Source organism: Leptolyngbya sp. FACHB-8 (assembly GCF_014695575.1).
Taxonomy (GTDB): Bacteria; Cyanobacteriota; Cyanobacteriia; order Elainellales; family Elainellaceae; genus Vacuolonema.
In genome coordinates, this window is the sequence record NZ_JACJOO010000067.1 from 115,344 (window position 1) to 203,034 (window position 87,691).

Annotated in this window: 73 protein-coding genes, 2 tRNA genes, 1 pseudogene and 1 riboswitch (1 of these 77 running past the window's edge); of the genes and pseudogenes, 35 read left to right on the forward strand and 41 right to left on the reverse strand. The window is 50.8% G+C overall.

Going from position 1 to position 87,691, the window contains the following annotated elements; genetic code table 11:
• A protein-coding gene (locus H6F91_RS17625) for a leucyl aminopeptidase (RefSeq protein ID WP_190774828.1) crosses the window boundary here: on the reverse strand, positions 1 to 267 show its 5' portion. Its footprint begins 1,209 nt before the window's first position; 267 of the gene's 1,476 nt are visible here — the first part of the coding sequence; its start codon is at positions 265 to 267; its stop codon lies off the left edge, out of view.
• A 190-nt stretch (positions 268 to 457) separates the two neighbouring features.
• Between H6F91_RS17625 and H6F91_RS17630 the strand changes: the two genes are divergently transcribed.
• Positions 458 to 2,638 (forward strand): transglycosylase SLT domain-containing protein, encoded by a 2,181-nt coding sequence (locus tag H6F91_RS17630; protein ID WP_190789415.1) that lies wholly within the window; start codon positions 458 to 460, stop codon positions 2,636 to 2,638.
• Positions 2,639 to 2,772: 134 nt separating this feature from the next.
• Here H6F91_RS17630 and H6F91_RS17635 read toward each other — a convergent pair whose 3' ends face one another.
• Positions 2,773 to 3,663: an NAD(P)-dependent oxidoreductase gene (locus H6F91_RS17635; RefSeq protein ID WP_190774826.1), complete on the reverse strand. Its 891-nt coding sequence runs from the start codon at positions 3,661 to 3,663 to the stop codon at positions 2,773 to 2,775.
• Between the two features lie 143 nt (positions 3,664 to 3,806).
• Between H6F91_RS17635 and H6F91_RS17640 the strand changes: the two genes are divergently transcribed.
• The 3 genes from H6F91_RS17640 to recF all read left to right on the forward strand — a co-directional run bounded on the left by H6F91_RS17640 (position 3,807) and on the right by recF (position 8,387).
• Complete coding sequence (locus H6F91_RS17640; RefSeq protein WP_190774825.1) at positions 3,807 to 4,133, forward strand: hypothetical protein; 327 nt, start codon at positions 3,807 to 3,809, stop codon at positions 4,131 to 4,133.
• 130 nt (positions 4,134 to 4,263) lie between these two features.
• A complete protein-coding gene (locus tag H6F91_RS17645; RefSeq protein ID WP_190774824.1) occupies positions 4,264 to 7,104 on the forward strand; it encodes a cation-translocating P-type ATPase in 2,841 nt (946 codons plus the stop codon).
• 155 nt (positions 7,105 to 7,259) lie between these two features.
• Positions 7,260 to 8,387, forward strand: a complete 1,128-nt coding sequence (gene recF, locus H6F91_RS17650; protein WP_190774903.1) for a DNA replication/repair protein RecF — start codon at positions 7,260 to 7,262, stop codon at positions 8,385 to 8,387.
• 207 nt (positions 8,388 to 8,594) lie between these two features.
• On the opposite strand, the gene H6F91_RS17655 is transcribed toward recF, so the two are convergent.
• From H6F91_RS17655 to H6F91_RS17695, 9 genes are all read right to left on the reverse strand, one after another.
• Positions 8,595 to 9,017, reverse strand: coding sequence for a hypothetical protein (locus H6F91_RS17655; RefSeq protein ID WP_190774823.1), 423 nt, complete (start codon positions 9,015 to 9,017; stop codon positions 8,595 to 8,597).
• The gene (locus H6F91_RS17660) at positions 9,014 to 9,181 is read right to left on the reverse strand and encodes a hypothetical protein (protein WP_190789421.1); all 168 of its coding nucleotides are present in this window, start codon (positions 9,179 to 9,181) and stop codon (positions 9,014 to 9,016) included. The genes H6F91_RS17655 and H6F91_RS17660 overlap by 4 nt, the downstream gene beginning before the upstream one ends.
• Complete coding sequence (ggt, locus tag H6F91_RS17665) at positions 9,123 to 10,673, reverse strand: gamma-glutamyltransferase (protein WP_190774822.1); 1,551 nt, start codon at positions 10,671 to 10,673, stop codon at positions 9,123 to 9,125. Before ggt ends, H6F91_RS17660 begins: the two co-directional genes overlap by 59 nt.
• Positions 10,674 to 11,235: 562 nt before the next feature.
• Positions 11,236 to 12,141: an SPFH domain-containing protein gene (locus H6F91_RS17670; RefSeq protein ID WP_190774821.1), complete on the reverse strand. Its 906-nt coding sequence runs from the start codon at positions 12,139 to 12,141 to the stop codon at positions 11,236 to 11,238.
• On the reverse strand, positions 12,138 to 12,500 hold the full coding sequence (locus H6F91_RS17675; RefSeq protein ID WP_190774820.1) for a hypothetical protein: 363 nt from the start codon (positions 12,498 to 12,500) through the stop codon (positions 12,138 to 12,140). Before H6F91_RS17675 ends, H6F91_RS17670 begins: the two co-directional genes overlap by 4 nt.
• 225 nt (positions 12,501 to 12,725) lie before the next feature.
• Positions 12,726 to 16,970, reverse strand: coding sequence for a DEAD/DEAH box helicase (locus H6F91_RS17680; protein ID WP_190771664.1), 4,245 nt, complete (start codon positions 16,968 to 16,970; stop codon positions 12,726 to 12,728).
• Positions 16,971 to 17,182: 212 nt separating this feature from the next.
• Positions 17,183 to 17,255, reverse strand: a tRNA-Ala gene (locus H6F91_RS17685).
• 226 nt (positions 17,256 to 17,481) lie between these two features.
• The gene (locus H6F91_RS17690; RefSeq protein WP_190771665.1) at positions 17,482 to 18,201 is read right to left on the reverse strand and encodes an HAD family phosphatase; all 720 of its coding nucleotides are present in this window, start codon (positions 18,199 to 18,201) and stop codon (positions 17,482 to 17,484) included.
• Between the two features lie 220 nt (positions 18,202 to 18,421).
• A complete protein-coding gene (locus H6F91_RS17695; protein ID WP_190771666.1) occupies positions 18,422 to 19,279 on the reverse strand; it encodes a class I SAM-dependent methyltransferase in 858 nt (285 codons plus the stop codon).
• 1,129 nt (positions 19,280 to 20,408) lie between these two features.
• Here H6F91_RS17695 and H6F91_RS17700 point away from each other — a divergent pair.
• From H6F91_RS17700 to H6F91_RS17715, 4 genes are all read left to right on the forward strand, one after another.
• A complete protein-coding gene (locus H6F91_RS17700) occupies positions 20,409 to 21,086 on the forward strand; it encodes a hypothetical protein (RefSeq protein ID WP_190771667.1) in 678 nt (225 codons plus the stop codon).
• 56 nt (positions 21,087 to 21,142) lie between these two features.
• Complete coding sequence (locus tag H6F91_RS17705) at positions 21,143 to 23,071, forward strand: AAA family ATPase (RefSeq protein ID WP_190771668.1); 1,929 nt, start codon at positions 21,143 to 21,145, stop codon at positions 23,069 to 23,071.
• The gene (locus H6F91_RS17710; RefSeq protein ID WP_190771669.1) at positions 23,071 to 24,588 is read left to right on the forward strand and encodes a DUF1802 family protein; all 1,518 of its coding nucleotides are present in this window, start codon (positions 23,071 to 23,073) and stop codon (positions 24,586 to 24,588) included. Before H6F91_RS17705 ends, H6F91_RS17710 begins: the two co-directional genes overlap by 1 nt.
• Positions 24,589 to 24,731: 143 nt before the next feature.
• Positions 24,732 to 25,223, forward strand: a complete 492-nt coding sequence (locus H6F91_RS17715; RefSeq protein ID WP_190771670.1) for a metallophosphoesterase family protein — start codon at positions 24,732 to 24,734, stop codon at positions 25,221 to 25,223.
• Positions 25,224 to 25,352: 129 nt separating this feature from the next.
• On the opposite strand, the pseudogene H6F91_RS17720 reads toward H6F91_RS17715, so the two are convergent.
• From H6F91_RS17720 to H6F91_RS17730, 3 genes and pseudogenes are all read right to left on the reverse strand, one after another.
• Positions 25,353 to 25,511 (reverse strand): annotated as a pseudogene (locus tag H6F91_RS17720) (undecaprenyl diphosphate synthase family protein); the annotation flags it as partial.
• 137 nt (positions 25,512 to 25,648) lie between these two features.
• The gene (gene uppS, locus H6F91_RS17725; protein ID WP_190771671.1) at positions 25,649 to 26,299 is read right to left on the reverse strand and encodes a polyprenyl diphosphate synthase; all 651 of its coding nucleotides are present in this window, start codon (positions 26,297 to 26,299) and stop codon (positions 25,649 to 25,651) included.
• Positions 26,300 to 26,301: 2 nt separating this feature from the next.
• On the reverse strand, positions 26,302 to 27,282 hold the full coding sequence (locus H6F91_RS17730; RefSeq protein WP_242035853.1) for a ferritin-like domain-containing protein: 981 nt from the start codon (positions 27,280 to 27,282) through the stop codon (positions 26,302 to 26,304).
• Positions 27,283 to 27,469: 187 nt separating this feature from the next.
• Here H6F91_RS17730 and H6F91_RS17735 point away from each other — a divergent pair, with 187 nt between their 5' ends.
• Positions 27,470 to 29,833 carry a tetratricopeptide repeat protein gene (locus H6F91_RS17735; protein ID WP_190789416.1) on the forward strand — a complete coding sequence of 788 codons (2,364 nt, stop codon included), beginning with the start codon at positions 27,470 to 27,472 and terminating at the stop codon, positions 29,831 to 29,833.
• 136 nt (positions 29,834 to 29,969) lie between these two features.
• Here H6F91_RS17735 and H6F91_RS17740 read toward each other — a convergent pair.
• Positions 29,970 to 30,040: transfer RNA gene (locus H6F91_RS17740), tRNA-Cys, on the reverse strand.
• A gap of 336 nt (positions 30,041 to 30,376) precedes the next feature.
• On the opposite strand from H6F91_RS17740, the gene cpdA reads away from it, so the two are divergent.
• Positions 30,377 to 31,153, forward strand: a complete 777-nt coding sequence (cpdA, locus tag H6F91_RS17745) for a 3',5'-cyclic-AMP phosphodiesterase (protein ID WP_190771673.1) — start codon at positions 30,377 to 30,379, stop codon at positions 31,151 to 31,153.
• 312 nt (positions 31,154 to 31,465) lie between these two features.
• On the opposite strand, the gene H6F91_RS17755 is transcribed toward cpdA, so the two are convergent.
• Positions 31,466 to 31,627 (reverse strand): hypothetical protein, encoded by a 162-nt coding sequence (locus H6F91_RS17755; RefSeq protein ID WP_190771674.1) that lies wholly within the window; start codon positions 31,625 to 31,627, stop codon positions 31,466 to 31,468.
• A 507-nt stretch (positions 31,628 to 32,134) separates the two neighbouring features.
• A complete protein-coding gene (locus H6F91_RS17760; RefSeq protein WP_190771675.1) occupies positions 32,135 to 34,585 on the reverse strand; it encodes an Ig-like domain-containing protein in 2,451 nt (816 codons plus the stop codon).
• Positions 34,586 to 35,375: 790 nt separating this feature from the next.
• Between H6F91_RS17760 and H6F91_RS17765 the strand changes: the two genes are divergently transcribed.
• The gene (locus tag H6F91_RS17765; RefSeq protein WP_190774760.1) at positions 35,376 to 36,806 is read left to right on the forward strand and encodes a hypothetical protein; all 1,431 of its coding nucleotides are present in this window, start codon (positions 35,376 to 35,378) and stop codon (positions 36,804 to 36,806) included.
• A 286-nt stretch (positions 36,807 to 37,092) separates the two neighbouring features.
• On the forward strand, positions 37,093 to 39,213 hold the full coding sequence (locus tag H6F91_RS17770) for a TIGR00300 family protein (protein WP_190774761.1): 2,121 nt from the start codon (positions 37,093 to 37,095) through the stop codon (positions 39,211 to 39,213).
• Positions 39,214 to 39,791: 578 nt separating this feature from the next.
• Positions 39,792 to 39,891, forward strand: a riboswitch (TPP riboswitch).
• A gap of 33 nt (positions 39,892 to 39,924) precedes the next feature.
• On the opposite strand, the gene H6F91_RS17775 is transcribed toward H6F91_RS17770, so the two are convergent.
• Complete coding sequence (locus H6F91_RS17775) at positions 39,925 to 40,317, reverse strand: alr0857 family protein (protein ID WP_190789417.1); 393 nt, start codon at positions 40,315 to 40,317, stop codon at positions 39,925 to 39,927.
• Positions 40,318 to 40,615: 298 nt separating this feature from the next.
• Between H6F91_RS17775 and H6F91_RS17780 the strand changes: the two genes are divergently transcribed.
• From H6F91_RS17780 to H6F91_RS17805, 6 genes are all read left to right on the forward strand, one after another.
• Positions 40,616 to 40,951, forward strand: a complete 336-nt coding sequence (locus H6F91_RS17780; RefSeq protein WP_190774763.1) for a hypothetical protein — start codon at positions 40,616 to 40,618, stop codon at positions 40,949 to 40,951.
• 12 nt (positions 40,952 to 40,963) lie between these two features.
• Positions 40,964 to 41,923, forward strand: coding sequence for a 16S rRNA (adenine(1518)-N(6)/adenine(1519)-N(6))-dimethyltransferase RsmA (rsmA, locus tag H6F91_RS17785; protein WP_190774764.1), 960 nt, complete (start codon positions 40,964 to 40,966; stop codon positions 41,921 to 41,923).
• Positions 41,924 to 41,999: 76 nt separating this feature from the next.
• Entirely contained in the window at positions 42,000 to 42,947 is a 948-nt protein-coding gene (gene ispE, locus H6F91_RS17790) for a 4-(cytidine 5'-diphospho)-2-C-methyl-D-erythritol kinase (protein WP_190789420.1), read from the forward strand.
• A 249-nt stretch (positions 42,948 to 43,196) separates the two neighbouring features.
• Positions 43,197 to 43,541 (forward strand): DUF3082 domain-containing protein, encoded by a 345-nt coding sequence (locus H6F91_RS17795; protein WP_190774765.1) that lies wholly within the window; start codon positions 43,197 to 43,199, stop codon positions 43,539 to 43,541.
• 462 nt (positions 43,542 to 44,003) lie between these two features.
• On the forward strand, positions 44,004 to 45,512 hold the full coding sequence (locus H6F91_RS17800; RefSeq protein ID WP_190774766.1) for a cryptochrome/photolyase family protein: 1,509 nt from the start codon (positions 44,004 to 44,006) through the stop codon (positions 45,510 to 45,512).
• Positions 45,513 to 45,642: 130 nt separating this feature from the next.
• Positions 45,643 to 46,290, forward strand: a complete 648-nt coding sequence (locus H6F91_RS17805) for a TraX family protein (RefSeq protein WP_190774767.1) — start codon at positions 45,643 to 45,645, stop codon at positions 46,288 to 46,290.
• A 456-nt stretch (positions 46,291 to 46,746) separates the two neighbouring features.
• On the opposite strand, the gene H6F91_RS17810 is transcribed toward H6F91_RS17805, so the two are convergent.
• Positions 46,747 to 47,109, reverse strand: a complete 363-nt coding sequence (locus H6F91_RS17810) for a single-stranded DNA-binding protein (RefSeq protein ID WP_190774768.1) — start codon at positions 47,107 to 47,109, stop codon at positions 46,747 to 46,749.
• 516 nt (positions 47,110 to 47,625) lie between these two features.
• On the opposite strand from H6F91_RS17810, the gene H6F91_RS17815 reads away from it, so the two are divergent.
• The 3 genes from H6F91_RS17815 (at position 47,626) to mreD (ending at position 50,064) form a co-directional block, all read left to right on the forward strand.
• On the forward strand, positions 47,626 to 48,630 hold the full coding sequence (locus tag H6F91_RS17815) for a rod shape-determining protein (protein WP_190774769.1): 1,005 nt from the start codon (positions 47,626 to 47,628) through the stop codon (positions 48,628 to 48,630).
• 90 nt (positions 48,631 to 48,720) lie between these two features.
• Positions 48,721 to 49,473, forward strand: coding sequence for a rod shape-determining protein MreC (gene mreC, locus H6F91_RS17820; protein WP_190774770.1), 753 nt, complete (start codon positions 48,721 to 48,723; stop codon positions 49,471 to 49,473).
• 15 nt (positions 49,474 to 49,488) lie between these two features.
• Positions 49,489 to 50,064: a rod shape-determining protein MreD gene (gene mreD, locus H6F91_RS17825; RefSeq protein ID WP_190774771.1), complete on the forward strand. Its 576-nt coding sequence runs from the start codon at positions 49,489 to 49,491 to the stop codon at positions 50,062 to 50,064.
• A 428-nt stretch (positions 50,065 to 50,492) separates the two neighbouring features.
• Here the strand turns inward: mreD and H6F91_RS17830 are convergent, their stop codons facing one another.
• The 3 genes from H6F91_RS17830 to H6F91_RS17840 all read right to left on the reverse strand — a co-directional run bounded on the left by H6F91_RS17830 (position 50,493) and on the right by H6F91_RS17840 (position 52,945).
• Positions 50,493 to 51,218 (reverse strand): HAD family hydrolase, encoded by a 726-nt coding sequence (locus H6F91_RS17830; protein WP_199307899.1) that lies wholly within the window; start codon positions 51,216 to 51,218, stop codon positions 50,493 to 50,495.
• A gap of 420 nt (positions 51,219 to 51,638) precedes the next feature.
• Positions 51,639 to 52,097, reverse strand: a complete 459-nt coding sequence (dtd, locus tag H6F91_RS17835; protein ID WP_190774773.1) for a D-aminoacyl-tRNA deacylase — start codon at positions 52,095 to 52,097, stop codon at positions 51,639 to 51,641.
• A gap of 146 nt (positions 52,098 to 52,243) precedes the next feature.
• Positions 52,244 to 52,945, reverse strand: coding sequence for a Crp/Fnr family transcriptional regulator (locus H6F91_RS17840; RefSeq protein WP_190774774.1), 702 nt, complete (start codon positions 52,943 to 52,945; stop codon positions 52,244 to 52,246).
• A gap of 490 nt (positions 52,946 to 53,435) precedes the next feature.
• Between H6F91_RS17840 and H6F91_RS17845 the strand changes: the two genes are divergently transcribed.
• Positions 53,436 to 54,362, forward strand: coding sequence for a hypothetical protein (locus H6F91_RS17845; protein ID WP_190774775.1), 927 nt, complete (start codon positions 53,436 to 53,438; stop codon positions 54,360 to 54,362).
• 379 nt (positions 54,363 to 54,741) lie between these two features.
• On the opposite strand, the gene H6F91_RS17850 is transcribed toward H6F91_RS17845, so the two are convergent.
• Positions 54,742 to 55,563, reverse strand: a complete 822-nt coding sequence (locus H6F91_RS17850) for a Cof-type HAD-IIB family hydrolase (protein ID WP_190774776.1) — start codon at positions 55,561 to 55,563, stop codon at positions 54,742 to 54,744.
• Positions 55,564 to 56,012: 449 nt separating this feature from the next.
• Here H6F91_RS17850 and H6F91_RS17855 point away from each other — a divergent pair, with 449 nt between their 5' ends.
• Complete coding sequence (locus tag H6F91_RS17855; protein WP_190774777.1) at positions 56,013 to 56,396, forward strand: hypothetical protein; 384 nt, start codon at positions 56,013 to 56,015, stop codon at positions 56,394 to 56,396.
• A gap of 281 nt (positions 56,397 to 56,677) precedes the next feature.
• Here the strand turns inward: H6F91_RS17855 and queA are convergent, their stop codons facing one another.
• Positions 56,678 to 57,799 carry a tRNA preQ1(34) S-adenosylmethionine ribosyltransferase-isomerase QueA gene (gene queA / locus H6F91_RS17860; RefSeq protein ID WP_190774778.1) on the reverse strand — a complete coding sequence of 374 codons (1,122 nt, stop codon included), beginning with the start codon at positions 57,797 to 57,799 and terminating at the stop codon, positions 56,678 to 56,680.
• 201 nt (positions 57,800 to 58,000) lie between these two features.
• On the opposite strand from queA, the gene H6F91_RS17865 reads away from it, so the two are divergent.
• Positions 58,001 to 58,390: a hypothetical protein gene (locus H6F91_RS17865; protein WP_190774779.1), complete on the forward strand. Its 390-nt coding sequence runs from the start codon at positions 58,001 to 58,003 to the stop codon at positions 58,388 to 58,390.
• Positions 58,391 to 58,724: 334 nt separating this feature from the next.
• Here the strand turns inward: H6F91_RS17865 and H6F91_RS17870 are convergent, their stop codons facing one another.
• From H6F91_RS17870 to fni, 3 genes are all read right to left on the reverse strand, one after another.
• Positions 58,725 to 59,051, reverse strand: coding sequence for an MgPME-cyclase complex family protein (locus H6F91_RS17870; protein ID WP_190774780.1), 327 nt, complete (start codon positions 59,049 to 59,051; stop codon positions 58,725 to 58,727).
• Complete coding sequence (locus tag H6F91_RS17875) at positions 59,048 to 59,770, reverse strand: pyridoxine 5'-phosphate synthase (RefSeq protein WP_190774781.1); 723 nt, start codon at positions 59,768 to 59,770, stop codon at positions 59,048 to 59,050. Before H6F91_RS17875 ends, H6F91_RS17870 begins: the two co-directional genes overlap by 4 nt.
• Positions 59,771 to 59,949: 179 nt before the next feature.
• On the reverse strand, positions 59,950 to 60,990 hold the full coding sequence (gene fni / locus H6F91_RS17880) for a type 2 isopentenyl-diphosphate Delta-isomerase (RefSeq protein WP_190774802.1): 1,041 nt from the start codon (positions 60,988 to 60,990) through the stop codon (positions 59,950 to 59,952).
• 509 nt (positions 60,991 to 61,499) lie between these two features.
• Between fni and H6F91_RS17885 the strand changes: the two genes are divergently transcribed.
• Positions 61,500 to 62,303, forward strand: a complete 804-nt coding sequence (locus H6F91_RS17885; protein WP_190774782.1) for an E3 ubiquitin ligase family protein — start codon at positions 61,500 to 61,502, stop codon at positions 62,301 to 62,303.
• A 662-nt stretch (positions 62,304 to 62,965) separates the two neighbouring features.
• Here H6F91_RS17885 and H6F91_RS17890 read toward each other — a convergent pair.
• Entirely contained in the window at positions 62,966 to 64,015 is a 1,050-nt protein-coding gene (locus tag H6F91_RS17890) for a mannose-1-phosphate guanylyltransferase (protein WP_190774783.1), read from the reverse strand.
• 474 nt (positions 64,016 to 64,489) lie between these two features.
• Here H6F91_RS17890 and H6F91_RS17895 point away from each other — a divergent pair, with 474 nt between their 5' ends.
• From H6F91_RS17895 to H6F91_RS17910, 4 genes are all read left to right on the forward strand, one after another.
• Positions 64,490 to 65,890 (forward strand): LCP family protein, encoded by a 1,401-nt coding sequence (locus H6F91_RS17895; protein WP_347280056.1) that lies wholly within the window; start codon positions 64,490 to 64,492, stop codon positions 65,888 to 65,890.
• A 152-nt stretch (positions 65,891 to 66,042) separates the two neighbouring features.
• Complete coding sequence (locus tag H6F91_RS17900; protein WP_190774804.1) at positions 66,043 to 66,549, forward strand: pentapeptide repeat-containing protein; 507 nt, start codon at positions 66,043 to 66,045, stop codon at positions 66,547 to 66,549.
• Positions 66,550 to 66,893: 344 nt separating this feature from the next.
• Positions 66,894 to 67,121, forward strand: coding sequence for a DNA-directed RNA polymerase subunit omega (locus tag H6F91_RS17905; RefSeq protein WP_190774805.1), 228 nt, complete (start codon positions 66,894 to 66,896; stop codon positions 67,119 to 67,121).
• Positions 67,114 to 67,851, forward strand: coding sequence for a hypothetical protein (locus H6F91_RS17910; protein ID WP_190774784.1), 738 nt, complete (start codon positions 67,114 to 67,116; stop codon positions 67,849 to 67,851). Before H6F91_RS17905 ends, H6F91_RS17910 begins: the two co-directional genes overlap by 8 nt.
• A 244-nt stretch (positions 67,852 to 68,095) precedes the next feature.
• Here the strand turns inward: H6F91_RS17910 and H6F91_RS17915 are convergent, their stop codons facing one another.
• From H6F91_RS17915 to H6F91_RS17955, 9 genes are all read right to left on the reverse strand, one after another.
• Positions 68,096 to 68,215, reverse strand: coding sequence for a photosystem II reaction center protein J (locus tag H6F91_RS17915; protein ID WP_190774785.1), 120 nt, complete (start codon positions 68,213 to 68,215; stop codon positions 68,096 to 68,098).
• Positions 68,216 to 68,353: 138 nt separating this feature from the next.
• Complete coding sequence (locus tag H6F91_RS17920; RefSeq protein ID WP_190774786.1) at positions 68,354 to 68,476, reverse strand: photosystem II reaction center protein L; 123 nt, start codon at positions 68,474 to 68,476, stop codon at positions 68,354 to 68,356.
• A gap of 9 nt (positions 68,477 to 68,485) precedes the next feature.
• Positions 68,486 to 68,620, reverse strand: a complete 135-nt coding sequence (gene psbF / locus H6F91_RS17925; RefSeq protein WP_190774787.1) for a cytochrome b559 subunit beta — start codon at positions 68,618 to 68,620, stop codon at positions 68,486 to 68,488.
• A gap of 15 nt (positions 68,621 to 68,635) precedes the next feature.
• Positions 68,636 to 68,881, reverse strand: coding sequence for a cytochrome b559 subunit alpha (gene psbE, locus H6F91_RS17930; protein ID WP_190774788.1), 246 nt, complete (start codon positions 68,879 to 68,881; stop codon positions 68,636 to 68,638).
• A 330-nt stretch (positions 68,882 to 69,211) separates the two neighbouring features.
• The gene (locus tag H6F91_RS17935; RefSeq protein WP_190774789.1) at positions 69,212 to 70,228 is read right to left on the reverse strand and encodes a photosynthesis system II assembly factor Ycf48; all 1,017 of its coding nucleotides are present in this window, start codon (positions 70,226 to 70,228) and stop codon (positions 69,212 to 69,214) included.
• Between the two features lie 44 nt (positions 70,229 to 70,272).
• The gene (locus H6F91_RS17940) at positions 70,273 to 70,608 is read right to left on the reverse strand and encodes a rubredoxin (protein ID WP_190774806.1); all 336 of its coding nucleotides are present in this window, start codon (positions 70,606 to 70,608) and stop codon (positions 70,273 to 70,275) included.
• Positions 70,609 to 70,990: 382 nt separating this feature from the next.
• Complete coding sequence (lspA, locus tag H6F91_RS17945; protein WP_190774807.1) at positions 70,991 to 71,467, reverse strand: signal peptidase II; 477 nt, start codon at positions 71,465 to 71,467, stop codon at positions 70,991 to 70,993.
• A 375-nt stretch (positions 71,468 to 71,842) separates the two neighbouring features.
• On the reverse strand, positions 71,843 to 72,427 hold the full coding sequence (locus tag H6F91_RS17950; RefSeq protein WP_190774790.1) for a biotin transporter BioY: 585 nt from the start codon (positions 72,425 to 72,427) through the stop codon (positions 71,843 to 71,845).
• 150 nt (positions 72,428 to 72,577) lie between these two features.
• Positions 72,578 to 73,534, reverse strand: a complete 957-nt coding sequence (locus H6F91_RS17955) for a ribonuclease Z (protein ID WP_190774791.1) — start codon at positions 73,532 to 73,534, stop codon at positions 72,578 to 72,580.
• A 380-nt stretch (positions 73,535 to 73,914) separates the two neighbouring features.
• Here H6F91_RS17955 and H6F91_RS17960 point away from each other — a divergent pair, with 380 nt between their 5' ends.
• On the forward strand, positions 73,915 to 75,120 hold the full coding sequence (locus H6F91_RS17960) for a SpoIID/LytB domain-containing protein (RefSeq protein WP_190774792.1): 1,206 nt from the start codon (positions 73,915 to 73,917) through the stop codon (positions 75,118 to 75,120).
• Between the two features lie 105 nt (positions 75,121 to 75,225).
• On the opposite strand, the gene H6F91_RS17965 is transcribed toward H6F91_RS17960, so the two are convergent.
• Positions 75,226 to 76,386 carry a cysteine desulfurase family protein gene (locus H6F91_RS17965; RefSeq protein WP_190774808.1) on the reverse strand — a complete coding sequence of 387 codons (1,161 nt, stop codon included), beginning with the start codon at positions 76,384 to 76,386 and terminating at the stop codon, positions 75,226 to 75,228.
• A 444-nt stretch (positions 76,387 to 76,830) separates the two neighbouring features.
• Here H6F91_RS17965 and H6F91_RS17970 point away from each other — a divergent pair, with 444 nt between their 5' ends.
• Complete coding sequence (locus H6F91_RS17970) at positions 76,831 to 79,920, forward strand: TIR domain-containing protein (RefSeq protein ID WP_190774793.1); 3,090 nt, start codon at positions 76,831 to 76,833, stop codon at positions 79,918 to 79,920.
• Positions 79,921 to 80,338: 418 nt separating this feature from the next.
• Here H6F91_RS17970 and H6F91_RS17975 read toward each other — a convergent pair whose 3' ends face one another.
• From H6F91_RS17975 to H6F91_RS17985, 3 genes are all read right to left on the reverse strand, one after another.
• Positions 80,339 to 81,406, reverse strand: a complete 1,068-nt coding sequence (locus H6F91_RS17975) for a TIGR00730 family Rossman fold protein (protein WP_190774794.1) — start codon at positions 81,404 to 81,406, stop codon at positions 80,339 to 80,341.
• A 277-nt stretch (positions 81,407 to 81,683) separates the two neighbouring features.
• Positions 81,684 to 82,007 carry a thioredoxin gene (gene trxA, locus H6F91_RS17980; protein WP_190774795.1) on the reverse strand — a complete coding sequence of 108 codons (324 nt, stop codon included), beginning with the start codon at positions 82,005 to 82,007 and terminating at the stop codon, positions 81,684 to 81,686.
• Between the two features lie 775 nt (positions 82,008 to 82,782).
• On the reverse strand, positions 82,783 to 83,946 hold the full coding sequence (locus H6F91_RS17985) for a GuaB3 family IMP dehydrogenase-related protein (RefSeq protein ID WP_190789418.1): 1,164 nt from the start codon (positions 83,944 to 83,946) through the stop codon (positions 82,783 to 82,785).
• A 561-nt stretch (positions 83,947 to 84,507) separates the two neighbouring features.
• Between H6F91_RS17985 and apcA the strand changes: the two genes are divergently transcribed.
• From apcA to H6F91_RS18005, 4 genes are all read left to right on the forward strand, one after another.
• Positions 84,508 to 84,993 carry an allophycocyanin subunit alpha gene (gene apcA, locus H6F91_RS17990; protein ID WP_190774797.1) on the forward strand — a complete coding sequence of 162 codons (486 nt, stop codon included), beginning with the start codon at positions 84,508 to 84,510 and terminating at the stop codon, positions 84,991 to 84,993.
• 78 nt (positions 84,994 to 85,071) lie between these two features.
• Complete coding sequence (gene apcB / locus H6F91_RS17995) at positions 85,072 to 85,557, forward strand: allophycocyanin subunit beta (RefSeq protein WP_190774798.1); 486 nt, start codon at positions 85,072 to 85,074, stop codon at positions 85,555 to 85,557.
• A 239-nt stretch (positions 85,558 to 85,796) separates the two neighbouring features.
• A complete protein-coding gene (locus H6F91_RS18000) occupies positions 85,797 to 86,000 on the forward strand; it encodes a phycobilisome linker polypeptide (RefSeq protein ID WP_190774799.1) in 204 nt (67 codons plus the stop codon).
• A gap of 379 nt (positions 86,001 to 86,379) precedes the next feature.
• Positions 86,380 to 87,561 (forward strand): FtsW/RodA/SpoVE family cell cycle protein, encoded by a 1,182-nt coding sequence (locus H6F91_RS18005; RefSeq protein ID WP_190774800.1) that lies wholly within the window; start codon positions 86,380 to 86,382, stop codon positions 87,559 to 87,561.
• The last annotated feature ends 130 nt before the right edge of the window (positions 87,562 to 87,691 follow it).

The window sequence follows — 87,691 nt, forward strand, 5'->3', positions numbered from 1 at the left end:
CCCTTCCAGTGTCAACTTCTCGGCTTTACCCAGGCCAACGACACCCACTTTACGGACCGGGCTGTTCGCACCCACACGGGTAACGGCTCCGCTTTCCGGCTTGCCTTTGAACTCAATTTCGCTGATCAATTCCTGTAACGTGCCCGACAACCGGCCATCCAGGGTTGACAGATCGCCTGTCAGTTCCGCGGCATCTTCCAGCAGACCAACAATTAAACAATCTCCCTGCCACTCAGCCCGGGGGGCATCAGTTCCACGTAGCTCCATAACGTTGCATCTATCCCGTTTCAACTTTTGTTACTTTCCAGTATCGATCATTGCGGCGGGGATGTGCGGCGACGAACAACGGGGTCCGGTTGGCAACCTTAATCAGGCCATTACACAAGTACCCACACGCCCTTTCCATGCGCTACCCTAATGCTGACGGTTCGCTTCTCTGTCTTTAGGCAGGTCTTCCATGACACCATCACGACGCAAGCTGGTTATCGCGGGTGCGGGTGCCTCCGCCCTGACATTGGGGGCTGTAGCTGCAACGGTTGTCGGTTTTGGGATACTGCCCTTTCCAGGGCTAATGCCAGCTCCCCAACCCAACCCTCAACTTGCAGACAATTCGGGTCAGCCTTCGGAGGTATTACCGCTGGTAAGCCTAAAAGCTCAAGAGCGAGAAGCGACTTTGCAGGCGATCGCCCAGCGCCCCAACTCGGTGGGTCAGGCCCATGCCAAGTTTTTGTTAGCCGCTGATTTGATTGCTCAAAACCGTGGGGGTGCCGCACTTCCCCTCCTGGATGGGCTGGAAAAAGATTATCCAATTCTGGCACCAGTCATTCTGGCCCGCCGGGCCCAGGCCCAAACCGCTACCGGAGATAGTGCCGCTGCTACGGCGACCTGGCAGACCCTCATTAAAGAGTATCCGGATAGCCCCATGACTGTGGATGCCCTGGAGGTGCTGGGTAAGACCGATCGCCGCTACTGGCAGGAAGCGATCGCCCGTTTCCCGGCCCACCCTCGCACCCTGCAACTGGTGCTAAACCAACTGGCAGAAAATCCTAACCAACCCCCATTACTCCTCCACCTGGCTCGCTATGGCGTAGATTTACCCGATATCAAAGGGGTTCTGGATCGGTTAGTGGCTGAATATAACGCTCAGCTCACACCGGAAGATTGGGAGGCGATCGCCTTCGCTTACTGGGAAAACATGCGCTACAACTCAGCGGGGAAAGCGTATGCCAAGGCTCCTCCAACTGCTGTGAATTTGTACCGGGCCGGACGAGGGGCCCACTTGGGCGATCGCCGTGCCGATGCCCTGGCCTACTACCAGAAAACCATTGATACCTTTCCAGATGCTCCAGAAACAGCCACCGCTCTGCTGCGTATGGCTGACTTGGCTCGCCCCGCCGAGCAAGGGATGCCTTATCTGGATCAAGTCATCCAGCGGTTCCCGAACCGGGCTGGGGATGCCTTGCTGAAGAAAGCACAGTTACTAGACGCACTCAACAGCCCAGACGCCGCAACGCAAGCACGAGAAACGCTGCTCAAACAGTTCAGCTCATCCGAGGCCGCGGGAGAACTACGCTGGGTGCTGACGGAAGGTCGAATGGCAGCAGGTGACCTGGCCGGAGCCCAAATTTGGGCGCAGCAATTGGTCGAGCAAAACCCTACCAGTGAGTATGCTCCAGAAGCAGCCTATTGGTTAGGCAAGTGGGCTCGGCAGCAGGGCAATGAGGCGGCAGCAAAGGTTGCCTTCGAGCGTGTGTTGCAGCGCTATCCCGAGTCTTACTACGCCTGGCGATCGGCTGTGATGTTGGGCTGGGATGTGGGCGACTTTACCACTGTGCGCTACCTGCAACCGGAAGTGCGCCCCCTCGATCATCGTCCCGTCCCCCCCGCTGGGTCAGACGTGGTCAAGGAGCTTTATCGCCTGGGGCAAGATCGGGAAGCTTACGCCTACTGGCAAACGGAATTTAAGAACCCTAAAGACCCAACGGTCGATGAGCAGTTTACCGATGGCTTGATGCGATTGGGTGTTCAGGACAACCTCAACGGCATTTTTATGATCTCGAGCTTGCAGAACCGGGAGGACCCGGCAGAACAGGCTCAGTATCAGGCCCTAAAGCAACAACCCGCTTTCTGGGAAGCTCTCTACCCCTTCCCCTTTGCCGACCTGATCGGAACCTGGTCACGGGAACGGCAGCTTAATCCCCTGCTCGTAACAGCCCTGATCCGTCAGGAATCTCGCTTCGAGCCCAAGATTGAGTCTGTGGCGGGAGCGATGGGGTTGATGCAAGTCATGCCCTCTACTGGAGAATGGATCGCGACCCAACTGGGGCTTACAGAGTATCGCCTGGATAACCCCAGTGACAACGTCAACCTGGGCACCTGGTATTTGGACTATACCCACGACACCTACAACGAGCATTCGTTGCTAGCCGTCGCTAGCTATAATGCTGGCCCTGGCGCCGTCGCAGGTTGGGTCGAGCGTTTCTCCTTAGATGATCCGGATCTCTTTGTTGAACAAATTCCCTACCCAGAAACCAAGGGCTATGTAGAATCTGTGTTTGCCAACTACTGGAATTACTTGCGGTTGTACAACCCAGCGATCGGCCAGCAACTCATCAATATTCAGGAAGCCAAGGGGTAACCGAAATAGGATGTGTATGTTGCACGCCTAAAAGTTGATTAACCCCGATTGAGGGAGAGCACGGTCGTGGGTACAGCGCCCTCCTTCCATTCGTTAGAGGTGTCATCCCGGACTGATGTTGCCTGCATCAACCATCAGCAGCCTTCTCGAATCGCGATTAACTCCTCGCGCACATTTCCCGGTGTGAACCCTAACGCCCGTGCCCGGCTAATATCGACCGAGACATCTGGAGGCCGGGGAGCCGGCATGGGTACATCCGATTGGGAGCAGGGCTGAATGAGGGTTTGAGGGAGGCCAAACACCTCTGCCATGATGAGACCAAATTCGTAGCGGGAGAGGCGATCGCCCCCACCCAGATGCAGAATTCCCGAGGCCTTCTCCAGAGCCAGCAACAACCCCGTGGCGGCGTCGCGCCCACTCAACGGTGAACGAAATTCATCGGTAAACAGCCGTATAGGTTCCCCCCGGCGAATTTGTTCCAGAAAGGTTTGCAGAAAACTGGGAGCCGTTGGAGCCGCCCCAAACATAAGCGACATACGACAGATAGCCGCCTGGGGATATCGGCGCAAAATCTCTTGTTCAGCCTCAAGCTTTTGTTTGCCATAGAGGCTGACCGGGGCAACCGGATCTGCTTCTCGATAGGGGGCGTGGTGCCCATCAAATACCAGATCCGTTGAGGTGAAGACATAGGGGATCGCAGCTTCAGCACAGAGTTCCGCCAGTTGTACGGAGGCGGTAACATTGATGGCGCGGCTTCCTTCCGGATCCATCTGACAGGCATTAGGTTTGGACTCAGCCGCTAAATGGATCACGCCGTCCGGTTGTAAGGTCTGGAAAAATGCCGCGATCGCCCCAAAATCTGTCAGATTCAGGGATTGGTTGTTGACACCTGAGATAGAAAGCGGGTGGCGATGGTAAGTGCCCGTCACCTGAAAGGTCGCCGCCGCCGCACGGCATACATACCATCCTAAAAAACCACTCGCCCCTGTTACCAGGAGCTGACGGGACGTTGGAGGAGAAGGCATGGATCAGGTAGTGCGTCAGGGTTTTGCAGGGTAAGCATTAGTAAACTTGCTCCCAGGGGACATCGGTCCAGAGGTTAATATAAGTATTGTTCAAGTCGTGACCGAACTTGATTATTTTTCGCACCCAACACTTGGTAAATCCCATGAATGCGTTGAATTTTGGTGGATGGATAGCGATCGCTATCACCCTGGTGAGCGGATTCAGCATGGCAGCAGAGGCCCAAGTATCCCAGCAAGACACCGAATCTACCCCGATAGAAGTGCTACAACCTGTCCCAGAAGCATCCGTCCCAGCCTCCGATGAAGTTACCCCTCCCAATAGCGTTGTCACGTCGCCTGATCAGCCTGCTTCATCTACGGTTCCCCTGTCTCCCAGTATTTCTCAGGTAGAATTGCCTTTTAGTGATGTATCACCTGATCATTGGGCCTATGAAGCATTGTTATTCCTTTCGACGGGTAGTCGCCAGTAGGTCGAAGGTAACCTCAACCCTCAAGAAGGAAATAGCGACCAACACGCTTCAACCCCGGACTCCAAATCTTTAGGTTGTCCTGTATCCAAGGTTGTATCCCCAAATCCATCTCAATTAAGGTTTTAAGTTCATGACAGCCCTTCTCCCAAATGATGCGACGCTCTGGTACACCCTTCCCGCCGACAAAGCGGTTGAAATACTCCAAAGCGATCGCCAACTGGGTCTTACATCGGCAGAAGTAGCCGAGCGTCAACAACTTTTCGGCCCGAATGAGCTCGAGGAATCCGGGGGGCGTAGTTCGTTCAGCATTCTGATTGATCAGTTCAAAAACATCATGCTGATCATGCTGATCGTGGTGGCGCTCATCTCCGGGATAATGGACTTGATTGACCTGCGTCAGGGGAATGTCAAAGCCAACGATATTCCGTTTAAGGACACCATTGCCATTCTGGCGATCGTGTTCTTGAACGGTCTTTTGGGGTACATGCAGGAAAGCCGGGCCGAAAAAGCATTGGCAGCCCTGAAAAATTTGTCGTCGCCCAAAGTGCGAGTGAACCGGGATGGTCGGCTCGCTGAAATTGACTCTAAAGATCTGGTACCCGGGGATGTGATGCTACTGGAGGCCGGAGTGCAGATTGCCGCCGATGGCCGGTTACTGGAGGCCAGTAGTTTACAGATCCGGGAGGCGGCCCTGACGGGTGAGGCCCATGCGGTTACCAAGCGGGTCGATGTAGATTTAGGGCCTGATACTCCGGTGGGCGATCGCCTCAACGCCGTGTTTCAGGGCACCGAGGTTGTTAATGGTCGGGGCACTGTGTTGGTCACCAACACAGGCATGAAAACGGAGCTTGGCAAAATTGCCACCATGTTGCAGTCGGTCGAAACGGAACCGACCCCTCTGCAACAACGGATGGATCAGCTCAGTAAAGTGCTCGTGACCGGGGCCATGCTTCTGGTAGGCGTGGTGCTTGGTGTCGGTTTACTCGTCTCTGGCTGGGGACAGTTCCGCGAACTCTTAGAAGTCTCTCTGAGTATGGCGGTGGCGGTGGTTCCCGAAGGTTTACCGGCTGTTATCACGGTCACTCTAGCCATTGGGACTCAGCGCATGGTGCGCCGCCATGCTCTCATTCGTAAGTTGCCTGCGGTGGAAACCCTGGGTTCAGTGACAACCATCTGCTCTGACAAAACGGGTACTTTGACCCAGAACAAAATGGTGGTGCAAGCGGCTCACCCCATTAGCGCATCCACCAGTATCACAGGTCACGGTTACATCCCAGAGGGCGAGTTTCAGCGAGATGGTCAGCGGATTGATCTTCAGAGCGATCGCGAACTCAACGCTCTGTTGGTAGCCTGTATGCTCTGCAATGATGCGGTATTGCAGAAAGAAAATGGTAACTGGATCATTATTGGGGACCCGACCGAAGGTTCCTTAGTGGTAGCCGCCGCAAAAGCCGGAATTGATCGTCATCTATTGGACGATAAGCTGAAGCGGGTTTCTGAGTTTCCCTTCTCCTCCGAGCGGAAGCGCATGAGCGTTATGGTCGAGACAGGGGGCACTGGCAAAGAGGCCGCTCTGGCCCTCCTACCCAACCGAGATAACCCCTCACCTTACACTCTCTTCTGTAAGGGTTCGCCAGAACTGGTGCTGGAGCGCTGCACACTCATCTTTAAAGGCGATCGCCCCCAACCCATCACCGAGGAGCAACGCCAACAAATTCTCGAAACCAACAACCGTCTTGCTGGCAAGGGTCTGCGGGTATTGGGCTTTGCCTACAAACCCCTGAATCAACTTCCCCCAGATGGTTCTGAAGCCGAGACAGAACAGAGCATGGTTTGGCTGGGTCTGGTGGATATGCTCGACGCCCCTCGTCCTGAGGTGCGAGATGCGGTGGCTCGCTGCCGCACAGCCGGGATTCGTCCCATCATGATTACGGGTGACCATCAGTTGACGGCTCAGGCGATCGCGGAAGACCTGGGCATTTCTCAACCAGGCGATGCGGTTCTGACAGGGCGCGAACTGGAAAAAATGAGCCCGGAAGACCTGGATCAGGAGGTGAAGCGGGTCAGCATCTATGCCCGAGTCTCGCCAGAACACAAGCTGCGGATTGTGCAGTCTCTCCAGCGGCAGGGCAAGATCGTCGCCATGACCGGAGACGGGGTGAACGACGCTCCCGCTCTAAAGCAAGCCGACATCGGGATTGCCATGGGTATTACGGGAACCGATGTGAGTAAAGAAGCCAGCGACACCGTATTGCTGGATGACAACTTCGCCACGATCGTAGCGGCTGTGGAAGAAGGCCGCGTAGTTTATACCAACGTTCGCCGCTTCATCAAATACATTCTGGGTTCCAACATTGGGGAAGTGTTAACGATCGCCGCCTCTCCCCTTCTGGCGGCGGGCGGTGTGCCTCTGACCCCACTTCAAATTCTCTGGATGAACCTGGTGACCGACGGTCTGCCTGCCCTCGCTCTAGCAGTTGAACCCGCCGAACCCAACGTCATGAACCGCCCACCCCACGATCCTCAGGAAAGCATTTTTGCTCGCGGGTTAGGAGCTTATATGATTCGGATTGGGATTGTATTGGGGATTATTGCGATCGCCTTGATGACGATCTCCTACTACTACACCACTCAACTGGCAACCGATGGCGACCCCGAGCGCTGGAAGACCATGGTGTTCACAACCCTTTGTATTGCTCAGATGGGCCATGCCCTGGCGATTCGCTCCAATACTCAATTGACCATCCAGTTGAATCCCTTGTCGAACCCCTATGTACTTGCGGCTGTTACCCTGACAACACTCCTGCAACTAGCCTTGATCTACGTGGAGCCCCTGCGCAACTTCTTTGGAACGCATTTGCTCAGTGGCACAGAGCTGATGATCTGTCTTGGATTTAGCGCACTGATGTTTGTTTGGGTCGAGATGGAGAAGTTATTCATCCGGTGGTACCACACCCGCAAGCATAGCTAACTCAAAGAGGGTGGAAGCGTTGCTTCCACCCTCTTTTTCTATGAGGCTGCGACATTGAAATGGCCAGCTTCACAGTTCACAAAAACCAATTACAGGCCAAATTCCAGTACCCTGATAGGGTTGCGCTCACCCAATATTGTCTGTTTCGGCCCGGGATGTTTCTGAAAACCCTTCATCTGCGGCAGTTCCGCAACTACCACGATCAGTTTGTGCAGTTTTTGGCACCCAAAACCATTCTCCTAGGGGAGAATGCTCAGGGGAAGTCAAATCTGCTGGAGTCGGTGGAGTTGCTGGCAACATTGCGATCGCACCGAGCCAGCCGCGATCGTGATCTGGTTCTGGAGGGGTGCGAGGAGGGCCGCATTGCCGCCACCCTGGAAAAGGAGACGGGTCCTGTGGACCTGGGGGTCGTGTTTCGGCGTAGCGGTCGTCGTACTCTCGTCGGTAATGGGCAAACGTTCAAGCGTCAGATCGACTACTTAGGAATCTTAAGTGCGGTTGAATTTTCCAGCCTGGACCTGGAATTGGTCCGTGGCGGGCCAACCTATCGCCGCAACTGGATTGATACCCTTTTAGTGCAACTGGAGCCAGTCTATGCGCATCTGTTGCAGCAATACAATCTGGTGCTGCGTCAGCGCAATGCTCTCTTGAAGCAGCAGAGCAAGCCCGAGGATATTCGCAAGCCTGATACGACAGAGTTAGCCGTTTGGGATGCACAACTCGCGACTTTGGGCACTCGGGTGATCCGACGCCGGGCTCGGGCGATCGCCCGCATTGCCCCGCTAGCAACGGTCTGGCATGGAAACATCAGCGATCAGCGAGAACACCTCCAGGTGGCGTATCAGCCCAACGTAGCGGCGGAAACCGATGACCCCGAGCAGATTCGGCAGGCATTTCTGGAGCGCATTCAGGAGCGGGCGATCGCGGAGCAAGTTCAGGGCACCTCTCTCGTGGGCCCGCATCGAGATGAAATTGAGTTTTCCATCGACCATACGCCTGCCCGCCAGTTTGGCTCTCAGGGGCAACAACGCACCCTCGTTCTCGCCCTCAAACTCGCCGAACTGAAGCTGATCGAGTCTGTCATTGGAGAGCCACCGCTGTTGCTGCTCGATGATGTGTTAGCAGAACTCGACCTCAATCGGCAGAACAAACTCCTGGATACAATTCAAGATCGGTTTCAAACCTTGATTACGACAACTCATCTGGGTTCATTTGATGCGCAGTGGCTCCAGTCATCGCAAATCTTGACCGTCAACCACGGTGGGGTCTCCATCCAATTTTAATTTCCAGACTTCTGTAATGCTGTGCGCATTGATTAAGTAAGGTAGGGTGGGGCACTTCGTGCCCCACCCTACCTTTGTTGTACTTAACGCACTTACACATCGATATATAGCGCTATGCGTTTAGGTCATGTTGCAAACGTGTGGATGGAATGTGATGTGCGGCGCGCATCACACCGACACGTAAGGCCTGAAGTCTTGTAAAGCGAATTAACGAATGAGTTGTGTCACCCACTCGTCACCATTCTCCTCAGAAGCCAACTGAAGACGAGCTAACCGCCAGGTTTTGCCCTCCACCTGGCGTTGCAGATACACCTCGAAGGGATTGCGGCGTTGCACCAGGGTGCGATCGGGATAGGTGAGTTTAAGGGTATAGCTACCTTCTACGCGATAGCCTTTGAGCCCATTAATTCTGAGCGGTTGGCGGCTGTCAATTTTAACGCTGTCAAGGTTGAAGGAAGGCTGTGCAGCAGCGGGAACGCCCAGTTGTTGAGCCAGTTCGATCTGGGTTTGGCTGAATTGAAGGGCGATCGCCTTCTCCACCAAACTGCTATCGGGCAACCGCCCTCCACAGCTGGTCAGCAACACAGCCAGCAACACAACCAGAACGACGCGGAGCACAGGGTATTTCATACAGCTTCAACGGCAGAAGGGAGAGCCAGAATTCCCGTTCTTTCCTTACAGTACAGCGTGACAGCACAGCGTGGGCGATCGCTTTCACCATCAGATTGCGTAAGGCTACAGGAGAGCGATCGCCCCATCTCGCCGCGAATCTCCTGCGGCTTCCAGGGTGCCATCGGGTGCTTGACTGACGGCATGAACCCCACCAAAGAACATATTGCTGGCAGCCCAGGCATTGACTTCCTGGTCAAAGGGAAAGTCTGAAAGGGGCTCCAACTCCAACCCAAAGCCAGGTTCCAGGCTAAATACTCCATTCTCCCAATGAATGCGAGGGCTTTCGACGGCGGCTTCGACCTTCATGCCAAAATCTACTAAGTTACTCATCACCTGCAAAATAGCCGTACGGATGCGGTTCGAGCCACCAGAACCAAGAACAAGCTCGGGTTGGCGATCGCGCAACACAATCGTCGGCGACATCATCGAGGAAATCCGCACATTCTCCTGCCACTGGTGAAACCCCGTGGGGTGCAAATCCTCTTCGCCCAGCATGTTGTTCAGCATTACCCCCGTTCCAGGAATGCTGTAACCGCAACCTTCACCATTAGAGCCGGTGAGACTGGCCGCATTACCTTCCCCATCAATAACGCTGATATGGGTCGTACTTCCCCACTTGTTGACGCTGCCAGTCAAGGCGCGGGCGTAGGTGTGTAAGTGGTTGGGGGAAAGAAAGCGTTCGGCGACATCGGGGGCGTAGAGTTGGCGATCGTAACCATCAGCGCGGGCCTGATTGGTAAGGCGCATTACCTGGGCCAGGGTGGTGAGATGCTCCAGCGAGCCAAAGGGCATTGCAGCCAGATCAATCTGGGAGAGTAACCCCAGCGCGAAGGCGATCAGCGTACCACCCGAACTGGGGGGTGGGTTGGTCAGAAGGGTGTTACCGCGATAGTCGGCAACGAGGGGCGATCGCTCAATGACGGCATAGTCCTTCAAATCCGCCAGAGTCAGGAATCCGCCTTTTTCCTGGCAGGCGCGCACCAATTGCTGAGCGGGTTCTCCTTCATAAAATCCTCGCGCGCCCTCAGCCACCAAAAATTCCAGGGTATCCGCTAGGGCTGGAATGCGTAGAATATCTCCCGGCTGTAGCCCCTTCCCATTCGGCACCAGAATCGGCCCCATCTCGGGACAGGCGGCCAGGATAGGGGTCAAAATGCTAAAGCTGTAACACTGGAACGGGGTCATCTCTACCCCAGTACGAGCGTAATGGATCGCAGGAGCAGCAACGGTCGCTAATGGTAACCGTCCCAACTTCTTATGAACATGCAGTAAGCCTTTCGCGACACCCGGAACCGCTGCCGACCCTAACCCAATATGGAACTCCTGGATCACACTTCCAAAGTTGACATCCACTGGATAGAAGTCTGGATGAAGAGTATTCCGTTGCTGAGGGGTTTGGGTGAAAAAGTCGAATAATGTGTTGTGATGGTCGCTGGTATGAGCCAGCAGAAAACCACCGCCCCCCAAAGAAATTAACGCGTACTCAGCTACACAGGCTGCCAGAGCCGCTGCCACTACAGCATCAAAGGCATTGCCTCCCTGTGCCAGAATTTCCATGCCAGCTTCGGCAGTTTTGCGGTGTCCGGCGGCGATCGCCCCACGGGTTTGAGTCATGGCAGACGGCAGGCGTTGAAGATTTGTCTCAATAGCTTACTTCGTCTAGACACGATGTGAATCATGACCATTGATATCAAATCTGGTTGAAGAAGCATAATTTTCAACCAGGGATCAGATGACTTAGGAGGTTTATGAGAAACAATATCCCCATTTTTTGGAAAAGGACGCGGCGAAGCCGCGTCCTTTTTCCAAAAAATGGAGAAGTTCTTTTCTGGACTCCTTAGCTGTTTTGGATGTGGTGAATCAACGCAAAAAATAGAGCCAGGTTGGGAAAGGTATCGCGAGGTTGAAGGCTCCATTCCTTAGAATCTGGAGTTTGGACTAATTCTGCCTGCCGCGCAGCAGGCTTTCGGGTTTTGCTTCGCTGAAAAGCTAACTACGCAAGCTCTTCAGCGAAGCAAAACCCAATTTAGTCAAAGTCGAGTTGCTGCATCTTCCGCATCTATACAGGTGCTCAGAAGCGCATGAATAAATAACTTTGAAAGCAGACTTAAGAAACCGGGTGTTTTTAGAAACACCCGGTTTCTGAGCTTATTTCAACAACACATTAGCTAAACGATTACTGTGCTGGGGGAGTCGCTGTTTGATTACCCAGCTGAACATTCGGTGTTTGTATGTTCGGAGCCATTTGACCATTCCATTTTTCAGCGCGCAGCCGTTCAATTTCTAGCCGTTCCCGTTCCAGCAATGCCGGTGTGATGGAGCGGCTGAGAATAGCATTGGCTTCGGCTTCAGCCTGGGCTTCGATGCGACGCACATTAGCGCTGGCAGTAGCTTCAGCCACTTTCGCCTTACCTTCAGCTTCCGCACGGGCGGCATTGGCCCGTGCCGTTTCAGCATCCTGCTGAGCTTTGAAAGCAGCATCGATGGATTCTTGAATTTGAGGTGGCAGCACAGGGGGATTTAGAAGCGAAACTTCTTTAATCTCCAGTTCAGGAAACTTCCCCTGCAAACAGGTCAACAAAGGCTCCTGAAAACCAGAAGGATTGGTTGCAATCTGTACTGGAGACGTTCCAGCAGCACTCTCATTCGCACAATCGCGCAAAGCATTACGGAGCGCCCCCGCATTAAAGGCATCGGGGTCTACCCGGTAGTTGCGGAAGAATTGGTGCAAGTAAGTGTAATCGGGCTTGGATGCCTCGATAGGCTCAATGCGGAAGCGATAGGTAACCCCTAAATCCATCGACGCTTTGGAACCACCCACTGAAAAAGCGACAGTATCAGCATCGGCAAACTGATAGGTGCGGAAGAAAACGGGGTACTCGTACAAATCCTGAGTGACGGGGTTGTAGGTGACGCGTCCACCATTGTATAGAGTGGCATTTTGAATCCCTCGCTCATCCCCATAGTTATCCACCAGCAAACCTGAATAACCAGGGTCAATCCGGGTACCAAAGACCGCTGTGCATCCACTGCTTAATAGCAAGAAGCTGGATACACCAACCATCATCCACTTTGATTTCATGCTTTTGTCTCTATTGCAAACAAAGACTGAATAACTTCAAAATCGTCGCCCTCCTGAATGAGGGAAAAGACGCGATCGACTTTGTATGGTTCTAAAACAGGCAGCTTTAACAATTCGCCTTTATGAGCTGAGATGCCTGCCCGTTGAAGGCGATGGGAAAGCCGAGATACGTAAATCTGGTGGCTCCTCACGAGATAGAGCCAGAGAGCAGAGCTGCCAAGGGTGGTGCTGTATAGCAACAGCCCGACCCAGAGATGCGTGGCATTAATTAACTGGCTGCCATAGAAGAAGGAACAGATCCATAGGCCAATACTGAGGGCGAAACAGGCTCTATTTTTGACAATCCGCGTCAGCTGCATGGGTAATCTCCTGGCAATGACTACACCTTCCCTGGCAGCTATTGCGGACGGTAAAACCAGATACTGGATCGAACTGTGAGTTGGCAGACACCGGATGTTCTTAAGGATTGTGTATTAAATAACCTGTAATTCTTTTTGTGAGAGGGGCGGCGAAGCCGCCCCTCTCACAAAAAGAATTACAGGTTATTTTGTTTTTGATCCTAAGAAACACCCGGTGTCTTGAATTTAGCCTTCGCTGATGAGGTTCAGCAACTCGTTTGTAGACATCTTGCCGCTGATGTCGGCACCTTCTAGCAAGCTGTCGGCCAGGTCGCGTTTTTGACGGTGCAGGTCCACAATCTTGTCTTCAATGGTGCCCTTGGCGACAAGGCGGTAGATAGTGACCGGGCGTTGTTGGCCGATGCGGTGGGCGCGATCGCTCGCCTGATCCTCCACAGCCGGGTTCCACCAGGGGTCCATGTGAATCACATAGTCGGCGGCCGTCAGGTTGAGACCTGTACCGCCCGCCTTCAGGCTAATCAGGAACACATCCCCTTCACCTGCCTGGAACGCATCCACCCGCTTCTTGCGCTCCTTCGCCGGGGTGCTGCCGTCGAGGTATTGGTAAGAGATCTGATGCTCATGCAGATAATCGCGGATGATGTGCAGGTGATCGACGAACTGGCTGAACACCAGGGCTTTGTGATTGTTGGAGAGCAGTTCCGAAAGCACCTCGCCAAATAGCTCCAGCTTGGAACTGTTTACGGGGGCATTGGGTATCACCAGACGGGGGTTGCAGCAAGCACGACGCAGCTTCATGATTTCTGCAAGAACCTGCAAGTGCTTAGCTCCGGCCTCAGCGGTGCTCTCCCGGAGCTTCTCCACTGCTTCCCGACGGAGAGCTTCATAGAACGCCATCTCGTCAGCACTCATCTCCACGTGGAGCAGAATTTCCGTACGAGAGGGCAGTTCTTGCAACACCTGGTTTTTGGTTCGGCGCAGGATGAACGGTTGAATTAATTTTTTCAACTGAAGGCGAGCTGCCTTATCTTGATACCGTTCGATGGGAGTGGCGAAGCGTTCATTGAAGCGCTCCAACGACCCCAACAAACCCGGATTGATGAAGCGGAACAGGTTCCACAGTTCCCCCAGGTGGTTTTCGATGGGGGTACCCGTGGTAATGATCTTGAAGCCACCCTGAAGGCTCATCGCCGCCTGCGATCGCTTCGTGTTCACGTTCTTAATCGCCTGGGCCTCATCCAGCACAATGGTTTGCCACTGGGTTTTCGCCAGCATTTCCGCGACATCATCCTGCTGCAACAGGCCGTAGCTGCAAACCAGCATGTCAAAGGGTTGCAAGTCGCTGAGAACTTTTTGGCGATCGCCGCCGCCCAACTGAATCGGGTTCAAGGTCGGTGCAAACCGTTGCGCCTCCCCCATCCAGTTCATGCAAACGGACGTGGGAGCCACAATCAGTGTCGGGCCTTGAGGAGCGCGAGTGAGGATGAGGGCAAGAGCCTGGAGCGTTTTTCCTAGGCCCATGTCGTCAGCAAGACAGGCACCAACACCCCAGTGAGCCAACTTCGCCAGCCAGGTGAAGCCATCCACCTGGTAATCCCGCAGTTCCGCTTGCAGGGTCGAGGGCAGTTGGGGGTGAAACTCCTGCATATCGCGGAGTTTTTGAAGGTGGTTTTTCCAGTGTTTGTCGGTTTTGAGGTCGCCCACTTCCTCCATAAAGTCGGTGAGGGCGATCGCCGCCAAGGGGTGAAACCGCGCCTTATCCCCCTGCATATCTGAGAAGCGGCTAAACTCATCCAGTCGCTTACGGAAAGCTTCCGTCAGGGCGAGAAATTGCCCATCGGCCAGGGGAATGAAACGTCCAGGGGTAGTCGCCATCAACTCCATCAGGCGCTTCATATCCATCACCTGACCATCAGGTAGCTGCAACTCACCGCTGGCCTCAAACCAATCCCGCTGTTGCTGAATTTTGAGTTTGAAGCTGCCAAAACCGACGGTCTGGGTCACACGCAGACGTTCGCCTTCCGGCCATTCCAGGATGGCGCGATCGCCCACCTGATGCAGCTCCGTCAGCAACTCCAGACAATCCTCCGGAGCGGGTAGAATCCATTCCCCATTTTCCTCTTCAAACCGTTCCAGCGTTGCGCAAATGGCGATCACCTCTGCGGCTCGTTCCCGTTCCTCTGCTAAGTCGCGGGTTGTTTGCAGGCGCTTGCCGTCAATCTCACCGATTACTGTTGCGCCACCGCTTCCGGGCCGGAAGTAAGGGCCGCTCTCCCCAAAGGGGCGCGTCATTAAAGCCATCTTCAACCCTTCCCCAATGGGCAACAGGTGAATGTGGGGAATACTCACGGCAGGCACGGACTCAACATCGGATACGCCACCGCCCACATCCGAGTGAACGGTCACGATATTTGATACGGCATTAATTGCCGACAGCACGCCCTCCTCCGCTGCCGCTGGAACGTCTAGATGATTCCGGGAGCCGATAATGGTGGCAATCTGGCGATGGTCAGCGGTAATGTCTACCACCTTAAACCGCGTCGGAGTTTCCTTGACCAGGGCCACATCCGCTGCGTGATCGTAAATGGGCGGGGAGAATTGTAGGGTGAGGCGCTCACCCTTCTCATCCCGCTTCACAATCAGCTCGGGTTCGCCCTTGACAATTTCTACACGGATTTCAGGTGCTTCCTCTAGATAAACATGGGGGTGTCCAACCAGAGCTACGATCGCCCGTTCTCCAAACTGGTACTGGCCCTGGTAGTTGTAGGAATAGTCCACCTCCAGGTGAGCACAAACTTGATGATCCTGCGGGGTCAGGTAATCCATATCTCGGTTTTCCCGCAAACGCTTGAGGGCAATGGGGCGGCCTCGGCTCCACACACCCTTTGCATTCACCTTCTGTTCGCGGGGCTGAATTAGATAGTTTTCACTGGAGTCATAGGTGAGGAACCAGGCCAGCCTCATCGGAGCTGGAGGCTTGGCGGCGACCACGGGTTGGTATCGCAGATTGACCAGGGCTTGCAGCGACAATTCCCACAACTCCCGGAAGGGCACGGCTTCGACCAGGGTTGGCCCATAGCGCTCGGGCTTGAGAATTTCTGCTTGAACTTTAAAGGTACTTTTCGGTTTCAGGCGAGCCAGCATTTGGGCGGCTTCCCAGGCCATCCAGGTATATCCTGACTCTGCCGCTTGCTTATAAAGCGGCTCGAGGAGACGCGTCAGGACTCGCTTCGATCCTTCAGAGTCAACCCAGTAAAGGCACAGGCATTGCACCAGGGTTTCCAAACTGTGCCCCTGGTTATAGGGTTCGATTTCCTGGCTCTGAAGGCTGTCCCGATGGCTCAGGTTCCCCCGTTGTAGCTGGATGACGTGGTACAGCGAGATGCAAGCGTTTTTCAGCCAATGTTTCGGATATTTGGTAATCAGGTTGGCATGGTTGGCGGCCAGCTCCAGCGATGGGGGGGTATTTTCCTTCAGATGGGTGAGGATGTAAACCAGATCTCCCAGGCCACTGAACTCCTGCGGGTCTCCATAGACTACAGTGCGGGAAGTTCCCGCCTTCTTGATGCGGCGCGCGGCCTCCTCGAAGCGAGCGATCGCCTTCTCTTGTTCGCCTTCAAAGAAATGGAGGGTAGCGTAGGCGATCGCCTCCTGCTCCCCTGGCAACCCTCTGGCAGAGCCTAGAACCTGCCGGGCTCCGGCCAAATCTCCTCGCAAGACTAACAGGTCTACCGCCTGTAACCGGAGATCAGAGGAGCTCCGGCCATCGGGTTTTTCCCACTCGGCCTGTAGCAGCTGTAGCGCTTCTTCCAGGGGTTGCAACTGCAACGCCGCCTGGCTCAGCAGGGATGTCATCACCGTTTTGAACAGGTCGGCTGGCAATGTGTTGATCCAAGCAGGGTCAAACGGATTGCTGCAAATGCGCCGAATAATCTCTTCCAGGGTCAACATCGTGCGGCGCGGATTGCCATAGATGCCGTATTTCAGGTAACTCTCGTAATAGCGCTCAGCTACCTTCAAATTTTGGCTATAGAAGCTAATCCGGACCTGACGGATCAGTTGATCGGGGCTGTTGAAATAGTAGGGGCCGTTTTTCCCGTAGGCATGAATCGGCAGGTTGTCTTGAACGGCGTTGGCCAGAGCATCAAACCGCTTTGCTTTCAAGGCATCTCGCGTAGCCACTTCGATCAGAAGCGGATGACAGCGCGGATCTTGATCTTTGTCGTCAATGAGCAGTTCAGCGGCTAATAGCTGATTCAGCCGTTCTAACAGAAGATTTTTGTTGACGGGCTTGCCTTTGGAATCTCGAATTCCTGTGTTTTGGAAACAAGTGGTAAACACCGAGCGACGCATGGGCTCGTAGGCGATCGAGAACAACTGGACGATGCACTGATCAAGCGGAGACAATGCTCGATACTGTTTGACCAACTGCTCACGAATGGCTTCGATCTCAGCGTAAGACTGGGGCATGGGCGATCGCTGGGGTTTTGTACCCGATAGCAACAACAGACGAGCTGGTTCACAACTCGCAATCTCCTATTGTGGCGTACTTCTCCCTGTTATGACAGTCATTCGTGCAGTCAGTTATTCTTTTAGGGGTGTGCAGCCGCACGAATCTGAGTCCAGAGGGTATTTTCAAGTGCTGCGGTGTGGCACCCGAAAACAGTCTGAACTGAGGTGGATGGAGAGTAGGGGATTCGAACCCCTGACCTTTGCGGTGCGATCGCAACGCGCTACCAGCTGCGCCAACTCCCCGGAATCTAGCTATATTAGCAGCTTTGCCCAATCCCGTGTACGGTAGTGTTTTAGACCTGTGGATGGGGTGGGGTGAAAGGGGCATGACGTGCCCCTTTCACCCCACCCCATCCACGGGTTTGAACCATGGGTGCATCCCACTGTAAGTGAAGTGGGCTTTGCCCGCTTCACTTACAGTGGGGTGCACCCTGAACCATGACCCCATGTACCATTGCCGTAGAGGCCGTTAGGCAACGGCTGGAGCCTTTGTATCTCCAGCAAACACCCGCTTAATGCGATCCAGCTCCAGATCTGTGAAGTAGTCTACCGCCCAGTTGGATTGGCGCTGCATCATGTGGAAAGGGTAGGTGGTTGCTAACCCGACGACCTGCATCCCTGCCCGTTTGGCGGCCTCAATGCCGGGGAATGTGTCTTCGATGACCAGACAATTGGCGGGTTGCAGCTTGAGGTTGGGAAACGTTTCATTGAGCCGCTCTACAGCCAGAAGGTAGCCATCGGGCTCCGGTTTACTGGTGGTGATGTCGTCCCCCGCCACAATGACCGAAAAGTGCTCGGCTAGATGTAGGCGATTTAACACCATTTCAATTTCTGCCCGCATCGCTCCGCTGACAACGGCCATAGGTAAATGGGCCGAGCGAATTTGATAGATAAAGTCTTCCAGGCCGGGATAGGTGGGAAGCTTTTCAATTTTTTCCAGCTCCGCCTGGTAGTAGAGGGATTTTCGGGCCATCAGCGTGTTGAGCTGCTCCTCTGTGACGACGCGCCCACGGCGATTGAGGAGTTCTACCAGACAGGCGCGATCGCTCCGTCCCAAACAGATCTCCCAGAACTCCCCAGGCTTGGCCCGCAGGTTTTCCTCCAGGAGAATTTTCTCCAGCAGTTTGTCGTGGAGCGGTTCATCGTTGATGATGACGCCATTAAAGTCAAACAGAACTGCCTTGAGCATGGGTTTGTTGGGTGACTATCGGAACGATTGGGCTGTTATTGATCTTTTCGAGTTAGGGGGTGTTTGTCAAATGAGTGATGATCCTTGTCTCTCTTTTATATAGGAGAGAGTGGAGGGCGATCGCCCTCCACCCCTCAGCCGATTCCAGGCAGGAACTGGGTCTTTCAGACATTGCCCGTGATTGACTGAACTCACTTCGTAGGAACCCTACATTCAAAATTTAGCCAGGAACCCACTCCGCCGCGATCGTTGGCGTTTCAAACTGAATGCGTTGATAAGAGAGAGGTTTAAGGCCACGGGTCACTTGATGCAACATCCACACCGGCTCAGTGCGTATATCCCCGAAACCGGCAGCTCCCATCCAGGCATCCAGGCTTCCTGCTGCATAGTCCTGGATGTAGGGTTCCTCAAAGATCTGTGTTAGCCAGAGGGTGTTGCGGAGGGTAGATTGGCTACCATCCAGCACCAGCATCTCTCCGCCCGAACATAGGAGTCGTAAGGCTTCCTTCAAAATGGCCTGGGTCGCGGCCAGGGGCGTTTCGTGAAACAGCAGGGAGGCCGTAACCAGATCAACGCTGTTGTCAGGGAATGGAACCTGCTCGGCGTTGCCATGAATCCAGCGGATGTCCAACTGGGCCGCTTGCGCCTTGTCTGCTGCCGCAACCAGCATGTAGGGCGACAAGTCTATCCCAATTACCTCGGCATCGGGAAATGCCTGCTTCAACAACAGTGTGGTGGAGCCTGTACCACATCCCAAATCCACAATCCGGCGAGGTTGACAACGAATATGGCGAAGCAGATCTTGGCGTACCCAGGCTTCGTTGGGAGGCAAGAAGTATTGGGTAACGGCATCGTAGGTGAGCGCGGCCTGAAGGTTTAGATAACCTCCTTTGATGCCATGAAAATTCTGCGACTCGTAGTAATCGGGATATTGAATCGTAGGATTGCGCAGGCGATCGCTCTCCGCTTCCCAATCTTTGCCCCGGTAGTAAGCCATTAAGGCATTCTGGTCGAGCAAGACATGCTGAAATAGCGGAGACAGGTACTTCTCAAAGAGGGTTTCTTTAGAATCTGTCATAGAAAAATAAGGGGTGGGAGGGACCTTCTATTGGTTTTAAACATTTCTGGAAAGGAATGCCAGTTTAAGGCTATTTCATTGGATGCGATCGCCCCTCATTGCACGACCAGTTGAGGCACTCCACAAAGCAAGCGTAACGTTCAGCGCATTAGAACAACTAGAGTGGTAAGTCTATCGCAATACTTTTAGTGGAAGGTCAATGTACAAATCATTCAGTAGTTCTATAACCGAATGGCACTGACATACAAGATTTAGATCTCTGCTTCTTCCCATAAAACCAGAAATCTAGTTATTGAGTTCAATACAGCGTTAACCAGTCAGTTCAATACCCTAAGCTCTTTAAAAGATTACTCTTTTTGATGCCAGGGAAGAGACAAGAAAACAATAGTCTAACTATTTAGCACAAATCATCAATACATCAAAATTCATTCCCACAAACCATTCCAATACTTCAGATTAAATAGCAAAAAGATGAAATAGGCGATCACTGAAACTAGCCAGCTAATCACTTGCCGAATAGAAATATATACGGAAGTACAGCAAAGAAATATAAGAGAGGATAATGAAAGGAATAAATTTTAAGAGAAAAAAGAAGGGGATGCAATCACCTTTACACATGTCGACATCAAACAAAATAACGACATCAAGTAAATGAATATGTCGTTGCAATATTCAATATTGGCAGCATGATATTTATCCTCATTGAATATGATCTCGTTATGAGAAGAGGAGATAATCAAAGCTGGCTTTTTGCAAGCTGGGTATGCAAATATGCTGCTGTCCTGGATTATCAACGCGATTCCTTGAGGCGATGTTTCAGACAGCTTCCTAAAATTTTGTGGATGGGGAAATAACTTAGCCATCGCAGAATCGCCCTGGTTTGATGAAGATTTGATTTTGAATCATCAATCCAGGAACCATATTACTGACTGGTAAACCTTTCAACTTGTTAAAGGTTTAGTTTGTAATGCTATAGGATTCTGTATATCTGTGTGAAGTTCTCAAGTACCTATGTAAAAACTCTGCGACAAAGATTGCTTTTATAGTGATCACACGGAAATGTTTGGGTACTCTGAATCAGGAGCCACTCCACAGCGCTCTTCTTCAGAAAATTTAGGATAACTGATGTATGCCAGCTACCACAGCAGCAGTCAATCTAACTGAGTTACAGAGTACAACCCGCATCCTTCTCACACTCTGGGAGTTAGGAGGAGTAGGAGGTGAGGTTAGGCGCGGAGAACTGACCAAGCGGGTGGTTCAAAAGGGCAAGAAGAGTACGGATTATAAGAATGTCCTTGATCAACTAACAGACGATGGGGCGATCGCCGTCACTAAGAACACGATCTCTTTATCTGATAAGGGCGTAGAATTACTCAGCCAAAATTTAAAGAATGCTGATTTTGCCTTTTCGTCTCAAGTCGGGGCAAAAACAGCCAATGCATTGCTGAAGTGGGTGCGTGAAATGGGTACAACCAGCCCTAGCACTAACGGTAAAGTGCATACAAACGGAAAGGTTGTAGAAGATGCGATCGCCTCTTACGAGGCTTTCAAACCTGTTGTACTAGAAGTATATGATCGCCTCAATCGTGACTTTAATCATGAAGATCTAGTCCCTATTTACCGAATTCGTCGAGAAATTGGTGAACAGGTTTCCCGCTCTCAATTTGATGAGTGGTTGCTGGAGATGCAAAGTGGCGACATTTTGCAGCTGATTGGTGGGGAAATGCCAGATATTACTGCTGACAAGGCTCAAGACTCCATCAAGACAGCATTAGGGGGAGTACGCTACTACGCTAAACGACTGTAAGCGTTTGTTCATTAAGCTACGACTCCCAATCCCTTAACTCGTTTCTAACAAGTATCATGAATGCCATTGCTGCTGTCTCTGATATAGAGCAAATTAATGCTGCGCTTCAAAGCCACAATCCTTTTGCCCAACCCCCTTTCGTAAACGCCAATAACGTTTGGGGCAAAGGTTTTCCTGATGTTGAAACCCTAAATGCCCATGCATCAGATGCCATATTTAAAGCATTGGATGAAATCCGGGCAGGGCACTACTCAACAACCTCGATTTTGATTACTGCCCAGGATGGAACCGGCAAAACGCACATTATCAGCCGTATTCGCCATCGTCTTCAGGCGCAAGGCGGTGCTCTATTTGTATTTGCGAATAAGTTCAATGACTTAAACCAAATTAAACAAGGATTCCAGCAGCTTCTGGCTGAAAGCTTAAGCAATATTGGAAGCCAAGGCGTTAAGCAGTGGCAAGAACTTGCGGCATCAATGGCGAACGATACTGCTAAATCTCTTGGTCTACCAACAATGGCCCCCAAGGATTTTGTTAAAAAGTTTGATGCCAGTGAAACAGAACAGAATGTAAAGTGGATTAACCAATTAACTAAAGCATTCTGTAGAGCTAAAACTGTTCAAGATCCTGACATTGTTCGGGCTATCTTCTGGACACTTTCAGATGAAGAAGCTTTATACGCATCAAATTGGCTGGCAGGCAAAGAACTAGCCCAATTCAAAGCGAATGATCTAAGATTGCCAACACAAAAGCAATCCTTTGATGCGGTGCTTCAAATTCTATCACTCATTAGCGAATATAACGAGCTGGTTGTTTGTTTTGATGAATTGGATGTTTTAGAAATTAATGATGCCGGTTTGCACAAATCACAAGTCGTAGCAAATCTAGTCAAGGAATTAGTCGAGAATTTGCAACGAGGCGTCATTTTAAGTGTAATGATGCCTGGCACTTGGAAGGAAAGAATTCAAGATGTATTGCCTAAAGGTCTTTCCAGCAAAATGAAAACCGCAGGCGAGGCCCTGCCATTAAAATACTTGGACAGCGATTCTACAGTTGATTTGATCGCCTTTTCTCTAAAGGAATACTACGATGCTAGGGAAATAACTCCTCCCCACCCTGTTTATCCCTTCAATGAGGAACAACTTAGAACGATTGGCAAAGAGAAGCCTACTGTTCGAGAGGTTCTAAAATGGTGCCGAGAAAACTGTAAGCCACCCCTTGAAGAAGGCCCGGTAGTTCCTATTGAACCGGACAACCCAGTTGAGATGGCTTTCATTACCGAAATCAGCGATGATATTACAAACGGTCTAGATAACAACCAGGTAGTAGCTGAGGCTCTGTTGACAGGATTCCAAAGCTTGGTTGGTAAAACTGTTGAAAATGTAAAAGTTCAGAACGTAACTACAGGAGTTGGGAAAAAAGGACGTAGAGATCCTTATCTTAACTTTAAGATCCTTGGCGAGGAGAATGGCAAAGAAGTTGCCATTGGAGTTGCTGTTTTACAGTACGAAGGCGGTGCTGCTTTAGGCGCTGGCTTCAGACGTCTGATGGATGAGGACAAACAGTTTGATTTGACTCGGGGCTGCTTAGTACGATCTAAAGCTAAACCGATCAAATACCACTTCAAGAAGAAGTACCTTGATCCATTAGTTAAGAATGGTGGGGAATTTGTTGAGTTGAAGGAAGAGGAGATTAAGCCTCTGCTTGCTATTCGCTCCATATATCAGAAGCGCGAGTCAGACTATGGAGTAACAGAGGATGACATCTCTAGGTTTATTGAGGAAAAAGGAGCTGCTAATGGCTTGGGAATTCACAATAAATTACTCCTAGAAATTCTCAGTGACCCGTCTTACCAAGTTCCTCAAGACATCGAAGATGAGCCAGAAGCACCGGCAGAACCAGAAAGTAAACCTGCAGATGATTCTGATGAGGCCGAAGCTACTGATTTAGCAGAATTGTTGACTACTGATGGTGCTGCTGCTTAATGTCTGAACCAGTTTTACTTGACAGAGCATTGTGTCTGCCCGCTGCTGATATTGCTGCTTTGGTCGATGGACGAATGATCGTTGCAATACCAAAAATGCAGATACAGCAGGGTTGGACCTTTGCTCTGTACCCCTGCGAGCTACTAGACGATTCACTCAAGATTGAGGAACAATATCATTCATCTTTTATAGAATTAGCCCAAGCTTCCCTAGGGGAGCGAAAACAGGCAACTGTTGAGATGAAGGTGTGGGCGAAATGTGAATCGTACAAAATGTTTTACGATGCAGAAGAGTTAAAGCTTTTGTCTCAATTAACAGTTTGGACAGAAGCAGCTTTACACACTGCACTAAAGCAGAGGGGACATATTTTCCTCGCTTATCTGCGAGTTTATCAGTTGCCTCAGCCTATACAGGTAGCCACTAATATCGTTAGCCCAGACAAATTTGGGAAGTTTGTTAGCTTGCCTGCTTTAGACATCGCGCAAGAAGCCACCATTCCTTTACGAATCAACAAACTGCTTCCTGTTCTGAAAGATTCTGTGTTTCAGAAACGCAAAAATCAACTGATAGAACTTGAAGCCCCCTCTTATCCCGAGTTGGAAGAACTACACAACAGTCTTGCTTTGTTATCTAAAACGAACGCTGCCGCTCAGGAACTTAATTCTGAGATTCGAGCGTTACTGGGATGGAGCATTCAAGATGATGAGCAATTTGACCCTGAGGCTGAATGGATTCAGAGCATTGCTGATGTTGGCAATTCGAGTAATGGCAATGAATTTGAAAGGTTAGTACGTAAAAGTTTAATTACTCTTGGCTTTAGTAATTCCCGAAATGATCCTAGAGCAAGCCTGAACCCTGATGCGGTTGGAGGTGCAGGAGGATTAGATGTGTATTGTGATTATCCTTACTCCCTAGTTGGAGAATGTAAGGCCAGTGAGAATGAAAGCGTACCTAATGGCGTTTCAGCTCAGCTTATCAACTTAGGTCTTACTCATCTTGGCAAAGAAACTTTCGGAGAATCAGTAAAAATTATTTTTGCGGCTGGTCCATTGACGAAAGCAGCACAAAAAGCAGCTGTTGAAAGTGAAATGAACGTTATGCGTCCTGAAACATTACAAAATTTAGTTGATTTAAAGTCTCAATATCCAGGCTCTATTAATTTGCTAGAGCTTAAGTCTTATTTAGAACGGACGCCCTTTGGAGAGGAGTCTGAGGAAAAGGTAAATCAGTACATTCAACAAGTTTGGCAAAGACTCAGAGTTCGCTCACATCTTATTCAAACTGTCAAAAAATTAGCCGAGACTGAGCAGAATCGACGACAGTTTGAAGTGACCGAAATTCGTGTTATCTATAACGCAGATTTTGCCAGCCAGGATGGAAAGGTTCTAGATAATGAAACCACGCATGAGATTCTAATTGAGTTATCCTCTCCATTAGTGGGTTACTTGGGCCGTATTCAGGGAACCAGTCTGCAAAGCGATCGCTTCTACTACCTGCGTGATCTACTTGTAGAGTAAGCATCGCAATTGCGCACAACAAAACTACTTGCTCAATTTCTGTAGAGCAACTGAGCCAAAAGTCTCCCGTTCTGACGAGTACCTGTGAGCCAGTCATCGTGTATTCTTCCTAGCGTGGCAGTAGAACGGCGACCTCCAGAACAATGGCTAGTAGCAAACAACCGAAAGAAACGGACACGCTCATTGGCGTCATATCCGATACCCATGGCCTACTCCGACCAGAAGCCATCGATGCATTAGCGGGCTCTAGCCTCATCCTTCATGCGGGTGACATTGGTAAACCAGAGATTTTAGAAGGGTTGCAGGCGATCGCCCCCACCATCGCCGTCCGAGGCAACAATGACAAAGGCGCTTGGGCCGAACACATCCCCGAACACGAAACCATCGAAGTTGGGCGTGTTCTCATTCACGTTCTGCACATTCTCAAAGAACTCACCTTTGACCCAAAAGAAAAAGGAATTGGGGTAGTCATCACAGGCCATTCCCACAAACCCTTGATAGAAGAACGCGAAGGTGTTTTGTTTCTGAATCCAGGTAGTGCAGGCCCACGTAGATTTAAGTTACCAATCTCCGTTGCCCAGTTACACCTAAATGATTCAGCCGTGCATGCAGAAATTGTCGAACTAGAAATTTAACAGTTGTGGGTGGGCCAATAAAATGGCGCAATTTGCACGCCTTCAAGACAAGTCGCGATCGAGCTTCCACCCTCCACCTTCTGACAATTGATATGCAGATTATTGAAGAGACAACCGCAACAGCATTGCTTAGACTATCCCGATCGTTTCATTTTGTTTGTCACTTACAAGGTTTTGCGGCATAGACACAGCAACTTTTCCAAAGCGGCGATCGCGTTTCTGATAATGTAGCAAGGCGTGATACAGTGCTTCGCGATCAAAGTCGGGAAACAACACATCGGTAAAATAGGCTTAATCGGAAATTAGACGAAAAAGTGGCTTAAAGCCTTATCTCATGAGCTTTTCCAGCTTTTTGAGGCAAAAATGACTGAAAGCTTTACCAGGAAAGCCTTTTGAGCTTTTTGCTTCCCTATTACTGATAAAGTCTAATATAGTTCTGAGTATGCCATTTGCCAAAGCAGATAATTGCTCAGACGCATTTCACCGCTCGTGCGAATGAGCAAATCTGGATCAGAACGTCCTGCTGTATAAAGCTGTTCCTCGAACCGTGCAGCATTAATTTCTGAGAGGCGTAGCGTTCCCTGCTGAACCTGTTGGGCTAGCTGACGACAGGCATTAACCAGTTCGTTTCGACTGCCATAGTTAATAGCGACATTAAAATAAATTCTGTCATTCAGAGCAGTTTCCTGCGTGGCGTGATGCATTGCTTGCTGTAAAGCAGGGGAAAGCCCTGATCGATCGCCAATAAAAGCAATTCTGACGCCCTCCCGCTGCATTTCTGCTAATTCTCGCTGGAGCAGTTGTTCAAACAAACCCATGAGAAACTGAACTTCCGATCGCGGGCGCTGCCAGTTCTCGGTAGAAAACGCATAGGCTGTGAGCGTAGGAATGCCCCAATCCTTGCAGCAGCGCAGCAGTTCCTTCAACGCTTTGGCTCCCTGGCGATGTCCCGCAAACCGGGGCAATCCTCGTTGCGTTGCCCAACGTCCATTGCCATCCATAATCACAGCGATGTGGCAGGGCAACCGTTGCGGATCGAGATTCGTCGGTAAGGTTAGAAAGTTTTGGTTCGCCATCACTAAAAGTTCTCCTTGCTGCAATGACAGGGGCTTTCCCCCAATAAGTCCTGCAAAAAAGCTGGGGTGAGATGCTGGTTCCAGCGACTCAGCCGCCCTAGTGCGTGGAAGCAGGTCAGGGTAAACGTCCATCGATTTCTGGCTGACCAGGCTTGCCATCCCAGCACATCGGTCATGCGTTGGAGCGTGCCGACCAGACTGCTGCGATCGCGCTGATACCCAACTCGCCCCTGCATCGTTTGGAGTAAAGTCCAGCCAATATGAGGCAGCGATGAATTGGGATACGCCCAAATTCCAAAGCCCCAAAACTTTGCCATGTGGTTGATTTCATCCAGCAGCAGTTCATGTAGCACCGCTTGCAAAGGTCCAGTTGTATGTGCCATCAACCAGAGGTAAAGGCAGGCAGCCCCATACTCCGTTGCAACCCGGTGCAGCCCATGACGGTAAAGCGCAACGGTTGGGTTAGCTTCAGCTTGATAGGCTCGAACCCGGTGGGGCTGGGGAATAACTTTCTCCCCTGTGAGTTGGCTATAAACTTTGAGCAATGCTGGTGTATGTTGCCGCTCCTCCTTTTCCCAAAGACCCGGTTCCAGCAATTGACCGTCCTCCCCCACTACTCCCCCAACAAAGCGAGCCATCCGAGGATCGATCGGTTCTAGATATTGGCGGCTGGTTTGGGTATAACCTCGAATGGGAGCTTCAGTATCAATCGCCCCCCGCAGAATTGACAGAAAGACTTGCGGTTGTATGCCCACAATTTGATCGAGCGCAATTGCTTGCCAGTCGATCGGCGTCCAGGGGCGGCATTGGGGGTGATGAAATTGATGGGGTAAATCTTGAAGGCGATCGTTTAAGTGAGCGATTGAAAAATAATGGTCCAGTAGGTTCCTTAAATCCTGCTGAGTGGGAGAACCTGAAGGATCGGAAGAAGCGGATTGATTGTAATGCAACTTGTTGTGTATGAGTGGCAGGTCGATCGTCATAAGGGATATTCGTCCGAGATTAATGTGCGATCGTTCATAGCCTAAGCAATTCATCTATTTCGCGTCAGTCGGCAACAGTCGCCTATTAGATGGGTGTAGAAGTCGGAAAAGTCGGAAAAGTCGGTGTAGTCATACCCACTGGGCTGATTCAGTAGAATGTACAAAAAACTTCAGCAGTGATTCCGCAATGGAAGCTGAAACGGCGCTGGCATGGGTGGACCAGTTAATTACTTTCAAGACTGGGAAACAGCTTAATGCCCTACAAAGGGACATTTTGGCTAGGGTATTGCGTGGGCAAAAATACCCGGAGATTGCAGCGCATTCTGGTTATACCGAGGGACACATCAAGGACGTGAGTGCTCACCTCTGGAAAGTGCTGTCCGGGCTATTAGGAGAACGTATTACTAAAAGTACCTGTCGCGTGGTTCTGGAGCGGTATCTCCACAAGCAGTCTGGGGCTTCTACAACAGTCCTTCCTGCACTACCGCCTCACACTCCAGCTGAAACGCTCCTGGGCAGGGAAGCGGCGATCGCCCACCTGGATCATCTGGTGCAGCAGGGTTGCAAAGTCATTGTGATTCAAGGTGAAGGCGGGTTAGGGAAAACGACGCTAGCACAGCACTATCTCCAGACGCAGGGATTTGAAACTGTGCTGGAACTCTTAATGGCAAAGGAAACCTCAAATATTACCTCAGTAGAACGCATTGTGGAGGAGTGGTTAAAACAAGACTTCCAGCAAGAGCCAGGAACGGAATTGGGCATTTCCCTGGGACGCTTAAAACGCCAGCTTCACCAGCGACGCATCGGCATCTTGATTGACAACCTGGAACCCGTGCTGGACGCAGAAGGTCGGTTCATTTCGCCCCATCGCTCCTATGTGGAGCTACTGCGAGTCCTGTCTGATGCCAGAGTCCAGTCTGTCACCCTGATTACCAGTCGCGATCGACTATGTGAACCCGACCTGGCAGTCAAACACTACAAGCTGCCCCGGCTCGATCTGGCTGCATGGCAAACGTTTTTCAGCCGCCAAATGACGATCGATCCGCTCACCCTGGGGCAAATCCATCGTGCCTATAGGGGCAATGCTAAAGCCATGGGAATTTTGTGCGGTGCTATTGCAGAGGATTTTCAGGGGGACATGGCAGCCTACTGGCAGGAAAATCAGCAGAATTTGCTGGCAACGCGAGATTTGAGGAATTTGGTGATCAGTCAGATCGATCGCCTGCAAGCCTTAGATCCGGCTGCCTATCGATTGCTTTGCCGATTGGGATGCTACCGCTATCAGGAAATGCCAGCCGTTCCCTCAGAAGGTGTGCTGTGTTTACTCTGGGATGTGCCGCCCGACCAACGACGACAGGTGGTGACTGCGCTGCGGGATCGATCGCTGGTGGAGTGTGAGCAGGGCAAATACTGGCTGCATCCTACGATTCAAGCAGAGGCGATCGTCCGACTGCGTGCCAGTTTGGACTGGGAAATTAGCCACCGCAAAGCCGCCCAATTCTGGACAAGTCAGGTGTTAACGATTGAAACCGTTCAAGATGCGCTGCAAGCCCTGGAAGCACACTATCACTACATCGAAATAGGAGACTTTGAAGCCGCCGGCAGCGTTGTTCTCAAAAGCCGCACGAATCAGTGGCAGCAGTTTTTACCCCTGGGCAGCACCCTCTACCGCATGGGATTGCTGCAACCTGTTTTGGCTGCGATCGTTCAAGTCATTCCTCACATTCAATCTCCCCCGAAACTAAGCGAGCTTTACAATATCCTGGGCGATTTGTATTGGATCAGGGGGCGCATTAGCGAAGCGATCGCCTGCCAGGAAAAAACCATTAGCCTTGTGGAGGCTGCTCAACAAAAGCTTTCTTCCGCCACCCAAAACCAGCACACCGTTTACTATCTGCGGATGCTGCAAGTGGATTCGCTTCTCAGCATTGGGCTATATCAGATGGATTTATGGGAACTGGAGGTCGCTGCCCGACTCTTTCAACAGGTCATCGATCTGGCGCAAAATACCGCCCATCATCCCTGGGCAGAAAAAGCATCGGTTTGTTTAGCCCTCGCCCATTCCTATCTGGGACAATTCGATACTGCCGATTCCTTAGCGGAGACTGCTTATCAATTCATCCTGACCCAGAAAGTGATTGAACAAACCGGACGATTCGCTTATTTCATTCAAATTCTGGGTCAAACCTATACGAATTTACACAAGTTTGAACGGGCACAGGCAATGTACGATCGCGCCCTGGCATTTGCAGGAGCTAGCCATTACACCCAGGTCAAAGCGAAGACGCTGAATGGACTGGCAGAATTTTGCCGCCAACAGCACGATTTAGACTCTGCCCTGAGCTACCACCAACAGGCGATTGCCCTACTCGAGACGATCGGAGCCGTTTGCGATCTGGCAAATGCTTATTTTCAACTGGGACTCACTTACCGGGCGATTGGTCAATTGCAACAGTGCCAGAAATCCTTCGAGCAGGCATTGCGGCTGTTTGGGCAAATGCAGGCAACAAAACAGATTGAGAAGGTTCAATTTCAGATTCAGTCTAGGTGATTTCCAGAGAAGTTATATAGTCTCAGCGACATGATCGCGCGAATTTAAACCCATCAAAAAATCGCCCCAAAACGACATGATCGCGCAAATAGCGACATTTATCATGCAAACGTACAAAGGCACACAAACATACAGAAGGCGGCACCCAGACTCGAACTGGGGGTAAAGGTTTTGCAGACCTCTGCCTTACCACTTGGCTATGCCGCCGCGATGGAGATTGATGTATCTCTCAACGATTACCTAGTATATCAGAAGTCGCGGCCTAAAAATATAGAAGCGATCGCCCTTTCTTTTTATAAAATCGCTGAGCCCTGACAAGGCATAAAACTTGAGGTTCCACAGCCCTAAAACAACCTGAGTTCGGGTTAAGGGCGTTTTCAAGTGCCGCGCGTTGCGCGGCACTTGAAAACGCTCATTTTGGCGTGCGCGAAGCGCACGCCAAAATGAGCACTTCAGCTTATCCCGAACTGAGGTTAAAACAGACTAAATTCAGATCGCTGCGGAATCCAGTAGGCTGAAAGTGTTGTTTATGGGTGTTCCCCTATGCCCTCCAACTCCCTCTTGATTGCTCAGTTAACCGATACCCATCTCTTTGCCGATGAGAGTAGCGCCATGATGGGCATTCAGTCTGCCGCCTCACTTCAGGCCGTGGCAGATCAGGTGCGATCGTTACCGCGACAGCCCGATATTGTGCTGCTAACAGGAGACTTATCGCAGGACGAAACCCCTGAATCTTATGAGCGGTTACGGGAAACCATAGCCCCGCTGGGAGCTACCACCTACTGGATTCCCGGCAACCACGATATCCCGGCAATTATGCAGCCTATCTTGCAGGATGGAGTGTTTCAGACAACCCGAGGGTTTCAGACAGGCGGATGGAATGTCGTTCTATTAGATACTGCCGTTCCAGAGCAACCTTTTGGGGAGTTGGCCGAGGCCCAACTAACATTTCTAGATCAGCAGTTGCAGGCTGCATCTGAATTGCCGGGGCTAGTGGTATTACACCATCCTCCCTGCCCGGTCCATTGTCCTTGCATGGATGCAATTCGGTTGCAGAATGCAGATGCCTTCTATAAGGTGCTCGATCAGCACCCGCAGGTCAAAATTGTTCTGTTTGGGCATATTCATCAGGAATTCGAGGGCGATCGCCAGGGAGTTACTTACCTGGGCTCACCCTCGACCTGCGTGCAGCTCAAATCAGGGAGCGACAACTTTGAAGCCGACTCCGTGCTGCCCGGTTTTCGGTTGTTAGAACTGTTTCCAGATGGGCGCTTTAGCACACGGGTTGAGCGGATTCCTGCTCTACCGAGCCAAATTTAGACTATGGCTTAAAGATTTTTCTCCTAGAGAACTGGCGGGAAAAACAACCACCCAGCGCCCTGTATCAGGATCTCGATAGGTGGTGAAAGGATTTGGACGTAGAGCCGTCGAAACTGGGTTTGAAATGGGCAAATTGGCCGTAGAGTGTTCGCGATCGCCTAGCATGATGCACCCTTTGCAGAAACGTAGAACACCGCCCTCTGACGGTAGTAGATAGTCGCTATGATAATCGTTCAACGGAGGGTTTGGAACATAGGTGAAGCCCCCAACATCAGAGTATAAACCCTTACTGCGAAGCGTCCATCTCGTAAATTACCCATAGAACCTCATAAGATCCCGTAAAACTTCTACAGGATGCCAGAATATCTCAACCGCGTGGTAATGGTGGGCCAAGTCAATACCCGCCATACTCTTAAGGCGATAGAGAAAATAGCTACCCGCAATCAGCTTTAGCACGATCTGCGTAGGCTGCATTTCCCTCTTCGTTCAACGAATATTTACCCTTATATCAGGAGAGTCTTTAGAGACGCATCTGTTAGAGGACAGAGGCCCCAAGAGGCACACACAACTGTGGCAATTGTCGTCATCCTCACACCCTACTCCGGCCTAAAATCCAGGTTCTACAGCGCTTTGCGTTTGAATCAACCAGATTTTAAGTGCTTGAAAAGCGCTGTAATATTGACACGCATGCGTGTAGCAGTTTCTATCTGCTAACTAAGGAGATTTCCAGTAATGAAATTACCCCCAGAATGTTGGTACTTTGCCCACTTCGCGGGCAAAGTACCAACATTCTGGGTAAATTCTTATGCAGAAACCTCCTAAGTCTATTCATGATTATTTCTGAAAAGCTGCGCAGAACTCGGCTTTCCAGAAATGGCCCTCCTGGTTCAAGGCGCAGTGCGACACAAAAAAGTGGTGTGGGGTATTTCATACTCCACACCACTCAATCTATGCCCATCAACGCGTTATCAGCGCGATAGGTTAGGCGATCGCAAAACTACGGCTGGTCAGCGCACTAGCCTGGATGTTGGTTAGCGTTGCTAAGGTCACAAACGTCGTACCAGCTCCACTTCCATCCTGATCAACTTGGACAGCGGTAGAAGCCCCAACCTGAGTTAGCTTGACAAACCGATCAAACTTAGCAAAGGCTGTGGCCCCCGTATTAAAGGGCGCTTTCCGGAACATGGGGGACAGATCGATCACATCCTGCCCGATCTGGAAGCCCCGAATGATATCGCCCCTTTCCGTCAGCTGGCTATAGCTGTAAGTATCACGGCCAGCTCCGCCAATCAGCGTATCCACACCCAGACCACCGACGAGCATATCGTTACCGCCGCCGCCGTTAATCTTGTCATTCTGAGCATCACCCTTCAGGAGGTCATTGCCCCCCTCACCCAATAGGTTATCTTTTCCAGCTCCCCCATTAACCCGGTCATTTGCAGTGCCGCCATAGATCGAGTCATTGCCGGTGCCACCGCTCAGAATGTCGTTGCTGGCATAGCCACGAATCGTATCGTTACCACCCGCACCCGACAACGTATCGTTTCTAGTTGTTCCCAGAATGGTTTCATTCCTAGCCTTTCCGCTATACGTACGGCCACGCAATCCACCCGTAAACCGGAGAGGAGCGGGAGGCAGAGCCGTGGTACCCCGTTTCCAGGAGATAGAACCTCCAGCAGTTAGTGGGTTGCCAGCCGCGTCCGTAATGCCCGAACCCGCCACATCCAGGCTTAGGCTGTAACTCCCATCGACTCCTGTAATAGGAGCTAACCCACTGAGAGTATAGGTACCGCCGTTATTCGAGAGCGTAGCTCCCGACAAGTTCACCGACGCGCCATTACGGGTCAACTGAAGATCTGACAAGTTGAAGCCTGCCATGGCCTCGCTGAAGCTGAAGGTAACGGTACCCGTTGCAGGATTAACACGTCCATCTTGAACAAGAGAAGAAACAGGGGCAATGGCTAGCGTTGGGTTTACTGTATCAACCCGAATACCGCTGCTATCGATGTTGCCAGGAAGCGTCAGAGTAGGGATGCCGTTGAGATTACCTTGAAGAACACTACCGTTCAGATTGAGAGACTGTACAGAAATACCATCTAAATCAGCATTGCCTTCCGTAATGGTATATCTGAAGACTAGCTGTTTTGTACCGGTGCCCGAAACATAGGTTGCATCGACCGGACCACTATCTAGGGAAAGCCCTAAGATTGGCGCTCCACCCGTCGTATCAACATTGACAACCTCATCAAAGTTAACGACGAAATTAAGGGCTTGTCCTGTCCCATAGCTTTTAGCGTCGGGCAGGGTCACACCCGTTACACTGATCCGTTCGACCAGACCATAAAACGTTCCTCCACCGCTGCCATTATTTGCGATGAAGAACAGGTTTCCATTGAATAGAGACAATTCATCGGGGGCAGCATTTCCGGCTGGATTGATATCCAATTTAACGGGAACCTTGCTGTCATTGATGTAGAAGACATCGCTATCACCCGTAGCATCCGTACCGGAGAAATATAAGTTCCCATTGATTGATGTGAGCGCCTTTATGCCTGTGATGCCATTTAATGAAATGGGATTCGCAACAAAGTTGTCGCTCACCGGAATAGCGTTGTTCCGGGTTAAGTAGTAGAGCTGTTGAGCACCTGTCGTGCTATTTGTAGCCGTGAAGTAAAGGGTTCGATCCACTTCAATTAAGTTCTCTGGAGTGAGATTACTATTGAGTGGAACTTGAGTTGGTGCATTGTTGGGGCCAAGGAAGTAGAGTTTCCAGGCTCCATCAGCATCCTTAGCTCTGAAAAAGAGAGTTGACCCGACTTCAGTTAATGATTGGGCAGAAGAACTTCCTGTTGGGTTCACGTCAATTTTGTTAGCCGAGTAACCTACACCGAGGAAATAAAGTTCTTGATCACCAGTTGCATCCTGGGCGCTGTAGTAGGGCGTATCACCAATAAAAACTGGCTCTTGATAGAAATCACCCGGCAGTGTCAAAGGTGTTTCGATCAGATTTTTATCCGGGTCAACAATAAAAAGCTTCAATGCTCCGCTGGAGTTTGTAGCCCTGAAATACAGCGAGCCATTCACATTATTGAGAGAATCTGGAGAAGAGCTACCTGTCGAATTTACGCCATTTGCACCACCCACTTTGACGGGGTTGTTATTAGCATCTAAATAGAAAAGTTCTCTATCTCCTGATGTATCCAATGCACTAAAGAACAAAGTGCCATTGACATTGGTTAAAGATTCTGGAGAAGAGCTTCCTGCGGTGTTGATATTGATTTTTGTAGGGGCACCATTGGGGCCGATAAAGTAAAGTTCCCGATCGCCATTTGCATCTTGAGCTGTAACGTATAGCTTGCCATTAACATCCGTTAGCTCTTTGGGAAGTTGAGCAGAATTGGACTGATCAGTAACCGTAATTTCGAGTACCATGATTAGCTTCTCCGAGATCAATCAAATGACAAAAAAAGTGCCCAATGGCGTCCAGGGAACCATGGCAATAAATAGTGGGGAGAACAAAGCTCCGCGACAATTCAATTAAGGTAGATGCTTTGCAGAAATTGTCTTAGACCAAGATGAAGGGCATCGGGAGTCCTGAAATTACGTATGGCTCTTAAGAGGGCTTTGTCAAGAAGTCATACGTCATAGGACAACAGTCCGTGATTACACCCCTCAAAACTTTCCTTCTACCAAGTTACCTATTAGAGGAAAAGACAGCACCTGGATTTTGATGAAGAATTGATGGATTGCTGTGAAGCTTCTGATGGTTTTGAATTTCGGTGTAAGTAGAATTCAAAATTATAAAAAGACTGTGAATTTCAGAAGTTGAGTCCTTTTTTTCTAGCCCCTATCCTGTAATAGAGAATTTCATGATTGCGCCTACCACCTTCAAAGGTAAATAAACTGAAGCGGTCAAGTGCTGGGCTCTGTTCTCAGCAATTCTCATTTTGGAATCCAACCCGAAAATAGCCCGCCTTCGGCGGGCTATTTTCGGGTTTCAAAGCTGAGAGTTCGTGCCCGAAGGGCACGAACTCTCAGCTTTGAAACCCATACTGAGAATTGCTGCTCTGTTCTAAGGACTTGTTCTAAGGGTTATTTCTTATCCACGGGATGAATAAAAAATAACCCTTAAAACAAGCCCTAGATCTGAATTGAACCTGAAGAGCCATGAAATTTCCTCTCTTCCGTACTTCAATGGGAGATGGCACATTCTGCAAATTCCATGTTTAAGCGCAAATCAGTAACCCCAGGCACAGCCACTAACAAGGTGTTGGCGGTGTTAGCCGTCGTCAATTTGGGGTTAGTCGCCTTCGACTGGAGCTATATCCCCTGGCGAGACTCTTATTTACGCTATATGCCAGGGTTTACGCAATGGTATGGGGCGACTTTTAAGGGAATTGAGCCCCATCGAGACACAGATACTTACCTGAATCAGGTAGAGAGGTTGCAGAAGGAGGGGTTGAACGCCCAGGAAACTGCGGCCCTTCTGACAAACTTGCGCGATCGCAGCGTCGCCATGGTCGACGAAAACCCGTTTGCCGCCGCTGATAAGACGGGTACTTTGGAGCGAATCAAGAATCGCATGCGTGACCACATGGATGAGGAATCATCCAAAGATGCTTTTCAGCGCTTCTGGAGCAGAAGCTACCTGAGTCAGGCCGGATTTGATCAGGAGCTGGACTATTTTAACGATGAAATTCGCCCGCTAATGGCAAGCAACTATTACCGTGGCTTCAACAACCGGGGAAATTTAATTAATAGGTTTTGGATTCTTGATTTACCCTTTGTCGTCATCTTTGCGTCAGACTTTTTAGTTCGAACCTTTCGGCTTAGCCGTCGCTATAAAGGAACAAACTGGTTCGATGCGATGCTATGGCGTTGGTATGACATACCGTTGTTTTTACCCTTCTGGCGTGGGTTGCGAGTTATATCCACCCTGATGCGAATTCACGAATCGCGGCTGATAAACCTGACTCCGGTGCGCGATCGTCTGACTCGTGGATTAGCCGCCAGCTTTGCCATCGAACTAACCGAGGTAGTGGTGCTCCGGGTGATCGAGCAAATGCAAGATCTCATATCGCAGAAAGAGCTGACGCACTGGCTTCTCGACCCCAACAACCGTCGCCGCTACGTTGACATTAATGGTGTAGATGAGGCCGAAGCGATCGCCCGCCAATTGATCACCCTTACCGTTTATCAAGTCCTTCCGAATATTCGTCCGGAACTAGAAGCTTTAATTCGCTACAGTGTTAGTTGTGTACTAGAGCAATCTCCCTTCTACCGAAACCTGGCTCAGGTACCGGGCCTAAAAGACATTCCCGACCAGCTTGGCGAGCGACTGGTTTCTGACCTCACACAAACGGCTTATGACAGTCTTACCACTGCCCTTGAAAAGCCCGAAGGTTTACAGCTTACCCGTAATCTGATTAACCGTGTAGGAACAACATTCCGTAGCGAGATCTACGAAAATAACACGCTGGAAAACCTGGAAAATTTAGTAATTGACCTTCTAGAAGAGTTTAAAGTCAATTACATCCAAAACCTCTCAGAGCAGGATTTAGATACTCTGCGACAGGAAACCCATCATCGCTTCTACGAAATAACGCAAAGCCATCAGCTCGCTATTCGTCCTGAAAAAATGCGACAGAAGTAATTGAATATTTATGTCAGCAGTTCATGACAAAAATAGCAATCCACCCAGGTATCGGTTATAGGGTACTAAAATATGAGATTGGCTCTGTCAATAGTTCGATTGGAATAGTTTCTTAGGTTGCCCCTTCAGAGATATTTGAAAAGTTTATTTTTGCGTGCGTTACGCACACGAAATATACCCTTTCTGGGACTTTTCGAACATCCTCTCACATTTTTAGCGGGAGTCTGCTTGAGCCTGATGAAGGGTGTGCAACTGAATAATTCATCTACTTGCAAGTAAGTTCCTTATGGCTTCCTCAATTCATTTCCTCATGTGTGCGCCGGATCATTACGACGTGGATTATGTGATTAATCCATGGATGGAAGGCAACATTCACAAATCTTCGCGCGATCGCGCCGTTGAACAATGGCAAGACCTCTACCACATCATCAAAGACCGGGCCGTGGTGGAGTTGGTGCAACCCCAAAAGGGCGTGCCGGATATGGTGTTCACGGCCAACGCTGGATTAGTGCTGGATAAGACCGTCGTGCTCAGCCGTTTCTTCCACAAAGAACGGCAAGGGGAAGAACCCTTCTTCAAAGAATGGTTTTTGCAACAAGGCTTTACGGTGCATGAACTGCCGAAAGACTTGCCCTTTGAGGGAGCCGGGGATGCGCTATTAGATCGGGAAGGCCGTTGGCTATGGGCCGGCTACGGCTTCCGCTCTGAGTTAGATTCTCACCCCTACCTAGCCAAGTGGCTGGATATTGAAGTGCTATCTCTGCGACTGATGGACGAGCGCTTCTATCACCTGGATACCTGCTTCTGCCCGCTGACGGATGGGTACTTAATGTACTATCCCCCAGCATTTGACGCCTACTCCAATCGCTTGATTGAGATGCGCGTTCCTGAGTCTAAGCGGATTGTGGTGGGTGAAGCCGATGCCGCAAACTTTGCCTGCAACACGGTGAACATTAATCACACCGTGATTATGAACAAAGCCAGTGCAGAATTGCGTGAACGGTTGGAGCAAGCAGGTTTCGAAGTCGTCGAAACGCCACTGACAGAATTTTTGAAAGCCGGTGGTGCAGCGAAGTGCTTGACTCTGCGCGTCACCGAGCCCATTCAACCCCTGCTCCACGGTGCCGCAACCATCGAAAGCCGCACCATTCGTCTAGAAGGCCACCTGCTTGACTCCGGCCTGATCAATCGCGCATTGGATCTGATTGTGGAAGGGGGCGGTAGCTTCCAGGTGTTGAACTTCCAATTGGGTGAACAACGCCAGAGTACGTCTCAGGCCGAAATTAAGGTCACGGCTCCCGACCATAATGTGATGGAAGACATTGTGTCGCAACTCATCGATGTTGGTGCCGTTGCCCCCCCTCAGGAAGTCTGCGACAACCCCCTGGAAACCGTAGAACTGGACGGCGTTGCCCCTGACGATTTCTACGTCACGACTATTTACCCGACAGAAGTACGGGTCAAATGCGAGTGGGTGCGCGTGCAGAACCAGCGCATGGATGGGGCCATTGTAGTCAGTGAGACGCCAGAAGGGCTGATCGCTGAATGCAAGCTGTTGCGGGATCTAAAGAAGGGCGATCGCGTCGTTGTCGGGGTCGAAGGGATTCGGACGGTTCGCAAGACCGAAGCCCGCGACCAGCGCAGCGGCAGTGATAAGGAATTCGGCTTTATGGGCGCAGGCGTCTCCAGCGAACGCCGCGTTGAACTGGTGGTCGAACAGATTGCCTGGGAACTACGGCAGATTCGCGATCGTGGCGGTAAAGTCGTTGTGGTTGCCGGTCCGGTCGTCATTCACACGGGTGGTTCCGAGCACCTCTCCCGCCTGATTCGTGAGGGCTATGTGCAGGCGTTATTGGGTGGAAATGCGATCGCCGTCCACGACATCGAGCAGGCCGTTCTCGGCACCTCCCTCGGTGTGGATATGAAGCGGGGTGTCTCCGTTCGTGGCGGTCACCGTCACCATTTGAAGGTAATCAACTCCGTTCGTCGCCACGGCAATATTGCCAATGCGGTTGAGCAGGGCATGATTACCACCGGCATCTTCTACGAATGCGTGAAGAATGGGGTGCCCTTCTCTTTGGCGGGCTCCATCCGAGATGATGGCCCCTTGCCGGATACCCAAATGGATCTGATCAAAGCTCAGGAAGACTACTCTCGCCATATCCGCGGTGCGGATATGGTGCTGATGCTCTCTTCTATGCTGCACTCCATCGGCGTCGGCAACATGACCCCTGCTGGTGTGAAGTTGGTGTGTGTTGACATTAACCCCGCTGTGGTAACCAAATTGAGCGATCGCGGCTCTGTTGAATCTGTTGGCGTGGTTACTGACGTTGGCCTCTTCTTGAGCCTGCTGGTGCAACAACTCGATAAACTTACCCACGTTTATCAAGTTGCTCAAACGGTATAACTGTCTGTCTTTCCAACTCCCGGTGTCTTTAAAGACACTGGGAGTTTGGCTTTTATGCACAGTCCAGCATTTCTGTTGTCTTTGAATAAGGGTAGGTATCATTTTCCCTGCTTGGGGACGCGTCGCTCCCCAAACCCCTCGACTGGGGGACGGGGTGCCCCTCCCCCAGACCCCCTAGGCAAGGAGATTTTGCAGGAGTCGTGTCAAGCCGCTTCGCATCTGTTGGGTTTTTGATCAGGCTGGGGTGATGTGATCGGTTATGACAAAAAGCGCAATCAGATTAGGATGCAAAGCATTTTTTCCATCGGTGCACAAACTTGATCCTCACCCACCGATGCGAAGCGCCACATTCACCTCCTACCGATAACCCCTTAGCGCAAGGGGGTCTGGGGGACGGCGCCCCGTTCCCCCAGCCGAGGGGTTTGGGGAGCGGCGCGTCCCCAAGCAGGGCACATAACACCCAACCAGGGTACATAACATTCAAAAAAGTATTGGCATTGAGTGATGTGTACAGTACACATCACTCAATGCCAATACTTTTTTGAACAGATAACCGTGTACCGTGTTACTATCATTCCGACAAATGCTGGGGGTGCCTGAGCTACGCCAGGCTGAGATTACACCCTTAGAACCTGAGACCGGCTAGTACCGGCGAAGGGAAAGCAGTTAAGCAATTGGACTGCATTGGACTGCCGAAAAAGGGCGCAGGTTCTATCCCTGCGCCCCTATGTGATTCTGGCGGGCTTCCTGCTGCCAAAGGTTATACAGCATCGCCTCAGTTGGCGGGGTCAGTGTGGCGAGAAACACACCTTCAGGCAAATCCTTCCGAGAAGTTAGCCAGGTACCACGCAGGCTCACCTCTAAAGTTTCAGCATCACAGGGGGAAACAGCGATCGCCCCCTCATCCTCCAATCGCATCAACGCTGCTAACTCCCGCCGACAGCGAGTGCTAGCAGCCAACACAAAGGATGCTGAACACCGCTCCAGGGTGATCGATTGTCCAGATTTCAGCATTAATGTGAGGCGAGGGGGCAGCCAGCTTTCCAGCGATTCAGGTAATAACTCTAAATAGAATCCGGTTTCCGTAAACGTGAATTTCAACATAACGTCGGCATGACTCCGAAAAACGGTTTTGCAGAGCAACGTTTTGGGATCGGGCAAACAAAATCTGGTTCTAGATAGACACGTGTTTCAACACCGTCTTTCCAGACAATCCACGAAAGATGTTGACGTTTAGGTCATGGACAAATTGAGACGCTTTGTGGGGAAGGGCGCTATCATCGAAGCAAGTTGTTGGGTTGTGCCCTCCCGGCCTGCTTCGTCTGCCTGGGTTGTTCATATCCTCATTATCATACTACAATTGTAATACAATGATGTCGATAATGAACAAAGGAGAGTCCTAATGTACACGATCAATCGCACCCCAACCACCGAAATGGAAGTCACCAGCATCCGGCTGGAACGAGATCTCAAAGAGCATCTTAAGAAATTAGCAGGCAGCCAGGGTTATCAAGCCCTTATCCGAGATGTGTTGTGGAACTATGTACAACAGAAATCGGGACAGTTTAGACCCAGTTTAACGCCGGATCAAATACGAGCCAGTGTGGCCGCGATCGCCCAACAAGAAGAAACGTGCGCGTTAACAGGTAAAATCATCAAGCCCCATGAACGGATGATATTGGGGTGGACAACGACAGGTGAGATGGTGCCCCTCAGCGAAGGGAGCCTTGCTGCATAGGAACTTTACGTCATGACCTTCCGACCGCGAAAACGATTTGCTCAGCACTGGCTACGCAGTGAGAAAGCCCTTCAGCGAATTGTTTCCGCCGCGAATCTGTCAGGAGGTCAAGCCCTCGTCCGTCCTACGCAATCCGATGAGGGGTTGCCGGACGACATCGTACTGGAAATCGGTCCGGGTACAGGCTTGCTGACTCGTCGCTTGCTTCGCCTGGCTCGGGCCGTTGTTTCCGTCGAAATTGATCGAGATCTGGTCAAACTCCTTCAAAAAGAGTTCGCTCAACACTCCACATTCCACCTGATTGAAGGGGATTTCCTCTCCCTCGATCTGGATGCAGCCCTGGCCAACCAACCTGCGTTTCAAACTCCCAATAAGGTTGTCGCCAATATTCCCTACAACATCACCGGCCCCATCCTGGAAAAACTTCTGGGTAGCATTCATCAACCCAATCCCCGCCCCTTTGATAGCCTTGTGCTGCTGATGCAAAAGGAAGTTGCCGAGCGCCTCTGTGCTAAACCGGGCAAGAAAACCTTCGGTGCCCTCTCCGTCCGGGTTCAATACCTCGCTGAGGCAGACTGGATTTGCGACGTCCCGGCCCGAGCGTTCCAGCCACCTCCAAAAGTAGATTCCGCCGTCGTGCGGCTGCGTCCTCGCCCCTTCCCCACGCCGGCCACAAATCCACGCCACATGGAAACCCTCGTCAAACTGGGGTTCGCCAGCCGCCGTAAGATGCTTCGTAACAACCTCAAAGGGATTGTGAAGGATGTTCAGGGGGAAGGGAGTGAGCGCGATACTCTCACCGACCTTTTCACCCGCCTCAACCTGAACCCCCAGGCCCGCGCCGAGGACCTGAGCGTTAGCGACTGGGTTAATCTCAGCAATACCTTATTAAGTGAAGGTTCTACAGCTTTACCTGAGGTTCCTGCGGAGGAGGAGATAGAGGCGATCGCTCCCATCCCACCTGCATTGTAGAACTGAAGCATTCAGATAAACATTCCCAACAGTGGCATGATAGGAAAGTTGCAAAAATGTCATGGATTCAGTACCCATGCGCTCCTATCTCCTGACCGCCCCCGCCAAAATTAACTTTTATCTAGAAATTTTGGGCGATCGCCCTGACGGTTACCATGAACTCGCAATGGTGATGCAGAGCATTGCCCTGGCTGATCGCATTCAGATTCGCCCCAACGGAACCACTCGTATCCAGGTGCAATGCGATAACCCTGAAGTTCCAGCAGACACCTCAAATCTCGCCTATCGGGCGGCCAAACTCATGGCAGACGAGTTTGAGGATGCCTACAGTCAATATGGTGGCGTAGACATCTTTATTGAAAAGAACATTCCCATTGGGGCGGGGCTGGCGGGTGGCTCAACGGATGCTGCCGCCGTGCTGGTGGGTCTGGATTTGATGTGGGGCTTAGGTCTCACCCAAATTGAATTGCAGGAACTAGCGGCGCGATTGGGGTCAGATATTCCTTTTTGTGTGTCTGGGGGAACGGCGATCGCCACCGGGCGTGGTGAGAGGTTAGCACCCCTCACGGATTTAAGTGGGCTGTCTGTAGTGCTGGGCAAATACCGCAGCCTCTCCGTTTCGACACCGTGGGCCTACAAAACCTATCGCCAACAATTTGGTCACACTTATATTCGAGAAAGCGATCGGTTTTCCACCCAGCGTCAAGCAATGCAATCCGGTGCTCTGGTTAGCGCCATCAGCCACCAGGACACGGGCCAGATTGGCAAATACCTTCACAATGACCTGGAAAAAGTTGTTCTCCCGGAGTACCCGCAGGTTGCAGAATTAAAAGCTGCAATGCAAGCTTGCAATCCTTTAGGTTGTATGATGTCTGGCTCTGGCCCCACTGTGTTTGCCCTAGCCGCAACCCCCGCCGCCGCTGCACAGATTCGAGACCGAGTACGGGAAACCATCCCCAACCCCGACCTGCAACTCTGGGTCACAGAGCTATGCCCCACCGGTATTCAGTTGGCCTCAAGCTGAAACGTTCCACAATTCGGTATTTTTGAGTGCGACGCATAAGCTGCCCTCAAAAATACTCTCAGCCCAAACTGAGGTATAGCGCTGCGCAGATTAAGTACGGTGGTGTGGGGGACGAAGTGTCCCACACCATCGTTGCTGTACGTAATGCACTTGCACATTGCTAATAAGTCCAGTTTTTATTTACCCACAAGGAATCCATCCTGCTCTAGGATGAGAATGATTCTGCAGACCAAACGGAACCCCCGCTGTATGGTGAACGAACCTTCTCAAAACCTGCAAACCGCTAAGCCCAAGACGCAGGAAGAGCCGCTTGATAAGCCTCCCACCGTGCTTCGATGCGTCACCGGGGCAGTCATTTCTGCATTATTTTCCGTTGGCCTTTACATGCTAACGACCTCCATTCACCAAACCTTAGATGCAACTCCCATCGTCTCGGATAACTACTTAACGGTGCGGATCTCTACATTGGTGCGATCGCTGGTCATTGGGATGGGAGCTTTGGGCACTATTACGTTCAGCGTCACAACGTTGGGGCTGATTGGATTAGCACTTCAACTACTGATCAAAGGCCAGCCAGCTACCTCCGACAAATAAAGTCGACCTCAGAGCCTATTTGAAAACCGAATTTTGGAAGGGTACGGTGTGTATGCACCGCGCTCTCCCAAAATTCGGTTTTCGGTTTTGGATAGGTTCTATAGCAATGTGCAAGTGCGTTAAGTACAACAACGGTGGTGTGGGGCACGAAGTGCCCCACATCACCGTACTTAATCAACCTCAGTTCGGGTTAAGGGCTTTTTCGAGTGCCGCGCTTCGCGCGGCACTCGAAAAAGCCCATTATTGCGTGCGCGTCGCGCACGCAATAATGGGCGGTTCAGCTTATCCCGAACTGACGTTAATCAACATGCACAGCGCTATAGGTATTGATTGAACCTGGGAGAACCACTGGTTTTGCCCCTTCCCACAACCATTTCTTTGGATGCCAAGCAATTCAGAGCCACGGAGTATTGGCGTGAGCCCAAGGCTTATTACAATATGTAAACGCTTATCAGAAAGGGTATGACCGTAGGTATCTGGATTCTGGGGGATCAGCTATCCCATCAACAGGCAGCATTAGTACAGTATGGCGATCGCTCCTCCCAAACTCCCGTCATTCTCATTGAATCGCTTCAGTGGGTACGAAAGCGGCCCTATCATCGGCAAAAGTTGGTGCTGGTCTGGTCAGCGATGCGCCATTTTGCAGAAGAACTGCGCCAACAAGGATGGCCCGTAACCTATGAGGTTGCTGAGGATTTCGAAGCACCTTTGCAGAAGTGGATCGCGACTGAGGGGATCACGGAACTGCAGGTTATGCAGCCGAGCGATCGCCCCTTCCGCAAACTCATGGACGGGTTGGATCTGCCGGTCCCGATCACTTACTTACCCAATAATCATTTTCTTTGGACAACCGATGCCTTTCGCGAATGGGCTAAAAAACGCAAAAACCTGCTGATGGAATTTTTCTATCGAGAGGGACGACAGCGATTTGCTGTTCTCATGCGTGGGGATCAACCTGCAGGAGGGCAATGGAATTTTGACAAAGACAATCGCAAACCGCCTAAGGGAAAATTAGAAACCCCTCATCCCTTGTGGTTCGAGCCTGATGCCATTACCCAGGAGGTCATGGAATGGGTGAAGAACGGCGACTTTACTAGCTATGGAGAAGCTGAGCCCTTTCGGTGGGGAGTAACCCGAGATCACGCGCTGCGGGTACTGGATCACTTCATTACCACCCGGCTACCAACCTTTGGCCCCTATCAAGATGCCATGGTGACTGACGAACACACTCTGTGGCATGCCCTTCTGTCCCCCTACATGAACCTTGGGCTCCTTCACCCTTTGGAAATTATTGAGGCTGTGGAGGCGGTTTGGGAAACCCATGATCTGCCCATCAATGGAGTTGAAGGATTCGTCCGACAAGTTCTGGGCTGGCGAGAGTATATGCATGGCCTGTACCAATATATGGATGAGGATTACCCTCAGCGCAATTTCTTCAACCACACGCAACCTTTACCCAAATTCTTTTGGAATTCCAACCAGGCAGATATGAACTGCCTCCATCAGGTTCTGAAGCAAATTGAGCACATGGGCTATGCCCACCACATCCAACGCTTGATGATTCTGGCCAACTTCTCACTGATTGCTGGGTTTTCTCCCCAGGAGGTAGAGAGCTGGTTCCATGCCGCTTTTATTGATGCGTACGACTGGGTCATGCAGCCCAATGTTATTGGTATGGGCTTATTTGCTGATGGAGGCATACTGGCATCGAAGCCTTACGCTTCCTCGGCAAATTATGTCAATAAGATGAGCGATTATTGTAAAGGGTGCCGCTATGATCCAAAAGCTCGGACAGGCGATCGGACCTGCCCCTTCAATTTCTTTTACTGGGATTTCCTGGCTCGCCATCGCGAGAAACTTTCCAGTCAGGGTCGCATGACGTTCATTCTCAAAAACCTGGATAAAATGCCACCTGAAGAACTCACAGAAATTCGGGAACGCGCTAATGCGTGGCATGCAGCACACCATTAGAGGGAGCTTGAATGGTTGTCTTCCACTCGCACTACGTGGTGAAGAGCAACCCTTTGCTCATTGAGTCAACACCCCCTCTTGGTTTGATCAATCCGGGTTTGCTCCTCAGCACAGGGAACTGCAGACCCTTATGGTCCCTCCTTTAACCAATTACCACATCAAGCTATTGGCGGCAGCGCTCATGGTGGTTGACCATGTGGGCGTTATTTTCTTTCCGGAACTGCCGATTTTGCGAGTGATCGGTCGATTTAGCTTTCCACTGTTTGCCTGGCTTCTGGTGCAAGGCGAGCAGTATACCCACCACATGCCACGCTATTTGCTGCGCTTAATTGCCTGGGGATTTATCTCACACCCGGTTTACCTCTGGGCTTTTGAAATTAGTGAGCCCGATCTCAACATTCTGTTCAGTCTGGCTTTAGGTGCGTTGTGCCTACGAGGGCGTCGCCAATACCCCCAATGGGAGCTACCCATTTGGGTTGGAGGAGGTGTGCTGGCAGAACTTAGTCATGCTAGCTACGGGTTTTATGGAATTGGAGCGATCGCCCTAATTCGCACCTACAAACTTACCGCCCTCTGGTGGCTGTTCTGGATTTTGCTCCACCTCTTCACTGAACTCCAATGGGGGTACAACCAACTTCCTGCCGTCCTTTCCCCCCTAATCTTTCACCTGACCAATGGCGAGCGAGGGGCAAAAGCCCGTTGGTTTTATCTGTTTTACCCAGCTCATCTATTAATATTGGGTCTCATTCATCTTCAGATACAACAACCAACCGGGTAGACCCGCCAAAAACTTTGAGGCCTGATGCTCAGCCCCAAATTTCGGGTTATCTCACTTAGACAGGACTTACGCATTTATGCTGTGAGTGGGGTGCTCTGCACCCCACTCACAGCATAAATGCTCTAGATATAGCGGACTTGCGTAAGCCCTGTTAGAAACAGATACTTCGCAACCTGTAATTTTTTTGTAGAGACGGCTTCGCCACCTCCACAAAAAAATTACAGGTTATTTTGTTTGTGATCCTTAGCACTGCGTTGGACGTTTGGTTGATGGCTATGGCAGGGAACGTAAAACGCTCTTTCCACAACCATCAACCAAACTTTTGAAATACAACCTTCCACTCCAGGAGTGAGATAACCCTCAACTTGAACTCCTAAGTGACACAGTTGAGAGGAACTCAAGAACCAACCCGAATGCGAACTGCCAAAGCTTAGTTGAGTGCAGATGCCTGCTGCATTAGAACTCGTCGCTGCCGTAGCCCGACATGTCAGTGTCCTGATCCCGCTTCGAACCTAACAACTCCAACCGATCAACCCGAATGACAGGCTTGGAACGCTCAGCGCCTGTGCCGCGATCTTGCCAGTAGTCAAACTTCAGCGCACCCGTCACACCAATCAAACTACCCTTACGAACATAATCAGCAGCGACCTGAGCGGTTTTACCCCAAATTTCGAGGTTAAACCAATCGGGTTCGTCATTATTGCGGCTGCGGCGGTTGACCGCCAAGGTCAGATTGCAGACCACACTACCCGACTCAAAATATTTCACCTCTGGGTCACGACCTGCCCGACCCACCAGCGTTACAACGTTCAAACTCATCGTGGTTCAACCCCAAAAGCACAATAGTGGTGAAAACCTGGCAACAAAGTCAGTTATTATGGCGGAAATTTACGGATTTGTACAAAGTCTGTGGGAATCATAGTACAAAGCCCTGCCCACAGGCATCGTAGTAGAGCTTTCAACAAATTTAGAAGGCTACCTCTTTTTAATACTAGTCTATTTGTACTAATTCAGAAGAGCCGAGAAGCAATTTATACTTCGGCGGTTTGACAAGTTTTCAGTACGGGCTGTATTACCCGGTGGGCGAGCGATCGCCCTGTTCCTTCCACTTTTCTCAATTATTCATCATTCAAAGGACAATCGGGTGCTGTAAACTCTTGACAAGAAACGTAATAAAATCCACCTCGACTGCCCTTCTTTAGGGCCTTGACGTTGTAGAGTGGTGCAGTTAAGGTTTACGCCGGGTCGCTCGAAACTGAAGAGCAGGCATTTGACGACAATTAGGAGCTAGGTAAACTCGTGGGACTCTTCAATCGCTTTTCACTTTCGCGTGACATGGGTATCGACCTCGGTACTGCTAACACGCTGGTTTATGTTTCGGGCCGGGGCATCGTGTTACAAGAGCCCTCCGTCGTCGCCATTGACCAAAACAAAAAATTGCCTCTGGCTGTTGGTGAAGACGCAAAGAAAATGTTAGGCCGTACCCCTGGTGACGTGGTTGCGCTTCGCCCCTTGCGCGATGGTGTAATTGCCGACTTTGATACCGCCGAATTGATGCTGAAGCACTTCATTCGCCGGGTTCATGAAGGGCGTACCCTCGTTTCACCCCGTATCGTGATCGGGATTCCCAGCGGAGTAACCGGGGTTGAGCGTCGGGCTGTTATGGAAGCGGCTTCTCAAGCAGGAGCCCGTGATGTTTATCTGATTGATGAACCTGTAGCGGCAGCCATTGGGGCGGGGTTGCCTGTTGCCGAGCCAACAGGCAACATGATCATTGATATTGGTGGCGGTACGACTGAAGTTGCCGTCCTCAGTTTGCAAGGTACTGTGTTGAGCGAGTCCGTGCGAGTGGCTGGTGATGAACTGAGTGAAGCCATCTCTCAGTACATGAAGAAGGTCCACAACCTGGTGATTGGGGAACGCACGGCCGAGGAAATCAAAATTAGCATTGGTTCCGCCTACCCCACGGACGAAGACGAGATTGCATTAGAGGTACGCGGTCTTCACCTTTTGTCTGGGTTACCCCGCACGATTACTGTCAAGAGCGCCGAAATTCGCGAAGCCATGGCTGAGCCATTGACAGTCATCATTGAGGCCGTGAAGCGAACCCTGGAGCGTACACCTCCCGAACTGGCAGCTGATATTATCGATCGCGGAATTATGCTGGCCGGGGGTGGTGCATTGCTCAAAGGTCTAGATACTCTCATCAGCCATGAAACAGGAATAGTGACTCATGTTGCGGCTGATCCTCTTAGCTGTGTAGTTCTGGGTACAGGTCGTGTTCTTGAGAACTTCAAGCAATTGGAGCGGGTATTCAGCGGTCACTCTCGCAATATGTAAGTTGATGAAACCTGTTGGTATCACACAACTTAATGCCAACAGGCTTCCTGCTTATTTCGAATCTGCAAACCCTAGAGTGCACATGCCGGAATGTTAACGTTACGCCGCTGGTGGAGTCGTCAAGGGCTTCGGTTAATTCTGATTGGCTTGGCGCTATCCTTTGCCTGGGGGCTGAAACAGTCTCAGGGTGGAGCGGTGTATGAACTTTACCGCTTGCTGACCCTCCCCTTTCAACCCCAAGAAGATACGCAACAGCTCGTTCTAGAAAATGCCACTATTCGAGAGCTTCAAAGCCGAGTTGTGGAACTGGAAAGCCAAAACCAGAGCCTGCGCCAACTCATTAATTATCGAGATGGCCAATCCAAGGGGATTGTTGCCCCCGTCATTGGCCGTAGCGCGGATCACTGGTGGCAGCAAGTCGTTCTAGGACGTGGAAGCAATGATGGCATTAAGGTTGGAGACGTGGTATCTGGAACGGGGGGCCTGGTTGGTCGGATAACCCAGGTGACACCCAATACCAGCCGGGTATTGTTAGTAACAGATCCAACAAGTCAGGTTGGAGTAACCATTAGCCGTTCCCGTGTAGTGGGCGTTATGCGAGGTCAGGCGGGCAACCGTGCGGTTATGCAGTTCTTTGAGAAAGTGCCCGATGTTCGTCCGGGAGATGTGGTCGCAACGTCTCCTATCAGTCACTTAATGCCTGCGGGGTTACCCGTTGGGCAGGTAGAGTCTGTAGATTTGCGTAAGAGCCCAGCTCCAGAAGCAGTCATTGAGCTTTCAGCTCCCATTGGTTATCTGGACTGGGTGATTGTGACGTCAAATTCTAAATCTCAGGATTGGTAGCGGAGGTGTCTGCCTGTGTTTGACCCCTATCGCTGGTCCCCTTTGCAGCGGCGATCGTTCAATTGGGCTGTTACCATCTTCTCTATATTGGTCTGTTTGCTGATCATGCCAACCCGGTTCCCAGGCATGGAGCTGCTAGGCGTTGGCCCAAACTGGATGTTAATTTGGGTCGTCGTTTGGAGCGTTAATCGCACGGCTTGGGAAGGCGCGCTGGCAGGCCTAATTCTTGGTCTGATTCAAGACGGAATGACAACGCCTCATCCGAGCCATGCGGTTAGTCTGGCGATCGTCGCTGTTTTAACAGCCCGTATTCGTAAGCAGCGTTATATTCAGGAAGACTTCATTTCCATTGCCCTCATTGTATTTGGCATGGCTGTAGTCGCAGAAACAGTCGTTGCTCTACAGTTCAGTCTGGGCAGCATCCGGGGAGTATCTGAAACCTATCCAACCATTGGTGAAATCTGGCTGTTTCATCAGCAAATTGCCCTCTGTTCGGCCATTTTAAGCAGCCTGTGGGCTCCGGTCATCTACTACCCTTTGAAACGTTGGTGGCAGATGATAGAGACCATTGAACAGGCCCAGATGGGTTAACCGTCGTGAGCAAAGGCTAAAGGCGGTGAGGCATGCCCCTCAGCCTTTGTCCTATTGAAATCAGGCCCGAAAACCGCACGCCTTTGGCGCGCGGTTTTCGGGCATCAAAGCCAAGAGTTCACGCCCGTAGGGCGTGAACTCTTGGCTTTGATGCCCATACTGAGAATTGCTGGCATTAATGTTGTGTGGTGTGCAAAGTACACCGCACAACATTAATGCTTTAACTAGGGTGAGCGTACGTAAATCCTATTCCTATAGTGCTATGCACATTGATTAAGTACGGTGGTGTAGCACCTCGTGCCTCACACCACCGTTACTGTACTTACCGCGCTTGCCCGTTGCTATCTTGAAAAGAATTAGCAAAATGGCTCCGCAATATCAAAGAGAGTGAGGGCTTATCCACACTCTCTTTGATACATGAGAATTTTTTAGCCAACTAACACGGGAAACGCTTCCGTCTGGTAAACCAGGTAGTGAGCGGCTGAAAGCAGATCATGGTGAATACGGGTTGGCTGGAAGCGATTTAGATAGGTTTGGCTGCGAATGCCTGATGTAACAGCGATCGTGCGAATGTGGTTGGCTTGGCCTGCCAGTACATCAGCCTCAGTGTCCCCAATCATCCAGGCATGAGCATTGGGTGAAATGCCATAGTCAGCCATCACTTGCATAAGCAGAGCATTTTTCTGCTCAGCCTGATTGTGATAGGCCGCATCCTTGTCATGGGTTCCGCGAATATCAGTAAAGAGCCGAGCTAAACCATAACTTTGCAAAATTTGCTCAGCCTGCTGTTGGCATCGCAGGGTCACTAGAAAAAGCTGCGCTCCCTGAGCGTGCAGTAAAGACAGAGCCCAACGAACACCAGGCTGTAGAGTATCTCGATGGAGTAATGCAGGCTGATTAACGATATGAGTTACCCGCTGTAAAAATGCATCGAAATACTCAGCTGGCAAACCCGATCGCATTGCAATTTCGAGATCAGGCACTCGATTTTGTTTCATGTGCCAGAACTGTTGTTTATCCAATTGATGGATAGGGAGAGCGGTACCTTGAGCATGACAGTCAGCTTGAACATCTGCCAAGGCCAACAGATAGGTCTGATAGTATCGCTCAGATACATCAAGAATTGGCCCATCAAAATCACAGAACACAGTCATCGGAGCGCAAGTGGATGTTCTCTTGGCACCGGGAACCATGGATATTAATCTTTGGCTAATAGCAACTACGTTCCCCATCCGAGTACGCTGAATCGAATTAAATTTAAATACTTCTTCACAATATCACAATTTCATAAGGTGCAAAAAAACTAACTGCTTTGACTAATAAGTTAATCTTATGTATCAGGTTTTACCTAAGCACCTAGGCCCACAAGGATTGGCTCCATCACTAATTTCGTCCTCTCACACGCAAGCCATAGCATTTTTCAATACCAACCTTCTCGTCGTGTTGAGCCTGATAGCGGGTCCTGTTTCAAATGTGTGGATGAGATGTGGTGAAAGGGGTACTTCGTACCCCTTTCACCACATCTCATCCACACATCTAGAACACTACCTTGGTAGCGTAAGCAACGCTAAGTCCTACGATGAGAAGATCGCCTCGCGTTCCAGAAGCAATGTTACAGGCCCATCATTTTCAATAGAAACCTGCATCATTGCACCAAATCGTCCTGTCTCCACCCGTAGACCACTCTGCCGCAGAATTAACACAAAGGTGTTGTACAGTGCTTCTGCGGTGCTAGGAGGAGCAGCCTGGTCGAAGGAAGGCCGCCTTCCCTTGCGACAATCGCCATAGAGTGTGAATTGGCTGATAACGAGCAATTCTCCGCCAATCTCCTGAACCGAACAATCGAAGCGATCGCCCTCCTTTCCTGAGAATATCCGCAAATCCAGACACTTTCGTGCCATCCACTGCAACTGTTCCTCAGCATCCCCTTCTGCGATCCCAACCAGTAAGTTTAGTCCCCGTCCAATCTGTCCTACGACTTCTCCATCAACTACAACTTGTGATGACCGTACCCGTTGAATAACTACTCGCACTGTCCTATTTCCTTCTTAGAATTGAGGTTAACTCACACGGCAAAGACTTTAAATTCTAATCAAACTAAATCCGCAGCAGGCAAAAAAAGAAGGTGGAAGCAAAGCTTTCACCTTCTTTTTGCCCTATAAGGCTATTCGTTGATGACCTATGCCTGCCGCTTCTGTAAGACAGGGTTATCCGAAGGTAGGGCAATCAAGTTATCTGCATAGGAGCAGATCAGCCCGCGTTGACGGAGTTTGCCCATCAGGCGGGTAACAGTAACACGGGTGGAGCCGATCGCGCTACCAATCTGAGCATGAGTCAAAGTCCAGGGAAGATAATAGCCATCGTCAAAGGGCTCACCAAACTCTTCAATGAGCAGAGTAATAAACCCTAGCAACCGATCAATCGTCCGCCGCTGCCCTAGGGTGCTAAGCCAGAGCAGTTTGCGCTGGTGTTGATGACGGAAGGCGTCTAACACTTCGCGACGAAAATGAGGCCAATGGTCTAGGTCGTGCCAGTACAGCCAGATGACTGAAGTTTGATCAACATGGGCGAAGGCTTGCAGGGTAAAGGGCGATTGCACCACAATCTCAAAGGGTTGCCCAGCCCCAACAAAACCTAAAAATGCCTCCTCAGCCTCTAAAGGACGAGAAATGCGTGAATTACTGCTGGATGCACTCACCTGAGCTTCACCCACCAAGCGAATCGATCCCCGTTCAACTAGATAAAGCAAGCCAGGACGAGCAGGGATTTTTTCGTCTTTCGTAAAAGACCGACAACGATAATGCTCCTGAGCCCAATCGGTGATCCGTTGCCAGGTCAAGAAGGGTCTGGAGGAGTCTGATGGGGATGTGATGGGATACATAGATACTCACTCGTCGGTATCAGTAGAAGTGCGCGATGGCGACTGCACTTTGAAAACAACACTCGTCAGCTGAAGCCGAATATGCAAGGAGCCACACTTACCCAAACTGACCACAGTATATTCGCCTTTAATCTTAACTATAGTAAGGAAAATTACGGAGTCCAGATAAATTGCGACACATATGTCCTGTTCAGTTCATCAAAAATTAATAGTTGAATACTAGGCTTCTCTGTGTTTTCACAGAATCGAACTCAGGCTCAGGATGATTCCTGACGATATTTGTGGCAGCATTGACGCCAATTTACGTAAATTTCACAGATTGAATTCAATGTTTTATTAAGACTTTATGAAGAGTAAACACTCTTTAAAGTTTTTTTAATTTCGGATGCGGATGCTCAACACTTCAAGATTGGGCAATGGCAATGTTTTACGTTTGCCTGGAAAATTTTTTGACATGGACAAACTTTAAGTTATTGAGTACTAGCGCCCCTTGCACTCCACGATTCGATTACAAACTCTCCTAAACCAGCAGGTACACACCATTCTGGAAGAGACCTTGAAGCTATTGCCTCAGGAGTGGTGCGACTTATTCCCTTCCAGTAGTGCTAGCGCTTGGGAGAAAGTTATGGCTGATCTGGTGGCATCTAATGCGATCAGGCGTGTACGCCGAACAGAAGCCATCATTTATCAATGGGCGATCGCCCCTCAACTCAGTCCTCTACTCTCTATACCTAGCGCTACTATCGCTCAGAAGCTGGTAGACCTTCTTACACATGGCTCTAAACCACTTGTAAGAAGCGATCCCGGGTACAAGCTGCGAGCTGAAATTTGGGTAAATTGTCGCGTGACTGTCTATGCTCATCACTTGATTCAAATTGAGGTGAGCGATCGGGCTCTAGCAAGCTGGTTACAGCAAGTTATTGCGTTACCAGACCTAGAACTTACGCCCTCCGTCTTCCGTAGAGAAGACAGTGCAACCTCCAATCGACGGTCGCTGGAGGGTATATTTCCGCTGCAAGCCGCTCATGCCCGATGCTGTTCATTACTTCGTCTAGGGGAGCGGGAAGGGCTTATAAAGATCTACCCAGCAGACGAGAAGAGTTTGCCTCAGAGGATAGATTGGCCTAATCCCCTTTCCTGGCTTCAGGAAGAGGGCCAACTGAGACTGGTTCACCCCAGTGAGCGGTACTTACTTGTCTCTGGGGTTGAAGTTTTGGGCGATCGCACATTTTCCCCAAGTCAAATACATTTCAGCGAACGTTTTTTTGCATTTGACGCAGCTTGTCGCATTTTGGGCGAGATCAAAGCCCACGCCCCTCAGTTGGCTCAGGCCCGTTTAGGGCTCATTCTTTTCAGTCGTCACTGTCTCGCGCAGAGTTTGGAGATCCAGGGAATAGAGCCTCTTTGTGAACTCTGAAACCTGCATGACTAATGTGTACTATTGTCAGGTTCTGATGACTTTTTCAAATAAGAGCTGACAAATCCAATCATCGTCTGATAGAGTGGCGGATGTGTGAGGAGCGAACCAGCGAGAGCACCGAGACGAAACACGGTCAGTCGTCGGTGCTCTTTCTGACATTTAAAGAGGTTACTTCCTCTAGAAGGCGAAAGAACAGCTCCTTTAATATTTTTTCAATATGAAGATGGGCCTAATGCTTTACGTTCTGCTTAGACGGAACGTAAAGCATTAGGCCCATCTTCAGTAGACCTCGTGCGTGAATCGTTGTGTGGCTTCGCCACGCAACGATTCACACCCTCAAAACCGATTCATGCAGGAGGTCTACTATTGAAACAGATTAGGTTAATAGGAATTTTTCAATAGCAACGGCGGCACCGCTCGCTTCTACACTGGGTGCAACCCACTGCGCCATTCTTTTAACAGCTTCGGGGGCATCTCCCATGGCGACGCCAATCCCGGCATATTCCAGCATTTCCAGGTCATTCAGGTTATCACCGATGGTCATGACTTGATCCGCCTCTAATCCCAGCAATTCCTCCGCGATGTATCGTACCGCCGTTCCCTTATTAACTTGGGGGTTCGTGGCCTCCAAAAAGATATCTACAGACTTGGTGAGGTAGATATCTGTTGGGGCATAGCGTTTTTTGAGCAGTTGCCAGAGTTGATCAATCAGATCGACATCCGAGCTTTGCACAAGAACTTTGGTGGGATCAACAGTGAGAAGCTGGCGCAGATCGCCAACTGCATGAGCTGCAACAGACGATCGCTCAACGTAGCGCTCCGTTTCCTCTAACATTTCGCGCACGTAAAGCTGGTCGTTGATATAGAAGTGGATAGAGAGGCGATCGCGCAATTCTGGCTGCTCAAAAAAATCCAACAGCTCATGGGCATACTCACGGGAAAGCGTCCAGTGGCGATGGACTTCGTTTGTCTGTGGGTCTTGAATCCAGGCTCCCTGGTAAGCCATCAAGGGTAGGGTAGAAGCGATCGCCTGATGAAAGCGAAGCGCAGATTGATACATACGCCCAGTGGCGATCGCGACTTGTATACCCCGCTCTTGAGCGGCCTGGATAGCTTGTAAAACTTTCGCCTCAATTTGATTGGAATGCCCGACCACGGTGCCATCCAGATCCATGACCAATAGCCGAATATCTTTCATTATTTTGGGAACTAAAAAGTTGAATGAGAAGAATTGAATTGTTAGGTCATCCACGTTTCAATTTTCCATTCATGACTGTAGCCCGTTTTGAGAAGCCTACGTCAGCCTGGTCATGTTTCAAACGTATGGATGGGGTGTGGTGAGGGAAATACTTCGCGCCCCATTCACCACACCCCATCCATACGTCTAGAACACTATCTGTCAGCACTACAGCGCTTTCAAACGCTTAAAATCTAGTTGCTTTTGTGAGAGCCGCACTCCGCGCGGTTCTCACAAAAGCAAGCGCGGCTGATTCAGGTACAAAGCGCTGTCATACGAACGATGGGTCTCCTGAAGTAGACTGCCTGCCCTTAAGCGAACCCATAAGGAACGGAAATTTCAGCTTTTATTAACAGGGTTTTCAAGCAACCCTTGTTAGGATTTTGCCGACTTCAAACAGAGGGACCGACATGAGTACGACGCAGGTGCTTGAATTCATGCACAAGACGGCGGCAGATATTACCCTGCAACATGAGCTAGAAGCATTGCTTGGAGTTGGCGATGGCAATATTAGCAGCGAAGCTGAATTAGATACGGCTGAAACCGAAGCCCTCCTTGGGGATCGTGCTCCTACTGTGACTGAATTTGCAGCTAAAAAGGGCTATCAGTTCTCTGTCGATGAATTAGTAATCGTCGTTAGTGCGTTTCAGCGACATCATTCTGGCGAACTATCTGATGAGGCTTTTGCCCAGTTAGTAGGCAGCGCCTCAGCTCAATCGGTCAATTCTTCAGCACTGCGGCGACTGACCCAATTTCTCAGCAAAACCTATTTGGGAATCGATCTGAAGAGTTAGGTGTCAAAACCCATCAAAAAGTTAAGCCAGAGCTAAAACCCTTGGCCTAGACAGTTTTGTTCTACAGCCTTACGCAATCTATGGCCTTTATTGCGTTAGTTGTCCCCAATTCAGGATAGGCTGACGTGCTCATTTTGGCATGCGCAAAGCGCACGCTAAAATGAGTGTTTTCGAGTGCCGCGCGTTGCTCAGCACTCGAAAACGCCCTTAACTCGAACTCATGCCCTAACTAAGTTTTTGAAGGGGGCTACAACCGATCGCCCCCTCAAAGCGCAGTTACCTTAGGTGTCAGAGGAATCGTAACGGCCTTCAGGCAAAAGCAGCATGGCATCTCCAAAGGAGTAAAAACGGTATTCCTGAGCGATCGCCTCCTCGTATAAGTTAAGCAACCGCTTGCGCCCCACAAAAGCACTGACGAGCATCATCAAGCTGGATTGGGGCAAGTGGAAATTGGTAATTAAACCGTCGACGACCTGCCACTGATAGCCAGGGTAAATATACAACTCAGTCTTTCCCTGAAAGGGCTTAAGGCCACCATCCTGAGCCGCCCCTTCTAGCGATCGGATTACGGTAGTGCCCACGGCAATGACCCGCCCACCTCGGGCTTTCGTCTCCTGAATTTTTTCGACCACCTCGGGCGAGATCTCCAACCACTCACCATGCATCCGGTGGGTCGTAATATCGTCGACCTCGACCGGCCGAAACGTTCCGACTCCCACATGCAAGGTAATGAAGGTCTGTTCAATGCCCTGAGATTTCAAGTTTTCCAGGAGCTCGGGGGTAAAGTGTAGTCCGGCAGTAGGAGCGGCTGCCGAACCTGGCTCATTTGCGTACACCGTCTGGTACTGGTCAGGGGCAGCCTCGCTACCCGTGATGTAGGGGGGAAGGGGGACAACCCCTATCTCATCCAGCACCGAGAGCAAGGATTGCCCCGCTGGTGGCTCAAACTGGATAATTCGCCCCGATGTAGCGGGGTCAACCGCTAATACCGTGGCCTCTAGTTTGGGGGGCTTATCGTGCTCTTCGTCGACGGGAGTGCGATCGCCAAAAAAGTGAATGCGGGCACCGGGCTTTAACCGCCGTCCTGGCCGGACCAGGCACAGCCAGCAATTTCGCTCTTTTTCTTCGAGCAACAACAGTTCAACTTTCCCGCCGCCCACTTTCCGGCCGTAGAGCCGGGCTGGAAGCACACGGGTATCGTTCATCACTAACAGGTCACCAGGCCGTAGCAGGTGCGGCAGTTCACGGAAAATATGATGCTGATATTCAGTTTTGGAAGTAACTACGAGCAGCCGAGAGCTATCCCGGGGGACAGCAGGGTTTTGCGCAATGCGCTCTGGAGGCAGGTGATATTGATATGCCGCCAGTTTCAAGTCGTCATCATCAGGGGGTTGAGCAAACATCAGAACACACACACAGAGACTTAAAGCCAGATTAAGGGAAATCCATCAAGTAAAAATATTTTTTACTTGATGGAGAACATTCTCGCAGATTGGGTGAAATCCCCTATAACAAGTGACGTGTTTCCCCTCACCATAATTGCCTTGATTATTAAGAAAATAGAAAAGTAGAGCACAGTATTGGCCTGGGAGCGATCGGGAAGTATGGAATTCGTCTATTACCTCACTAACGCCAGTTTGACCCTGCGAGTGGTAGAGTACCTCCACCAGGCCTTCTGGCTACAGACCCGGTTTTTGACTGTAATCCACCAGATTAACGGTTGGGTCATCAAAATAAAACTCGAAGAATTACTGGATCCTGAGCAGGAGGGTGATTTCCGAGCCTTCTTGAATGAGCTGGGCAATGCCTATGAGCCAGAAAATCGCGTTCGGATGACGTTTTGGGGTTTGGAGATGGGACAATCCCCGATTGAAGTCATGCGGCGTTATCAGGTAGCTGTCGTATCCCACGGCAAACCCAACCGCCAGGAAATTGAAGAATTTCGTAAGCAGTTCGTAACAGGGTTAGGATATTGTCCTGAAACATTAACCTAAGCCGCCATTTCTCCCTCCATTCTTCAGGCCTACGTTACGGAGAAACCACACCACATTTGTTTCTTCTCAGAAAATAGCAACTCAAGAATTCCACAGCAACACCGCTTATCCATTGGATAAGCGGTGTTGCTTGTCAATTAACGGCGATCGCAGGGGAAGCACAACACCTCAGCGTATTTTCTAGATAGCGCTACGCGTTGAGAACCAGATAGCGTGTTTTTCAAAAACACACTGTCCTAAACAGACCGCGTCAAGCCACAGCAAAAGGAGAGGGTGGGCATTAAGCGCCCACCCTCTCCTTTTGCCGTTGCCTAAATGGCTATCGCAAACACAATTACACCGCTGCCAGGGATGCTAATGGATCAGGAATCGTAGAACTGGGGGCTTCAAACTCCCCGGTTAGTACATATTCCAGCCGTAACCGTAGCCAGGTGATGAACTGAGAATTCGTTGAAACAATGGCCACACTGGGCTGAGGGCATTTGGCCTTAGCTGCCGCAAACTCAGGAGTTTCTAGGAAGGCTGGTTGGCGCACGAGCCAAAAGTCAATGGCTTTTCCCTTTTCTTGATAATCACGATGGCGTTCCTTAAGTACCTCATCGAGAGGTTCTTCCTCTAGAAGAAATTTCTCGCTTGCGAGAAGGTAATAGTAGGTTGTCATACAGCTCCTTGAATCGCTTGTTTCATTTCACGTACAGCCCTCTCCAGCCCCACCAGCACCGCTCGACTAATGATGGAATGACCGATATTTAGTTCTTCCATCCCCTCTAGAGCCGCGACCGGGGCGACATTCCAATAGGTCAGCCCATGACCTGCATTCACCCGTAGACCGTTGGCGATCGCCCGCTGGCAACCCCGGCTCAACACGGCCAGTTCATGAGCATGGCTCACTTCGTTCTGGGCTTCGGCGTAGGTTCCCGTATGGAGTTCCACAAATTGGGCTCCAACGGCAGCGGAGGCCTGAATTTGAACCTCTTCGGGATCAATGAACAGGCTTACGGGAATCCCCGCTCCCTGTAATTGCTCCACGACAAAGCCAATACGAGCTTTCTGCCCAGCCACATCTAAGCCGCCCTCAGTGGTCACTTCCTCGCGCCGTTCTGGCACCAAGGTGACATAGTCAGGGCGAATGTCGAGGGCGATCGCCACCATTTCCTCGGTTGCAGCCATCTCCAGGTTCAGGTGGGTGCGTACAGTCTGTCGCAGAATGCGCACATCCCGTTCCTGGATGTGACGGCGATCCTCCCGCAGGTGAACGGTGATGCCATCGGCCCCGGCCAGTTCTGCCAGAACTGCGGCGGCCACTGGGTCAGGTTCCACCGTACGGCGGGCCTGACGAATGGTTGCCACATGGTCGATATTGACACCCAGAGTAGGCAAAGTGGTCTCTCCCCTTTAAAGACATTCTCTATGATGCCATTGCAGTGGAAGCAATGGATCCGCTTGAAAAAGCTGGGTTTAAACTCGGGTGGCGATTTATCGCGATCGCGACTCCTATCAGGACACAAGAGAGTAGGCACAGCGCGTCTACTCTCTCCATGGGTCTTGAAGGACAAGCTCTAGATGCGCTGGAGAACCCCAGGTTGCTGCAAGTCTGCCAGAGTTCCACTACCTGTACACAACAGCGTTGTTTTCAATTCTGCAATGAGAGCTTCCATCAGTTCATGGAGGGCAGTTTCCGAGGTCGCAGCGGCTTGCAAGAAGGGAAGGGCCAGGCCTCCCAGAGTTGCTCCGAGGGCGATCGCCTTCGCCACATCTAAACCATCTCGCAACCCACCCGAAGCAATGAGCGGCACATGGGGGGCAACCGTTCGAATTTCCGTTAAGCATTCGGCAGTTGGTAGCCCCCAATCACCAAAGGTATTTCCCAGGCGGCGCTGAAGCGGATCTTTCGCGCGCTCCCCTTCAACTTTTGCCCAGGAGGTGCCTCCAGCTCCAGCGACATCAATCGCGCTGATCCCGGCATCCAACAATTTCTCAGCCAAAGAGCCCGATATACCATTGCCCACTTCCTTCGCAATAACGGGAACAGGAAGCTGCTTACAAAGGGTTTTAATTTGGCTCAATAGCCCCCGGAAGTTGCGATCGCCCCCGGTTTGTACCGCCTCCTGCAGGGGGTTCAGGTGCAGAATCAGAGCATCCGCTTCTAACCAGTCCACGATCCGCTGGCATGACTCGATAGTGCAGCCGTAGTTCAGTTGAACGGCTCCTAAATTGGCAAAGAGGGGGATGTCGGGGGCAATAGCCCGCACCGCAAAGGTCGGACGGACTTCAGGATTTTCCAGGGCAACCCGTTGGGAACCGACACCCATTGCAATGCGGTACTGTTGGGCGATCGCGGCCAGACGTTGGTTGATCAGGCGCGCTTGCTCCGTACCCCCAGTCATAGACGAGATCAGGAGGGGAGCCTTGAGTGACTTGCCCAGAAAGGAGGTGGAGATATTGAGCTCATGCCAATCCAGTTCGGGTAGAGCGCAATGGCGAAAGCGGTAGTTTTCTAAGCCACTGGTCGTTTGCCGAAACTGCACATTGTCTTCCAGGCAGACACGAATGTGATCGGCTTTGCGGCTTTGGGTTTCAGTAACGGCTTCCGAGTCCACGGGCAAATTGGCAAACCCCTCCGGGGAAATCAGGGGAGGGAGCGCCTCAACGTTTAACTTCACGGTGTCAGACACAGCTATAAGTGGCTTACATCAAGGGTTTATACGATTATGCTTTGTCAGTCTCCCACGGCATAGATACCCAAACTAATTGCGGCAACATTGCGACACACTTCTGAGGTGCAGCCCTGACACTGCACACTGAGGAGATTTCTGCATCAGAATTTGCCCGTCGCCAGTAATTTTCATTATGAGCTTCAAAGCCGAGAGTTCGTGCCCTACGGGCACGAACTCTCGGCTTTGAAGCCCAAAAACCGCTCGCCTCAGGCGAGCGGTTTTCGGGCTGGATTCCAAAATGAGCATTGCTGGCCCGTCGTGTGAAACTTTATCCGCTTTGTAAGCAAAGTCCCACACGACGGGCAAATTCTGATCATTGCATCCTGTGAAGGGCCGTTGGTGCTGGGAAAGAGGTGGGTACGCTAAGGCTGAATCGCTGAGCGGTAATGGTTATGGGTTTTGTAGTTGCAGGTGTTGTGGTATTCGTTGTGGCTGGAGTGCTGTTCTTTATCCAACGGAACCAGCACAACCGCGCGAACTGTGTGCGAATGGCGCGGGCCGCTACCGTAGCGGAGTTGGAAACCATGGCGAAAGAAATTGCCCAGGAAATTGGTGGCGGCAGTTGGCGGGAGTATGTGAAAGTTGCGGGAGAGATTGTGTGCGATCGCCCTCTCACCGCTCCCCTCAGTGAGCAGCCCTGCGCCCACTACCGCATGACGGTACGCCGAGAGTACGAGGAGCGCGTCACGGTCAAAGATAGCGAGGGCAAAACCCGCGAAGAAACGCAGCGGAGTTCGGAAACCATGTCTACGAATGAGCAATCGGTACCGTTTGTGTTGCGCGATCGCACCGGAACCATTGAAGTCGATTTAGAATCGGCTGACGTTGAAACGATTACTGTTGTTGACGAGTTTCGAGCCGAACAACCTGGGGGTCTCATCTCGTTTGGTGGCTTCACGCTCGCAACGGGAACACCCAGTATGGGCCGCCGTACCCTGGGATATCACTATCATGAAGTGATTCTGCCGTTGCATCGTCAGGCAACTATCGTCGCCAGCATCGTGGATCAGGGTAATAGCCTGGTCTTGAAGAAACCAACAGAGCGGGATAAGCACTTCATTGTTGCCCTCAGAACCGCTGAGGACATCACCAAAGCGGCACAGGACCAAGCGATTCTCCTGCGCCGCATTATGATTGGCTGCGTTGGTTTGGGGAGCGTACTGACCCTGGTTGGATTGGTCAACGCTGTTTTCTAGCAGCAATTTCCATTTTGGAATGAGGCCCTGAAGCCCGCCAGGGTGGGCTTCAAGGCTTTAAGTGTGGGACTCCGCACTCTAAGGGGGCAAAGTCCCACACTTAAAGCTCACAATGAGGATTGCTGGTTTCCTAAAGCAATTCAAACAAACTGGAGGAACTGATGCATCCTCAAAAATACCCCTAACCCAAACAGCGCTTTCTACCAACGCTTCATGACGCTAGAGAAGAACGATTCCCCCAGTCAAAAGTCAAATCACCCGTTTGGGTACCCTGACTAGGCGAGGTTCGCTATAAGGGTCGACACCTACTCTATAGATATGGAAGTTGACTCCTGATTGGCCTGATAAAGGCAGTTGTGGGAGCGAGGGGGGCTCGCTCCCACTTTTTATTGCGAGTGTCGCGTTAGTTAACCTCAGTTCGGGATAAGCTGAAGTGCTCATTTTGGCGTGCGCTTTGCGCACGCCAAAATGAGTGTTTTCGAGTGCCGCGCAGCGCGCGGCACTCGAAAACACCCTTAACCCGAACTCAGGTTAGTTAGGACATCAGGAGAGAATGGGAGCAATACTCCTACTGACTCTCGATGTCCTAACTAACGCGAAGGCTATTCATGTACTAACTATTCTGTACTAATATGCTATGCACTTCATGCACAGCATATTAGTTACAGCAAGTCTGCCAGGGTAGGGTCGTCTTGCAGAGTCTTAATAACTTTTTTGATATCTTGGGTGCGGTCTTTACGAACCACAAGGGTTACTTTGTTATCTCGCACGATAACCACATCTTCTAAACCGATGGTCACAATTAGATCATCATTATCGCTGGAGTAAAGTAACGCTCCCTGAGTATCGAGCCCCACATGGCGGGCCAGTTCTACATTGGGGCTATCGCTCTTGAGTAATCGCTCAATAGCGTTCCAATCACCCAGATCATCCCACGGGAATGTGGCAGGTAGCACACAAGCACGAGCTGTTTTTTCCATTAGGGCATAGTCAATGCTCTGCTTGGGAATTTTTGGATAAATTGATGGGCCTTCCTTGAGCAAGGGTTCCAACACGTAGGGAGCATGGATTTTTAGCTCTTCCAGAGCTACACCTGCCTGGAAGATAAACATGCCACTATTCCAACTGAAACGACCACTTGCAAGAAACTCTTTGGCCGTTTCTACCTCGGGCTTTTCGGTAAAGCGCTGAACGCGATAAGCCGGAAGCTCCAGGTAGTGACCAATCGAGTCGCCCTGTTCAATGTAGCCGTACCCAGTGGAAGGGAAGGTGGGTTGAATGCCGAGGGTGGCGATCGCTCCCTGCTCCTGAGCCAGAGCCGAGGCAGCTCGAAGGGTTTGCTCAAAAAGACTCTGATCTCCAATCCAATGATCAGCAGGGAAGAAACCAACAACCGCATCTTCTCCATAACGCTGAGACGCTTCCAGAGCCGCCCAGGCTACAGCAGGAGCGGTATCTCGCCCCTCTACTTCCACCAACAGGTTAGCCTCTGGCAATTTGGGTAATTGCTCCCGTACCCCTTCTGCGAGGTGAGATGCGGTAATAACCCAGAGGTGCTCCCAATCTCCAGCAAGGGGAAGTAACCGCTCTGCGGTAGCCTGAATCAGGCTGGTTCCACTTCCATCAAGGCTCAAAAACTGTTTGGGGCGGTGCTTCCGGCTCAAAGGCCAAAACCGTTCTCCTTTACCGCCTGCGAGAATAATCGGAATCATGGATACCTTTTCCCTACTGCCATTCGGTTCGCCTCACATCCTACCTGGGTTTCGCCTGGAGACCCGGGGTTTCCCTCGGGTTTTATCAAAATTTTTACGAAATTTGACGGAATACGAGTCCAGAAGGTGTAGATCGAAGTCAAATGCCTTGCTTAGAGGATTAAATCATTGAGATTGGCTATTTCCGTAATTTTATCGTTGCCTGCGGCACTCTTTAGGCTATTGCGTATAAACCCTTATTTTGGAAGGTTTCAGAATAAGTTATCGGAAAGATTGGAACATTTTAGCCATTCTCAAAATCGTCACCCTTTCTACCAATTGTTAAGCAATATTCTGGTAAGTTAATCCGGGTTTGATGAGCGCATTAAGGAAATTCGTTCTTCAGATACAAGGCGCTAATGTTTACATTTGTATAGACTGTTGTTAAATCATTATTTGATTTACACGAGACGCAATAATGAGGTGTGAGACGGAGTGGTACGGTCAAAACAAAACCCTGGACTTGAGTCCGATAAATCTATAACCGCTAAAATCCCTGAGATTCCGTCTGACCCTCTAAAGTTGGCCGGCTCCTCAAAAATTGTGCCAACTCAACGCAAAGTGGGTACTGCGCAAAAGATTGGTTGGGCGATCGCGCTCCTCTTTACAGCAGCCTCATCGACAGCTCTTGCAGCGCTGCTCATGTGGTTTGCCCCCACTCCTCATGCCACAGCAGAACCACCCAACCAGTCCATTAAAGAGTTAGTGCGTGGGGCAGTTGGCTACCGAGTTACCCGTCCTGTCAATATTTTAGTGATGGGTATCGACCGGGTTCTGACAGCACCTCCTGATTCTCCAGAGGTTTTTTCTGGGCGCAGTGACACCATGCTGCTGGTTCACGTCGACCCCGATGGCAATAAGGTGAATGTCCTTTCCATTCCCCGTGATACACAAGTGCGCATTCCGGGGGTGGGCATCACAAAAATCAACCATGCCAATATGGAGGGCGGAGCAGAGCTAGCCGCTACCACCGTCACAGAAAATTTTGAAGGGGTTACGATTGACCGCTACGTACGAGTAGATACGTCTGCATTTAAGGAACTCGTCGATCTGCTGGGCGGAGTTGAGGTTTACGTTCCCACCCGAATGAAGTACACCGATAACACTCAAAAACTTCACATCGATCTGGAGCCGGGCTTGCAAGTGCTGAACGGTGATCAGGCTGAGCAATTTGCACGCTTCCGTAAAGATGCGACGGGTGATATTGGCCGCGTACAGCGACAACAGCAGTTAATTCGTGCCCTGCGCGAACGTGTTGCAAATCCCACAATTATCCCTAAGATCCCTCAAATTATTGAATTACTAAAGAGCCACATTGACACCAACATGTCAATGGAAGAGATGTTAGCCCTGGCGAACTTTGGCTTACAGCTAGAGCGAGATAACTTTCAGATGGTGCTGTTGCCTGGGCGCTTTAGCCGTCCTGATGAATCCGTTGCAAGCTATTGGATTTTGAACCCTGAAGGGAAGGCGCGGCTCATGCAGCAGTTCTTTGGGGTTGCCTCTGACGGCGGGGAAGCCTATGAAGCAACTGATATCAATCGCCTCAGAATTGCTGTCCAAAATGCAACAGGTTCCCCGGAAGTGGGTAATAAGGTTGCCCGTTATCTTCGAGACCAAGGTTTCCGCAACGTCTATGTTGTCCACGATTGGTCGGAAGTGCTTCCTCAAACGGAAGTCATTAGCCAAAATGGCGATCTGGACAGTGCTCGGCAGCTACAAACTACGCTGCAATTGGGGCAGGTCATTCCAGCGTCGACGGGCGATCTCGATTCTGATCTGACACTTCGTGTCGGTGAAGACTGGCTAGAGTTGCACAGCCAGGAGGTAGAGTAACATCAGATTTTTTTGAGGCATGGAGAATCCCTCAAAAAAATCTGAACTGTTAATCTTTAAAGTGTCAGACAGCTGAAAGGCACCCGGCACTTTAAAGATCAATAGTTTAGTAGGGTTTGTGGAACGCAGGCATGCAACAGGCAAATTCTCCGATGGGTCGTTGGTTAAAGCGCAGCTTAGCAGTTTTGCTCATTCTCCTAATGGCATGCTTATGGGTTTTGCTTGGTGCGGCACCCGTTGAGGCCGCCATTGACACCGTTAATTACAACAACGCCAATCTGGAAAACTATGATTTTTCAGGAGCCGACCTATCGGGAAAGGCGTTTGTTGCAGCGGAGATGCGAGGTATTAATCTGCACAACGCCAATCTAACCAATGCCATTTTGACCAAAGCTGTGATGCTCAGAGCAGATATGTCAGGCGCCAACCTGACTGGTGCGTTGGTCGATCGGGTGTTTTTGTTAGGGGCTGATTTGACAAATGCAGTTCTGCAAGAGGCCACTATGACCCGCACCAGCTTTGAAGATGTGGTCATTACCGGGGCTGATTTCACCGATGCCATTTTGGATCGGTATGAGCAGCGAAAGTTGTGCGATCGCGCTGAAGGCCTGAATCCAACCACCCACGTCGCAACCCGAGATAGTTTAGGCTGCCCTTAAACTGTACGTTCAGTCAGTACCTTCGCCATTTTTTGAAGTCCTTGACTTTGCGTGCGCGCTGCACACGCAAAGTCAAGGACTTCAAAAAATGGCAGCATACTCTTACAGAGCTTTGCGCTTGAATCAGCCAAGGTTGTTTTTGTGAGAGCCGCGCGGAGTGCGGCTCTCACAAAAACAACCAGATTTTAAGCGCTTGAAAAGCCCTGTAGGTAAATTTTCGTGAGTTTTTAGTATTAGTTGATTGTCTGTGCGCTTCGCACGCGGGCAATCAACTGGCTCAGGCAGACGTTCGTGAGTTTATTGCTATAAACTGGAGAAGCCTTTTAAGTATGCGACACACTTCTATGCTGAAGCGCTCCACCCTCGATGCCGGTCACTTGATGCGCCGGGCCGAAGATTTGATCAATGCCGCCTCTAACCGTTACCGGATCACGGTACAGGTAGCAAACCGCGCCCAGCGTCGCCGCTACGAGGAATTTGATAGCTACGACGACCCCAAGATGAAGCCGGTCATTCGAGCCATCATTGAGATGTCTGATGAATTGACACAACCCGAAATTATTGGTGAGTAACGTCCGGGGTATTGCGATGAAGGTACGCTTGCCTCAGCTATTTCAACCAAAGTCTATTTCTCTGACTCGTCGTAGCTCCCTACGACGCTATCGTTGGCTGGCGATCGCTCTGACCACCAGCATCCTGGTTAGTTTTCCATGGGCATTTTCACGTCCCGTTTCCAGCCCAAGTTATCTTGCCACTATAGAGCCCTGGTTTGCTACAGCTCCTGTGTCGGCTCAGCTTCCTGCGGTTAATATTGCCGATACTGCTCGGGTTCTCTACGAACGGCTTCCATTTCTGCCATTGGAAAATCAATACGTGAACAATGACGGGAATACCGTTCCCGAAAGTACATTGCTCACTCGGTTAATGTTCTATCACACGGGCGTTCAGCAGCGTCAGCCTTACTTCCGACTCGATTGGAAACTGACGCTGGCAGATTACCTGGGTGCCAATGAGACCATGCACCCTGACACCTACCCCAACTCCCGTAACTTCCGAGATGACCCTATGCAGGGCGATATTGCAGCCGTTCGCAATTTGAGCCGCGAACAACGGGAGCAACTGGTAGATACAATTGTGACGCTGCTCAATCCGTTAGCAGCTCGGGCATCATCGTCGGGTTCTGCTCAAGAGCCCACAGGAGTGAACACATCACCTGCTTCTCCCAGTCGCCCAAACTCAGGAGTTCCTACCGCAACGCCCCGAGAACCACAGCCAGGAGACGCACAACTGCTCCTGCCGTGATGCTGTAGCGATCGCTAGATACCTTAAAAAGGAGAAGGCCGGGCAATGCCTGGCCTTCTCCTTTTCCGTACAAGCCTTGAGCTCCTTACTATCGGAAAGCGGATACCCTGGGTACTTACTCTTCAGGGATGGGGTGTGGGGCATTTCACACCTCGCACCCATCCCCCTTATACTTCTATACTGCAAAAAAATGAGGGCACTATTAGTGTCCTCATTTTGTTGACCTATAGCGGCTCTGGAAAGACTACATCGAAGAACCCAAGCCCGCGTAAGCACCGTAGAAAAACAAACCAACGATGCCGATGACCCCGAGGCCCGCGATCGTTGCCACAACCCACAGGGGGATTCTGCCACTGGATAGCATAGTGTATGAATCTCCTAAAACTTGGTTAACACAGCAAGCAGCCTGAAATAAAAATTCAGCAAATTACAGTGTTTGTAATGGGCTGAATAACCTGCATGGGCGGGATGCTAAATCAGTGATTAAGCATCAACAAAGGGTTTAGTTAAAGAAGTAGCTAGAGAATAGAATCCCCAGTACAAAAACTAACAACAGCCCCAGGTACAGCGATGTTCGATTAAGTTCGACAGGCTGTTTGTTAGGGTTTGGAAGACGTTCTGGCATCGCGGACTCCTAACGCTGAATAAATTGCATAGCGGCGATCGCTCCCAGGAAGAAAATGCTGGGAACGGCCAGGGTGTGAACGGCCAGCCAACGAACCGTAAAAATGGGATAAGAAACAGGCTGATTTGGGCTATTGCTTGTCATAAGTCTGCTAGTTCACTATTTCAAAAAGTCTTCAATTTGCTGTTTAGCGGCAGACCGATCCATCACAATCGGCACTTCCTGACGCTCTTGAGTATAGTACTCGTTAGGGCGAGGGGTGCCAAAGACGTCATAGGCCAAGCCCGTGCTGACGAACAACCACCCAGCAATAAACAGAGCAGGGATCGTAATGCTATGAATTACCCAGTAACGAATGCTGGTAATAATGTCTGAAAAGGGTCTTTCCCCAGTAGTACCGGCCATCCAGATGCCTCCAGTGCGGAATATATACCAATCATTAGTCTTTATGATACGGGAGTTGGGGAATCACAAACAAGTCAATTCGACGATTTATAACCCCTTTCCCTAGAGGGTATTTGAAAAGTCCCTTAAAGGGTTGATTTTCCGTATATTTAGCACTGAAAAACTAGTTTTTCAAACCCCTCTCCAAAGACTTTTTTTGCCCTCAATTGAGAGCAGCCTTAACAAAGAGAAGTGTGAGCAGTTTCTTTTTAGAAACAACTCCGCAAGACCCAAAAAACTGCGCTAAAAAACACAGTTTTTGGGTCTCTTAAAATTGAACACTGTTTTGGATTAAGCGGCTTCCGTACCCTCAGGTACATATCGCAGCATTGTTCCTCCCTGCCCCAGAATAAAGCCCTGGTCTTGACTCAGGAAAACGACCCGGTAAAGATTAGACGGAGTATCCTCAACGGCTCGATCTTTTTCCCAGGTCTGGCCACCATCCCGGCTAACCAGAAGATTCCCACTTCCCCCCGTAATCCAGACTTCATCAGGAGTGCGATAGGCTAGATCCAATAATCCCCAACTGGTAGAGAATTCCGGAGCGATTTGATCCTGCCATTCCTCTAAATTGTCGGGAGAAGAGAACTGAACAGTCCCGCCTCGCGCCAGTAGCCAGAGACGCCCATTCGGTGCGTAACCCATGTTTTGCAGACGTCGAGAGCTGGTGCGATTATGCTGCTCCCACGCATCCTGACCGGGTTCCCAGGTGGAATAAAAATTCCCTCGGGCAGACACCGCAATATACCGCCCATCGTTTGAGCGGGAAATATTTCGCAGGACTCCAACCGCTTCCTGCACCATTGCTTTCCAGGTACGCCCACCATCTTTTGTTTGATAGATGGCACCTACATCTGTTGTCATCTCAGCAGACTTGGAACCCAGAGCAATGATCGTATTGGGTAAACCTGGCAACTGCTCGCTAAGCGGAATGCGTGACCAGGATTTACCGCCATCGGTGGTGTGGAGCAAAATACTGGGCTGGCCAACAATCCAGCCTTCATTTCCCTTAAAACTTACAGAGCGGAAGGTGTAGGTCTGGTCATCTCCGAGTTGTAACTGTCGCTGGCTCCAGGTAGCCCCGCCATCCTTCGTTTCCAGGAGGGTAGAGTTTTTACCCACGAGCCAGCCATGGCGATGATCACCTGTAAAGGAAACATCTGAGAGTGTTTCTTGAGTTGGCAGGGAAACCGCTTGCCAGGGGTTGTAATCCGTCGAGGGGAGAAAGCCCCGAGCGCAACCACTGGTGAAGAAGACGGCGATCGCCAGAACGACGACCTGAATTAAGTTTCGAAAAGTTCCACGCATGGGCTGTCGATGAGAGCTAGACGCCAGGGACGAGAAAAATAACATTAACGCAGGCCATAAAGGCTTAAGAAAAGGAGGAATGCCACAGCCAACGCGCCAAAAATGACCAGGTTTTTTCGACCGGGTGTCATGGCATTAAAACCAAACCCGTAGTTCAAGTTTTCCTTAAAACCCGAAGGGTTACCGGCTGGCCCCACATTGCTAAAGCGGTTTTTGCGAGCACCACATACGGGGCAACGCCAAGTATCGGCCAGTTCTTCAAAGGGAACGCCAACGGCAACCTTGCTGAGGCTGTCTCCCTTAGCAGGTTCATAAACGTAGCCACAGGCGGTACATTCATACCGGTCAAGGGTTTTGGAGTCAACGGCTTCTGTACTCATGGCCTGGAGTTTTCCGTTAGATGAGAAGTCGTAACAATTTGTTTTATTCATTATCCCATGAACTGGGCTTTAGACTAATTTTGCCTTTGCGTCAGCAGCAATTCTCATTTTGAAATCAGGCCCGAAAACCGCGCGCCTTTACCACGCGGTTTTCGGGCATCAAAGCCAAGAGTTCACGCCCGTAGGGCGTGAACTCTTGGCTTTGATGCCCATACTGAGAATTGCTGTCGTGTCAGGAGGGCAAAATTCGGATTCATAGGCAAATGCTTCTCTTACCTGGCTGCTTGAGATCGTGAATTTAATAAAACCCCGATTTTTTGGGAAAGGTTCGACGCCACCGAGCTCTCCCAAAAAATTCGGGGTTTTATTTTGTATGAGATTCTTAGCGGCTCTTTCGATTAGAAGGAGGGACCGGCAAGAAGGCAGAGGCTAGCAGACAGAAGATGCCGATGTTTATGAAAACGTCGGCAAAGTTAAAGATAGGGAAATTGATCAGACGGAAATCGAAGAAGTCTACAACTTCCCCTGCCAGAAAACGATCGAGGCCATTACCCAATGCCCCTGCCAGAATGCAGCCATACCCTATCTGCTCCAATCGATGCATTGTTGGACCGAACACGGCTAAGGCGACTAGCCCCAGACTTACCGCTAAAGAGAGCCAGCGCAACCACTCACCACTCTCGCTGAAGAGGCTAAAGGCAGCTCCAGGATTAGTTACGTAAGTCAGGTGAAATACCCCTCGCCAGAAGGGCCAGCTTTCATCGAGTTCAAAGTTCTGCACCACTAGCCATTTGGTCAACTGGTCGATCACCAGTCCTGCCACGGCAGTAACCCAGAAAAAGGAGTTTTTCCAGCGCATAAAGGAGTAGCGGAAGATTAGAAGGGTAACTGCTGATAGATAGTCCAGGGTCATTCTCCCATCAATCTCCCCCATTCCCATGAGATATGCTCTCAAGAAACTCATAGTTTCTTCGCCGATAGCGCTAGTGTCGGGTTCGTTGAGATATCAGGATCATTGCTCCCACGCGCTCCTGATACCCTAACGAATCCGACACTAGTGCCTGAAAGAGTTGTTTTTTGCGCAAAGCGCATAAAAAACAACTCTTTCAGCGAGCTTTAGAACATGCCCTAGCAATGTGGGAGCGTGGAGGGCGCGCCCTCCACTCATCCAACTACTTTGCCTAAGCAAGCTGAAAATGCTTTAGCAAAGCGCATTTTGCAGCTCGGTGTAGGTTCAATAGAACAAAATATGGCGCATGACAAATGAGATGACCGTCACGGCACAAAGGATCACGAGTTGACCGGGCAGGGGGTAAACCGAGTAGGTCATCATCAATTTGGGAAGCGGAGAAACTGGGGCTTGCAGCCATTGAACGCTGTGGGCGATCGCCAAATAGCTCAATCCCACGACGTGCACCGTCAACAAACCACACAAACAACAAAAAGCTAGAGACTCTAATCGAACTGCTACCCGGAACGCTAAATTTCCACAAACCCAGGCTCCCGGGATAAATCCAAGCAAATAGCCAAAACCCGGCTCATGCACATAATCTAGACCGCCCCCCTGACCAAAAATATTGAGCCAGAGCAGCCCCAACAGCAAATAGGCCATCTGAGAAATGGCCGCCGCATTTCTGCCACCCATGCATCCTACCAAGAGCACCGCCCCAATCTGGTAAGTAGTTCCGAGGGAGTGAGGATGAAGCCCATCCTGCGCCCAAGCCCAGGGCGGATTCGTGACAAATGCTTCAAGGAACGTGCCGCCGATGGTCAAAATGAGACCAATCAACGCCCACAGGAGATCAGTGGGGGCAATCATGACATGTAATAGAAACCCAACAAATGGATGCTGGCTCGGTTTCGCACCCACAATTGGACGCTTGAGTCAGCCAGTATTATACGTTCCCCGTGATCGGTTCGGTTTGCCCAAGTTCAGTGCAGACAAAAATGGCAGTCCCGGAAAACGGGCTTAGTGAGCGATCGCCATTTCTTCTGCGCGGGCCTGTGGAATTTCATGGGTATAGAAGTCATAGGCCATGACTGTTTGAGGGAAGATGGCCCGTGCCTCGGCCAGCAGATCTTCTAGCACCACGGCATTGCCCGGAGCATAACGGGGGCTGAAGTGAGTCATGATAAGTTGCTTGACCCCAGCCGCCAAAGCGGTCTGAGCAGCCATGGTAGAGGTAGAATGCAGCCGCTGATAGGCCAGTTCAGCATCTTGATGAGCAAAGGTGGCTTCATGCACCAGGACATCAGCACCTTTGGCCAGTTCTACCGCATTTTCGCAAAATACCGTGTCGGTGCAGTAGACGAAGCTACGCCCAGCCTGAGGCTCTCCACACAGCTCTGCTCCATTAATGACACGCCCATCGGGAAGCGTGACCACTTCGCCCCGCTTCAATTTGCCGTAAATTGGTCCCGAAGGAATGCCCAACTCAGTAGCCCGTTCTACATTGAACCGTCCGGGGCGGTCTTTTTCCGTGACCCGGTAGCCAAAGGCCGGAACCCGGTGGGTCAGCGGGGCACACTCCACCACAAAGTTCTCATCCTCAAACAAAAGGCCAGGACTGACCGTATGCACTTTAACTGGGTAGGAAAAGTGAGTTTGGGAGTAACGCCCACAGGCTCTCAAATACTCATCCAATTTAGGAGGGCCATAGATATCAATACGGCTGGGATTACCGGCCAACCCACAACTCGCCAGGAGCCCCATCAAACCATAAATATGGTCCCCATGCATGTGGGTGACAAAGATGCGGGTAATCTGGCTGATACGAACATCGCTGCGGAGGAGTTGGTGTTGGGTTCCTTCGCCACAATCGAATAACCAGACTTCGGCCCGTTGGGGCAGACGCAGGGCAATGCTGGATACGTTGCGCGATCGCGTTGGCACCCCTGAACTGGTTCCCAAAAACGTAATTTGCAAGGCGTCACTCACTCCGAATGGCAGCGAAATCTTTCCAATTTATACTGACACACCCATCCCCTGACTGCATATTACAAAAGCTGCCTTCCTGATAAATGGGGAGCAAAGTTTCCTGGGGCTGTTATAGTAAGTTCGAGCTTTGGTCATCACCTGGGTGCGCCCATCCCATTGACCATCCTGAGGAATTGACTTTTCCCATCAGGGCTCAATAGTTCTCCTGTTGAGGCCGCTGGCTGCTTTAGAATCAGACGATTCAGGCAGGAAACCAATCAATGAAACATCTATTGCTAGCTATTGATTGGATAAAAGAAATAAAGGTTTTTTGGTTAACGGTTGGGCACTTTTCCATCTCCCATTTCATCTAAAGTAATCGGGCCAATATGACAACAAGTGAGGCACTGGTGAGCAATCAAACCCCACAATTTTTAATTCCCCTGCGTCTTCGGACTTTAGGCCAGGTAGCCGCATCCCTGTCCGTCCTGCTGGGAGTAGCATTGGCAAACCCGGCTCAGGCTGCTGAGTTAGAACTGCGGGTCGCCATTGAGCAGGATGTTTCCCAAGTTGAGGTTGGCGGTAATACTGACGCTGTAGTGAGGGACGGCTCAGGACGAGTCCTGGGAGAAATTCAGGGCGGTACCGGGCTGGTTGCTGAAACAGGCGGTCAGGGTGTGCGCCTCGGGCAATGGCAGGCAGATTCTGTTTGGGTTGAGCCCGAAAACGATGGCTATATCTGGATTGGCAGCAAGTGGTACCGGGGGAAGGTTCGTGTTGTTCCCACGGCCAGTGGTCTGACGGCCGTAAACTATATTGATCTCGAAGAGTATCTCTATAGCGTAGTTGGAGGGGAAGTACCCACCAACTGGCCTCTTGAAGCATTGAAGGCTCAGGCAGTTGCGGCTCGCTCGTACGCGTTGTATCAACGTCAATCCAGTGCCAACACGGTTTTTGATGTCGGGGATACGACCCGTTGGCAGTTCTACGATGGAATTAAGGAAGAAGCACCCAGTACTCAAGCAGCCGTGCAGGCAACCGAAGGCCAGGTGCTGACCTACAACGGTCAAATTATCAATGCGGTTTTCCATTCATCTTCGGGTGGACACACAGAAAACGTTGAGGATGTGTGGCAAAATCCCCTTCCTTACCTCCGGGGAGTACCCGATTATGACCAGAACGCCCCAGTATTTAGCTGGTCAGAAAATGTCAGTGCGGATCAATTGGGCCAGCTGGCTCCCAGTGTTGGCAATGTGGTTGCCATTGAACCCGTACGGACGACACCTCAGGGGCGGATCGTTACCCTGCGCGTGATTGGCGATGCGGGAGAGGCTCAAGTGACAGGAGATCAGGTACGACGTGCCTTTGAGCTACGTAGCACCCTGTTCTCGATAGAACCTCAATACAATCAAGTGGCCTCGACCGATGGGGCACAACCTCCTTCGGGTTTTGTAATTCAGGGGCGTGGCTTTGGTCACGGGATTGGGATGAGCCAGTATGGAGCCTATGGTATGGCCAGCCAGGGTCAAGATTATCGGAATATCCTGTCTCACTACTATCAGGGCACAACGTTGGCTCGTATCCGCGTTGAATAACTCAGAAGCCCAAAAATGAAAAAGGCACGGTGTAAACACCGTGCCTTTTTCGTGTGCGAGGTGCACGAGAAACAACCCTTTAGGCCGCTTTAAGATACGACCTCGTTAAGGACAGAGAGCCGGAGTAGGCTGGAGGCGGGCCAGAATTTGCTTGAGCACTAGAGCTGCCCAGTCAATATCTGCCTCGGTGGTGAGCCGTCCTAGAGTCAGACGAATGCCACCCTGGGCCTGGCGATCGCCCCATCCCATGGCTAATAATGTTGGGCTTGGTACAGATTTTCCGCTATTGCAAGCGGACCCTGCACTAATTCCAATACCCGCTAAATGCATCTGGCGTACCAAGGTACGACCATTCAACCGCTCATCGGTGTGACGCAGGCAGAAGCTGACATGATGTGGAAGCCGATGCCAGCGATCGCCCGTCGGAATCAAGTCTGGTACATCTGCCAGTTGGTCGAAGAGGCGATCGCGCAATTGTCGTAAACGCTCGGCTTCTGTGGGTAGTGATTTCTGGGCCAGAGCAGCAGCGATACCAAAGCCAGCGATCGCCGGGACAGCCTGAGTACCCGCACGCAGCCGGGATTCTTGACCACCGCCCTGGATCAAAGGCACAAGTTCCACGCCTGGCCGCACGTAAAGTGCCCCAGAGCCTTGTGGGCCATAAAGTTTATGGCTAGAAAGAGACACTAGATCGACAGGTAACTGCTGCATATCTAAGGGAACGCGACCGGCCACCTGAACAGCGTCGGTGTGAAATAGAGCTCCATGGTCGCGCGTGATTTGGCCCAGGGTTTCAATGGGTTGTAGAGTTCCTACTTCGCTTTGCCCATAAATAATAGAAACCAGCACCGTATCGGGACGTAGAGCGGCTTGCAGATCAGCGGGATTAACCCGTCCCTGCCGGTTTACGGGCAAGCGGGTGACGGCCCAACCCTGGGCTTCCAGCGATTTTGCCGGTTCTGACACAGCCGAGTGTTCCACACTGGAAATAATGATGTGCCGGGGGGTGCTGTAGTGTTGAGTGACCCCAAAAATGGCAAGATTATCGGCTTCGCTTCCACCCGCAGTAAACACGATCGCATCTGCAGGGGCATTCATTAACTCTCCCACCTGCATACGGGCCTGTTCCACAACCAAGGACGCTCGCTCTCCCCAAGCATGAAGACTGGAGGGATTTCCCCAGATCTCAGTCATCACCTGTTGCATGTAGGCGATCGCGTCAGGATGGGGAGGGGTTGTTGCGCTGTAGTCCAGATAGACCTGCATCGGTGCACTCGCTCGGCGTACTCTTTCAGCATAGTGCTGGCTGTGAACTTCGCACATGACCTTCAGTAAATCTCAATAGCTATAGCTTAGGGATGAAAATTGAATAAACTCCGGATTCTTTGTGGGAGGCGCGGCTTAGCCGCGCCTCCCACAAAGAATCCGGAGTTTTATTTTGTACGAAGTCCTAGGTGTCTTTACAACAACCAATCACATGTTTAGAACGGCGTTCCTGTTCGATTTACTTTGTGCTTCGTCTTCAGAAGGACAATTTGTATCGGTACTGCCTCAGCAGCACAATTCCCCCTTCTAAAAAACTATCCAATGGGTTGCATTCAGAGAGATTTATATTTGAATATAGGTAAGTCTTCGGATCAACCGTCATCTGCTTTCTGGTCAAGCTGTGAGTTCTCCTGCTGACCCAATCTCGCAAATAGGGGTGCATTCATGGAGGTGCCGTCAGGCAAAAAGCTCCCGGAGCAACACATGACGGGCTTTCGGGTCGCCGATTTGCTCACGATTCCAGCTGAATACCAAGGGCTCATCTCCTGGATGATGCGTCGCGGCGAGTTTACCCTGAGCGAAGCCGTTACAGGGCTCAAGCAGGATGAGGAAAAGCTTCGCACGAGCCTGGAAGATTTAGTAACACAGCGCCTGATTAAACGGATTGAAAAGGAAGGCATTGTTTACTATCACCTCAGATTGGCCCATACGTCCCGTCGCCAGATGCCAAAAGACATCTGGAAAGTGCTGGATCAACAGACTGAAGCGGCCAATGTCTTCATCTCCTACTCCCGCCGTAACAAAACATTTGTAAAAACCCTGGCGGATATCCTCAAAAAACGAGGACGCGAGGTATGGGTTGATTGGGACAGCATTCCTTTTGGTACTGATTGGTGGGAAGAAATTAAGACAGGTATCGAGGTAGCGGATACCTTTATCTTTGTACTCAGCCCCGATTCTGTTGCTTCAGATGTCTGTGCTCGGGAGATTGAGCATGCCGTCCAACACAACAAGCGACTGGTGCCGATTGTCTGCAAGGATGTGAACCCTAATGAGGTTCATCCTGAACTCAGCAAGATTAACTGGGTGTTTCTGCGGCCCGAAGATGATTTTGATATCGGCCTTCGGAATCTCCTCAATGTTTTAGATACAGATTTGCCCTATGTGCGCACGCATACCCGGCTGCTGGTGCGGGCAAATGAGTGGAATAACAGCAACCGCGATGAGAGCCTGTTGCTGCGGGGGAGTGAGTTAGAGGATGCCCGTCGATGGTTGTCCCAAAGTCACACTAAGCATCCCCAATCCTTACAGTTGCAGAAAGATTTTATCTGGGCTTCCTACAACGCGGAGTTGGGGCGGCAGCAAAAGGAACTAGAACAGCAACAGCGAGCGGCCCAACTCCAACAGATTTGGACAACCACATTGGCGATCGCGGGGGGACTCGCGATCGCTTTCGGCATCGGTTCCTTTGTGCTCTACCTCCAGGCCAGCGGTAACCGAAAAGTCGCCGAAAAGTCGCAATTCAATGCAGAAATTCAGCGATTGACGACCCTGACAGAGGCATCGGAAGCGCTCTTCAGCTCCGGGCAGTATTTCGATGCACTGCTTCAAGCAGTCAGTGCAGGAGTAGGGTTTCAGCAACTCAAGAATTCCCCTCCCAACCTTCAAACAGAGGTGATCACAGCTCTTCAGCAATCGATTTTTGGCATTCAGGAGCGCAATCGGCTGGATGGCCATCAGGGGGCCGTATGGGATGTGGCTTTTAGTTCGGATGGACAATGGCTTGCATCGGCTAGTGCCGATAATACGGTGCGAATCTGGCGGCAGGATGGACGCCTCAAAACCGTCTTGCAGGTGCCGGGGGTACAGATTTTGAGTGTGGCGATCGCCCCTGACGGCAAAACTCTGGCCACGGCTGGAGATGATAGCAAAATCTATCTTTGGGGGCCCGATGGGGTTTTGCTGATGACCCTCCGAGGCCACACGCAAGCCATTCGTCGGGTCAGCTTTTCGCCCGACAGCAAGTACCTTGCTTCCGCCAGCGAAGATAATACGGTGCGGATCTGGCGGCGCGATGGAACTCTGGCGCAAACGCTGCGGGGATCGCGAGGCCCCGTTAACGACGTGCAGTTTAGTCCAGACGGAAAGCAGGTAGCGGTGGCGAGCAGTGATGGTACAGTACGAATTTGGCTGCTGGATGGCACACCCCTGCGGGTTTTGCCCCACAATGATGTAGCGGTATTCGCGGTACGATTTAGTGCCGATGGTCGACAGGTGTTTTCGGGTGCCAGCGACGGAAAACTGCGGGTCTGGTCACGAGGTGGGCAGCTTATTCGTAGCATTGCGGCCCACACCACTCCCATCTTTAGCATCGCCGTCAGCCCAGATGGTACCCGGATGGCCTCTGCGGGATGGGACAAAACTATTCGCATTTGGAAGGCGGATGGAGCCCTTCTACGAACGTTGCCAGCCCATCAATCCCGCATTTACCGCATTGAATTTGATCCGGATGGCGAAACCCTGGTATCCGCAGCAGGCGATCGCACAGTCCGACTCTGGCAGATCAACCCAACGTTGCTGACATTTCTCCCATCTCATACAGGGGCTATCAATACCGTTCGCTTTTCCCCGGATGGTAGCCAGTTGGTTACAGCCAGTGATGATAAAACCCTCAAAATCTGGAGGCGAGATGGTGCTCTGCGTAAAACCTTGAACGTCCATCGGGCTGGGGTAACGGGGGTAGCGTTTACACCGGATGGCCAATACTTTGTATCGGTGGGGCGCGATCGCCAGATGGTGTTATGGACAAACTCAGGTGAAATCGTCTGGACTCGCAACACGGCAGTCCCCATCAATGCCGTCGCCATTAGCCCCAACGGCAAATACATTGCGACGGCCAACCAAAATAACACCGTTCACCTCTGGAGCCGGGATGGCGTTTTTCTGCAGGCTTTAAATGGCCATACCAAAGGGGTACTGGACGTCACCTTTGGGCCGGATAGTGAAACCTTAGCCTCGGCCAGTGCGGATAATGTGGCCATTGTATGGAATACTCTTGGGCAACGGCTGCGTACCCTTCGTGGCCATTATGGCTGGGTGAAAACGGTTCGGTTTAGCCCCGACGGCAGCTTGATTGCCACCGGGGGAGCTGATAACACCGTCATTTTGTGGAATCTGGATGGGACTCCTATGGCCACTCTGGAGGGGCACCAGGATGAAATCAGTGCACTCAGCTTCACTCCCGATAGTCAACTGTTGGCTACGGGCAGTTCTGATGGCACATTGCGAATTTGGAGCCGCACTGGGAAGCCGATGACTCGTTTGCAGGGGCAAGGGGGGCGAGTTTACACCCTTGACTTCAACCCCGATGGAAGCCGCTTAGTAACTGCCGGAAGTGATGACATAGCCTACATTTGGGATGTCAAGAACATGAATAACCTGGATCACCTGTTGAAGAGAGGGTGTGATTGGATGCAAAATTACCTCCAGTCCAATCAAGACTTGGATGTTACAGAACAGAGTCTCTGTAAATAAATTCGTTTTCCGGATAGTTATCCTGATAACCATAGATACAAAAGGTTGTACCACCAGCAAAGCTGGTGGTACAACCTTTTGTATCTATGGTTAATCAAGCTGAGCTACTTAACCTGAGTTCGGGTTAAGGGCGTTTTCGAGTGCCGCGCGTTGCGCGGCACTCGAAAACGCTCATTTTGGCGTGCGCTTTGCGCACGCCAAAATGAGCACTGCAGCTTATTCCGAACTGAGGTTACTTATAGCTCTACCTTTTCAAAACCAAATTTAGGCTTTAGGAGATTTCTGAGAAACAATATCCCCATTATTTGGAAAAAAGGCGCGGCTTCGCCGCGCCTTTTTTCCAAATAATGGGGAAGTTCTTATCTGGAAATCTCCTTAGGTGTTGAGTAAGAAAGAGTGGGTGTGACGTATCACTTTTTTACTTTTGCTCAGGATGAGTCAACTCAGGTACAGGAGCCCCCAACTTATTGATGACACCAATCATCTGGTAAAGCCGTCCTAAATCTCGCTGATTAAACTCCAAGACCAGGCGTGGCAAATGTTCGATCTCGGGTTCATACTCCTGAGGAAGAGCAGCGCTTTTCGTGATTTTCTTTTGTACCAGGATGTCGTGGAACTGATCGTTGAGATATTCAACATCACCATCACTTAACTCGCTGTTGAGCCGCAAAACTAAATCATTTCCCACATAGCGGCTGGAGTGATAAACCCGGTAGAAGCTGGCGATCGCCTCACAGGCCACATCCACATTGTCCGTAACGGTGAATAGATGCAAATCGTCCGCGTTAATCAAACGATTCTTCAGTAAATGCTCCTGGATATAGTGGTTCCATCCCTGCCAGTAATCACTACCCGGGGGCTCAATCAGTACCAGGGGTACGGGAGAAGATTTGCCAGTCTGCATCAATGTCAGACACTCAAAAGCCTCATCCTGGGTACCAAAACCACCAGGCATGAGAGCGATCGCATCACTTTCCCGCAGGAAGAAGAGCTTACGGGTGAAGAAGTACTTGAAATCGATGAGTTTGCGATCGCCAGCAATAAAGGGATTGGCTCCCTGCTCAAAGGGCAACTGAATATTTAGGCCAAACGAGTGCGCTGAACCGGCTCCCTCATTCCCGGCTTGCATGACACCACCGCCAGCACCGGTCATGACCATAAAGCCCATCTCCGTTAGACGGCGTGCAAATTCCACCGTCATTTTGTAAACCTGGGTCGTAGGTGCAACCCGCGCTGAGCCAAAAATTGTGACTTTACGGACGTGGCGATAGGGATAAAACTGCCGAAAGGCCCGTCCCATATCTTGCAAGGACCCATTTAGAATTTTCCAGTCCAGACGATCCGTTTCAACCTCGGCCATCTGAATTAGGGTGCGGAGTGCCTGTTGGATCAGTTCGCGGTGCTTTAGCTTCGGCAGATCCGTCATCAGAGCATCCAGTTCAGCCCGAAGTTCATCCAGCGAGGACGACGAAGAGTTTGGATCCATAAATTAAAAATGTGTTGTAGAACCCTATTCTAAGCAATTCGTGACTCCATAGCGCTGTAGCCTGCTCCCTTAACGATGAGAATGGTACATTCTGTCCAGCGCATTCATTACTCAAGAGTTTCCTAAACCACGCTTGCGTAAGCTCGACCACAGATATTAAAAGAGCCCCAAAGGGCTTGGGACTCTACAGATAAGAAGCTGATTCTCGAAAGTGCTTTAAAGTCTACACACTACACTAAGCAGCAGGACAACTGAGATAGAGCAGACCTCATCAGCCTTACAGATGCTTTTCAAGGGTGCTAGCCAGCGTCGTCTTAGGAACGGCACCGACAACCATATCAACGCGTTGACCGCCCTTAAAAATCATCAAAGTTGGAATGCTGCGGATTCCATATTGGTTCGCAACGCTGGGATTTTCGTCTGTATTGACTTTTACGACCTTAACCTGACCGGCGTACTGGTCGGCAATTTCATCGACAACGGGGGCTACCATTCGGCAAGGTCCACACCAGGGAGCCCAAAAATCTACCAGAACGGGAACTTCGCTTTCGAGAACTTCTTGTTTGAAGGACGAATCTGTTACCGACAAGGCTGATGACATGCCTAAAACCCTTAGCCTATAAAAATCTGCTTGCCATCTTACCATAGCAAAAATCGACTTCTGCTCTAGCTCGGTTACTTTCTATGCCCCTCCGGCTATCACTGAAAACAGTTCTTCCTGGAGAAGGTTTACTTTACTTAATACTTCATGAACACCAAACCATTTCTTATGACCCACATCTAAACCACTAACGTCAGCAGCTAGATCAAAGATTGAGTATAAGCCACTCAACTTAGTGACCTAAGTTTAGGTTAAGGGCTTTTTCGACGGTCGCGCCTTTGCGCCTCTTGAAAAAGCCCTTCCTGGCGTGCGCAGAGCATACGTCAAAATGGGCACTTAGGCTTATCTCGAAGTTTTAATTATGCCGACCTACTTAACGCACTTAATCTTTGATTTGGCTGCTAGAGTTTTCCGAAATCCCAGGTGAGTCTCTGTAGTAATAGAAAACGTACTCGCCAAGTTCAAGGGTACACAATTCCTTTAAAAGTAGGAACCGCCTGAACGAACGTCCAGGCGGAGTGTGGTGTGAGGAGTGAACGGAAACAAACGTCTCCGCTACACCTATTGTAAGCGACTCACTTTAGATTTGCCCTGACACGACGGGCTAAAATCACCTATCAACCTGTCAGGAAAGGTGAAGTTTTGTAAGGCCTGGTTTCCTTTTTCGGGATCAGCGATCCGACCCTTTGGACAAAGCCATTAAGAACACGAGGCCATGTTAATTTTCATACTCTACACACGGAAAATTAACATCTCAAACAAAACTTTGGGACACCTACTTACCCATCCCCAACTGTTGAGCTTTCTGGTAGACCTTACCCTCCGTCAATAGCGAGGGAGCAATCACCACTTCCACCTGCTGCATCTCACGAACGTCCTTGGCTCCGAGAGTGCCCATGCTGGTTTGAAGCGCACCCAACAAATTGTGGGTTCCATCATCAAGCTTGGCTGGGCCTCGCAGAATTTCTTCTAAAGTTCCAGTGGTACCCACCCGAATGCGAGTGCCTCGAGGCAGTACGGGGCTAGGCGTTGCCATCCCCCAGTGGAAACCACGACCGGGTGCCTCAGCAGCACGAGCAAACGGCGAACCAATCATGACCGCATCAGCACCGCAGGCAATACATTTGCAGATGTCGCCTCCAGTTACCAAGCCACCATCTGCAACAACAGGAACATAACGCCCCGTCTCCTGGAAGTAGTCATCCCGAGCAGCTGCACAGTCTGCTACTGCTGTAGCTTGGGGAACACCAACCCCAAGAACGCCTCGAGAGGTGCAAGCAGCTCCAGGTCCAATGCCGACCAAAACCCCAGCAGCACCTGCTTTCATCAGCTTCAGGGCTACCTCATAAGTCACACAGTTCCCCAACACAACCGGAATCGGCATCGATTCGCAAAACTGAGCTAAATCGAGGGGAGTAATAGATTCAGGTGACAGGTGATCCGTCGATACAACAGTTGCTTGAATGAAGAACAGGTCAGCTCCAGCTTCCACAACGGCACTGCCAAACCGAGCAGCACCCGCCGGGGTAGCACTCACAGCAGCGATACCGCCCCCCTGCTTAATTTCTTGAATGCGCTTCTGAATCAATTCCGGTTTGATGGGCTCGGAATAGAGATGCTGCATCAAGGGCACAAACTCGTGCTTATCGACCGAAGCGATCTTTTCGAGAATAGGATTGGGATCCTCATAGCGAGTCTGAACCCCTTCCAGGTTCAGGACCCCTAAAGCCCCCATTTGAGAAAGGCGAATTGCCATGGTGACATCGACAACCCCATCCATCGCACTTGCGATGATAGGAATTTCTCGGGTGATACCACCAATCGTCCACTGGGTATCAGCCAAAGATGGATCCAGGGTGCGCTGACCCGGAACTAGTGCAATTTCGTCAAATCCGTACGCTCGGCGAGCTGTTTTACCTCTGCCAATTTGAATATCCACAGCGCTTGAACCCCAAATACCGAATAAGAGCTAGACTACCAAATTTGAGGTGCCATTGCGTTGCTTAAAGCGCTTGAGTTGTTTTTCGGAACGGGCACAGCATTACCCCCTCAAAAAGCAACTGAGAATCCTTTCAAAACTAAAAATCTGCATTTTTTTTGGGAGAGTGCGACAGAGCCGCATTCTCCCAAAAAAGGTTTTTCAAGGATCCTTAGGGTTGTAAATCCCTGTAAATGAGGATAAACATTACAAAATGTTGCGGCATGTCTAAGAGTGTCAACGGAATACCGCAGAATAATTTCGGAAGGTCGCTGGATATACGTAACTAGCGATTCCGGTCTTACCCGGGATGGGTGTGGCAATGTTCTATAGTCTTTCCTTAGAGAGATTTTAGATACGGCAAAGTCCATCATTGTTTCTGGACAACCGCGTAAGGGCCGTGAGAGGAGATACAAGAAAACCTGGCCTATTTCAGGGAAAAGTCTGAAATCTCCGTCTTCCCAATAACGAATGCCAGTTATATTTACCTCTGGTACATCTTGCTTTTGGAGGAATCCATCAATGAGTATTGTCACGAAATCCATCGTGAATGCCGATGCTGAGGCTCGTTATCTCAGCCCCGGTGAGCTGGATCGCATCAAGTCCTTTGTTACCTCTGGTGAGCGTCGTCTCCGCATCGCTCAAGTGCTGACCGATTCTCGGGAACGCATTGTTAAGCAAGCTGGCGACCAACTGTTCCAAAAGCGCCCTGACGTTGTTTCTCCCGGTGGCAACGCCTACGGTGAAGAAATGACCGCTACTTGCCTGCGTGACCTGGACTACTACCTGCGTCTGATCACCTACGGTGTGGTTTCTGGCGACGTAACTCCCATCGAAGAAATCGGTATCGTTGGCGTTCGCGAAATGTACAAGTCCCTGGGCACCCCCATCGATGGTGTTGCAGAAGGTGTACGCGCTATGAAGAGCGTTGCAACCTCTCTGATGTCCGGTGAAGATGCAGCGGAAGCTGGTTCTTACTTCGACTACGTCATCGGTGCAATGCAGTAAGGCGATCGCCCCTCTGCAAGGCTACATAAAACAACCGTTGAGCATTGTCGTTGACTTGATGTTTTAAGGAAATCAATCATGCAAGACGCAATTACTGCTGTTATTAACTCTTCAGACGTTCAGGGTAAGTACCTGGATTCCTCTTCCCTGGATAAGCTGAAAGGCTACTTCGCAACTGGCGAACTGCGTGTTCGTGCAGCCACCACCATCAGTGCTAACGCTGCTGCCATCGTTAAGGAAGCTGTAGCTAAGTCCCTGCTGTACTCGGATATCACCCGTCCCGGTGGTAACATGTACACCACCCGTCGCTATGCTGCTTGCATCCGCGACCTCGACTACTACCTCCGCTATTCCACCTATGCCATGCTGGCTGGCGACCCCTCCATCCTGGATGAGCGCGTGCTGAATGGTCTGAAGGAAACCTACAACTCCCTGGGTGTACCCATCGCTGCCACCGTGCAAGCTATCCAAGCCATGAAAGAAGTGACCGCTAGCCTGGTGGGCGCTGATGCTGGTAAGGAAATGGGTGTTTACTTCGACTACATCTCCTCTGGCTTGAGCTAAGCTCAATCGGAGTTTGCGGAGCAGAAACCCTCATCATTTGAGCGTTTTCTAGTCTGTATCTCCATTCCCTTAGTCTGGGATGTCTGGAGTGAGTCTTAGATGGTAAAAGCTTGTTTGTTCAGGTTGAGCGATTTTAGATTGACTCTAGACTCCCAGCAATTTGATAGAATTCCGTGAATACTCACGATTTACAGTTGTTTTAGCGATTAAGGGCTCTCACCCGGTCAGGAGACAAAACTATGAGGATGTTCAAAGTTACAGCCTGTGTTCCGAGCCAAACCCGCATCCGGACGCAGCGTGAGCTTCAAAATACCTTCTTTACAAAACTGGTTCCCTACGATAACTGGTTCCGGGAACAGCAACGCATTCAGAAAATGGGCGGCAAAATTGTTAAGGTCGAACTCGCTACGGGTAGAGCAGGCACCAACACCGGGTTGAAATAGCCTCATCCTCCGACCGATCGGGTAGCCATCCCGCCTCAGGTTTTTACAAAGAATGGCGTGGTCTTCGTACCACGCCATTCTTTTGCTTTTCCAGGTATTTAGTACGGGGCACACCACACATCAACTGAATATCCTGATTAGCAAACTAGCGTAAGTCCTGTCAGCAATTCTCAGTATGGGCATCAAAGCTAAGAGTTCACGCCCGTAGGGCGTGAACTCTTGGCTTTGATGCCCGAAAACCGCGCGCCAAAGGCGCGCGGTTTTCGGGCCTGATTTCAAAATGAGAATTGCTGAAGTCCTGTGATTATTATTGTTTCAGTCTTCGTTTTTGAGCTACTCTGAGGGGCATTGAATCTTTGCAAAGGCATGTGCTGAACCCATGCGATCGCTCCTCTCCATAATTGACGGCTCGGTTAAAAGCTGGGCTACAGAAGCCCGTATTCTCCGCTGGCTAGTGTTTCTCTGGTTGGGGCTGGGGATCATCATGTTATTTTCGTCCTCCTATGCAACTGCCGACTTTGAGACCGGGGATGGGCTCTACTACCTGAAACGGCAGTTGGTGTGGATGGCCGTCGGGTTGGTCGGATTTGGCACGTTGATCAATACTCCCCTACGCTACATTTTGGGAATGGCAGATTGGCTCATGCTGCTATGTCTGGGGCTGGTGATACTGACCCTGGTTCCGGGGCTTGGAACATCGGTTAATGGGGCCAGTCGTTGGCTTTCGGTGGGGCCATTGGCGATCGTGCAGCCCTCTGAACTGATTAAGCCGTTCCTCATTCTGCAAAGTGCTCGTATTTTTGGGCAGTGGGATCGGTTGAAGCAATCATCTCGCTTAACCTGGTTGGGAATATTTGCGCTGCTGCTGGCCAGTATTCTGCTTCAGCCAAACTTGAGTACGGCAGCACTGTGTGGCATGTCGTTGTGGCTGATTGCTCTGGCGGCGGGGCTACCGTTACAACAGTTAGGCGGGACGGCGATCGCCGGCTTCCTAGTCGCGTGCATCAGTATTGGTCTCCGAGACTATCAGCGGGAGCGGGTGATGTCCTTCCTGCATCCCTGGGCTGACCCCGCAGGAGATGGCTTTCAATTGATCCAAAGCCTCTTAGCTGTGGGCTCGGGCGGCGTGTGGGGAACCGGATTCGGGCAATCGCAGCAAAAGCTTTACTACTTGCCAATCCACTATACCGATTTCATTTTTTCGGTGTATGCCGAGGAGTTCGGGCTTATTGGCTGTATTGCCTTGCTGATGTTTCTTGCGATTTTTGCAACGTTGGGTTTACAGGTTGCTCTGAAAGCGCGTAAGCCTGTGCATCAGTTAGTGGCGATCGGAGCAGTCATCCTACTAGTTGGACAGTCTTTGCTAAATATTGGCGTAGCGACTGGAGCATTACCTACGACAGGATTGCCCTTTCCCTTTCTCAGCTATGGCGGCAGTTCGATGCTTTCCAGTCTGATCATTGCGGCATTGTTGATTCGGGTTGCTCGCGAAGGTAGTGAAGCAAAGGTTTTGGCTTTCCCCCGATCGCCTCGTGCTGTGGATGTCTCACCAGAATCTTAAGCCGAACCAAGGTTAAATTAACCTGATACCAAACAAATATGAAGCTGCGCCAAACTAGAAGAGTCCTCTTTGAGGTGATGGGCGATGACAGGACGTCCTTTTCAAGTCACGGTGACGGAGAGCCTGGAGC

Coding starts and splice junctions, on each gene's coding strand:
- H6F91_RS17695 (WP_190771666.1), bottom strand. CDS start 19,279: ATGACAGATTCTAAAGAAACCCTCTTTGAGAAGTACCTGTCTCCGCTA.
- H6F91_RS17760 (WP_190771675.1), bottom strand. CDS start 34,585: ATGGTACTCGAAATTACGGTTACTGATCAGTCCAATTCTGCTCAACTT.
- H6F91_RS17950 (WP_190774790.1), bottom strand. CDS start 72,427: ATGATTGCCCCCACTGATCTCCTGTGGGCGTTGATTGGTCTCATTTTG.
- H6F91_RS17830 (WP_199307899.1), bottom strand. CDS start 51,218: ATGACTGTGTTCTGTGATTTTGATGGGCCAATTCTTGATGTATCTGAG.
- H6F91_RS17855 (WP_190774777.1), top strand. CDS start 56,013: ATGAGTACGACGCAGGTGCTTGAATTCATGCACAAGACGGCGGCAGAT.
- H6F91_RS18005 (WP_190774800.1), top strand. CDS start 86,380: ATGCGATCGCTCCTCTCCATAATTGACGGCTCGGTTAAAAGCTGGGCT.
- H6F91_RS17885 (WP_190774782.1), top strand. CDS start 61,500: ATGGGTTTTGTAGTTGCAGGTGTTGTGGTATTCGTTGTGGCTGGAGTG.
- psbF (WP_190774787.1), bottom strand. CDS start 68,620: ATGACAAGCAATAGCCCAAATCAGCCTGTTTCTTATCCCATTTTTACG.
- H6F91_RS17735 (WP_190789416.1), top strand. CDS start 27,470: ATGGAAGCTGAAACGGCGCTGGCATGGGTGGACCAGTTAATTACTTTC.
- psbE (WP_190774788.1), bottom strand. CDS start 68,881: ATGGCCGGTACTACTGGGGAAAGACCCTTTTCAGACATTATTACCAGC.
- H6F91_RS17975 (WP_190774794.1), bottom strand. CDS start 81,406: ATGGATCCAAACTCTTCGTCGTCCTCGCTGGATGAACTTCGGGCTGAA.
- H6F91_RS17755 (WP_190771674.1), bottom strand. CDS start 31,627: ATGCAGCCTACGCAGATCGTGCTAAAGCTGATTGCGGGTAGCTATTTT.
- H6F91_RS17710 (WP_190771669.1), top strand. CDS start 23,071: ATGTCTGAACCAGTTTTACTTGACAGAGCATTGTGTCTGCCCGCTGCT.
- H6F91_RS17775 (WP_190789417.1), bottom strand. CDS start 40,317: ATGTTGAAATTCACGTTTACGGAAACCGGATTCTATTTAGAGTTATTA.
- apcB (WP_190774798.1), top strand. CDS start 85,072: ATGCAAGACGCAATTACTGCTGTTATTAACTCTTCAGACGTTCAGGGT.
- H6F91_RS17645 (WP_190774824.1), top strand. CDS start 4,264: ATGACAGCCCTTCTCCCAAATGATGCGACGCTCTGGTACACCCTTCCC.
- H6F91_RS17795 (WP_190774765.1), top strand. CDS start 43,197: ATGGTGAACGAACCTTCTCAAAACCTGCAAACCGCTAAGCCCAAGACG.
- H6F91_RS17715 (WP_190771670.1), top strand. CDS start 24,732: ATGGCTAGTAGCAAACAACCGAAAGAAACGGACACGCTCATTGGCGTC.
- H6F91_RS17675 (WP_190774820.1), bottom strand. CDS start 12,500: ATGCAGCTGACGCGGATTGTCAAAAATAGAGCCTGTTTCGCCCTCAGT.
- H6F91_RS17670 (WP_190774821.1), bottom strand. CDS start 12,141: ATGAAATCAAAGTGGATGATGGTTGGTGTATCCAGCTTCTTGCTATTA.
- H6F91_RS17690 (WP_190771665.1), bottom strand. CDS start 18,201: ATGCTCAAGGCAGTTCTGTTTGACTTTAATGGCGTCATCATCAACGAT.
- H6F91_RS17660 (WP_190789421.1), bottom strand. CDS start 9,181: ATGGCACCCTGGAAGCCGCAGGAGATTCGCGGCGAGATGGGGCGATCG.
- H6F91_RS17770 (WP_190774761.1), top strand. CDS start 37,093: ATGGCTTCCTCAATTCATTTCCTCATGTGTGCGCCGGATCATTACGAC.
- H6F91_RS17730 (WP_242035853.1), bottom strand. CDS start 27,282: ATGACGATCGACCTGCCACTCATACACAACAAGTTGCATTACAATCAA.
- H6F91_RS17935 (WP_190774789.1), bottom strand. CDS start 70,228: ATGCGTGGAACTTTTCGAAACTTAATTCAGGTCGTCGTTCTGGCGATC.
- H6F91_RS17800 (WP_190774766.1), top strand. CDS start 44,004: ATGACCGTAGGTATCTGGATTCTGGGGGATCAGCTATCCCATCAACAG.
- queA (WP_190774778.1), bottom strand. CDS start 57,799: ATGTTTGCTCAACCCCCTGATGATGACGACTTGAAACTGGCGGCATAT.
- H6F91_RS17970 (WP_190774793.1), top strand. CDS start 76,831: ATGGAGGTGCCGTCAGGCAAAAAGCTCCCGGAGCAACACATGACGGGC.
- H6F91_RS17905 (WP_190774805.1), top strand. CDS start 66,894: ATGCTGAAGCGCTCCACCCTCGATGCCGGTCACTTGATGCGCCGGGCC.
- H6F91_RS17865 (WP_190774779.1), top strand. CDS start 58,001: ATGGAATTCGTCTATTACCTCACTAACGCCAGTTTGACCCTGCGAGTG.
- ggt (WP_190774822.1), bottom strand. CDS start 10,673: ATGACTCAAACCCGTGGGGCGATCGCCGCCGGACACCGCAAAACTGCC.
- H6F91_RS17850 (WP_190774776.1), bottom strand. CDS start 55,563: ATGAAAGATATTCGGCTATTGGTCATGGATCTGGATGGCACCGTGGTC.
- H6F91_RS17815 (WP_190774769.1), top strand. CDS start 47,626: ATGGGTATCGACCTCGGTACTGCTAACACGCTGGTTTATGTTTCGGGC.
- H6F91_RS17940 (WP_190774806.1), bottom strand. CDS start 70,608: ATGAGTACAGAAGCCGTTGACTCCAAAACCCTTGACCGGTATGAATGT.
- lspA (WP_190774807.1), bottom strand. CDS start 71,467: ATGCGCTGGAAAAACTCCTTTTTCTGGGTTACTGCCGTGGCAGGACTG.
- mreC (WP_190774770.1), top strand. CDS start 48,721: ATGTTAACGTTACGCCGCTGGTGGAGTCGTCAAGGGCTTCGGTTAATT.
- H6F91_RS17705 (WP_190771668.1), top strand. CDS start 21,143: ATGAATGCCATTGCTGCTGTCTCTGATATAGAGCAAATTAATGCTGCG.
- H6F91_RS17870 (WP_190774780.1), bottom strand. CDS start 59,051: ATGACAACCTACTATTACCTTCTCGCAAGCGAGAAATTTCTTCTAGAG.
- H6F91_RS17965 (WP_190774808.1), bottom strand. CDS start 76,386: ATGCAGGTCTATCTGGACTACAGCGCAACAACCCCTCCCCATCCTGAC.
- H6F91_RS17840 (WP_190774774.1), bottom strand. CDS start 52,945: ATGTATCCCATCACATCCCCATCAGACTCCTCCAGACCCTTCTTGACC.
- H6F91_RS17890 (WP_190774783.1), bottom strand. CDS start 64,015: ATGATTCCGATTATTCTCGCAGGCGGTAAAGGAGAACGGTTTTGGCCT.
- H6F91_RS17765 (WP_190774760.1), top strand. CDS start 35,376: ATGTTTAAGCGCAAATCAGTAACCCCAGGCACAGCCACTAACAAGGTG.
- H6F91_RS17640 (WP_190774825.1), top strand. CDS start 3,807: ATGAATGCGTTGAATTTTGGTGGATGGATAGCGATCGCTATCACCCTG.
- H6F91_RS17805 (WP_190774767.1), top strand. CDS start 45,643: ATGGTCCCTCCTTTAACCAATTACCACATCAAGCTATTGGCGGCAGCG.
- H6F91_RS17700 (WP_190771667.1), top strand. CDS start 20,409: ATGCCAGCTACCACAGCAGCAGTCAATCTAACTGAGTTACAGAGTACA.
- apcA (WP_190774797.1), top strand. CDS start 84,508: ATGAGTATTGTCACGAAATCCATCGTGAATGCCGATGCTGAGGCTCGT.
- uppS (WP_190771671.1), bottom strand. CDS start 26,299: ATGGCGAACCAAAACTTTCTAACCTTACCGACGAATCTCGATCCGCAA.
- H6F91_RS18000 (WP_190774799.1), top strand. CDS start 85,797: ATGAGGATGTTCAAAGTTACAGCCTGTGTTCCGAGCCAAACCCGCATC.
- H6F91_RS17780 (WP_190774763.1), top strand. CDS start 40,616: ATGTACACGATCAATCGCACCCCAACCACCGAAATGGAAGTCACCAGC.
- trxA (WP_190774795.1), bottom strand. CDS start 82,007: ATGTCATCAGCCTTGTCGGTAACAGATTCGTCCTTCAAACAAGAAGTT.
- H6F91_RS17960 (WP_190774792.1), top strand. CDS start 73,915: ATGACAACAAGTGAGGCACTGGTGAGCAATCAAACCCCACAATTTTTA.
- recF (WP_190774903.1), top strand. CDS start 7,260: ATGTTTCTGAAAACCCTTCATCTGCGGCAGTTCCGCAACTACCACGAT.
- ispE (WP_190789420.1), top strand. CDS start 42,000: ATGCGCTCCTATCTCCTGACCGCCCCCGCCAAAATTAACTTTTATCTA.
- H6F91_RS17900 (WP_190774804.1), top strand. CDS start 66,043: ATGGGTCGTTGGTTAAAGCGCAGCTTAGCAGTTTTGCTCATTCTCCTA.
- H6F91_RS17680 (WP_190771664.1), bottom strand. CDS start 16,970: ATGCCCCAGTCTTACGCTGAGATCGAAGCCATTCGTGAGCAGTTGGTC.
- H6F91_RS17635 (WP_190774826.1), bottom strand. CDS start 3,663: ATGCCTTCTCCTCCAACGTCCCGTCAGCTCCTGGTAACAGGGGCGAGT.
- rsmA (WP_190774764.1), top strand. CDS start 40,964: ATGACCTTCCGACCGCGAAAACGATTTGCTCAGCACTGGCTACGCAGT.
- H6F91_RS17655 (WP_190774823.1), bottom strand. CDS start 9,017: ATGAAATACCCTGTGCTCCGCGTCGTTCTGGTTGTGTTGCTGGCTGTG.
- cpdA (WP_190771673.1), top strand. CDS start 30,377: ATGCCCTCCAACTCCCTCTTGATTGCTCAGTTAACCGATACCCATCTC.
- H6F91_RS17630 (WP_190789415.1), top strand. CDS start 458: ATGACACCATCACGACGCAAGCTGGTTATCGCGGGTGCGGGTGCCTCC.
- H6F91_RS17810 (WP_190774768.1), bottom strand. CDS start 47,109: ATGAGTTTGAACGTTGTAACGCTGGTGGGTCGGGCAGGTCGTGACCCA.
- H6F91_RS17915 (WP_190774785.1), bottom strand. CDS start 68,215: ATGCTATCCAGTGGCAGAATCCCCCTGTGGGTTGTGGCAACGATCGCG.
- H6F91_RS17920 (WP_190774786.1), bottom strand. CDS start 68,476: ATGCCAGAACGTCTTCCAAACCCTAACAAACAGCCTGTCGAACTTAAT.